Source organism: Rhodococcus sp. C-2 (genome assembly GCF_027854095.1).
Taxonomy (GTDB): Bacteria; Actinomycetota; Actinomycetes; order Mycobacteriales; family Mycobacteriaceae; genus Rhodococcus_F; species Rhodococcus_F qingshengii.
Window position 1 is genome coordinate 114,376 of sequence record NZ_JAQGFI010000011.1, and the last position, 110,527, is coordinate 224,902.

Below are 110,527 nucleotides of genomic sequence, written 5' to 3' on the forward strand. Positions count from 1 at the left end.
AGTGGTGGTAGAGCCCCGGCACCGACAGCCCGGACCGCGACGCGACGTCACGGATCGAAGTCCCGTGATAGCCCTGCTCGACGAACGCCTCCAACGCCGCAGCGAGCGGTTTCGGTAGTCCCAGGTCTTCGTAATCGCGCCAGGACCCGCGTACCGGAAGCTCGTTCGTCATACCGATACCGTAGATCGCTCTTGCGCCGCCGCCGAACACGTCGGAGCCATTGGTTAGAGTCGGTGTTCACCGAAAGACAGGGACCAGTCATGATCCATGTTCGCCACACCGCGGTTGCTGCCGTGCCGGTTGATGTCGCCTTCGACTACATCGACGACTACCGCAATGTCCCGACGTGGATGTTCGGTGTTTCCGAGTTCACCCCGTTCGGAGAGTTCGATCAGGGACTCGGCGCCACGTTCGACGCGGCCATGCAGATCGGGCCGAGCACGTTGCGCTCCAAACTCGAGGTCACCGAGTGGGAGAAGAATCGGATCATCAAGCTGTCCTCGCTCGGCGGTGTATCCAACTCGTCCACGTGGGAGTTCGCCGCGATCGACGATTCCAAGACCGAGCTTTCCGTCGACTTCGCCTACAAACTGCCCGGCGGCATTGCCGGCAAGGCACTCGGCCGATTGATCGGGCCGTTCGTCGAAAACGCTGTCAAGAACAGCGAGGAAACACTGCGCCACAGCCTCGAGGAGCAGTTCGCGGCCCGCGGCGAAGGCTGAAACTACCCGCGGTCGCCTTCGAGTCCCAGCGCGTTGGCCCACACCTGAGTAGCCGTCTTGACGACGTCCTCGAACGGGACGGGGTTGCCGTCGGCGCCAGGTTCCTCGGAGACGAATGAACTGTAGGCAAGACGGCTCACCATCGCCGACAGTGCTCGGGAAGCCAGCAGCGGGTCCAACGAGGCGTCTGCCTTGCCTGCTGCTTGCAAGCGTTCGATGGCTCGGGCATTGCGAGAAATGAAGGTCTCGGCTCGGTCCCGACGCAGTTTCGCGAAGGCCGGGTCGATGTGCGATACCTGCTCGAGTAGGCCCATGAGTTTGGCGTTGCGGCGAAAAGCCGTCAGGTAGGCACGGTTGCTCGATTCGAGGACCGCATACGGATTGTCGACGTCGCGGACCCGTCCCATGCCTGGGTGCAGCATGTCTTCCTGCGCGACGTCGAGAACTGCGGCGAAGATCTGCTCTTTGTTGTCGAAGTAGGTGTAGAACGTGCCGGTGGAGCAGTTCGCTTCCTTGGTGATGTCCGTGAGACGGGCGTCGAGATACCCTGCGCGCTCGAACACCGTTCGAGCCGCTGCGACCAGAGAAGCCCTGGTCCGGACGCCGCGGGCAGTCACCGGCAGGTCACGCAGAAGCTCCGTCGCAGCCATGGATGGTGGCGGACGGTCTTCCCAGTTCTCCTGAGGTTCGGCGCGAGAGGTCACCAGCTACTTATACGGCAAAGCCGGCGACATCTCGGCATCGGCGTCAGGTGATGGTGATTCCTCCGTCGACGGCGATGGTCTGACCGGTGACGTATCCGCCGGCCTCGGACGCGAGCCACACCATGGTGGCCGCGAGCTCTTCCGGATCGCCCATGCGGCCGAGGATCAGGCGCGGAGCCATCGCGTCCAAGTAACCGTCGTTGTATTGGTCTGTCATTTCCGACTTGAAGAAGCCGGGCGCGATCGCGTTGACGCGAATGCCCTTGCGCGTTCCCCACTGCTGTGCGAGGTCGCGGGTCAATCCGACGACGCCTGCCTTGCTCGCCGCATAGGCGGCCTGCGGGAGTCCGGCGGTCGTCAATCCGAGAATGCTCGAGATGTTGACGATGGAGCTGCCCGGGAGCATGACGCGGCCGCAGGCCTGCGCTGCCCAGTAGGACCCGTTGAGGTTGATGTCGATGACGGCGCGGAACTGGTCCGGGGTCTCGCGGGTCGCCGGAACGGCAGTTCCGACGCCGGCGTTGTTGACCAGCACGTCCACGCGGCCGAACTTCTCCATCGCGGCGTCGACCATGTTCTGAGCCTGAGCCGGATCGACGATGTCGGTGGCCACGCACAATGCTTCGCGGCCTGCGTCACGCACGAGCTTGGCCGTGTCTTCGAGCTTGTCGACGCGGCGAGCAGCGAGGACGACGTCCGCGCCGGCCTCTGCTGCGGCTTTCGCAAACGCCACCCCGAGGCCCGACGACGCACCGGTCACGATGACCACTCGATCGGTCAGAGAGAACTTGTCGAGAACAGACATGCGCGGTGATGCTCCTGTGTCGTCGGGTTCGGGAAGTGGCGGTTGCAGTGACGTATCGACTGCAGTTGCGAAATTACAGGCCGAGATCGCGGCCGATGAGTTCCTTCATGATCTCGTTGGATCCGGCCCAGATCTTGGTGACGCGGGCGTCCATCCACGCGCGAGCGGCGCGGTACTCGGTCATGAAGCCGTAGCCACCGTGCAACTGAACGCAGTGATCGAGGACCTCGTTCTGCACCTGCGCGGTCCACCACTTAGCCTTGGCGGCGTCGATGGCGGTCAGCTCGCCGGCAGCGTGTGCCGCGACGCAGTTGTCGACGTAGGCCTGGGTGACCTCGATGCGGGTGACGAGATCCGCGAGAAGGAATTTGTTCCACTGCAACGAGCCGATCGGCTGACCGAAAGCCTTGCGGTCCTTGGCATATTGCAGCGTCTCTTCGAGGATCGGAGCGGCGTGCGCGATGTTGGACACCGCAGCGCCGACGCGCTCCTGCGGCAGCATTTCCATCATGTGGATGAAGCCGCGGTCGATCTCACCGATGATGTTGGTGGACGGCACGCGAACGTTCTCGAAGAACAGTTCGGCGGTATCGGACTCGTGCTGGCCGACCTTGTCGAGCTTGCGTCCGCGCTCGAAGCCTTCCATGCCGGTCTCGACGGCAAAGAGGGTGATGCCCTTGGACTTCTTCTCGGGACTGGTCCGAGCCGCCACGATCACGAGGTCGGCGTTGTAGCCGTTGGTGATGAAGGTCTTGGAGCCGTTGATGATCCAGTCGTCGCCGTCCTTGACCGCAGTGGTCTTGAGCGAGGCGAGGTCGGATCCACCGGAAGGCTCGGTCATGCCGATGGCCGTCAGCATCTCACCGGTGCAGAACTTGGGCAGCCAACGCTGCTTCTGCTCTTCGGTGGTGAGCTGAACGAGGTAGGGAGCAACGACGTCGGCGTGAATGCCGAAGCTCGAGGCAACAGCTGCACTGGCGCGCGAGAGCTCTTCGGCCAGAACCGCGTTGAAGCGGTAGTCGCCGGCTTCGCTTCCGCCGTACGCCTCCGGAACCTCGAGTCCGAGGAAGCCGTTGCGTCCCGCTTCGAGCCAGATTTCACGATCGATGAAGCGCTGGTCGATCAGCTTCTCTGCGACCGGAAGGATGTTCCGGTTGACGAATTCGCGAGCAGATTCGCGAAATGCCTCGTGATCGGGTCCGTACAGAGTGCGACGCATGACGAGTTGCTTCCTTTCGGCGTGGCAAAGCCACACGTAACGATGTTCCTAAGCATTCGCTTAGAATCTAAGCACCTGCTTATGGTGAATCGAGAGCGGGATATTGTCAACATCGAAATCCGTCACACATGGAGGAAACCGTGAGCGATTCACCTGACGTGGTGATCAGCCCCTCCAAAGCTGCGGCCCGTATCCGCGCGGCAGCCGTGGACGCTTTTGCCTCCGCGGGCTACGGCGGCACCACCACCCGTGACATCGCCGCGCGACTCGACATGAGTCCCGCCGCCATGTACCCGCACTACCGCTCGAAAGAAGAGCTGCTTTTCGCGATCAGCTTCGAAGGCCACACCGAAGCGTTGAAGGTGGTCGAGGGCGCCGACCGACCTGGTGAAGAACCGTCCGTTCGCTTGCAGGAACTGATCAGCACCTTCGCCAGTTGGCAGGCCGGGCACCACTCACTCGCTCGCGTCGTCCAGTACGAACTCACTGCCCTCACACCAGAGCACTACCGAACCGTCGTCGCTCTTCGCCGCAGCACGACGCGGGTGGTTCGGGAGGTTGTCGACGCCGGCGTCCGGTCGGGCGACTTCACGATCCCTGATGCCGAAGGCGTCACCCTCGCCCTGATGTCCCTGTGCGTCGACGTGTGCCGCTGGTTCCCAGCCGGCAATTACACGAATCCGGAAGACATCGGAAAACTGTACGGAGACCTGGCATTGAGGATGGTGGGCGCGAGCTAGTCCGACACCCTTGTGTTCGGATTGCGCTGATTCTGGCTGTCGAGTGAGACATTGCCGGTGGTTGATTAGACGTTTCTTCGGATACCGTCGGCCACAGCAAATGGGATCCGGGGCCCGTAGAGAGCCAGCTTCGCTCCGCACGGATATACCGACATGTACTGATGAGGGGTCGTTGTTGAGGTTTCACACATGGAAACGGCTAGATCTCGCAGGGCGGCAAGCATCGCAACTCTGGGTGTGGCGATACTTGCGGCGCTGAACGCTCGGCGCGCGTATCAACGGCAGGATAGGTTGTTTGCACATAACGTCCGCTCGTCGACGCAACAGGAAGACTCTGGTCAATTTCGATTGCCACCGGCGGAATCTATCGACGCGGCTCACAAATTCTCGCGCGGGAGGTTTTGGTGGGGACTAGTGTCCACCACTATCCTGAGCTTGTTCTGCACGGCCATTCTGTGGGCCGAAGGTTGGCCACAATCAGCCCCCGAAGGCAAAATCGACAAGTGGTTGAGCAACGTGACCGGTTGGGTCGACCCAGGGACATCGCTGACATTTTCTTTGGCAGTCCTCGGTTTGATCGCTACCATTACCATCTCGGTGAGCTTCGCGACTCCAAGCCGCAGCGTAATCGATCAGGTCGAAACAAACTTCTGGAGTGCGGTGCTAACGGGATTTTCGGCGGTATCGTCGATGGTTGCATTCACGGTTTCTTTGGTGGCTTGGCCCTCAACGATCGGAGTGCCCAGGCTGGCCACAGGCGTCGCTGTGCTATCGACACTCGTTGCGTTCGGCTGCTTGGTGCTGACTGCATCGATCAGGCTTAAGACCGACAATGCAGCGATGCGTCGCCGGTCCATCAGCCAAATCAACCAAAAGATCAACCAGCTTGAAAATCGTCGGCAAGAGGTTTTCGGCATGTCAGCCTCAGTATCCACACGAAACTTTCGATCAGTTTTCATACTTATTGTGCACTGCCTGGCCGTCTCGCTCTTGTTCGCGTCCCTCGCATACAGCGTAATTCTGCTAGCCCCTGCCTCTGAGCCCAAGTCCTTCGGTTGGTCGTTTACTTCTGCGATTATCGCTACTTCAGCTATTTGGTTTTTTACCCACTTACGGTGGTCGGTGTATCGGTCCACACGGCGGTGGAAACTGGAAACAACTTCGAAGTTTTACGCGCTGCTATGGGTCGCATTCATTACCCTGTTCTTTGTCGCTGACCTCCCTAGCACTTGGACAGTCGCTGTTTTTGGTGCATTTCCTCTGATCTCGGCCGCCCTGGTGAGTTTGTCGCGTCCAGACAGAATATTGTGGGGCCCTGTCAGATGCGTTCGATGGTTCGCACGGCCGGTGTGGGATGAAGTTGACCGCTCTCTTCAAATTCAACTCGGAGAATTGAGAATCCGAGAAATTGCGCGTCGCACTGCACCTTTGCGAATGTGACAGAGATGACTTAGGCCCTACGAGACGCTCCGACACATTTTGAAGGCATTTCGACGTATGGGTCTAGATCGCGCGCGTCGCAGGTCCCGACCGCAGAAAGGACTCGGCCAGTGGCCAACCGCACCTATCTCTACTCGACTCCTGTTGCTCCGCATGAGAATCCGGCTGCCGCTCGCGCCCGAGGTCTCACCGGTATCTCCGAGTGGTCGTACGCGATACCGCTGGTCCCGAGGATCCTTGTGTCCGTGAATCCCTTCGCCCAACAGTCGATCATCTGGGACGACACCCCCGACCTGATCGCGGTCACCGCGCCCTGTGGTCCTGGTATCGCCCGGCTCGAAGACTTCCTCGGCCGAATCGATCACCCCGAACTCGGCACGATGGCCGGCGATGCGCTGCGTTTCCTGCGCAGCCACACCGAACCCGACCACTACTTCGTCCTCGAGTGCGGCGAGATCTTCGACATGGACGACGAACCGTTCGCCGAACAGGGCACGGCCCTGATGACCGGTCTGGCGGACATCGACGCCGAGATGGAGGCGGCGCTGGCCACACTCGCACCCGCCAAGCCGCGCTTCTGGGAGCGACTGTTCACGCCGACTCAGGAGAGCGTCGAGGAACCGCTACGCGAACTCGGCCTCGATTACTGGTCCGAGACCCTGTACTTCGATCTCGACGTCCCGCGATAGGCGAACCGAGCATCCATCAGTTTCAGACCAGTTGGTCCGCAAACAGGTACCCTCGGATTTCGTGTCCGACTACGCCACCGATCTGCCAACCGCTGCGTCCACCGTCCTCGGCGGTTGGGGTCGCACAGCCCGAACTACCTCGCATGTCGTTTCGACTCCTGATGTAGAGGCGATCGCAAAGGCCGTCGCCCGCGTCGCAGAAGACAACGCGGACAAGCCGTTGCACCTCCGACGTGGAGTCATCGCTCGTGGTCTGGGCCGGTCTTACGGAGACAACGCGCAGAACACCGGCGGCTTGGTCATCGACATGACCGCCTTCCGTCGAATTCACAAGATCGATGCCGAGTCCCGTCTCGTGGAGATGGACGCGGGAGTCTCTCTCGATCAGCTGATGCGCGCGGCGCTACCATTCGGTCTCTGGGTACCGGTACTCCCCGGAACACGCCAGGTAACCATCGGCGGAGCGATCGCCTGCGATATTCACGGCAAGAACCACCACACCGAGGGCAGCTTCGGAAATCATGTCCGCTCGATGGATCTGCTCACTGCTGACGGCAGTATCCGAACACTGGAGCCGCAAGGCCCGACATCCGAACTCTTCTGGGCTACCGTCGGCGGGATCGGACTGACCGGGATCATCCTGCGCGTCACCCTCGAGATGACACCGACCGAAACGGCATACTTCGTCAACGACGGCGCACTGACCGCAGGCCTGGACGAAACCGTCGCTTTTCACAGCGACGGCAGCGAAGCCGACTACACGTATTCGAGCGCCTGGTTCGATGCAGTCAGTGCGCCGCCGAAGCTCGGCCGGGCCTCGATTACGCGTGGTTCGTTGGCGACCGTCGACCAGCTTCCGCTGAAATTGCAGAAGAATCCGTTGAAATTCGATGCACCACAACTGTTCACGACACCGGATGTTTTCCCCAACGGCTTGATGAACAAGCTATCGGCGTCAGCGATCGGCGAGTTCTACTACCGCACTGGTGGCAACTACATCGGGAAGGTGCAGAACCTGACGCAGTTCTACCATCCGCTCGACCTCATCGGTGAGTGGAACCGTGCCTACGGGTCCAAGGGATTCCTGCAATACCAGTTCGTGGTGCCCGTCGACGCGGTGGACGAATTCAAGAGCATCATCCGCGATATCCAGCGTTCGGGACACTACTCAGCTCTCAACGTCTTCAAACTTTTCGGCGAGGGAAACGCAGCGCCACTGAGCTTTCCGATGTCCGGGTGGAACGTCGCCTTCGACTTCCCGATCAAGTCAGGCCTGGGTGAGTTCGTCGCCTCCCTCGACAAACGGGTACTCGAATTCGGCGGTCGCCTCTACACCGCCAAGGACTCTCGGACTACCGCAGCAAGCTTCCACTCGATGTATCCGCGAATCGACGAGTGGATCCAGATACGCAGAAATATCGATCCGACAGGTGTTTTCGTGTCCGACATGGCCCGAAGACTCGAATTGGTCTGAGGCGCCGATCAGTCGGAGATCTCACCCAACCGACGCTCCAGGTAGGCCCGCTCCGGTTCCGTACCAACGAGTTTCAGAGCTTGTCGGTACGCGGATGCCGCTGCGTCGGTGCGCCCCAACCGAGCAAGTAGTTCGGCTCGTGCAAGGTGATACGGATGGTAGTCGGCAAGTTTGGGCTCCGCTGCCAGTTCCTCCAGCGCAGTCAGCCCGACTTCCTCGCCGTCGCGCATCGCCAACGCTACTGCCCGATTGACGGCCACGACCGGCGACGGAGTCAGCGTGAGGAGCACTCCGTAGAGAGCGCAGATCTGTGGCCAGTCGGTGCTCTCCACATCGGCGGCCTCGTCGTGCAATGCGGCGATAGCGGCCTGCACCCCGTACGGCCCCGGCGCTCCCCCGGTCAACGCGACTACGACGAGGTCGCTGCCTTCCTCGATCATCGGCTGGTCCCAGCACCCGCGATCCTGATCTTCGAGGAGGACGATCCCGCCGGCGGCGTCGGTACGGGCATCCCGACGCGCGTGGACGAGAAGCATCAATGCAAGCAACCCGGCGATCTCGCGCTCATCGGGAAGCAATGCGCGCAAGATCCTCGCCAGCCTGATCGCCTCCACCGCCAGGTCGACGCGTTGCAGATCCGGACCCGAACTCGCTGCGTACCCCTCGGTGAACACCGAGTAGATCACCTGCAGAACACCGGGCAAACGTTCCGGGAGTTCTTCGGCGCTGGGAGTGCGGAAGGGAATCCGAGCCTGACGGATTTTCTTCTTCGCGCGCACGATCCGCTGCGCCATCGTCGCCGAAGGAACGAGGAAGGCCCGAGCGACTTCGGGCGTCGTCAACCCGCCGAGGCAACGCAAGGTGAGTGCGATTCGGTCGTCCTCGGCCAGCGCTGGGTGCGAGCAGGTGAAGAACAGCTGCAACCGCTCGTCGGGAAGTTCTCCGTCGACCGTGGGCGGCGCCGGGTCGGCACGATCGGCGTCCACCTGCATCACCGCCAATCGCGCCGCATAGGCCTGATCACGACGAAGCCTGTCGACGGCTTTACGACGCGCCGTGGTCAGCAGCCAGGCGCCGGGTTTAGCCGGCACTCCGTCCACGGGCCAGTGCACCAACGCGGCCTCGACGGCTTCGGAGGTGACTTCCTCGGCCAGATCCAGATCACCGAAGCGGCGGACGAGCGAGGCCAAGAGTCGTCCGCGTTCCTCCCGGAACACTGACTCGATGGAGTTCTCGGCCTGCTCGTCCACGGCGAATCAGTCCCCGAACCCGGCCAGTGGACGCACCTCGACGCTGCCGCCGTCGCGCGCGCCGGGGCACCGCGCGGCCCAGGCCAGCGCCGCATCCAGATCAGGGACGTCGATGACGTCGTAGCCGCCGAGGATCTCACGGGTTTCAGCGAAGGGTCCGTCAGTGACGGTCTTTTCTCCGGACTGCGAGACCCGAACCGTCGTCGTAGTCGTCAGATCGGCGAGGGCATCGCCGGACACCCAGATCCCGGCATCCTTCATTTCCTTGTCGTATTGCTGCCAGTCCTCGAACGTGCACTGGGGTTCGGTGTCTCCGCCGGGTGCGGTGTAGATGAGCAACATGTACTTCATGACTGACTCCTTGGTCTGTTGTTTTTCTTGCGGCTTTCCTGCCTTACAACATGACGACGAACGGTTCTCCCCGGAATCGACAGGCGACTCGAAAAAACTTTTGGCGGGTTCGTCCGAGGCGCTGCCGTTAGGCTGAGTGTATGACCGAACGCGACCGGGACGCCGCTGGGAAACCCCTCAATTCGCGGCCCCGTGACGGACTCGGACGTCCACTGCCACGCGACGCAGCGGGCGGTGTCCCGCGCATTCCGGACGATGTACGCCTGCCACCAGACGAGTCGATCACCGAGGCGCAGCGCCTCCTCGACCACGGCATGCCTTTCCACGCACACGAGATTCTCGAAGGAACGTGGAAAAGCGCGCCGCCCGAGGAACGTGACCTGTGGCAGGGACTGGCTCAGTTGGCCGTCGGGCTCACCCATCTGCTTCGGGGCAACAACACCGGCGCCGTCTCACTCCTCGGCCAGGGTCACGACCGCATCAGGCACTACGAGGTCGAGAGTCCGCACGGCCTCGATATCCCCGGTCTACTGACGTGGTCCGAGCACCTGCTCGCCGAAATCGATCGCCCCGGCGATTTCCCCGCCCCTCCGATTCCGAGGTTGAGAATCCCCTGATGCCCATCTTCCCCATGTTTCCGCTCGGCTCCGCTTTGCTACCGGGTGAGGTGTTGCCCCTGAACATCTTCGAACCTCGGTATCGCGCACTGGTCGAGAACGTTCTCGAAGCTGCCGACGGCCCACTGTTCGGAGTAGTGCTCATCGCTCGTGGCCACGAGGTCGGTGGCGGCGAATCACGTCACGACGTCGGCACTCTGGCTCGGATCGAGTCTCATGTCGCCATGGGTGCCGGGCGGTATCAGTTGTATTGCCGGACCGAAGACCGCATCCGGGTCAATCGATGGCTGCCGGACGATCCCTACCCACTTGCCGAGGTCGAATTGTGGCCTGACGAGAACAACGGAACACCAGTCACTGCTTACGAATACGACTCGCTCCTCGAGCGCATCGAGTTCATGTACGGAATGTTGGGAAAGCTCGCACTTCGGGCCGGCGAACAGACTCCGCGAATGCCCGTCCCACCGGATCCCTTGGATCCGCTGGGTTCTCGGCTGTATGCCCTCGCCAGGAGCATTCCGATGAGTGACGCCGATCGCCTGGCGATTTTGACCGCGCCAGGCGCCGACGAACGTATTCGCACACTATCGGAGGCAGTCGAGAACACCATCGAGGTCGCGCAGTTCAATCTCCTCTGAGCGCAACTACGCCATCGTCTGACCCATGTCGATGACGATCTTCGTCCCGGTGACCGCGCGGGAGAGGTCCGTCGCGAGGTAGACGACGGCGTTGGAGATGTCCTCGACGGTGGTGCGCGGGACGGACGTGAGCGGCCACTTGTACGAGTTCATGTACTCCGGATGAGTAGTGAGTACCTTACCGACGTTGGGATCGTTGCCCATCTCGGTCTCCACCGCGCCAGGGTGGATGGTGTTGACTCGAATGTCGAAGCTTCCCAATTCTGTTGCAGCAGTGCGAGCCAAACCCACGAGGCCGTGCTTGGCCGCCGAGTAGTGCGCGCAGCCGGGCGCTTCGGCGACGCCGGCAGCACTGCTCACAATCACGATGGAACCACCGTTGCCGGCTTCGATCATTGCAGGAACCGCAGCTGTCATCGTGCGCCAGACACCATTGAGATTGATGTCCACCAGCGTCGACCACTGTTCTTCAGGCATCTCCCAGAAACGGTTCCACGTAGCGATGCCCGCATTGGCAATCACGACGTCGAGGCGACCGAACTTGTCGACGCCCGACGCCACCGCCGCCCGCAGCGCCTCAAGGTCACGGACGTCCGCTACAGCGGTGACGATCTCGCGCCCCTCCGCTCGCACGAGACGAGCCGTTTCTTCGAGGTCGGCTTCAGTCGCGGCCGCGTAACCCACGTCTTCGGACACCGACGCGCACACGTCGACAGCGATGACGTCTGCACCTTCCTGCGCGAGTCGAATCGCGTGATTGCGTCCCTGACCCCGCGCTGCACCGGTGATGAAAACGACCTTGCCTGCCAACAGTTGTGTCATGGCCGGGACGTTAGACGCTGATGAGGCCGCCTGCCTGTGAGTTCCCGCTCGACGGGAATCAACCGTCGACGATGACGACGTGAAGATTCCTCGGACCATGGACACCTTCGACGCGCTCGAGTTCGATGTCGGAGGTCGCCGACGGGCCGCTGATCATGGTGGTGGGGCGCTCCGGTGTCAGCTTCGCAATCGCCTCCGGCACTCCCACTTCCACACTGCTGCGATACACGACGCAGATGTGTGTGTCCGGTACCAGTGTCAACGCACGGCGTCCCTGCGATGGACCGGCGTCGAGGAAGATGGTGCCGGTTTCGGCGCACGATACCTTCGAGCCGGTGACAACGGCGTCGAGGTTCTCGAGTTCAGGAGCCGGTACGTCCGGGCTGTCCACCACCAGCGTTCCGTCGAATCCGGCTACCCATGATCGGTCGAGGCCGGCGGGGATCCCCAGAGTGTGTAGTCCGTGCTCTCTCAGTATTCCGGCGACGGCCTCGGCGATTTCTGTTGCAGCGCAATGGTGAACGTGCGCCTTGTAGTCCACCAGACGGTCGACGAACAAATCGATGAGTTCCTCGTCGGACATGGTTCTGCCAGTCCGGTAGTTTCGCGGTATCTCGCCTTCGCGGGCGGGCGCCAAGGTGATGGCATCACGAATGCGTCCGAGCACCACGTCACGTGAATTCATCTGTCTGCCTTCCCGTCACGACGAGCCTCGTCCAATGCCGCGCGGCCTTCGTCGGAGTCCCACCAGGATCGGAAGGTCTGCTTGGGCGGTGCGGGAATGTCTCTGGCAGCTGTCCAACCGTTCAATGGAGGTGGCAACGTAGAGATCTTCCCTTTCCTGCCGGCCACGACGCGTCCGAGCCCGGCAGCTTTCTGAGCCAACGTCCACCGTCCCTCGGTCGACATCGCCAGAGAGGCGGCTTTCATCGCCAAAGACTCTGCTGTGACACCGGATTGCTCGACCTTCTGGTGCCGCAATTCGACGAGCAGCGAGGGTATGTCGATCTTGACCGGGCAGGCGTCGAAGCACGCACCGCACAGACTCGAGGCAAAGGGAAGCGTCGAGTTGGGATCGTCTTTGCCATGCATGCCCGCGAGCTGCGGAGTCAGCACCGCGCCGATCGGTCCCGGATAGGTCGATCCGTAGGCGTGACCGCCGGTGCGCTCGTAGACCGGGCACACGTTCAGACACGCCGAGCACCGTATGCAGCTCAGGGCTTCCCTCCCGATCTTGTCGGCAAGCGCGGCAGTCCGACCGTTGTCGAGGAGGACCAGGTGGAACTCCTGTGGACCGTCGTCGGGCGTGACGCCGGTCCACATGGAGGTGTACGGGTTCATCCGCTCCCCCGTCGAGGACCGCGGCAGCAGTTGCAGGAAGACCTCCAGATCCTGATACGTCGGCAGAATCTTCTCGATGCCCATCACGGTGATCAGTGTTTTCGGCAGCGTCAGGCACATTCGCCCGTTGCCCTCCGACTCCACGACGGTCAGAGTGCCCGTGTCCGCGATGCCGAAATTGGCGCCGGAGACGGCGACCGGCGTCGTCATGAACTTGTGGCGTAGAAACTTTCGTGCAGCGGCGGCAAGTTCGGCCGGGTTCTCCCCGAGGTTCGGATCGACATCTGGCATCTCACGCAGGAATATCTCCCGAATCTCGGACCTGTTGCGATGGATCGCGGGAACCAGGATGTGCGACGGTTTGTCGTGGCCGAGTTGGACGATCAATTCCGCGAGATCGGTCTCGTAGGCGGCGATTCCGTGGGCTTCGAGATGCTCGTTGAGACCGATCTCCTGCGTGGCCATCGACTTGACCTTGATGACCTCGTCGGAGCCGGTGGCTTTGACAAGTTCGGTCACAATGGCGTTGGCCTCGTTGGCATCTGCCGCCCAATGCACCTGCCCACCGCGCGCGATGACTGCAGCTTCGAACTGTTCGAGCAGTTCCGGCAACCGCGCCATGACGTCGGCCTTGATCGCCGAACCCGCATCACGCAGGTCTTCCCAATCGGGAAGCTCTCCAGTCACGTTGATGCGCTTGGCACGGATGGTGTGCGTCGCCTTGCCGATATTGCGTCGCAGTTGCGCGTTGGCCAGCTCGTGATGTGCTGCGACGGGGAATTTCTCAGTACCTCGCAGGAACCCTGCACCCTCGGGCGACCTCGGCGGGAAGCTGGGCAGACCCAGCGTCACAGCGCTCATGCGGGCACCCGGCTTTCCACCGACGCCAGAATCTCCGCGAGGTGAATGGTCTTGGCGCCCATCTGCAGTCGTGACATACCGCCGCCGATGTGCATGAGGCAGGACGAGTCTCCGGCGCTGCAGAATTCGGCGCCGGTGTCCGCAACGTGGCGAATCTTGTCCGCCAGCATGGCCGTCGAAGTCTCCGCATTCTTGATGGCGAAGGTGCCGCCGAATCCACAGCAGGAATCTGCTTCGGGGAGTTCGACCAGATCGATGTCGCGGACGTTGCGCAGCAACTGAAGTGGCTTGTCCCCCACCCTCAACATGCGCAGTGAGTGACAGGTCGGGTGATAGGTGACTCGGTGCGGGAAGTACGCGCCCACATCGGTGACCCCGAGAACGTCCACGAGGAATTCGGAAAGCTCGTACGTCTTTGCCTTCACGGTCTGCACCTGTCCACACAGCGACGCGGTGCCGTAGCGCTCGGCGACGATCTCGTGTTGATGACGGACCGAGCCGACGCACGACCCCGATGGTGCGACAACGGCGTCGATCGACGCATCACCGAAAGTATCGGCGTAGTTCGCGACCAGCGGTAGTGCGCCCGGCTGATAGCCGGTATTGACGTGCATCTGCCCGCAGCAGGTCTGCCCGGACGGAAACACGACGTCGTGCCCGAGACGGGTGAGCAGGAGGGCGGTGGCCTTGACGGCGTCGGGAAACATCGTGTCCCCGATGCAGGTGGCGAACAGCGCTACTCGCATGTGGTTCCCCGCAATCTGTCGGTGTGGTCTGACCACAGTAATACATCCCCGGACAGGCCACCCCATAAACGGCGTCCTCCCGGTTATGCTCTTGCCTCATGCCGACCGAGCCGAGCCCGCGAGCGTGGGAACAAGTACTGAGCCACCTCGAACGTCGGCTCGTTTCAGGCGAGGTGTCTCCTGGCCAGCGCCTGCCGGGAGAGAGAATTCTGGCAGCAGAGTTGGGCGTCGGACGGTCATCGGTCCGAGAAGCGTTGCGGGTCATGGAAGCACTCGGCCTCCTCAAGGCGCAGACTGGATCCGGCCCGACGTCCGGCGCGATGATCGTCGCCAAACCGACCGGCGGCATGACCATGCTGATGCGGATGCAGGTTGCAGCACAGGGCTTTCCGGTCTCGGATGTGGTGAAGACACGACTCGTTCTCGAATCCGAGGTGATGCAATCCCTGGCATCGCGGACTCCGACGCCCGACCTCCGCGCGGCCGTCGAACTGCTCGACTCGATGGAGGACGCAGCTCTCTCGGCCGAGGAATTCTTGCTACTCGACGCACAGTTCCACGTGGCGCTCGCCGACGCGGCGGGCAATCAGGTGATCGCAGCCATGATGACCGGCCTGCGCGAGTCCATCGAGGCCTACGTTCTCGCGGGCGTCCAGATCGACAGCTGGCCGAGCACCTGCATGCGACTGCGTGACGAACACCGAGGATTGGTGGATGCGGTCAACGCGGGTGACGGCGAACTCGCACGTCAGCGCATAGTCGGACACATCCGCGGTTACTACTCGGAAAGCGCCCACTCCGGCCGGTGACAGGGGGTGGTAATTGCGCCTCCAGAAGTCGTGTACTGTTGGTTTCACACCGACGCGGGGTGGAGCAGCTCGGTAGCTCGCTGGGCTCATAACCCAGAGGTCGCAGGTTCAAATCCTGTCCCCGCTACAAAGAAGAGGCCCGTAGGTTGCGAAAGCGACCTACGGGCCTTTTGCTGTGCGCCTTTATTAACCGCCGGGTGTTAATAAAGGCGCACAGCAGTGGTTCACACCACCACGTTGTGAAAATCGATCTCTGCGACCAGCATGCCCGAGAACCACCGATCCAGGTCCTCGTCGGTGACGGACTCGGGCATGGCGTCCACTTCGCACGCCAGCACTGCCACCTGAGACACGAACGGCGGAGCGACATGCATGTCCACCCAGTCCTGCAACGCTGGTTCGCGATCTACCTTCACTGCCGCCGCCTCCCGGCACCACGACAGATACAGGGTTTCCGCGGCGTACATGCCCACCAGCGCCGCCGCCCTGCCCTCTTCGCGAGCGAGAGTCAAGGCGTGCGTCGACAGCACGGCCGACTCCTCGACCAGCGCCGCTGCGTCACCCTCGTACGGGAAGCGGGAACGCAACTGCGCGAAATACTCGCGCTGCTCGCCCACCAGGTTCGACATCGACGTCACGTGGTCGAGCGCGTCGTCGAGCGTCGGGGATTCGGCGACCACCAACCCCAACACCTTGACGGCCGTCAGTACAAATGCCTCTTCGATCACGAGGTACCGGCGGAATCCCTCATCACTCAACGTCCCGCCGATGGTGTCCTCGATGAATGGAACCGCCCGCGCGGCAGCGAGATTACTCTGCTGCCGCGCGAGCAGGTCTGAGGAGCGACTCATTCGCCGGCGACCCAACTGATCAAGCCGTCGAACAGGTCGGTGTATCCGGGCCACTGCTCACAGAACTCCGGCGGAGCCCAGTGCGGCGAGCAGTCCGAGGTGAAGACGATCGACCGTCCGGCGCCGTATTCACCGGCAGCGACAAGCGGATCGCCGTTGATGGTGGCGGGAACCACGGCACCGTCCTTCGCGACGACGCGGTTGTATCCCAGGAGCGCCGGCCAGGAATCGCCGGCACCACCGAGAGCCGGGTGAGCAGCATCGACGACGGTGGGAACGATCCCAGCCGGTGTCTCGACGCGATCGTCTTCGGCCAGCATCGTCACGGGCAGTACCTCGGCGATCGCGGTCTGGCGGAAAGCTGCTCGCGCCTGGAACCCGGAGAACGAGAGGTAACCACCGATCATCATCAGTGAGCCGCCGGCGTTCACCCAGTCACGAAGCGCGACAAGGCGATCCTCGCCGGCGCGGAACTGGTCGAACACGCCGGGAGCCAGCTGCAGCGAGTTCGCTCCGATGTCGGAGAGAACGACGACGTCGAACTGCGACAGTGCTTCTGCGGTACCGGGGAACTGCGTCGGCACCAGGTGTGCGGGCATGTGTGTCACGTCGTGGCCACGTGAGGTGAGCGCATCCCGAAGCGGGCCGACTCCCTCGACGTAGGAATGGACACTGAACTCGTCGACGCCCTTGACGTGCGTCGACGTCGTCATCCAGCTCTCGCCGGCGATCAGTACTCGTTTACCCATGACTGCTTCTGTTTCCTTTCGCGGCCTGCTCGAAGAGCGACCTCGGGTTGTCTCGCATCAATGCGGACACTTGCTGGGGATCTACGCCTGCGCGCACCAATCGGGCGGCGAAGGCGAGTGGTACGTAGGAGAATCCGTTTCCGCCGTGCTTTCTGAGCATTGATTTGAGGAAGAGGTCGTGACTGAGCAGGAGCTGTGATGCGTGACCGAAGGTGACCAATCCGGCTACCGCAGTGGCTGTTTCCGCCGGATGCGGAGAAAGACCCTCGCCGGGGAAATCGAAAGGCATCCCGATCATGTCGAACTCGAGAAAGACACCGCGGTCGGCGAGCGATCGTTGGTAGTCGGCGTCGTGTCCGGACGGGTCCATGTGGCACAGGACCACTGCTTGCGGATCGACGCCCATCTCGTCGACCACGATGTCGACGACGTGATGTCCCACGCGCTGCCAGCCCGGAAGGTGGACGAACAGGGGCACGTCCACCTCGCGCTGGGCGATGCATGCCGCCCGCAACGCTTTCGCCTCGTTCTGAGTGAAGAGCGGGGAGACTCCGATCTCCCCGATCACGCCAGGAGCCAATTCCTTTGCCGGATCGAACTCCTCGACGAGCGAACCTGCCAGATCGTCGACACCGAGTTCGTGGACCTCGACCGGATGGGTCGTCTCGAGGTACCACCCTGAACCCATGATCACTCGCACGTCTGACTTTCGCGAGAACTCCGCCAACTTCTCCGGTGCCCGGCCCAGTCCCGGCGGTGTCAGATCGACGATCGTCCGACCACCGAGGCGGGCGAAGTCCGCAAGGTCTTCCACCACGGCCGATCCGTCGTCGACTCGACAATTGTCGAGACTGTAGTACGGATTGTCGTGAAGAAGCCAGGCATCCTCGGCGCGTACCGGACCGGCCAACCGCTGTGCCACAACCGGATCCGGGGCCTCGGTGTACGCACCGGTGACGTCGTTGTGCAGATGTTCGTGTGGGAGAACCAGTCCGAGTTCCGAGCTGTCCACAGTTCCCGTGACAGTACGAACCTTGCTCATGAGCGTGCGGGCCCCGACGGTGCGGACTGCAGGTGTCGCCACAGCGCGCTCAGCGTGTGTCCGCGCATGTTGATCCAGATGGCCAGTAGCAGAACGACACCGGTGATGATCGGCGTCAGGAACGGGCTCACGCCGAGCAGGGTCAATCCGTTGGCGATGATTCCGGTCAGGACGGCGCCGATGACGGTACCGATCACGGTGCCGCGACCGCCGAAGAGATTGGTGCCACCGAGAACCACCGCGGTGATCACGGTGAGCTCGAATCCCGTTGCGGAGTTGGCCGAACCCGAGCCCAGTCGAGCCGCGATCAGCAGTCCCGCGATGCCGGCAGCCAGGCCGGTGAAGACGAGCGTCATCATGAGCACACGACGCGTGTTGACACCGGACCGTCGTACGGATTCGACGTTGGAACCGATACCGGTGACGTAGCGCCCGAAGCGCATGCGGTTGAGCGCAATTGCTCCGATGACCACGACGACGAGAGCAATCCAGGCGCTGGCGGAGAACCCGAGGAATTCCGAAGTTCCGAGCTTCGCGAAGTAGGTGTCGGCCGGAACCGGAACGGAGAATCCTTCGGTCCGATACAGCGCGATACCGCGAATGACGGACATCGTCGCCAGGGTCACGATGAACGGCGGAATACCCTGATAGGCAGCGAGCCATCCGTTGACCAGGCCCCAGGCCGCACCCATCACCGGGGCGGCGACGAAGACCAGGGACGAATCGACGCCGGCCTGGATAAGCTCGGCACTCATCGCCGCGACGAACGCGACGATCGCACCGACGGACAGGTCGATCTGACCTGCCGTGATCACGAAAGTCATCGCCACCGCGATGATCAGAACCGGAGCGATCTGGGTTGCCAGGTTCGACAGGTTCGTGAATGTCAGGAACGACGACGTGGTCGCCGAGAAGACGGCTGCGACAGCAACTGTCACCGCCAGCATCGCGAGGGTGGGCTTGTTGACGCTGTCCCACAAGGAGGGTTTCGCGGCGAGCTTGCGCTCGATCGGCGCCTGGGTCTTCTCGAGAGTGGTCATGCCGTGGCTCCCTGTGTTGCTGCCGATGTCCGTTGCGGCACCGGAGTTCGAGTGATGAGTCCGACGAGGGACTCGATGTTGAGGTCGCCGATCGGAACGTCGTCGACACTCTGCCCCTCGTACATGACCGTGATTCGGTCACACACGCGGAACAGGTCCTGCAGGCGGTGTGTCACGAGAATGACGCCCACGCCGGCCGCTGCGACGTCCGTGATCAGCTTGAGCACCGACTCGACCTCGGCGACGGCAAGCGCTGCGGTGGGCTCGTCGAGGATCAGTACGTCTGGGCGGAAGGAGACTGCGCGGGCGATCGCGACGGTTTGCCGCTGTCCGCCGGACAGTTGCCCGATCTCCTGGTAGGTCGACTTCACCTTGACATGCAGGTCGGCAAGAATGTGAGCCGCCTTCTCGTGCATGGCATGCCGGTCGAGGAAGGGGCCTTTTCGCGGTTCTCTGCCGAGGAACAGGTTGCTGGCGACGTCCAGCGTGTCGCACAGAGCCAGATCCTGGTAGACGATTCCGATCTTTTTCTGCTGGGCGTCGAGAGGCGTCGAAAAGCGCACTGGTTCACCGTTGACGCGCATTTCGCCGCCGTCGTGCTGAACCGCACCGGCGAGAATCTTCATCAGAGTGGACTTACCGGCGCCGTTGTCGCCGACCACTCCGAGTACTTCACCCTTCGCCAGCCGAAGGTCCACTCCTTGAAGGGACTTCACCGGTCCGTACGACTTGGTGATGCCCGAGAGTTCGATCAGTGGAGGTGCCATGATTACTTCTCCAAGTAGTACATGTAGTCGGCCACGTTCTCCGGGGTCACGATCTGGGTGGGAACCGGGATGTTTGCCGGAGCGCCGCGTCCGCAAGCCAGGTCGATTGCCGAATTCATTGCCTCATGGCCGAATTCGAAGGTGTTCTGCTGGACCACGCCTTTAAGCCAACCGGCTTTGAGTCCGCCTACCGCCTGATCCGAAAGATCCCAACCGACTGCTTCGATGCGATCCTGCGCCTTCTGACTGTTGACCGCCGCGACGAGACCGATCAGTGCCGGCTCACCGGTTGCGTAGACGTACTTCATGTCGCCACCGCCGGTCAGCAGGTTCTCCGCCGCGGTCTGTGCGTTCTCCTGAATGTTACGTCCGTCCACGACGGTGCCGACGGTCATTCCGCGGCCGGTCACGGTCTCCGTGAAGCCCTTCTGCCGCTCCAACTGAACAGTGCTGTTGAGCGCGCCGACGATACCGACCGTTCCGGTGTTGTTCGCGACGTCGGCCAAGGTGTTTCCGATCTTGGCACCACCCTCGGCGTTGGCCGTACCGACCTGAGTCGACAGTGCCGGATCGTCGATGGTCGCGTCCACCGCGACGACGGGGATGCCCGCGTTCTTGGCCTTGACCACCGACGGCTTGATTCCGTCCGTGTCGATTGCATCGACGATGATCGCGTCGACTCCGGCGGCGATCAGATTGTCGAAGGCGTTGGCCTGCGCGACGGAATCGTCGTTGCCGCTGATGATCTGCAGGTCGACGCCTGCCTTGTCCGCGACGTTCTTCGCGGCATTGTTGATCTGGTTGAAGTACAGCGCCTGGAGGTTGATGGTCACCAGACCGACCTTGAGCTTGCCGTTCGTCCCGTCACAGCTTTCGGCGACCCGGGTCGGCTGCGGGATGGACGAGCCCCCCGATGCGTCCTTCGAGTCACTCGACGAAGCCGAGTCACAAGCGGTGAGCGTGAGCGCGACTGCAGCTCCCAGCGCCAGAGGCAATGCACGTTTCATCATCGAGTCTCCAAAAGGGTGTGAGGGGTCAATGTTGCTGTGAAGCTGTCCAATTCATCTCGGGTGGGGCATCCGCGGGGGCCTGCGGTGGCGCAAGCCAATGCAGCCGATGCCCCGGCGAGTCGTGCGGCGTCCACCGGTGAGCGCCCGGCGTCGACAAAAGCGATGTACGTACCGCCGAAGCAATCACCGGCCCCGACGGCATCGACGACGTCGACCACTACTGCCGGTTCGCTCGTCACCTCGCCGTCCGGTGTGGCCAGTGTCCAACCTCGCGAGCCGTCGGTCACCAGCAGGTGGGTGTGGTGCTCGGCGGCCAGAGTCTGCCACTGGTCGAAACCGATCCCGAACTCGCCTTCCCACAGGGCACGCCCTACGACGACGTGGTCGGCCAGAGCGAACGCGCGCAGTGCCGCGGCTTTGTTTTCACAACCGTCCAGATCGATTACCAGACTTACGCTTCCCGGCAATCCCTCTGGCAGGAAGCCCGCACGGTATCCGTCGAGGAACAGCCGTCCACCACCGGCAGCAGCCAATCGGGTGATGACAACCCCGATTCGTTCGGCATCGTTCGGGTCGTCCTGGCTGATGATTGAGCGATCGCCGTCCTGCGCGATGAGAACAACTGCCGTCGACAGGAACGCATCTCGCGGCGACCAACTGGTGTCGACGCCGTCTGCCTCGAGGGATTCGAGAAACTCGGTGGACCGCGCGTCCGGGCCCACGGCACCGGCAAAGATCACTTGCGCGCCCATTCTGGCCGCGGATACCGCAGCATTTGCATTCATTCCACCGTCGATCTGACTGATGGCCGTTGCCTGAACGCGCTCACCGAGTACCGGTACGTGTGGGACATGTACCGTCACATCGTTGTTGGCGTATCCACAAAAGACAATCATGGTTACTTTCCTGCGGCCCGGGACAGTTCGCGGACCTTCTCGCCTGCGACCCGTCCCCACCAGCGTCCATTGTCCTTCACCGAGGATGCAACTATGGCGCCGTCGCATTCCTTCATCAGCGCTGCGACATTGGCAGCCGTGATGCCGGATCCGATGATCACGGGAAGAACGGTGTTGTCACGGATCACGGAAACCTCGTCGACCGAAGCGGCGTCACCGGTGCGCGAACCCGTCGCGATCAGAACATCTGCGTCGAAGAACTCGGCGTCTTCGGTCTGTTCCGCGACAGTGCGGTCCGCGACAATGGCATGCGCACCGTGCTTGACGTGCACGTCAGCGAAGATCCGGACCGGGTCGGCGCCGATGCGATGGCGGAAGCGCGTCGTCTTGGCGGCCTGGCCCTCGATGAAGCCCTCATTGGCAATGTAGGCATTGGCCCACTGATTGACGCGCACAAAACTCGCGCCTGCCGCCCACGCTGCGGCCACTCCGCACTCGCCGGCGTTGGACAGGATGCTGACGCCGACGGCCTTGCCGAACTCGCCGACCACCGCTGCCGTGATGACTCCCATGCTCGCGGCGGTTTCGTATCCGTGTTCGCCGGGCTTGAGGAACGGTATGTCCCAGTGATTTTCGACGATCACCCCGTCGAAACCGTTGTCGACATACGCGTGTGCTTCCTCGACGGCGAAGCGAGCAATTTCCGAAACCGGCTGCCCGGTGTAGTGCGGGCTGCCCGGCAGGGCCGGGAGGTGAATGGCCCCGATGAGAGATGGCGTGCCGGTGAACATCTCTGCCAGCGCCGAGGGCTTGGGCGGAAAGACTCCGAGCGGTGATGCGGTCACTTCAGCTACCCCATTCCATGCGCAAGATTTGCGCTGTATGTCCATGCACAAGATCTGCACACGATGTAATCGATTGCCTTGATGAATTAGCAGGTTATGCGATCAACACCGGGTTGTGTCAAGGATTTCACAATTCGAATTTGTAAACGATTGCCTCAATCGCGTTACATGCGGGACACTGGACCGTGCGGTTCGATAACCTCGGACCCGAATCGAGCAGAAAACGGGGGACGCATGCGCAAGGCGACCATTCGCGATGTCGCGGAACTGGCCGGGGTGTCGACGGCCACCGTGTCGCGGGCACTGTCCGGCTCCCGCCCTGTCTCGGACGAGCTTGCAGCGACGATCAAACGAGCCGCGGATTCTCTCGGATACTCGGGAAACATCATCGCCAGCTCACTGCGTCGCAATCGGACGGACACCGTCGGAATGGTGGTTCCGAGTATCGCGAACCCCTTCTTCACTTCGCTGGTGGTCAACGTCGAACACGTCCTCGCTCGGCGCGGACTACAACTGTTCCTGTGCGATTCTCGTTCCGATCCCGACGTGGAAGCGCAGCGACTCAAGTCGCTCGTCTCCCGGCAAGTGGACGGAATCATCATCAGCCCGTGCCACGGCGAACTGAGTGCCGAAGCCGTCCGAGCCAGCGCGGCAACGCTTCCGGTCGTTCAACTGGACCGGTTTGCAATGGATACCCAGACGGACTGGGTCGGCGTCGACGATGACGCCGCTCAATCCCTGGTGATGGAGCATCTGTCCGAGCGTGGCGCGCAATCAGCCGCCTTCATCAGTTCCGAGCTGACCAATTCGTCAACAGAACTTCGCCGGGCCGGCTTCTTCCGCCACGCGGATCGAATGGGCATCGAAACTCGTGACGAGTGGACACAACTCGGCGAGTACTCGATCGAGTGGGGGCGCACGGCATCCAACATCATCCTGACCGGCAAAACTCGCCCCGACGCCCTGGTCTGCGCCGACGACTTGATCGCACTTGGCGTGTTGCAGACGTGTCACACATTGGGCATCGACGTTCCCGGCGACGTTCTGGTCACCGGTTTCGACAACATCCCATTCTCCGAATTGTGCAACCCGCCGTTGACCACCGTCGGGCAGCCGCAGGAAAGAATCGCGGAAGAAGCTGTGCGACTTCTGGATCAGGCGATGAACAACTCTTCCGAGTCGACAGCCCACATCGCGCTTGCTCCTGAACTGATTGTCCGTCAGTCCACCGTCGGCCAAGCGGCGGCAACCGCACCGTAAGCAGCGATCGCATCGTCCAGTTCGGAAACCTTGACGCTTTCGTTGGCCGCATGCATCAGCGAGGGAGTGCCAGGGCCCCAGATCACGACGGGAGCACCAGGGGCGGCGGCGGCCAGTACCGAAGCGTCGGTGAAGTACGAAACCGGTTCGGTTGCAACAGGGATAGGCAAGGTAGCCAACCACGGATCCGACGCGTCGGTACGCACACCTCCCAGATGAATCGACGTCTCCACCGAGTCGACTTCTGGTTGGGCTCGCCACCACGCGAGCAGGTCGGCGCCGTCTCCCACCGTGCGGTGATCGATCACCGCACGTGCACTGTCCGGCACGATGTTCGGAGCCGAACCCCCGCCGACCAAGCCGAGGTTCCAGGTTTCGGCACCCAGAAACGCGTCGGACGACAGCGGAAGCTCACGCCGGGCTCGGTCGACGACGTCAAGCAGTTTGAGGACGGCGTTGGTTCCTCGCTGCGGCGTACTCCCGTGCGCGGCTTTTCCTTTGACGGACACTTCGAGCCACAGTGCGCCGCGGTGCCCCAGGTTGATGCGATTGCCGGTCGCCTCGGGAACGATGACGGCCCCGACCTCGAGATTCGCAACGGCGTCGGCCGAACGAACAGCCCCGAGCGATCCGATTTCCTCGTCGCTCGTCAGCAACAGCGCGACCGGGACTCCACGTTCGAAAGCGTCGACAACCGCGGCAGTAGCGGCAACAAGGCCGGCCTTCATATCCGATGTCCCTCTGCCGAGGAACAATTCGCCGTCGACCTGTGCGGCGTACGGGTCGAACTCCCAGTCGGAGACAGTGCCCACTGGCACCGTGTCCACGTGGCAGGCGAACAGTAGTCTCGCGGCCGAGGGTGCAGCTTCGTTGGTGATCAAGGCCCAGGGATGATTGCCGGTCAGGTCTGACTCCACCTTCGCCTGTGGCGCACGTGAGAGAACCAACGAGACAATCGAATCCATCGCCCGCCGTTGAGGAGCGGCCTCCCCCGAGACCGTGTCGAGAGCTACCAGTTCCGAGAGAAGTCCGAGGGAATCCATGTACCTATTCTTGCACTGCCACGGATTCAGCGCGCTGCCAGCTGGGCGATGACAACGTAGTTGTCGTCGGTCGACTCTCCTTCGACGACATCACAATTGGCGAGGATCAGCCGTCCCGGAACCGATTCGCGCAACTCGTGAGCGCCCAGCAGCGAACCTTTGTGCAGCGGTCCGACTGTTTCGACGTCGTACTCAAGCGTGCCGTTCGGTGTACCCAGGAGAATTCGATCGCCCGGCTCCACTACCCGGAGCGCCCGGAACGGTGCTTCGCGAGTGGTGTAGTTGTGGCCGACCACGACAACTGTTTGTGTGGTCGACGTTCCCGGCATTCCGCTTTCACCCCACCACACCGGCAGTTCGTCGACGGGATTCAGTTGCTGCCCACTCTCGCCGCCGCGCATCAGTTTCTCCGAGTGCAACGGACTGCTCAGGTACGTGACCCCGGACGCAGACCTCAACTCGATCCTCTCGGGTTCTGCCGGATCGACGGTCACCGAAGCCGGTGCAGCCGCGATATGCGACTGCACCGGCGAGCGGTCAGGTAGCGATCCCGCGTTCTCGCCCGAACATCCGGATACGAGGAGGGCGAGGATCGCTACCGCCGAGAGACCGGCGCTACGCAGACGTGTTGCCCGGGCCGTCATGACGCTTGCGACGAACAACCACCGTCGTAGCTGCTGCGGCGGCAGCGCCCACGACTCCGACGCCGATCAATACAGCCGGCAGGTTGGAGTTGCTGCTACCGCTGGTGCTGCTGCTTGCGGTGTCACCGAGAGCAAGGTCGACCGGGGGCAGGCTTCCGGCGAGCGCCGGATCGCCGTCGGCATCGGTGACGTAGTAGTCGACGACGTCGAAGGCTCCCTTGTTGTTGTAGTAGCCGACCAGCTTGACGCCGGTCTTGTTCACTACAGCGGTGGTCTCGTCGACCTTCGTGACCCCGGAGCCGTCGTCAGTGTGCTCACCGATGATCACTTCACCGCCGACGCCTGTTCCGTTGTCGATCTCCTTCTCGCCCTTTGCCTTGAGCTCGTCGACGATCTTCTGCGCTGCATCCGCTTCGGCCTTTGCGGCGGCTGCAGCGGCCTGAGCTTCCTTGGCCTTTGCTGCCGCGGCGTCGGCTGCGGCCTTCGCGTCTTCGGCGGCCAGGTAGAGATCCTGCGCCTTCTTGCTCGCCGCTTCGGCAGCTTCGGCCTTCTTGGCGGCTTCGGCAGCCTTTTCGTCGGCGATGGCTCGCTTGTCGGTGGCAGCCTCGCCCGCAGCATCGGCTTCGGCCTGGGCCGTCTCCGCGGCCTTCTGCGCAGCGTCGGCATCCTTCTGCGCGGAAGCCGCAGTAGCCGCCGCTTCATCTGCGGCCTTACGAGCGGCGGTAGCAGCTTCTACCTCGGTGGCAGCTGCGGACTCGGCTGCCTTGGCCGTGGTTTCAGCGGCGGTGGCCACCTTCTGAGTTTCCTTGACGGTGATCGCGAGCTGCTTGGCGTTCCAAGCCGCGGCCAGCGCCTGAGCCTTAGCGACGGCTGCCTTCGCGAAATCCCAGTTCTTGAAGGCTTCCTCGGCTTCCTTGTTCTTGTCCGCAACCAGCTTGGCGTTTGCATCCGCGGCAGCCTTCGCCTCATCGGCCTTGGCCTGCAGAGCATTAGCCTCGGCGCGCGCCTTTGCTGCCTCTTCGGTCTTGGGCCCCGAACCGGCGGCCTTCGCAGCCTCCTCGAGTTCCGCAGCCTTGGCTGCGGCCGCGTCGGCTTCTGCCTGAGCTGTTTTTGCTACCTCCTTGGCATCGGCCGCCGCGGACTCCGCAACCTTGGCCGCCTCTTCGGCTTCCTTGGCAGACTGTTCCGCGGCCCCGGCCTCCGCCTTGGCCTTGGTCGATTCGACCGCCGCCTTGGTTGCCTCGACGCTCGCCTGGGTCATTGCCTCGGTCGCCTTCACCGAAGTGTCTGTCGCTGCGGACGAGTCGACCCCTGCCGTCGCGGCTGCTTCGGCGGCCTTCGCTGCCGCGTCGGCAGCTGCCTTGGCTTTTGCTTCGGCTTCCGCCAGTGCTGCAGCGTCCGTACCAGCGGTTTCGGCACTGCCCGTGCCGGCGACCCCGGCTTCAACCTTCTCCGGCGTGGTCTCGGTGCTCGTCGCCGCGTCGGCGTCGGTGGTGGCAGCTGCCTCTTCCTCGGCGCAGGTCACCAGCGGATCAGCGCTCGGGGTACACACGGTTTCCGGCTCTGCCGATGCAATTCCCGTGCCGCCCACCGCCAATCCGAGAGCTAGTACGGCACCGGCGGCCGCAGAGCGGACCCTCCGAGAATGGGCGATGGACTTCTCCGACATAGCGCTCAACCTTTCGGCCTTCTTTACGAAGACGGCAATTCCGGCGTGGACAGCCTTTACTTCGTCGGCTGACTTCCAGACGTTACGACCGGTCGGTCCGAAAAATTGAGAGGTGCTGCTCTACCCGCAGGAATCAGGACCGCGGAACGCGCCCCATCAGGTAGAACTCCGGATTGGGCAGCATGCCGGAGAAACTCGCCATGCGATTGCTGAGCCCGAAGAATGCAGTGATCGCGGCGATGTCCCACGCGTCCTCGTCGCCGAAGCCGTGCACACGAAGGGCGTCGAAGTCGGCGTCGGCGATTTCGTGTGAGGCGGAGTTCACCTTGGTGGCGAAGTCGAGCATCGCGCGCTGACGATCGGAGATTTCTGCGGTGCGATAGTTGACCGCAACCTGGTCGGCAATTAGCGGCTTCTTCTCGTAGATACGCAGAATTGCGCCGTGCGCGACAACGCAGTACGTACATTTGTTGGCCGCAGAGATCGTGGTGACGATCATTTCTCGATCACCCTTGGTGAGTGCGGAATCTTCCTTGAGCATGATCGCGTCGTGGTATGCGAAGAATGCCCGGAACTCGGCTGGGCGCCGAGCGAACATCAGGAAGACGTTGGGCACGAACCCCGACTTCTCCTGGATCTCGAGAATCTTGGCGGCGATGTCCTCGGGCACCTCGGTCAATTCAGCCTGCGGAAAACGGGTGCTCACTGTGCCTCCTGGTCAGCCATCGATGTTCGATTCAAGATAATGATGATTAACTGAGTTGTCCAGATGCATTTCCTGCCCTACTTTTTCGGGCACGGATAGTCGGGTACGGCCCAAGTGATCTGCGTAGCGTGAAACCCGTGAACAGGAAGACACGATGATCGACGGACTGAACCGCGCGCTCGACTACATCGAAAGCAATCTGAGCGGCGAGATCGAGACAGCCGAGATGGCAAGGCTGGCAACCACCTCGGAGTATCACTTTCGGAGGATGTTCTCGGCCCTGGCCGGCATTCCCGTATCCGAATACATCCGTCGACGTCGACTCACCCTGGCTGGTGCCGAGTTGTCCGTCAGCAGATCAGGAGTGTTGGAGACCGCCGTGAAGTACGGCTACTCGTCCGCGGAAGCCTTCACACGAGCGTTCACCGCATTTCACGGCGTGAGCCCCGGCGCGGTCAAACGCGCTCCCGCCGTTCTCAAATCCCAACAGAAACTTGTCATTCACGTGACACTGGAAGGAGCCACACCGATGGACTACATGCTTGTGGACAAACCTGCCCTGACGGTAGTCGGGTTCAAGACCCGGGTTCCATTGGTTCACGAAGGTCCCAATTCTGCGATCGAAGATTTCACCCGCTCCGTGGACAAGGTTGCGTTGCGAGGGTTGCGCGAGCTCTCCGATCAGGACCCGGCGGGAATCGTCAGTGTCGTCGACAATTTGGCGCATCCCAGAACCGAAGGCACAGAACTGGATTACTACCTGGGAGTGGTCACCGGCAAACCTTCACCCACGGGTTTCGATGTGCTGACGGTCGACGCACACACGTGGGCCGTCTTCACCGCCGACGGGTCGGAAATCGAATCTGTGCAGTATTTGTGGCGAGATATCTACACGGAATGGTTCCCTGCCAACCCTTTTCGCTCCGTACCTGGTCCCGAGATCATGCGTACCGAATACAACGACGATTTCACCGTCGCACGGTTCGAGCTCTGGATTCCGGTCGAGAGCGAGCTGAACGACGTCGGGGCGTAAAACAGCCGCCAGGTCGGATGGAAGTCACGACCCGGCGGCTGAGCCATCAGATGAAACAGACTGTCAAAGAATCAGTTTCGCTCCGGTAGCAGCAACCACGTCCTCGACGCTGATGCCCGGCGCCGTCTCCACCAGGCGGAGACCGTCGTCAGTCACGTCGATCACGGCCATGTCGGTGATGATTCGCTGGACGCAGCCCTTACCGGTCAGCGGAAGCGAGCACTCCTCGACGATCTTGTGCTCACCCTTCTTCGAGACGTGCTCCATCATCACGATGACGCGCTTTGCGCCGTGGACCAGATCCATCGCGCCGCCCATGCCTTTGACCATGTGGCCGGGGATCATCCAGTTCGCGAGGTCTCCGGTGGCACTGACCTGCATGGCACCGAGCACGGCAACGTCGACCTGGCCGCCGCGGATCATGCCGAACGACGCTGAGGAGTCGAAGAACGACGCACCGGGGAGAACGGTGATGGTCTCCTTGCCCGCATTGATCAGCTCGGGATCGAGTTCGTCCTCGGTCGGGTACGGCCCCACGCCCAGAACGCCGTTCTCCGAGTGCAATACAACGGTGATATCGGTCGGGAGGTAGTTCGGAACCAGCGTCGGCATACCGATGCCGAGGTTCACGTACTGCCCGTCCTCGAGTTCGCGCGCGACGCGGGCCGCCATCTCTTCGCGGGTGAGTTTGGTGGGTAGTACAGAAGTCATGCTCGTACCGTCCGATTCTCGATGCCGACCGTCACGGGGCCGACGTGGACAACACGCTGAACGTGAATGCCCGGCGTGTGGATCTCGGCGGGGTCGAGCTCACCCGGCTCTACGAGGTGCTCGACCTGCGCAATGGTGATGCGCCCCGACGTTGCTGCAGCCGGATTGAAGTTCTGGGTACTCGCGCGGTAGACGAGGTTGCCATGCCGGTCACCTTTCCAGGCATGGACCAGTGCATAGTCGGCGACGATGCCGCGCTCCATCACGTAGGTGACGCCGTCGAAGTCACGAGTTTCCTTGGGCGGACTGGCAACTGCGATGCCGCCGCTGCCGTCGTAACGCAGTGGCAGGCCGCCGTCGGCGACCTGGGTGCCGACGCCGGCCGGGGTGAAGAACGCGGGGATGCCCGCTCCCCCGGCGCGCATGCGCTCGGCGAGCGTGCCCTGCGGCGTGAGTTCTACTTCCAGCTCACCGGAAAGGTACTGACGCGCGAACTCCTTGTTGGAGCCGACGTACGAGCTGACAGTACGACGGATACGCCCCTTCTCCAGAAGCACTCCGAGCCCGAACCCGTCGGTGCCGCAGTTGTTGCTCACCGTTTCGAGTGATGTCGCGCCCTGCTCGAGGAGCGCATCGATGAGGATTTCCGGCACTCCGACGAGCCCGAAACCTCCGACAGCGATCGTGACGCCGTCCGGCACGTCGGCGACGGCCCCGGCAGCAGTGGGAATGACTTTGTCCATCATGTCGATCACAGTAGCGCGGCGCGTACGTATTGTGAACCCCCGTGCGCATCACGAACATTTTTCGCCCCGGCATTGCCTGGGTCACATCCACGAACTATTCTGTTCGCAGAGCGCAACACATGTACACATTGCGAACACCTTCACGTAACCGAACGACGAGGTTCCCTATGCTGCATCTACCGCCGAGGTACCAGCGGCCGACTGGCGTCAACGCCCCGGCCGATTTCGCGGACTACAAGACGACTTCCCTTCGCCACCCGAAGCAGCCGCTGAAGCTGCTCCCCCAGCGGCTCACGGAGCTCACCGGGCCGGTATTCGGCGAGGATCGCGTCGGCGCCGGCGAAAACGACCTGACCATTGCCAACGGCGGCGAAGCACAGGGACAGCGCATCGTCGTTCACGGCCGCGTACTCGACGGCGACGGAAAACCCGTCCCCCACACACTGCTCGAGGTGTGGCAGGCCAACGCCGGTGGACGCTACCGCCACACCGGCGACAACTGGCCCGCGCCGCTGGATCCGTTCTTCAACGGCCTGGGTCGCTGCGTCACCGACGCGAACGGCCACTACAGCTTCACCACGATCAAGCCGGGCGCCTACCCGTGGATGAACCACGACAACGCCTGGCGACCGGCACACATCCATTTCTCGCTGTTCGGCACGGCATTCACGCAGCGCCTCGTGACGCAGATGTACTTCCCCGACGATCCGATGTTCTTCCAGGACCCGATCTACAACGCGGTACCCGAAGCAGCACGTCACCGCATGGTCAGCGTCTTCGACTACGACGCCACAGTCCCCAACTGGGCTCTCGGGTTCCGCTTCGACATCGTCCTGCGCGGCCGTAACGCCTCCGTATTCGAGAACGAGGAAGACCACGATGACTGATCACACCGCGAAGCCCGCACCCACTTATCCGGTCGTCCCCGGCGACTTCACCACCGCCCCCTTCGGTGTCACGCCCTCTCAGACCGTCGGGCCGTACTGGCACATCGGCCTCCCCTGGACGGACGGCCCCGACGCCGCTCCCGCCGATACCCCCGGACGAATCACGCTGGCCATCACGGTGATCGACGGCGCCCGTACACCCGTCGCCGACGCGATGATCGAAACATGGCAGGCCGATACACTCGGACGCTTCAACCATCCGGACGATCCCCGTGGCGCAGTGGAGCTCACTCCGGCTGGTTTTCGCGGATTCGCCCGCAGCGCAGCGGATCCCACGGGCACTGCATTGGTCCACACTGTCAAGCCCGGTGCGCAGCCCACTGAAACGGATGCGGACGAGGCCCCACACGTGAACGTGTCGGTCTTCGCTCGCGGCATGCTCGACCGCCTGGTCACCCGCTTGTACTTCCCCGAAGACGCCGACGCACACGCAACAGATCCGGTGCTGTCCTCACTGAGCGAAACCGAACGCGCGAAGTTGGTTGCAACCAAGGTCGACGGTGGGTACTCCTGGACGGTCTATGTTCAGGACGAGGACGCGAACGGCGTCGAGACGCCCTTCTTCGAACTGTAAGAGGAGTACACATGCCCACTCGCGGCGCACTGTTCGACCCGGTGTTCGGGGCCACCCGCGTATCGGAGCACCTGTCCGACCAGGCGTGGGTCACCGCGTTGCTCGACGTGGAGGCCGCACTGAGTTGTGCGATGGCCACCGTCGGATTGGCGGACGGGGAACATTGCGCCGCGGTGGCTGCTGCTGCGGCCGAACTCTCACAACCGGGCGGTCTGGACATCGTGGCGCTCGGCCGCGCGTCGGCCGCCGGCGGAAATCCCGTCATTCCGCTGGTGAAGATGCTGCGCGAAAGGGTCGGACAGGAAGGTGTGCCTGCCTCCGTGGTGCACCCGGGCGCCACCAGTCAGGACATCATGGACTGTGCGCTGATGCTGTTGACGCGACGCGCGGGCGCGGTGGTTCTGGCCGACCTGACCCGCGCCGCCGATTCCGCCGCCCACCTCGCCCGCCTCCATCGCTCCACTCCGATGGTCGCGAGAACTCTGGGCCAGCAAGCACTTCCGACCACTTTCGGCCTTCTGGCCTCGAGTTGGTTCACCGCACTCGACGCCGCCGCGATCCGCCTCGAGATCGTGCTGTCCACGTTGCCGGTTCAGTTCGGCGGCGCCGCAGGCACACTCGCTGCGTTGTATCCCGATGGGCTCAGGATCGCCGATGCACTGGCAGACGAACTCGGCCTGGCCAGGCAGGTCACTCCCTGGCACACCGACCGCGTGACCATCGCAGAACTCGCGACCACGCTCGGTATCGTCGCCGGCGCTGTTTCCAAGCCCGCCACCGACATCACCGTCATGGCGTCCACCGAACTCTCCGAGGTCGCCGAAAGCGCTCCGGGCGGCTCATCGGCCATGCCGCACAAGCAGAATCCCGTCGCGGCCATCACCGCCCGCGCAGCAGCGCGACGTGCTCCCGCACTGGTCGCCACAGCCCTGTCGAACATGGATCACGAATTCGCCCGCGCTGCAGGCCCCTGGCACGCCGAGTGGGAAACCGTCACCGATCTCCTGCGTCTGGCAGGCGGAGCGGCGCACCAACTGTCCGTGAGCCTCACCGGCCTGCAAGTACACACCGAGTCGATGGCTCGCAATCTCGACATCACCGGTGGCCTGATTCTCGCCGAGCGTGTCACCAAGGCCCTGTCCGCACACACTGATCGAGCGCGCGACATCGTCACCGCGGCAGCCACTTCCGGAACCAGATTGGATCGTGATCCCGCCATCGCAGAGCACCTGAGCGAAACCGAGATCGCCGAACTACTCGACCCCGCACACTATCTGGGCCACGCCACCGATCTGGTCGACCGCGCCCTCGCCGAACGCCCCACAGGAGGATCTCGATGAGCGTCGCGCTCAACTTTCAACAGACCGGCAATCTCGATGCCCCGGCAGTGGTTCTCCTGGGTTCACTCGGATCCGATCTGTCCATGTGGCAGCCGCAGATTCACGCGCTGTCGAATCGCTACCGCGTCATCGCCGTCGACCATCGCGGCCACGGCAAGTCACCGGTGCCTACGGGCCCCTACTCAATTGCCGATCTCGCCGGCGATGTCATCGCTCTCCTCGATTCGCTCGAACTCGAGTCCGTACATCTCGTCGGGCTCTCCCTCGGCGGCGCTGTCAGCCAATGGATCGCCGCGCACCACCCCACTCGCGTCGAGACGTTGACATTGATGTGCACGTCCTCGCAGTTCGCCCCGGCTCAACCGTGGATCGATCGTGCTCGGGCTGTCCGTGCGGACGGTATTGCATCCATCGCGGCCGCCGTCGTCGGACGCTGGTTCACGCCGGGACTGGCCGAGAACGATCCGGAGCTTGTCGCCCGTCACGTCGCGATGGTCGAAGCCACACCCGACGAGGGCTATGCCGCCTGCTGCGAGGCGCTTTCGACGTGGGACGGCCGCAACGACCTGGCCCGCATCGTCGCTCCGACGCTCCTCGTCGCGGGCGAGCAGGATCCGGCGACGCCTCCGTCGACGTTGGGTGCGATCGCCGACGGCATCGCCGATGCGGTACTGCACGTGGTCGATCCGGGCGCACACCTGGCCAACGTCGAACAAGCCGGGCGCGTCACCAAACTACTTGCAACGCATATTGCCTCGCACACATCTGCGCTCGCCCAACGTAGCGCCGCGGTGTCGGCCGGCATGACCGTACGACGCCAGGTGCTCGGCGACGCCCACGTCGACCGTTCCATTGCCGGTGCCACCGAGTTCACCGCCCCTTTCCAGGACTTCATCACTCGCACGGCGTGGGGTGACATCTGGTCGCGCCCCGGCCTCGATCACCACACCCGCAGGCTCCTCACTCTCGCGATCCTCACTGCCGTCGGCAACGAACACGAACTCGACATGCACATTCGCGCTGCGCTGCGTGCCGGGATCGATCCCGACGAACTCGTGGAAGTATTTCTCCATACCGCGGTCTATGCGGGTGTGCCGAACAGCAACTTGGCTTTTGCGCTGGGAAAGCAAGCACTCGCGGACCTCTCGGCCGAACCTGAGGAGAACGAGACAACATGAGTGAGAACAGCAGCGAGCAGGCGCCGGGACCGTCCCCGGACTACGTGCAGTCGCTGGCCCGTGGGCTTTCCGTCATCAAGGCTTTCGACGGTGAGCACCCGCGTCGCACCCTCAGCGAGGTTGCCCGGCACACCGATCTCACGCGTGCGACTGCTCGCCGCTTCCTACTCACGCTCGTCGAACTCGAATACGTACGTACTGACGGTTCGGTGTTCTGGTTGACGCCCCGTGTCCTCGAACTCGGCTACAGCTACCTCTCCAGTCTGTCCCTTCCCGAGATCGCCGGGCCGCATCTGGAAGCCTTGTCCGCCAAGGTCCGTGAATCCACGTCCGTGTCGATCCTCGACGGTGACGACGTCGTGTACGTGGCTCGTGTTCCGGTCAGCCGCATCATGACGGTGTCCATCACCATCGGCACGCGCTTTCCCGCGTACGCCACATCCATGGGTCGAGTTCTGCTCGCCGGCTTGCCCGACGACGCACTGGACGCCTACCTCGCCCGAGTGTCCTTCGCCCGCCTGACCGGCAAGACCATCTCCACCGCCGACGGACTGCGTGCCGAACTCGAGAAGATTCGCGCCGACGGGTTCGCGATTGTCGATCAGGAACTCGAAGAGGGTCTGCGCTCGCTCGCCGCACCCATCCGGGACGCGACCGGTGACGTGGTCGCGGCCGTCAACATCTCCACCCAAGCCGCCCGCTACAGCGCCGAAGCTGTTCGCGGTGAACTGGTTCCGGCCGCAGTCGCCACCGCGGACGCCATCTCCGTCGATCTCGGACGTACTCAGTCGTCCAACAATCACTCGGCTGCCACCCGCTGACCGAGCAGACCCAAGGAAGAACCAATGCCTGACGTTGTCATCTGTGAACCGCTCCGTACCCCTGTCGGCCGCTTCGGCGGTGTCTTCCGTGACGTAGCCCCGGAAGATCTCGCCTCGACGCTGATCACCGAACTCGTCACGCGTACCGGCATTTCCGGCGCGGAGATCGACGACGTCATTCTCGGCCAGGCTTCGCCGAACGGTGAGGCTCCGGCGATCGGACGCATCGCGGCGCTCAACGCGGGTCTGGGCATCGATGTTCCCGGCATGCAGGTGGATCGCCGGTGCGGGTCGGGATTACAGGCAGTCATCCAGGCCGTCATGCAGGTTCAGTCCGGTGGCAGTGACCTGGTCCTCGCCGGCGGTGCCGAGTCGATGAGCCAGGCCGAGTTCTACGCAACCGGAATGCGTTGGGGCGTCAAGGGTGAAGGAGTTGCGCTCAGCGATCGTCTCGCGCGCGCCCGCGTCACAGCCGGCGGACGTGACTTCCCGGTTCCCGGCGGAATGATCGAAACGGCAGAGAACCTGCGCGCCGAGTTCTCCATCAGCCGCGAGGATCAGGATGCACTCGCGGTTCAGTCCCATCAGCGTGCAGTCGCAGCACAGAAGAACGGCGTCTTCGCCGAGGAAATCGTTCCGGTATCCGTTCCGCAGCGCAAGGGCGAGACCCTGCTCGTCGACACCGACGAGCATCCACGCGCCGACACCTCGATGGAATCGCTTGCGCGCCTTCGTCCCATGCGCGCAAAGATCGACCCGGACTCCACCGTGACTGCAGGTAATGCCAGCGGGCAGAACGACGGCGCAGCACTGGCGATCGTCACCACCGCCGACAAAGCTCGTACCCTCGGACTGCGACCGCTCGCACGCCTCGCGAGTTGGAGCGTTGCGGGCGTTCCGCCGCGCACCATGGGCATCGGCCCCGTACCGGCGTCGGAGAAGGCACTCGGCCGCCTCGGATTGACCCTGGCGGACATGGACGTCATCGAACTCAACGAAGCCTTTGCGGCACAAGCACTTGCAGTCCTGCAGAGCTGGAATCTCGAGGCCGACGACCCACGCATCAACCCCAACGGCTCCGGCATCTCCCTCGGACATCCGGTCGGTGCCACGGGTGGACGAATCCTGGCCACCCTGTTGCGCGAGATGGACCGTCGCGAAGCGCGTTACGGCCTCGAGACGATGTGCATCGGCGGCGGGCAGGGCCTGGCTGCGGTCTTCGAGCGCCTGTCCTGATCAAGCCCCGACGTGCGCGACGCCGGAGTCACCGAGTTCGCCGCGTAGGCCGTCGAGAAAGACACGCAGCAGGTCGGTGAGTTCGGCCTGCTGCTGCTCGGTGAGAATCGACGTCAGTTCGGCTTCACGGCCGAGGACTCGGTCCACCAATTGCTCCACCAGTTCGTGACCGGCGGCAGTGAGGGTCACGAGCACTATTCGTGACCCTTCCGCGGCGGAAGACCTCTCCACCAGACCCGCGTTCTCCGCGCGCGCGAGTCGCTGCGAGATCGCACCGGCCGTGACTCCGGTCTGCTCGGTGATCTGGCGAGTCGTCAACTGATACGGCTCGCCGGATCGCCGCAGGACACTGAGCAGGTCCAGAGTCGCGGTGTCCGCACCGGCCGAGGCGAGTACCCGTCGGCGATCCTCACCGAGCATCTTGGCGCACATCCACAGCCTGGTGACGATGCCGATACCCTCTACGGGCGTGCCCGGCCTTTCGCGAAGCCACGCCAAGGCAACCGCGTCCACCGCGTCGTCCGGGTTGTAGTCGCCCACCACTGCACACCTCGTTTAGCTCTAAATGATACGTTCTTCGTATAGGTCTAAACGTAGTTCACGGAGGTAGGCATGACACGCACAGTTCTGGTAACCGGCGGCGGAACAGGGATCGGACGCGCAGTTGCAGCGGCGTTCGCCCGAGACGGAGACACCGTTTTTGTCACCGGCCGACGCACGGAACCACTCGAAAAGACCGCGGAGGAGTTGGGCGATAATGTTCACGCCTTGACTTGTGACAATTCCGACCCGAAAGACCTGAAGCGGCTGCAGGATTCACTTCCGGGAACCATCGACGTCGTGGTGCACTGCGCCGGCGGTAACACGGACTTCGATCGCGAAGCGCCGTCAGATCTGGAATCCCTGGCCGCCGGGTGGCGGGCCAATCTGGACTCCAATCTGATCTCGGCAGTGTTGACCACAGCAGCAGTTCGAGATCGAATCCCCAGTGGCGGTGCCGTCATCACCATCGGATCGATTGCCGCCGACAAGGGAGCTGGAGCGTACGGCGCTGCCAAAGCAGCAGTTGCGACGTGGAATGTCGATCTGGCCGCCGAACTGGGCCCAGAAGGCATCACGGCGAACATCGTCTCCCCCGGTTACATCGCCGACACCGAGTTCTTCCGGGACTTTCTGACGGACGAGCGTCGCGCGATGCTGATCGAATCCACCAGCACCAAGCGCGCCGGAACCCCGGACGACATCGCATCAGCCGTCCATTTCTTGGCCTCACCGGGTGCCCGGCAGATCACCGGTCAGGTATTGGCAGTCAACGGCGGTGAGAGAACCAGTCGCTGATCACGCCAGGTGGCGCTCGAAGAACGAGTCGATTCGCTTCCAGGCATCCTGCGCTGCAACAGGATCGGGACCGATTCCGAGGATGCGCTCCAAAGGACGAAGCACCTTGGGTCCGGCCTCCGCGTCGTTGAGGAACGCGTGGCCGGCGGTGGGGTACTCCTTGACGTCGTTCTCGATACCGGCATTGCTGAGCGCCGTCTCCAGCTTCGCTGCCGCGCCCCGGAGCGAAAGTCCTTGCCTCCGAAACTCCCGACGATCGGGCACGCATCCACCACGGCCTCATCGAGTTTGCGTGGAAGCTGACCGTAATTGACCGAGGCAGCGTCGAAATCTCCGGCGCTGACCATCGCGAAGCCGCCGCCCATGCAGAATCCGATGACACCGATCTTTCCGGTGCAGTCCGGGGATTCCACCAGCCAACTGCGAGCGACTTCGATGTCGGTGAACGCCTTGCCGTGTCCTCGAAGCATCGACGTCATGGTGGGCACTAGGCACCGCTTCGCCCCGCCCGCGCTGTAGAGGTCGACAGCGAGCGTCAGGAATCCCGCAGCGGCCAGCCGCTTGGCTTGCCGCTGCATCACCTCCTCGAGCCCGAAGGCCTCGTGAATCATCACTACCCCCGGCCACGGGCCGGGGGTAGTGGGGGTTTCGAGTATCGCTCGCAGCGGTTGTGATCCGCCGACTACTGCGGCGCGGCCCGTCAGATCTATGTCCACCATGTTTCGATGCTAGGCCGACGCGGCGTCAATAGGCTCGGAAGCGAGGTCAGGGGAGCTGTTTTCCCTGGCCCGCCGCAAGCCCGGTCAAGACCCCGGCGAGCTGCGGCAAGGCGTACGGCGCGCTCAGTGGACCGAAATTATCGACAAAGGCATTCGAGAGCAGAAGTTCGACCGGCGCATAGGATCGCGCCTTCACCGCGGGGAGGTTCTGGAAAACTGCGAAGTTCTCCAACCTCGTCGTCGCTTCCTGATCAGAAGCGAGGCTGAGCAAAATGTCTGCGGGTGCGAGTACCTCCGCCTGCTCCATCGACAGCGCAGTCATCTGCTCGGCGTTGTATCCGCGATAGTCGAGTCCGAGTTCGCGCAGCAGAACCCCGGGCGCACTGGCATCCCCCTGCACATACAACTGATCGCCGTACATCGAGCCGATCATGATCGTCTTGCCACCCAAGCCGTTCAGGGAAGCTGCGGTGTCGGAGATCAGAGCGTCGGTCCGGGCGATCGCTGCAGCAGCAGCCTCGTCGACAAAAGCTGCCTGCCCGACCGTGGCGACGCCGTCACGCCACGAGGTGGTCCAGTCCAGCGCGATGACCGGAGCGATCTGACTGAGCCTCTCGGCTGCAGGTTCGAGATAAGTCTTCATTCCGATGATGAGGTCCGGCGAGTAGCGCGCGATGATTTCCGGGTTGATTTCGCCTGTGGTGCCGAAGCTTTCGAGGTCGGCTATTCCCGCGGTGCTCTGCCAAGGCAGTGAACCGCGGTCCCACGATCCTGTGTTGCCGTAGGCGACTGGGTGAACGCCGAGCGAGAGCAGGAATTCCAGATCCGTGAAGTCGCTGGCAACAACGATCCTTTCCGGCTTTCCCGAGATCGTGGTGGTTCCGAGCGCATTGATCACCTCACGTTGTTCGCCGGCATCAGAAGCATCTGATGTAGTCGAACACCCCGCAAGGATGGCGGCCGCTGCCACTGCGCCGACCCGAAGAACCCACGGCGGCTGAGCTGGTCCACAAGTTCAGCGGTCGTCGGTGATTCGCGAATCGTTCCGTACACGTGTGCACTCTCCTTCTCGGCATCTGCTGCGCGCGCCGAGGGCACAGCGAATGCGAGATTAGCCCACCCTGAGCACGAGTGGGGCTCCTACGTTTTGGTGTACGGCAACCATTGACGTTTAAATATATCGATTGATATATTTAAACGAAAGTTGTACTGCCCATCGAAACGGAGACCGTATGAGCGCGCCGGCCACCACCCCGCCAACAATTGCCAAGTCCGAACTGGAACTTCGCCGCGAACTCGCCGCCGTCTACCGGTTGCTCGCCCACTTCAAGATGACGGACCTCATCTTCACGCACGTCTCGGTGCGCCTACCAGGACCCGAACATCACTTCCTCATCAATCCGTACGGCCTTCTCTTCGAAGAGATCACAGCATCCAACCTGGTCAAGATCGATCTCGACGGGAACCTCGTCGAGCCGTCCGAATATCAGGTCAACCCAGCAGGATTCGTAATCCATGGGGCAGTGCACTCCGCGCGGTCAGACGCACAGTGCGTCCTTCATACCCACACCAAGGCCGGCTGCGCCGTCGCAGCACAGGAAGACGGTCTGCTGCCGCTCAACCAGATCTCGATGGAGTTCTACAATCGGGTCGGCTACCACGACTACGAGGGCATCGCTCTCAACACCGTCGAGCGTGAGCGGTTGGTGAAGGATCTCGGCACCCACCCCGCGCTGATTCTCCGCAATCACGGCCTGCTGACTGTCGGCGAGACTGCGTCGGAAGCATTTCTGCGAATGTTCTACCTGGAGAAAGCATGCGACATCCAGATCGCCGCACAGGCTTCCGGCAGTCTGCGCCTACCCTCCCCTGAACTGGCGGAGTACACCGCCAGACAATTCGCGGGCGAGGTGAAAGACGAGTTCAGTGACGACCAGGCTTACGAATTAGCCTGGGCTGCACTACTTCGCCTTCTCGATCGAATCGATCCGGAATACAAGAACTGAGGCGAGCGCCCCTCAGGACCCCGGTGCGGCTACAACGCCCACCGGGGACTTTCCCGTCAGCACCGCAACGACGTTGAGTGCGGACTGTCTGGCCAGGGTCCCCGAGACCGCCGACGAATACCAGGCAGAATGAGGAGTGATCGTCAGGTTCGGAATCTGCAGTATCGGATCATCAGCAGTCGGCGGTTCTGCCGGTAGCACGTCGACCGCAGCGCCGGCCAATCTGCCGCTACGCAAAGCACTTCCGAGCGCTTCGTGATCGACGAGGCCTCCGCGCGAGACGTTGACCAGGAACGATCCCGGCTTCATCGACGCCAAAGCCTGAGCGTCCACGATACCGGCGGTCTCCGGAGTCAACGGCACATGCAGGCTCAGCACGTCCGATCGACGCAGAAGCTCGTCCCACTCCACGACCTCGACGCCGGGCGCTCCGGCCGAGAGCGAACGCCCCGCTGCCAAGACCGTCATCCCCAGCGCTGCTGCACGGCTGGCAAGTGCCTGAGCGATCAGTCCGAATCCATAGAGGCCCAGAACTGTTCCTGCGATCCGACGTGGCGGATACTCCACGACACTCCAACGACCTTGGTGCACTGCGGCATCAAGCGGACCGATGGAGCGCAGCAAGGACAGGATCGACGCCAGCGCATGATCGGCCACCTCCTCGGTGCAGTAGTCGACCGCGCGAGTGACGGTGACGCCCCGATCATGCGCCGCGCCCACCGGCAGGTGATCGAACCCGGCCGAGGTGGCCGCGAGGAGACGCAGATCCGGCAAGGAGTCGAGATGATGTGCGTCGAGCCCTACAGTCTCCGGCCCCACCAGTAGCGCGATTATGCCTGCGCCGCTCGGGATCTCGGAACTGAACTCGACGCCGACGTCGATCCCGGCGGCGCCGAGAGTTTCTCGCAGAGTGCCGAGGTCGATGAAATCGTCGAGCACCACGATTCGATCCGTCACGTCCGAGCCTCCGCGGTAATCGCTTGCAAGACTGCGTCGACGCCTCGGGCCACCGCGCCGGGAGCCCGAATGGCGTCCATCATGAAGGGATCAAGAATCGACTGCATGGCAAGGCCGTCGGTGAGTCCGACCAACCTGATCGTCACGAGGTCGGGGTCGACATCTGCCGGCACCGATCCCTCCTGTTGCGCCTCCAGAACCGTCTCGCGAACGATCCGGCGCCACCGAGCGAGAAAGCCCGCGATCTCACTGCGAGCCTTCTCTTCCTGTGCGCCTTCGGCGTAGAAGAAGAGGAACACGCGCGTCATCGCCAGGCGTCGATCGTCGAGCGGCAAGACACTGGCGGTGATTCCCCGCAACTTTTCGAGCGCCGAGTTGTCGACCTGATCCAGGATGACCTGATACTGATCACCTTGGATGTCCGCTGCCCGGCGCAGCGCGGCGAGGAGAAGTTCGTGTCGAGAATTGAAGTAGTGGTTCAACACTCCGGTCGACCATCCACTCTCCTCGGCAACCGCCCTGGTGGTCACCGCCGAGATACCCTCGCGGGCGATCAGGCTGAGGACAGCGTCGGCCAGCACCAACCGTCGCTCGTCGTGATCAACGACCTTGGGCACGATCTACCTCCTTGTGGCGTGCACTCCTGCACGCACCGACCTTCAGGCTATCGGGGCAACTTCCGGTTCGGCCGTCTCCGTGTCCTTTCCGGAAACTCGCTCGTTCCAGATCTTCATCACCGCGGGCGGAGTCGGCGCCGTGGTCAGACTCAGCGCAACGAAGACAACGAGTGCACTCACCAGACCGACGTACACCGGTTCGTTGGCCAGCACGTCGCCGACGACGAACATCGTGATCAGAGTCGCCGCCGTTCCCACCGCCATCGAAGCCATTGCCGCGGTTCCGGTGGCCCTCTTCCACACCAGACCACCGAGGATGGGGACGAGCAGGCCACCCACGAGGATGTCGTACGCAATCGTGAGCGCCGCGACGATGTCGTTGATCAGGGCAGCGAGAACGATACTGACGAGGCCGATCACGATGACGTACAGGCGGTTTCCGCGCACATCTGCTTCCGGATCGGACGTATCCAGGCCAGGCTGTGTACGCCCGAAGATCTTCGAGACGAGAGGCAAGACGTCTTGCCGAGCCACTGTGGCAGTGGCGATCAGTGCGCCGGAAGCGGTCGACATCATCGCTGCGACGGCGGCTGCCAGCACAATTCCGCTGAGACCGATCGGGAGAACGTGAACGGCGACGTCGGCGTAGACGTCGTCGGACGAACCGATGTCGGGCATCAGAGCCGAAGCCGCCAGACCGATCAGCGCACCTGCCACACCGTAAAGCAGGCAGTAAACGCCCGCAGCGACGCCGCCCCAGCGCGCAACTTCGGGCGACTTGGCCGTGAACACGCGCTGCCAGATGTCCTGCCCGATAAGGATTCCGAGCGTGTACACGACGAAGAAGGTGATGATCGTGCCGGTGCCGATAGTGCCGAGTGAGAACGCTGCGTCGCCCACACGCTCCTTGATCCCGTCGTACCCACCCGCTTTCGACCAGGTGAACGGGAGCAGGAGGAAGAAGATTCCGATCGTCTTGATGACGAACTGAACAACGTCGGTCAGCGTGATCGACCACATGCCGCCCATCGCGGAGTACGCGACGACGATCAATCCACCGAGGACTACGGAGAGCGTCCGGTCGAAACCGAAGAGCACGTTGAAGATAGTGGCGTAGGCGATGGTGGACGTGACGGTGAGCATCAACGTGTAGGCCATCATCACGATGCCGGACGCGCCGGTTGCGTCGATTCCGTAGCGCAACTTCAGCATTCCCGAAACCGTGTACACCTTCAGACGCTGAATCCGGGAGGCGAACAACAAACTCAGCAGGAGCACACCAGCGGCGATGGAGACAACCAACCACATACCGGAGATTCCGTATTTGTAGCCGAGGCCGACACCGCCGACCGTCGACGCTCCGCCGATGACGACGGCGGCCATCGTGCTCGTGTAGAGAACTCCACCGAGCCTTCGACCGGCGACGAGGTACTCACTGGAGTTGCTCGCGCGGCGTTTGCCCCACCAACCGAAAGCCAGCATTGCGGCCAGGTAGGTCAGGATTATGGCTATGTCCATGGTGACGATTCCTTCGTGAAGTACCAGCAGGTCCGAGAGCAGACGCCGGTCTCGTCAGACCGCCTGAGGAAACCGTAGAAGACGATTGACGTGAAATAAATCACTTGATACAAATAATCACTTCAGAAATTTCTGATGTATCTGTTCTCGACTCTGCCGAGGTACCCGATGCGTAGCACACTTCCCGATCTGAAACTGCTTCGGATCTTCACCTCCGTGGTGCGCCATCAGGGCTTCGCGCCGGCACAGCAGGATCTAGGACTGTCCGCCTCGGCGATCAGCACCTACATGAGCCAACTCGAACGCCAACTCGGCATCGTCCTGTGCCACCGCGGTCGCAGCGGGTTCAGCCTGACCAGCAAGGGCGAGCTCTACCACCAGGAATGCGTCCGCATCCTCGGCGAGCTGGAGGGGTTCGAGCGGTATGCCACCGCACTCCAAGGCGAACTTCGGGGAACGATGACCGTCGGGGTACTGGATTCGACTGTCACGGATTCGACGCTCCCGCTCGCCGACGTCATCGGTGAATTCAGCCGAACACACCCCGGTGTCTATCTCGACCTCAAAATCCAAACTCCGCACGAGCTTCAGGTAGGCGTTCTCGACGACCGCATCGACGTGGCGATCGGAGCGTTCGCCTCGCCCATGAACGGCCTGACAGCGCAGGCTCTACACCGCGAGCAGCACTGGCTCTACTGCAGCGACAAACATCCGCTCTTCTCGAGCAAGCGGGTGCACCCGGACGTCATCACCCGTCAACGAATGGTCACCAGGGGTTATTGGAGCGAAGCCGAGTTGGCTCGCCAAGGATTCACCGAGAGATCGGCCACCGTCGAGAACATGGAGGCCCAACTCATTCTGATCCTCTCGGGCGGATACATCGGATATTTGCCCGAGCACTACGCCGGATATTGGGTCGACCAGCAACGATTGCGCCCACTCTTGCCCGCCTCCTTCGGATATCAGGCACCGTTCTCCCTGATCTATCGCCGCGGACGGGCACGCGAACCACTGGTCCTCGCTTTCCGTGAATTGGTCAGAACCAGCGTCGAAGATCAGTAGCGCAGCCACCTCCGATAGTCCTGACAACTCGCTTTCTGCACGTCGCCCACCGTTCGACTTGCGCGGCGTGGGAGGATAGACATATCGAGATCGGGACTTCGATGTGAGGGCCCGGATCGAGTTTGTAGGGAGTATCGGTATGGCACAGGGCATCGTGAAGTGGTTCAACGGCGAAAAGGGCTTTGGTTTCATCGCTCCCGACGACGGAACACCGGACGTGTTCGTTCATTACTCTGAAATCTCGGGCAACGGCTACAAGTCGCTCGACGAGAACCAGCGTGTGGAGTTCGAGGTTGGCCAGGGCCAGAAGGGTCCTCAGGCCACCAATGTGCGCGCTGTCTGATCAGTGACACAAGAAGAGGGCCGCACCCGCAAGGGTGCGGCCCTCTTCTGCATCGGATTCACCTCTGAATCACTGATCCTGAATGACGGCCAACGCTCCAACGATGTTCGACTCCGCCACCGACTTCGAGATTCCGAGATCAGCCAGAACGCCTGATCCGTCTTCGAGTTCGAGCAGCGCGAGCAGGATGTGCTCGGTTCCGATGTAGTTGTGGCCCAGGCGAAGAGCCTCACGGAACGTCAGTTCCAGGACCTTGCGCGCACGAGCGTCGTACGGAATGAGTTCTGGTAGTTCGGAAGTCGGAGTCGGTAGTACACCGGCCACTGCAGCTCGGACGGATCCGAGCTCCACCCCTTGCGCCACTATCGCCTTCGCAGCCAACCCGGCAGGCTCCTCGACGAGCCCCAGGAGCAGGTGCTCCGGCTGGATCTCTGCGTTACCGGCGGCGCGGGCTTCGTTCTGCGAGGCCATGACGACGTTCTTCGCCCGGGGAGTGAACCGGTTGAACCCTTCGTTCGGATCCATCGGCTTCTGATCACTCGGCGCCTTGGGAACAAAACGCTTCTGCGCAGCCTGCTTCGAGACACCCATGCTCGCGCCGATCTCCGTCCACGACGCTCCCGACCTGCGCGCCTGGTCGACGAAGTGACCGATCAGGTGATCTGCAACTTCACCGAGATGATCAGCGGCAATCACGGCGTCGGAGAGTTGGTCGAGAGCATCGGTGTGCACCTTCTTGATCGCGTCGATGAGGTCGTCGAGTCGAACCTTGTTGGTCATTTCCACTGGTTTGCTCATGCGTCAACCCTAGGTTGACGCAATCGAAAGCGTCAACCCTAGGTTGACGATCGTCTTCGCCGCCCAGTGCTCAGCCGGAAAAGAATTCACGCAGAGCCGGGACAATAGCGTCGTCGGCGACGCCGTGGCCCTGACCGGGGATCTCCAAAGTCTTTGTCCCCGAGACTTTTGCAGCGATTCTCGTCGCCGAGGCAGGTGCCCATTGACCACTGTCACCGCCGTACATGACCAACGTGGGGACGGTAATGGAGGCAAGCCAGTCGAGCGACTGACAGCCGTGATCACACACAGCGACGTCGTAAGGCAAGGTGTGCGCGATGGCGCACATGTCGGGCCAATCGGCACTCCGCTTGATCTCGTCGACCATCTCCGCGGATGCACCGGTCAGATCCAGAAAACGCGTCACAGCACCTTCCCTGTCGCCGCCCGCAATCAATCGCTCCAGGTCACTTTGGGCAGTCTCGTCACGCTGGTCGTCGTCCATGTACGGCGCCTCGTAGACGGCGAGCTTACGCATCGGAACGGCCTGCGCAGCGGCCTCCAAAGCCAGCGCGGCACCCGACGACAATCCGTAAACGAGCGGTGTTTCACCGGTGGCAGCGACGACCGCCCGCAAGTCCTCCACCTCGGCGTCGATCGAGAACGCGCGACTGTCACCGCTGTCCCCGCGTCCGCGCCTGTCGTACGAGTACACCGTGAAGTCCGCCGCCAACTCTGCAGCCAGGGAATCGAACCATCCGCGGTCGCAGAACGCTCCGGCGACCAGGACCACTGCTGGTCCGGCACCGGAGCGTTCGTATGCGATGGTCGTACCGTCGCGGGATTGCACTACCGCTGGGGATTGCTCTGTTTGCACGTCGATCTCCTCAGGTCTGGTCAATGCCTACCTGATTAGACCGCCCGCGTTACCGAAACTCATCGGTCCGGTCGGCAGAGGCTTCAGCTGATCTTGTTGTACAGGGCATCCCAACCCTGTGCCACGTACGAAATCGTGTAGATCGAACCGTAGAACGTAGAGCCACCCAGACTGGTGACGTTGCCCGCCTGCACTGCCGGGAGTCGCTGCCACAGCTTGCTCGCCACCAATGCCTGGTACGCGGCACTGTCCTCGTTCTCGGTGATCATGAAGCCGTCGACGCCGGCCAGCACGTCGAGGCCTTCGAGGCTGACGCCGCCCTCGGGATCGAGCCCCTCCGAGGTGGCGGTTTTGCCACCGATGTCGCCGAGCGTCATGTCGCTGGGCTTGTCGCCCTTCTCGGAGGTACGGATGCTCGTGACGTACAGCGTGTTCGTGTCCGGCATGAACGAGACACTGGCGACGGTCTTGGACGCAATCTTCTCGGCATGACGACTGCGGATGTCGGAAATCAGATTGTCGTAGTCGAGCGTCAATCGATCGAGTGTGGCCGTTCGACCGAGCCAGCCCGACAACCGCGAGAGGTTTGTGCGCCAGTCGTCGGTGAACTCTGTCGTCAGAACCGGTGCGATGGTGGACATCTCGGCCACCGGCCACCACTCGCTCTCGTAGTTCAGGCACACGATCAGGTCGGGCTCGAGCGCCAAGATCTGCTCGCGGTTGGGGATCTCCGACAGGAACGGTACCGACGAATCGATAGGCACCCACGGTGTCGCCTGGGCGTACGTGTAGCCGACGAGCGGAAGTTCCAGCGCTACAGCAGGTTCCAGATCGAGCCGCGAGTCGATCGCGACAACCCTCTTCGGATTGACAGGAATGTCGTACGTTCCGAGAGGTGTCGTCACAGAACGCATTTCGGTTTCACCCGAACTGCTCCCGCTGTCACCGCAGGCCGCCAGGAACGCGCCCAGCCCGGCGATTCCGGCACCGAAGCCGAACTGCCGACGTGTGAGGTCCGAAACGAGGCGGTTGTCGGAGTAGCCCTCGGGAAGCAAGAGCGTGGATTGAGCGGGCATGCGTGTCGAACCTCCAAAAGAAATGAATCATCCACTGTTGCGAGCGGATAAGGATGCCCTAACAGCGTACGCAGGGAGGGTCGTCGCGATCGGCCCAGAAATAGTCGAATCAGGCCAATTCGCACCCCTTACTTGTCGAGTTTGCGCATCTCGACGAAGTAGACCGCACTGAACGCGAGGTAGGTGCCGACGATTCCGAGGACCGAGATGATCAGGACGAGAGCGAGAAACATAGCCATGATGGTCTCCACTGACACGGGTTGTTCACGATGTCGATCGAGAGAAAATGGCTTCGAACTGCGGCGCTGCGACTCGAAGCGGGGCCGAAACTTTCGGTTACACACACCACGCTAGCCCCAGGCGTCTCGAGTTTTGATGAACTCGAGGTGAACTCTCCTACGGCTACGTCACACTTTTCTGTCGGACGGTCAGTTCGGTCCGAGCACCTGTCCGGACCATTCGACCAAAGGCGTCAGTGCGCGCCACGCTGTGCGAACTTCCTTCAACGTCCTGGCGCTGTCCAACCACGGCGGGCTTGGGTAACTACGACCAGCAGTCAGCGACTTGTGACGCAGCAATTCGATCCGCGGGTGATCGACCGTGTATCCGCGAGGCGCCGTCTTGAGCTTGTCGCCGCCGATCGTGAATCCGGCCTTCTCGACGGAGGCCAGGATCTTCTCGAGCTCCGGGCCTCGAACGTCGTCGTCGACAGCCGCACGATAACGCGCGATGGTCTCCGAACTGCTGGCGTAGAAACCACCGGCCACCATCAACCCTGCCGCGTCGATCTGCACGTAGTAGCCACAGCTCTCGGCGAGACCGACGAACGCTCCCTGGTGCGTCTTGTACGGGATCTTGTCCTTCGAGAATCGAACGTCACGATACGGCCGAAAGAGCTTGGCCGTGCCGAATTCGTCCTCCAACGCCGCGGTCAACGACGCCATCGGACGACGAACCACTTCGTCGTACGTCTCCTTGTGCGCTGCCCACCAGGTCTTGCTGTTGTCGGCCTCCAAGTCTTCGTAGAAGTCGAGTGCAGCAACGGGTATGCCAGTGAACGCAGCCATGGCGTAAGCCTAGCCCGGGCTGACAAGCACCACCGACGTGTCATCCGAATGGACTCTTGCCGTGCCCGCGAATTGCCCGAAATATGGCCAGGTGGAACAACAATTACTCACAGGGGGGAATACATGACACCGAGACTGTCGGCATTCACGGATCTACTGGCCCAGGAAGTCTTCCAACCAACCCCGGTAGTCGTGGAAGCCCCATTGAACATTCCCGTTCTCATCATCGCCGTCATCGCGTTGGTGACTGCGATAGCAGCACTTGCTGTGGCACTTTCGGCTCGCATGCGCGCCACGCCCACACCGCGATCCGCCGCGGCTCAGCAACACGGCTCAGTGCAAGCTTCACAGAGCCCTCCACCAGCACCACCCGCAGGCTGGCACTCACAGCTATAGAGCACAACTGAGTGAACCGCGTACCTCTGGCATCAACGAGGTGCTGCCCTGCACCGATGCCCGGATCGGCCCGAATCCGTAGACTGCATGGAGATGATTTCCGAAATACAAGCATGGGAACTGACCGATACCAACCGAGACTGGTTGATTCACCGACCCGTCGAGATCGCGATCTACGTGGCACTCGCAGTCGTTCTGCGCTTCGCACTGCACCGCGGGATCGATCGAATGTCGAAGCCTCGCAAGTCTCCGAACGCCAAGGTGAACGAGCGCAGATCGCAGCGAGCCCGGACCATCGGTTCGGTACTCAAATCGACGGTGTCCATCGTCATCCTGGTCTGGTGTGTGCTGCAGATTCTCGGCATCCTCGGGATCAACGTCGCGCCGTTCATCGCATCCGCCGGAGTCATCGGCCTTGCCATCGGTTTCGGTGCACAAAACCTGGTGCGTGACTTCCTCTCCGGCATCTTCATGTTGCTCGAGGATCAGTACGGTGTCGGCGACGTCGTCGATCTCGGCGACGCGGTCGGCACCGTCGAAACAGTGGGCCTGCGCGTCACCACGATTCGAGATGTGAACGGCACCTTGTGGTACTGCCGCAACGGCGAAATCCTGCGAGTGGGCAACATGAGTCAGGGTTACGCCACTGCAGTTCTCGATCTCCCCATCGCCCACAATGCGAACGTGCACAAAGCGTGTGAGGTGGCGACGCGAGCTGTCCTCGAGGCGGCAGAGTCCGAACCGATCAGGGCGGACATGATCGACAAGCCGGAGATGCTGGGAGTCAATTCGGTTACTGCCGAGGCAATTACCATTCGAGTGACGGCGCAGGTCAAGCCTGGGCGCCAATGGGCAGTCCAGCGCGCATTTGCGCGCTCGGCTCTGACTGCGTTCGAAGAGCAGGGTATCGAGGCACCGTACCTGCCTGTTCTGCGATGACGGTTGAGACGGAAGCGTCTGCCCTTTCCATCAAGTGCGCGAGCCCCCGGCGCGGTCGATACCGCCGGGGGCTCGCTGGTGCCTGAAGCATGATTCAGACGGTGGAGGTCGAGACCTCCCGATCTGCCGATCTGTTGCCAAACGCCTTGTGCAGGAACATCGTCAGTGCAATGGCTACCACGATTCCGATCAGCGGCGGGATTCCCACCTCGAACTCACCGGAAAGCCAAGCGAGGAACGCTGCGACGGCATAGACGGCCAGGTTTCGCCAGTGGACCGGCTGCGGGGTGTACCCCTCGGGTATGCCTCGCCGCCACCGGCACAGGAAGTCAGCGATGATCACGCCGCCCAATGGCGGGATGAAAGTTCCGAGCAGGCTCAGGTAGTCGACCAGATGGTTGTGCACACCGGTCAGAGCGAGCGCCGTGCCGATCACACATCCACCGATGACGAACGGGGTCTTGCGGGGCTTTCTGAACAGTTCGGCACCGGCCACTCCGAATGCGTATGCGGTGTCTGCGTTGCTCTTCCAGAGGTTTCCGAACAGCAAGACCAGGCCCCAGCCGACAAGCCCCAGGTTGTAGAGGATCAACACGAAGTCACCCTCGTGGAACGTGATGGCTCCGATGGCGCCGAACAGGATCATCAATCCGTTTCCGAGGAGGAACCCGATAACGCAGGCCCACACCGCTTGTGATCCGGAGCGAGCAAATCTGGTCCAGTTGGGCGCTTGCGTTCCCGCCGATACGAACGTGCCGACGACAGTGGTGATTGCTAGCGCGATCGTCATGGTCGTCTGCGGTTGAACCGAGACCAGGCCGGAGAATCCACCGACCTCTTCGAGGGACCGGAATACGACCCAGCAGGCCAACGCCAGGATCAAGGGCGTCGAGACGAGCGAAACCCAGTACATTCCGCGGTAGCCGTAGCAGGCGGTGACGCACATCAAGATGCTCGCCGCGATCATCACCGACGCCCTGGCGAGGTAGGAATCCCAGCCCAGCGCCTGGGCGGTGAGATCGCCGATCGTGCCGATGATGACGCCGTACCAGCCGATCTGAGTACCGCCCAGCAGGATCGAAGCGAGCTTGGACCCGCGAGTGCCGAAACTGTAGCGCGCCATCACAACTGTAGTCAGTCCGGTTCGGGCTCCGACGAACCCCATCATGGCGACGTAGACCCCCAAGATGGCGGATCCGGCGGCGATCACCACCATCAGTTTCCAGAACGAGAACGCGGTACCGAGCGCTGCTCCGGCCAACATCGTCGGCGTGAAGATGGTGAACCCCAACAACACGACCGCGAGCGAGAAGAACGGCTTACGTGCATGAAGCGGAACCGGAGTGACGGGATAGTCTGGATCGATCGGGTGGCCTGCGCTCTCCGAATCGCCTGCGACCGTGGCAGGTTCGACGGCGCTGCTCATACAACTTCGCCGATGTCTTCGAGCCACAGGCTCGGGCGCTCGGCCAGCATGCGGTCCATCAGTGCCACACACTCCGCGTCGTCGACGACGTCGACCTGAATTCCGCTGCTGCGCAACCATTCCTCCGATGCCTCGAAGGAACGATTTTCGCCGACCACGATTCGAGGGATCTCGTACAGGCGCGCCGTTCCGGCGCACATGAAGCACGGCGACAAAGTCGTGTAGAGGACACACTCGCGATACACCGAGGCCGGCAGTCGTCCGGCGCGCTCGATGCAGTCGGTCTCTCCATGACGGATGGCGCTGTTCATCTGGACCCGACGGTTACGTCCGACTGCGAGAACCTCGCCCCGGTGAATCAGCGCCGCGCCGATCGGCACGCCGCCCTCCTCCCAACCGATCTTCGCCTGTTCGATCGCAAGTCCGAGAAAATACTCATCGGTGTGTGCCGGATGATTCATGTGCGCTCCTGGAGTCTGACCAAAATCGTCGATTGTGGCTCGTGTCACAATCCGACCACGGTGGTAACAGCCCGACAAGGGACAACCTGTCAGTTCGGCAGAACTAGCTCTATGACGAAGTGCCCCCTCGGCGGACGATATAGAAATGCTCCCGACTCTGCGACAAGTTCTTGCGATGCCCTCGTTCAAGGCCGCCGCAATCGAGGTGCTCGCGGGCGACATCGATACCGCGGTGGTCCGCTGGGTCCATTCGTCCGAGGTGTACGAAATGGGTGGGCTGCTGTCCGGAGGTGAGGTCCTTCTGACCACGGGCCTCGGTCTGCACGGGCGATCTCCCGAGCAGCTCACCGCCTACATCGACCAATTGGCGGACGCGGGATGCGTCGCACTCGCGATGGAAGTCGGGCGCTCGTTCCTCACGGCCCCTCCCGAACTCGTCGAAGCTTCGCGCCGACGGGGACTCGCGTTCTTGGCCCTGCACGCAGTAGTGCCCTTCGAGCGGATGGTCGAAGACTTTCACGACCTCATGCTCCGCCGCACTCTCGGTTCGGCGCAAGCGGGCGAGCCTGTCTGGCAAGAACTTCTGAGTCTCGTGGTTGCAGGCCAGGGCATGACTGCGCTGCTCGACAAGGTGTCACGACTCGCGGGGTGCGGCGTCGATCTGCTCGACGCGGATGGCAGAACCGTCGAGCGCAGCACAACCGGCGCAGAGCGATCCGAGACCGAACGCACTATCCACGACGTACGCGGCCCGACGAACTCACTCGGTCGACTTGTCCTGTGCGGGCCGGCAACCACACGCCGAACCGCCGTCGCAAACTGCGCCGCCGTCGCGGTAGCTCTGGAACTCGGCCGTCACGGCGATCTCGGCCCAAGACAGTCACTCGCCCAATCGGTGATCACCGACGTGGTGGGCGGTGTGCTCACATCGCACGGCGACTTGTCCGAGCGACTGACAGCGGCCGGGTGGACGCCGTTGTCGGAGGGGCACCACGTCCTCGTCGCCGCTGTCGACATCGATCGGCAAACCCCGGTTCGAGAGCTCGCTGACCAAGTACGCGACGCCGTGCGGGCCGTGCTCGGCTCCTGTGTCGTCGGGACTGCGGCCAATCACGTCATCGTGCTCGCGCACGGGTGGGCGTCCGCATCCCCCGCTCGAGTGCGGACTGCGTTCACCGAAGCCGACGAGCTGCTACGCCGCGGGCCGGGCGGTTCCGCGGTACGCACGCTCGGAGTGGCGACGCCGGTCGCGGATCTGTCGGGCGTCGGGGCTGCGGTCGCGCAAGCTCGCGAAGTCGTCCAGATCGCGCGGCGCTTCGGCTCCCGGACCGGAGTGATCCTCGCGAGGGACGTCGGCGTCCAACGACTGCTCGCCGCCGGAACGACACCCGCTTCGCTGTCCGTGTTCGTAACCGAGCAACTCGGTTCGCTGATCGCATACGACACAGCACATTCCGCCGATCTCGTCCGAACGCTCGACGCGTACCTCGCACATCGGGGCGGCAAGGCGAGAACCGCGGATTTCCTCGGCATTCGGCGTCAGTCGCTTTATGCACGGCTCACGCGTATCGAGAAGCTGATGGGTGTTTCCCTCGACGATCCGGCACAGGTGGTCTGCCTCGGGCTTGCGCTGACCGCATGGCGCATGCGCACCGGCCTTGATCCACAAGCTGCGTTCGAGCGTCTCCCCGGGTGAGCGACAACCTCTGCGATGATGAACGAATGACCGGAGCAGCAGAGTTGATGATCGAGATCCCTGCCGGCCAGGTGCACCTTCGGGACGACCGCAAAGGTACTGCGTGGACCTCGAAAGTCGAATCCTTCCGCCTCGCACGCCATCTCACCACCAGGGCGCTGCTTCACGGAGATTCGTCGGACGATTCGAGCAAACCAGCGGTCGACCTTTCATGGAAGGACGCCATCACAACCTGCAACACACTTTCGGTCGCGGACGGTCTGACACCCGCATATCGAGACGTCGACACCGATTCTCCGCAGTGGGACCGCGGCGCAACTGGCTACCGGCTCGCCACCGAGGCCGAGTGGCAGTACGCATGCAAGGCCGGCACCTCCGGCTACCGCTACGGCGAGATCGACGAGATTGCCTGGTACAGCGACAATTCAGAGGGTAGAGCGCATCCCGTCGGAACCAAGACACCCAACAACTGGGGCCTGTACGACATGATCGGCAATGTCTGGGAATGGTGCTGGGATCTCTACGACCCCGAGGTTTACGGCACGTACCGGATCTTCCGCGGCGGCAGTTGGGCCGAAAGTGAGCGCGGTTGCGGCGCTACCGTAAGGAGGCGAAGCCACCCGACATTTGCTATCGACGACTTGGGATTTCGCCTAGCTCAGACGATCTGAGGGCAGACGGCCGAGGACTTCGAGCACAGCCTCGATCTCTTCTCGACTGCGAAGCCTAACTATCGGCAACGACGGCACATCGACAAGGACCGTGGCCATACGCCCGACGTTGCGTCCGTCGCTTCGCCAGGCCCAGCGCACCACGTGATCCGGATCGAACAGAATGGTGTGCAGTGGCGGCTCCATGTTGCGATTCCACAACACCTCTCGCTGCAATCGCCGACGCACGGTTCGTGTGATCACCTGGCGCATCACCGTCCGCCGAGGCAGATCCAACCACAGCATCAGGTCCGCACGCTCGGCCAGAAGCTCACGCACCGCACCGTACTGCCACTCGGTCACCCAGGCCGGCTCGCTGGAAAAGCGTCGTACTTCGGTTTCGAAACTGTCGAGCGGAATCCAGTCGGGCCCGTGGAACAGCGAGTCCAGCTCAGTGTGTTCGATCTCGAGAAGCCGCCCGATTCGACCGGCGAGAGTCGTCTTTCCGGCACCGGAAGTCCCCGCGACAAGGATCTTCTGCGGACGAATCGTCAGCGCGGCGGGGTCTACGAAAGGCACCGATACACCCTAGGGGCCTTACACTTCGCAGTCCACCCATTCGATGTAACCGGTACCGTTGATCGACGCACCGTCGAAGCTTCCCCGGTAGGTGTACGCGCCGACGTATCCCTTGCCGTGACCGTAGCGCCACTCCGAGTCGATCTCCGCCTCGAACTCCACGACCGTCCTACCGTAATCGCGCACCTGCCAACGCAGTACGCGCGGCACACGCATCTCGCGACCCTGTGGGTCGACGTGCAAAGCGTCGGCGTACTCGAGCACGTCGAACTCGACGTCGTCGAAGACCTTCGCACTACCGTCGACAGTCCGAATGTAGGCGAGCTTGCACGCCGAAACCCCTGACGCTCGAACATCGGTGAGCAACAACTGATGCCGGTCGTCCAGTTGAACGATCTGGTAGGTGAAAAAGTCGGCCGGGAGCTTCCACGACTCGGGAAGCGCGCGGCGAGTCAACGATTGCGGTGTCATGCACCGCGCGTACTCGACGGTGCACGGAGCCGAAATACTCACCGGTCCATCCGGACTCGCAATTGTTCCGGAGCACTGTGCCAGCAGACTGACGTGGTCGTAGACGGGATTACGCACGAACCACGACGCTTGGTCCGTTGCCACGATCTCGAGATCGACGTCGAATGAGTCGTATCGCCCGGTGACTCGGAAGTTCGGATAGCTGTTCTCGATGATCAGGTTGTCACCGAAGGCGATTCGCGAACCATCTTCTTCGAACGCACACTCATCGGCAGCGTCGTACGCCCGGTAGAAGTGATGGCCCGGCGCTGCGGTGGAACTCAGCACGGTTGCGGTGTTTCGCGCGTCGGGTGCAGCGAGATAGTCGTTGTCGAACACCACCGTCCCGGTTGCACCGATCAACGTCATGGTGTTGAGGTAACGGAAAGGCCCTGGCAGCCGGGGAACGAAGATCCCGTAGTGCGTCCACGCAAACTTCCGCGAAGCCAGGTGCGGACGCAGCATCTCGGGCCGATCGAACGGGCGTACCGATTCCGCCATTCGCTTGTCGATCAGCGGTAGCGCGCCGTCCAGCAAAGCCCGAACCGCGGGTCGCCACAATCGGCGCGAGCGGGTGGCGGGAACAGGGTCGGAACGATCAACGGTTTGTCCGGTCACGCCCCTAAGTTAATGTAACCAGCCGTAACAAACAAGTGTCGAAGTTTCCTCGACGACCTCACACCCTGAACACCCGCGCCCTGCCCACCGGGCGAATAGCATGTGAGAATCCGCGTACCGGAACCGGTCGCAGAGAGGGCGCAACAATGCAGCACGAAGAGTCGTCGTTCACCGGAGTCGCCGGTGCCAAGATCGTCTACGACGTGTGGACACCGGACCGCGAACCCACCGGGGTTCTCGTCCTGTGCCACGGACTCGGCGAACACGCGAGGCGCTACGACCATGTTGCTGCGCGGCTCGGGGAACTCGGGCTCATCGTGTATGCACCCGACCATCGCGGGCACGGACGCTCTGGCGGCAAGCGCGTTCACCTCAAGGAATTCTCCGACTTCACCGACGACGTCCACACGTTGTTCTCGATCGTGACGGCGGCACATCCCGGCAAGGACAAGTTCCTGCTCGGGCACAGCATGGGCGGCGCGATCGCCCTTTCCTACGCCCTCGACCATCAGGCCGATCTCAAAGCCCTCGCCCTGTCCGGACCTGCGGTGATCATCGCAACCGGCACTCCGAAGATCGTGATGCAGTTGGGCAAGATCGTCGGCAAATACCTCCCGGACGTGCCCGTCGAGAACCTGGAAGCTGCTGCCGTATCGCGTGATCAGAAGGTCGTCGACAAGTACAACGCCGACCCGCTGGTTCACCACGGCAAGGTTCCCGCCGGTATCGCGCGCGGCATGATCACCGCCGCGGAAGGCTTCCCGGCGCGCCTGCCCTCGCTCACCATTCCCGTACTGCTTCAACACGGCTCGGACGACCGTTTGACGGACCCGGCCGGCAGCAAGCTCGTCGCAGATCTTTCCGGCTCTTCCGATGTCACCTTGAAGGTGTACGACGGCCTGTACCACGAGATCTTCAACGAGCCTGAGCAGGAAGAAGTTCTGAACGATCTGATCGAGTGGCTGCGTCCGCGGGTCACCGGAGCATAGTCATGTCTACGTGCGGGATCCTGCTGGCGGCAGGGGCCGGATCCCGCATGGGCAAACCCAAAGCGCTCGTCACAAACACCGAGGGTCAGTCTTGGCTCCACCACGGGGTGACGACACTGCAGTCCGCAGGCCTCTCACCGGTCATCGTGGTGCTCGGCGCGCAGGCAGAGGACGCCCTCGAACTACTGCCCACCACCGATGTCATTGTGGTGATATCGGATTGGCAACACGGAATGAGCGCGTCACTGCGCTGCGGACTCGAAGCCGCCATGCGAATCGACGACGCAGATGCGGCAGCGATCTCTCTGGTCGACGTCCCGGACCTCAACGCCGACACCGTGACGCGGATCGTGGGTCAGATTTCCCCATCACGAAACATACTGCGAAGAGCTGTCTTTCACGGAAGACCCGGCCATCCCGTCCTGATCGGACGCGACCACTGGCCGACGCTTGCAAAGTCACTCACCGGGGACGGCGGCGCCAACACCTACCTACGCGAACACGGGGTCGAGTTGGTGGAGTGCAGCGACCTCAGCAGCGGCGTCGACGTCGACTATCCCGAAGCCTGATCGCACGTCACAATCCTCCCAGGTGGTGGGTGTCCGTATTCGGTGTAAAGATGGCCCGATGAAACGTACCGTCGCCGCCCTGCTCGACATCGAGATCGACGAGGCGACCAACCTGGAGTTCAAGATCGCGGTGACGCGCGCGCCGGGTGTCGAACTGCTGGAAACGATGTCGTTCGTCCATGACGGCAATCCGCTCGAACCCCGCGAGGTCACCGCCGAACACGGTACCCGGATTCACCTACTCGACTGTGCCCCAGGCAAACTGATCGTCAGCTACGACGCAACCGTCATCGGCCGCGCAGAACCGGCGTCGGTCAGCGACTACGACGTGTCGAAATATCTGCGCCCCAGCCGGTATGCCGAGGCCGACAAGTTCTTCGGTTTTGTCGCCGGGCAATTCGATCTCGCCACTCCCCCGGCCGAACTCCTCCTCGAAGTCACTCGCTGGGTGAGTACACATTTGAGTTATGTTCCCGGCACCAGTCGCGGCACCGACAGTGCGGTCGACACCTTGCTCGCCGGCGCCGGAGTGTGCCGCGACTACTCGCACCTGACCATCTCACTGCTGCGCGCCGTGGGGATTCCCGCTCGACTGGTGGCCGTCTACGCGCCGGGCTGCGATCCGATGGATTTTCACGCCGTAGTCGAAGCCAATATCGACCACGTCTGGCGCGTGGTCGATGCAACGCAGTTGGCGCCGCGCAGCAATCTTGTGCGCATCTCGACCGGCCGAGATGCCGCAGACACAGCCTTCCTCGACAATCACGGCGGATCGATCACGTTGCATGCCTCGGAAGTTCGCGCAGTCGTCGACGGCGTTCTCGACAACGACGACTACGCAACACTCACATCGATCGGCTGAAAAGCAGCGTCAGGCGCTGATCTGGTTCTGCGAGGCCATCGTTCGCTCGAGGAACTTGATCGTGAGATCGACGATCGCCTTCCCCTCCCGAAGAGCTTTCCCGATCACCGGGAAAGCATGGATCTGCCCACTCCAGATGTGCGTTTCGACGGCTTGTCCTGCCTTGATCAAGTTTTCGGTCATGATCTCGACGTCCGGACGCATCAGTTCGTATTCGGCGGACACCAGGAACGACGGCGGAATCAGACTGGCGTCGGCGTTGATCGGCGACTGCGCACCAGGAATCTCGTCCGGCCCCTCGAGCCACCGGTCCTTGAGCTTTTCCACCTGTGACATCGGTAGGTAGGCATCACGTTTCATGAAATCGGGATCATGGTCCTCGAGGTTCACGTTGAGAAGAGGGGAATATCCCACCACGGCAGCGGGCCGCGTGATTCCGCGCAGTGCGGCAATTTCGGCGACCTTCATGGCCAGGTATCCGCCCGCCGAGTCACCGGCAACCACAATCTTGTTCGGGTCTTCGGCTGTCTCGAGCAACGCGGTGTACGCGGCCATTGCGTCCTTGACGGAGGTACCGATGGAACCTTCCGGCAGCTGGCGGTAGCGCACGGAGATCACCGGTACGCCGGCCTTCGCAGAGAGCAAACCGCACAGTGCCCGGTGCGTTGCCAGACCGCAGAAGACGAATCCCCCTCCGTGGAAGTAGAGGATCGTGGCGCCGGCCAACTCGCCCTGCGCTTTGCGTGGATGCTGCACCTTCTCGCTGGGCACACCACCCAGCGTGAAAGGCTCGATATCGAGGTTCTTCGGCTTCGGCAGTTTGTCCGCCATCGCGTCGAGTCGCTCGAGTTGGCGGATACCACGTTCGGTGGTCGGCCAGAGGGTGAACATCGGCTTCACGAACGTCCTGGTCAGGCAGAAGATAACCCGCGCTCGCGGACTCACGTTCCAATGCCATACCGTCGAATCTCGCGTCCGCATAGCGTCCTCCCAGGTCAAGCCGTTTTGTGCATTTGAGTTACACATACTTGTCGGCTGCTGATGTGAACGATAACTGACGCTGCGTCAAATTGACACGACGGGTATGGATCAATTGCTCGAGCGTGTGCAAGTTCTGGTCGCGATCACGGCCGGGAGAGATATGCGCACAGTCCGCGGTGCCCTCCACGCATCATCGCTTCATGATTCCACTCGAACAGCGGCTTCGCGACCTTCGCGGCCAGACCAAGCGCTCCGGACACCGCTACCTGTTGCCGAAATTCGGCTGTGCAACCAGATCCAGCGGGGCGCACCGCCCAGCTACTCCACCCGGTCATTGCGCCGGTGAGACGCACTTTCAGAAAGCGGTCAACTGAGTCTTCCACCTCGCGTCGCCCGAAGACCAGCAGCGTCAGAGGGACAGCGCTGCGGATGGACATGGAGCCTGAATGCTCGTCGATCGTCCCGACTCGGCGTATCTGAGGCCACCACTGCGAATACCGTTCGGCATCCGCGAGAACCTCGTAGACGCGGTCAGCAGAGGCAGGAAGCGTCCAGACGCTGTGGAAGTCGAAGTCGGTCACGGTTCAGTCCGTCTGCGCAGCAGCAGTCACCCAAGCACCGTAACCCGAACCGCGGGTGCCTACACGCCGGGCTTGCTCAGTATTCGAATGTCTCCACCCGTCGCAGGATCTCCTCCGCGATCTTGGCGGGACTCCCGCCCACATCGACGACGATGGCCTGTTCGTCCGGGTCGACGGCCTCGAGTGTCGAGATCTGGGAGTCGAGCAGCGAGGCGGGCATGTAGTGATCGAGGCGAGCGGTCAATCGCTGGCCGATCTGATCCCGCGAACCGGCGAGGTGCACGAACACGACGTGCTCACCGCGAAGCACGTCGCGGTAGCTGCGCTTGAGTGCCGAACACGTGACGATGCCCGGCTGACCGGCGTCGGTATGGCTCCTGATCCAGACGGCGATCTTGTCGAGCCAGGGCCAGCGATCGTCGTCGTTCAGCGGATGCCCGGTCGCCATCTTGTCGATGTTCGCCTGCGGGTGCAGATCGTCGCCTTCTTGAAGGTCCCAGCCCATCGCTCCGGCGAGCATGCCGCCGACCGTCGACTTTCCCGAACCCGAGACACCCATCAGGACGAGCACGGGGTACTGCTTCTGCTGTGCCGCTTCGCTGTTCATGTGCTCGCCTACCTAGATGAATGCGCTCAACACGAGCACTCCGGCCAGGCCCGATACCGAGATGATGCATTCCATCACGGTCCAGGTCTTGAGGTTCTGTACCACGCTGACGCCCAGATACTCCTTCACCAACCAGAATCCGGCGTCGTTGACGTGCGAGAGGAAGAGCGAGCCCGCACCGATCGCCAAGACCATCAGCGAGACATGTGCGGACGAGAGGTCTGCCGCAACCGGAGCGAGGATGCCCGACGCCGTCACCGTTGCCACCGTTGCCGAACCTGTTGCGACGCGGATCAATACCGCTACCAGCCAGGCCAGGAACAGCACGGGGAGGCTGCTGCCCTTGATCGCGTCGGCGATCACTCCGGCGATACCGGTGTCGATCAGGACCTGCTTGAAACCACCACCGGCGCCGACGATCAACAAGATGCCTGCGATGGGAGGTAGGGAACTCTCAAGTGACTTCGAGATGGCCTTGCGGTCCATTCCGCCGCCGCGACCCAGCAGCACCATACCGACCAGAACCGCGAGACCCAAAGCCACAACGGGTGTTCCGAGGAAGTCGAGGACGGACTTGGGGAGTGCCTCGGAATCGGGTGCGATCACGTCTGCAAATGCTTTGCCCAGCATGAGAACAACCGGGAGGAGGATCGCTGCGAGAGTAGCCGCGAACGAGGGACGCTGCTTCTTCTCTTCCTCGCCTCGATCTTCGCCTGTGACAAAAAGATCCGGGACCTTCACGTCGACCCACCGCGCGGCGTACTTACTGAAGACCGGTCCGGCGAGAACAACAGTGGGGATCGCGACGAGGACACCGAGTGCGAGGGTGAGGCCGAGGTTTGCGTTCAAAGCCGAGACTGCAACCAGCGGCCCGGGGTGTGGGGGAACCAACCCGTGCATGGCCGAGAGGCCGGCGAGGGTGGGGATCGCGATGCGCATCAGGGACAAGCCGGAACGCCGCGCGACGAGGATGATGACCGGCATCAACAGAACGAGACCGATTTCGAAGAACATCGGCAGACCGATCACTGCGCCGACCAGAGCCATGGTCCACGGAAGCGCCTTGGTGCTGGAACGGCCGACCAGCGTGTCGACCACTCGGTCGGCACCGCCGGAATCGGCGAGGAGTTTGCCGAACATCGCGCCGAAACCGATCAGGATTCCGACGCTTCCCATTGTCGACCCGAAGCCTGTCGCGAATGCCGCGACCGACTCGGCCGATCCGAGGCCGGCCGCCAGACCGACGCCCACCGCGCCGATGGACAGCGCGAGGAAGGGATGCAGGTCCAGCCAGGTGATCAACGCGATGATGACCGCGACGCCGGCGACTGCAGCGATGATCAATCGTGCGTCGCTACCAGCGGGGACGACCTCGGCCGCCAGCAATGCTGTGGTGTTCATAGGGACTCCCAGTCCGATGAGTGATTGAGGTCACTGTTCCTTAATTAACCTACAATTTCAAGAGCAGACACTAATTTGTAGTATTTATTCGGCTTCCACCGGCCTTACTCCATACGCATGGGACGATCTACGTATGCCTTCTGTCCCGTTTCAGCAGTTACACGACTCGATGCTGGAACAGCTCGGCCAAGACATAGTCGGTGGTGTGCTCGCTCCGGGAACCACGATCTCCGCCGACGAGGTGGCAACGCGATACGACGTGTCGCGAACCGTCATCCGCGAAGTTGTCCGCGTTCTCGAATCCCTCGGACTCGCCTCGGTTCGTCGACGCGTCGGAATCACCATCCTGGGCTCCGAACACTGGAACTCGCTCGACCCCAATGTCATCCGCTGGCAACTGGCCGGTCCTGATCGGTTCGAGCAGCTGTCTATCCTCAGCGAACTCCGTTCCGGCATCGAACCTCTGGCTGCGCGACTCGCCGCAACTCGCGCCACACCTGAGCAGTGCGGCGCTCTCACTGCAGCCGTCATCGGCATGTCAGCTACCTCGCGCGCTGCCGATACCGACGCGTACCTCGGCCATGATTCCGACTTTCACCGCACACTGCTCGCCGCTTCCGGCAACCCGATGCTGCGGGCGATGTCGCAGATCGTCGTCGAGATACTCGAAGGCCGCACCCGCCACTCGTTGATGCCCCACGAGGCCGACCCCGAAGCGATTCACCTGCACGGAGTGGTCGCATCTGCTATTCAGGCCGGGGACGCCGACGCCGCGGAAGCCGCCATGCGCTCGATCGTCGCGGAATCCGCAGAAGCGGTCGAAACAATGCGCGAAAGCCCCGAACCGCCGCCTCATCTGTAAGTCGAGCCACAGACTCGGCGGAATTGGCCCGCAACTGCTCCGCAAGTGGAACGCTTGGCGCCATGACAGCACTCGCTACCCAGAACAGCGCACTCTGATGGCCCGCCCGGTACGCGTCGTCGTCCTCGGTGCCGGATCGTGGGGAACCACGGTGGCCGGCCTCGCCGCCCGCAACACCCCGACCCTGTTGTGGGCACGCAATTCCGAAGCAGCCGACGAGATCAATTCGCAACGGACCAACTCCAAATACCTTGGTGAGCGCAAACTTCCCAAGGGGCTCAAGGCAACCTCGGATCTGGTCGAAGCCGCCCGCGAAGCGGACGTACTCGTATGCGGGGTGCCATCGCACGCCGTTCGCTCCACCCTCGCCGAGATCGCCAACGAGGTTCGGGCGTGGGTCCCGGTGTTGTCACTGTCCAAGGGCCTCGAGCCCGGCACCCGGCAGCGTCCCACCGAAGTGATCGCCGAGTGCCTGCCCGGCCATCCCGTCGGATTGCTCGCGGGCCCCAACATCGCCAAAGAAATCGTCGACGGCATGGCCGCGGCATCGGTCGTGGCCACCCAGGACGATCGTGTCGCCGCCGCGCTGCAACCCCTGTTCGCGTCGTCGGTCTTCCGCGTCTACCGCAACACCGACGTGCTCGGCTGCGAACTCGGCGGCATCCTCAAGAACATCGTTGCCATCGCCTCGGGCATGGCCGACGGTCTGGGAGTCGGTGACAACACTCGTGCGATGGTGCTCGCACGTGGTCTCGCCGAGATGACCCGACTCGGTGAAGCGATGGGCGCCAACCCACGCACCTTTGCCGGCTTGACGGGCGTCGGCGATCTGATTGCCACCTGCATGGCTCCGACTTCTCGGAACCGTCGCGTCGGCGAAGCTCTGGCGCAGGGATTGACCGTCGAGGAGGCGGTCGCCAAGCTCGGTCAGGTCGCCGAGGGCGTCAAGACCGCCCCCACTGTCATGGATCTGGCCCGTGAATACGGCGTCGACATGCCGATTGCCGCGGAGGTCGAGGCCGTCATCGGTGGTCGCCAAAGTGCCAGCGACGCATATCGCGGACTTCAGAAGGTTGCCCCGGGCGGCGAGCACGAAGTGGCGTGAGGAAGATCTACAGGTATCTAGCGATTTGGCTAGATACCTGTAGATCGCCCGAGATCACGGAATTGGAGCGTCGACGAAGATGTCGATCGCCAACGGTGACCGACCGCCGTACTGCGAGAAATCCGAGATCCCCGCCTCGCGCAAGATCTCGACGTCGAGCACTGTACGACCGGTATCCGTGCCGGCGGGACGCCCGAGAATCTCGACAGCCGCATCGGCCATGATCTCGGGTGAACGCGAGTGCTCGATACTGTCGTCTCCCCCGAGCAGGTTTCCGACAGCGGCCGTGGCGATCATGGTCTCCGGCCACAGGCAATTACTCGAAATCGGTGCACCTGAATACTCTGCGGCGATACCCAAGGCCGCCAATGTCATTCCGTATTTGGCCAGCATGTAGCCCGGATGAGCACCCAACCAGTGCGGCGAAAAGTTGAGCGGCGGCGACAGCGTCAACACGTGCGCGTTGGCCGAAACCTGAAGGTACGGAAGGCAGGCGCGGGTGAGCGCGAATGTGCCACGGACGTTGACCTGCTGCATCAGATCGAATCGCTTCATCGCGAGATCTTCGGTTTTCGAGATGTCGAGGACGCTCGCGTTGTTGACCACGATGTCGATGCCACCGAAGTGCTCTACCGCTGCAGCCACGGCCCGCGCGATGTCGTCGTCGTTCCTCACGTCGCCGACGACCGGAACGGCATGACCCTCGAGCTCGTTCAACTCCTCCACAGCCGTGTGGACAGTTCCGGGCAGCCTGGGATCCGGCGTATCGGTCTTGGCGAGCAACACGATATTTCCGCCGCGGCGCGCTATCGCACGGGCGATGGCAAGTCCGATGCCACGGCTTCCCCCGGACATGATCGCGGTTCGTCCGCGGAAGTTCTTGTCGTCCAAAACGAATCCTTGTCATCGTCGACGGTCTTCGTCGCTGCGGATGTGGCCGCGGGAAGTCCCGGCACGACCACTCGTCGACTTCCACGATATGAGCGCCTTCACGCGATGACTACGGCCGCGGAGCATCAACAATCGTTGATCCATTGTCCCGTCAGGACAACTGATCAATGCGGTCAGCCACCCACCGGGCGCAGGATCCACCATCCGCCGAGCACGAGCACCGCGACGTTCACGAGCAGAAACAAACCGACCCAGACGATCGCGGGTATCGGTGAGAGCCTGGCCAATTGGTCGGCGTCCGAGTCCGGTGCCCCGCCTCGCCGCATTCGCTGCCGTTGAAGTTCCACGACCGGGCGCGGTCCGGCAAAGAGCAGGAAGAGCGTCAGGAAGTACGCTGCGGCCACTTGCTGCTCCTGGGTCCCCCACCAGACGAGCCCGAACAACACGGCTCCCACGACTGCAAGTGAGAAGACTCCGTAGAGGTTTCGGATCAGGACCATCATCACCGCGATGACGAATACGCCGATCCACAGCACCGAGACCGCACGCTGCGCGCCCAACAACCCGGCCGCGCCGAGTCCGAGAATCGACGGTCCGACGTACCCCGCGAACGTCATCAGAATGACGCCGAAGCCGGTCGGTTTGCCCGACGAAATCGCGACACCCGACGTATCCGAATGCAGGCGAAGACCTTTCAACCGTCGGCCGACCAGGACGGCGACGATCAGATGAGCGCCCTCGTGTGCGATGGTGACGACGTTGCGGGCGATCCGCCACAGGTGTGGTTCGAGAACGATGATCACGGCGATCAACGCGGCCAGTTGAACCACCCACACCGGCGGATTGGGACTGAGCGCCGCCACCCGATCCCACGCGGTTTCGAGCGCGTTCACTCCGCTTGTCCGCGCAGGTATCGGCCGAAGTGCGGGACCGTGAATCCGATGGATCCACGTTCTGCCGAATAGATCAGCCCCTTCTTGATCAGTCCATCGCGTGCCGGCGACAGGGAAGCCGGTTTGCGCCCCAACTCGACGGCGATCTTCGCGGTTGCGACGGGCCCGTCGTCACCGGCGAGATCGGCCATGGCGCGCATGTACTCACGCTCCGCGGGCGTTGCTCGCTCGTACCGCGATCCGAAGAAACCGACAGCGAGTTCTTCCTCAGCCGTCGGCGCGCCGACGCGCACGTCTTCTGCCGTGATCGGACTCGACGCCGCCACATCCCACGTGGCTTTTCCGTAGGCCTGAACGAAGTACGGGTACCCGTCAGCCGCTTCGTACAGAGCGTCGAGCGCGGATTCGGTGAACTCGACGTCCTCACGCTCGGCAGGTGCAATCAGCGCCTGATCTGCAGCTTCACGCTCGAGGCGGTCGATCCGGTGGTAGCTGAACAGGCGCTCCGAGTAGCTTTTCGACGCCGACAGCACAGCAGGCAGATGCGGAAGCCCTGCACCGACGACGATCAGCGGTGCCGCGTCCTGACTCAACTCGTGGCAGGCCCCGCAGATCGCCGAGACATCCGCTGCTCCGAGGTCCTGCATCTCGTCGATGAAGATGGCGATCCCGACGCCGACATCTCTGGCCAGCGACGACGCGTCGAGCAGCAACTCGACCAGGTCGATCTCGATGTCGCCGCTGTCCGCGCGACCTTTGATCGCAGGTGCGTCGATGCCTGGTTGCCAGCGCTCGCGCATTCCCTTGTCTGCAGTGGCGCGTAGGGCAAACGATTTGAGGACTCCGAGGAACTGCTCGACCCGCTCCGGATCGCGATGGGAGACCGCGATCTCTCGGACTGCCATGTGGAGCGCTGACGAGAGTGGGCGTCGTAAATCCTGATCGGGGCGCGCCTCGATCTTGCCTGTCCCCCAGCTTCGGGAGATCGCGGCCGAACGCAACTGATTGAGCAGGACGGTCTTGCCGACGCCACGCAATCCGGTGAGGACAACACTTCGTTCCGGGCGGCCACGCGCAATTCGCTCGAGAACGACGTCGAAGGCGTCGATCTGCTTGTCGCGCCCGGCGAGTTCCGGCGGGCGTTGACCGGCACCGGGGGCATACGGATTGCGCACGGGGTCCATGCCCATCGACGGTACAAGCCGAGTAGACGAATATCCCGCTCTCTAGCGCGTGTCCTAGAGAGAACTAGGAACCGCAATATCGGCTCGAACCTTGTCGAACCGGGCTCCGGCGTCGTCGTCTAACCGTCCAGGGTTGACGCTCGGGCGAAGTCCCCGGCCACGTGGGCTCCAATTGCTCCGGACAGAATGATCGCCGGATGCGTCGCGGCCAGATAGAGCCCCGACACGCCTTCGGCGAAGCCCAGCAGCGGGCGGCCACCACGCGGGATGGGACGGTCAGCGACTACCGCCTCGATCAGTTCCACTTGGTCACCGTCCTCGAGCTGACTGCGGATCGCGCGCAGCGTCGGCCCCGCAAGCTCACGAGCATCTCCGGAGAACCCGACCGGAACATCTTCAGCCGCAATCAGTGTCGTGTCGTCCAATTGCCGGATCTCGAAATCCGGAGAGGAGAGTATTCCGTTCACCAATGGGTGGGGCGTCGAGAATCTGATGAGGCAACACGGGGAGGCGTCGACCTCGACGTCCACTCCCGCCGACGCCGCGAGTCCAGGAATCGCGGTACCCGCAGCGAGCACGGTGGCCGATCCGTAGACGGGACCGTCGGCAGTCTTTACTCCGCACACTCTCATGCCCTCCGCGAGCACCCCGAGCGCACTGACATCGGAATACACTGTGGCACCGTACTCTTCGGCACCTCGCAGGAGCGATCGAGCGAACGCAACCGGGTCAACGCCACCGTCATCAGGCGCGTACGTTGCGACCGAGGGGGCCGTCCGCAATCCCGGCTCACGAGCAAGGATTTCCTCTTTACCGATGAGGTCGACGGGATGGCCGAGTGCTCGATGAGCATCTACGAACGCTCGAGTCTCCGCTTCCGTCTCTTCCCAGGTGATCGCGCCTCTGCGGCGCAAACCGATTGGCTCGACGAGTTCGCGCTCCAGGCGGTCGATTTCGACTGCAGCGCCTTGCCGGAACGGATCTGAGTAAGTTTCTGCGGCACTCTTCGAGAGGCCGACCCAGGCAAAGGAGTTGCCGGTCACCCCTCCCGCCACCGAGCCGTGCTCCAGCACGGTGACTCGGAGACCAACGCGCGCCAGGTGATACGCGATCGACGCGCCGACGACGCCGGCACCAATCACCAGGATCGGACTGTCGTTTCGACCATTCGGATGCGCCACCAGTGGACCATATCTGCGAGCCGCAACCTGGATCCACTCAATTTGGATGCGAGGACTTCGGCGGTAAACGGAGGACTAAGCCTCGGCGCACATCGGGACCGATACGGTGTGCTCATGCTCTGGCGTTGGTTCGCAGTCGTGATCGTCATCCTCGCTGTTGCCGGCATTTGGCACGTGACCATCCCCGACCGTCCTGTTGCCGCAATAGTCGACGCCGAGACGCTGGGGTGCGCGACCCCGTATCCGATCGGCCCGCTCCAGACGACACCAACTGCGACAGTTCCAGACGATTTCGTACCCGTCGCCGCCGTCACGTGCGACCCGTTTGTCAGCGACAACGTGGCAGCCGACCGAACCGTCAGCTTCTCTGCTCACCGTTGGGAGGGCGATTTCAGTCGGGCGGTGGAAATGCTGAACCGCTCGTCCGCGCACAAGACTTGGTTCCCCGAAGGCTGCGGTGACAACTACAGCCTGGCTGTCCTGGAGCAATTCTGGTTGGTCGACGATCGAGGCCGAGCAACTCGGCCGGGGTATCCCTCCGATTCGTGTGGACTACCGAAACCCGGTGGCCTGGCCGCCATCAAGGAACTGACACCGGTCGGCAGTACCGAACACCGAATAGCGTTGTCCGACGATTAGATCTACGAACTGTCGCATTGTCGGCCGGCCTACCGACCAGCCACAACAGGTACCGCGGCGCTGACGTTGCTGTCGGCGGGCAGCGTTTTCTGCCGATTCTCCTCCACCGAATTCGTAGGCACATCGTCTACGACGGAAACCTTCGACGGACTTCCACCCGCTCCCGACTGTGACGCGGTGGCCACCGAGGTGGCGTCGACGATCTACGTGGACCGTCCTACGAACGAGGAACAATTACTCACCGTCGAACTCGACGGCTGTCGGCGCGTCATCGCCGACGGATACGCACCGATGCAAGCGTCGGACGAGCTGTTGGTGTCTTTCCGGTAGTGCTGCGCCACAATGCAGTTGATCTCCCGCCCGGATGCGTAGGTCCCGATGTGACCAGTGACAGCCCGCACTCCTGTCAGGCGCCCGGGAACTGAAGGTGCGCCTGGGTCTTTCCCAGAACCGTCTGGCCCTTGTGCGTGACTGTGACATCGATCCGCGTTGTCCGCATCGTGGCGTCGATCCGCGCGATCTTCGCAGTGATGGAGAGATCAGCACCATCGACGGCATCGACTACGACGGGTCGAGTAAAGCGAGTTTCGTACGAGAACACACCACTCGGATCGCCAACCCAGTCGACGATGGCCTTCAAAGCAATTCCGGCAGTGAGCATTCCGTGAGCCAGAACTCCCGGTAGCCCAGCCGCGGTAGCGATTGCGTCGTTGAAATGGATCGGGTTCATGTCGCCGGAGGCACCGGCGTAGCGAACTAGGTCATCACGAGTGAGGACCAGATCAACCTTCGCGACGATGTCACCGAGGACGAGGTTTTCGAAAACCGGCACGACGGGTACGGTCATGCGCCTTCTCCTCGCGCCAGCAGCGTCGAGGTGACCGTTGCTACCAAAGCGTCGGTCACGTCGTGGATCTCGGAAACTGTCGACAGGATCGCACTGCCTGCACGCACTGTCACCCCTGTAATCGTCAGTGTCGTAGACAGGTCATCGCCGGCGACTATCGGACGCTGATGCTCGATCTTCTCGGAAGTATGGACCACACGAGTCGGATCGAGCCCGGTATCCGGCGTGCGCAGCAGTGCCATGATCGCTCGTTGCTGGACAACGGTTGTGAACGTTGTCGGTGCGATGACATCGACGAACCCGGCCTCCCTGGCGACACCGACATCATGATGCAAGGGATTGCTCGAACGCACCGCCAGAGCGAACTCGCGAATCTTCTCGCGCCCGACAAGGTACGAAGACGAGGGAAACACCCGGCCGGCGAGCGCTGGGTTCACAGGAGACATCCCGGAATACTAACGGCGGCCGACTTCGGGTTGATTCGTGGCCTGAGGTCTCGTCGGCCCGAGAATGCGATCGAGGAGACGCTCAACCAACTGCACCGCCAATTCTGCTGTGCCGTAGCCGGGAAGCATCCCCTGGGCGAGCCCGGCGACAGCCGCCAGAATGAGCTCGGCGTCGAGGTCGGGATCCATTGACGGCGCAACCGCGTCCCGATTGGTCACTCGTTGAAGCTGGCCGGAAATGAGCGCTGTCAACTCTCTTGGCGCAGTGAGGGTTTCCTCGGCGGCGATTCCTTGTCCGGTCAGTGCGGCAGCGTGGAAGGCGCCGAGAACAATCGCTTCCTCCCGACGTTGTCGATCGAGCGGGAGCATGCCAACAAGGAACGCTGAAATAACCTCGCGGGGTGTCGCTTCCGCGCCAAGAACAGACAACTCCTGCATCAAGCGAGCACCCGCATCCTGACGCACAGCTTGATGCGTCGCGAGAAGGAATTCCCGCTTCGTGCCGAAGTAGTACTGCACGAGTCGCACCGAAATCCCGGCCTCGGCAGCAACGGACTGAAATGTCACCGCCGCGAGCCCACCGTCGACAATCACTCGCCGCACCGCATCGGTGATCTCCCGTTGCCTCACTTCATGGTCGACCAGTCGCGGCATGAGGCTGTCCTTCCCCTTTCGATATGGATGACTTTGACCCGTTAATGATACGCACGTACCGCATTAGTGATACGGTCATACCATCAAAATTGAAAGCAGCGAGAGGGAGGCTCATGCCGAAGATCGGACGATTCAAGAACGAGGCATCAAAGCAGGCGTACGAGAGCATCTACCGAGAACTGGAGGGCACCTGGCCGGTTCCGTCGACACAACTCGACGTGCCGACATCGTTCGGAACCACCCATGTCCGTAGGTCGGGGACCGGCACGGAGACGCCGATCGTCCTGCTGCACGCAGTCGGCGCCAATTGTCTGCAATGGCACATCGTCATCGAGGACCTGTGCCGAGACCGAGTCGTTTATGCGCTGGACACGATCGGTACTGCAGGCCGCAGTGTGCAGACCGCTCCATTGACCGGGGAATCCGACTTCGCCACCTGGGTGGGCGAGGTATTGAACGAACTCGGGGTCGATCGCGTCCACCTGGTCGGCTACTCGCATGGTGCGTGGCACGCCGTTCTAGTAGCACTTCACGCCCCTGAACGACTGGCGAGTGTGACCCTAATCGAACCGGGTGGAGTCTTCGACAAGCCCTCGTGGCGTGTGCTGCTGAAGATGATCCGCGCCGGTATGCGCCGCACCGACAAAAATATTCGCGAGCTCAACGATTGGCTGTCCCCCGGGTACGTCATCGGCGATCGCGAGTTCGCTTTGGTTACAGAGGCATTGAACTACCGGCCCGGTGTCGGGTGGGCACGAATGCTCAAAGATGCAGAAGTGCAGTCGATCTCGGTCCCAATGCTCGTAATCTCCGGCGCTGAGACGGTGGTCTCCAGCCCCGAGCAGGTGGCCGCGAGGTTAGCTGATCTCGTACCTGAAGCCGAAGTGGAGATTTATGCCGGAACCGGCCACGGAATCCTGGGACACATACCTGATCGGGTAATTCCCCGACTCATGAAGTTCGTCCGCAATCATGACGATGCGAAGCGGACGTGATCTCGCGGACCAGCCGCCGACAAGGTAGTGATGAAGCCGGTCAATCAGCCGGCCAAGGCGGTACAACTGACAGATGAGAACATTCCTCTCCGACCGCCGCGGTCAGGTAATGGTGGCCGTTGCCGCCGCCATTCTGGTCGTAGCGGGAGGTCTGTGGTGGACGAAGACCATCTCCTCGCGCAGATACTCGGTGGCAGTGCTTCCGACTACGAGTCCGATCTGACGATCACAGATGCGGACGTACCTGGGCTCGCGGTGACTGCCCGAGGTCGAACCCCCAGCGCTGCCCGAGCATTGGCGACCGACGCCGCCGAAGCTCTCTGTTCGATGTTCGAAGAAGCCAACGCAATGACTTCCGGAGGGTTCACGTTCACCGTCGTTCCACCGGGGAACTGACGGATCTATTGTCAGTAGCGCGGCCGCACCAGGTTTATGCCTGTTCGCGCTCGGCTGCGAGGGCGACCGCCTGTTCGAAGGTATGGACGAGCACTGCACGTCGAGCGACCTTGTGATCCTCGTCCGGTTCGAGTTCGTCAATGTAGCCATCCCACACGCGCAGATATCGATCGCGCCAGTCGATCAGCACTCGCGTGGATGGAAACGTCACACCGACTCGTTTCGTCTGGGCAATATCGGTGAGGATCTCGAGCCACGCCGGCACCATCTCCCCGCCCCATTCATCCGGCTCCAGACTCGAATCGTCTTCGAACTCGGCAGTGATGTCGTCCACGATTCGACCGGTCAGGGCCCCCAACCCATCCGCGACGGTGTCACTGTCAAAGTTTCCCGGACCCCAGACTCCCACAAGCCCTCCCATATCGATTGCGGATAAATTCAGGTCGACAGTCGCGTTCCTGTCGCAGCAGGCCGTGAGCGTGCTCGCAGTCGCAGGTCGGCAATTGCAAATTGGAGAATCTGCCGCCCGCTCAGTCAGAGCTTGCGGTCATTGGCGCCCGCCCAAATCGGACTGTCGACTATCTTCCGAAATTTCGGCGACCCGCCGATTGCTGAAATTTTGAGCATCAACCAGTTCCAGATTCTCACAGCCACCTCCGCGTCGTATCTCACCGTCAACACTAACCGACCGGCGGGACTCTTTTGGCTACCGGTACACCACTATGCGTCGACCAGTTAGATCAAGTGTGAACTCGAACTGGCGCAACAGATCGCCGGGAACTGCAGGAGCGCTTGGGTCTTTCCCAGAACCGTCTGGCCCTTTGTGCGTGACGGCGATTGGTTCTGGGTGCATCGATCCGGTCGGAAGCACTGCGATGTTTGTCGGCACACGGAATTGCGCTCGGTGGAGATCGAGGATCCGTATCCACGGGTGTCGCAGGCAATTCCTGAAGATTCGCAGAGGAAATAGCTGCGCATCGCCACCCCCAACAGCGATTCCGTCGATTGTGTAACAACCACACGAAGAACAGCCATCGATGTCCGAAAGGAAGACTGATCCGGCGAGACCGCGAGGTAGTGTCACATCTGCCCAGCAAAACTCGCCACGATCTCGAGAAGACGGTCGGCCTCGCCAACTGCCACCTCTGACGTTACGACGTTGCTGGGCAGGTGGTTACGGAAAAAGGTTTCGCACGCGGGGTACCGATCGCTGATGGGACTGATCACCCCTTCTCCGAAAGATATTGGTAACGAATCGAACCCGGAGCACAGAGGTGCAACGATTGGGCGAGTTGATTCAACGCCCCCCGGTGTGCGATCTATCTATTTGCGCCAATCATCCTCGGCAACGGTTTAATTCGCCGAACGGGGCCGGGTACTGCAACAGCTGGTCGAGTATTCGATTACGCGTCTTACGCTAAGGAAGGACCGAGAACATGACTGAAGTAATTTTGTGGATTGTCCAGAATCCGATTGGTGCCGTCGTCGCGTTTGTTGCCGACATCATAATATTGACGATGTCGTCTGTCGCGGGATACTCGTAACCGAATCCGCCCGTCCTTCACGGTATTCCTAAGTCGGGAAACTACATTCGAAGCGCATAGGGCCGCAACCGCAGCGTACTGTCGGCGCTCGTCACCGACCGTTCGTGGCCTCATATGCCCAACTGCGCTGGATCCGTACTACGTCCCTCGTGTCGAGTGTCAAACCACCAGTTTCAATCAATCACGCCATCACTACTCAGGAGGAATCACAATGGGTTCGATCAACGCATTCAACGAATGGGTCAACCAAGCTACGTATGCGGGCGACCCGTTTGCCACCGCCATAGCGATCGTCCAGTTCTTCGCGGTGAGTCTCGTCAACCTGTTCACCGGCGGCCCCATTCTTTAAAGGAGTCCACTCGGTCTCACTTCTGCTCGGCGTCCATCGCAGCCTGTTCTTCGGCTGTAATGCTCCTCGCGAAAGGTGGCCGGGACATCGCTGACGAGCATGATGCGCAGTTCGGCCTCGCGGATGGCCAGTGAACGCAGTTTTGGACGGTCGATCAGGACGAGTCGACATCGGAGCGAATGAACACCGAAGTGCCCAAGCATGTTCGACGCTTGGGCACTATCGGGCTTGTTACCCGGCAGTCGGGGTGGGCTCGGGGTTTTCCTGGATGTATCGCAGATTGCGAACCCGTACGCTATCGCAATGGACTTGATGGTCTGGATCGTCACGACGCCATTTCTTGCAGCAGCACTGGCGGGCGTGATGCGACGAACGCTGGGGACGAGAGTCGGATGGCCGCGAACCCTTGCGGTCGCGGTGATAGCACTCTCGGTGGGGGTTCCACTGTCGGGATACGTCGCAACACTTGCAGGAATTGCCAGCCAGGACGATCAACTTCTGGTGAGCGTAGGAACAGCGCTCATATTCTTCGGAGTTGTCGCGCTCTGGGTGTTCGCAGCATGCCTGGCCGCATTGGTTTTCCTCGAAGTTGTCCTTCCAACAGGGTCCATCCCCGGACCGCCAGAAGCATTGCAGCGCAGCCGCAAATCGTGGCGACGAACCAAGCGATACGTCCAGATCATGGGCATCGTCGTGCGAGCGGGAGGCGGGCCGGCTCTCCGTGCTGGGCCATCAGCGCCTCAGTTCGGGGACGCGCTGATGGAAGTAATCAACCGGTGCGGTGTCACTTTCGTCAAGCTGGGACAGATCCTCGGCACGCGAGACGACCTCATACCACCCGAGTTGGCTCGCACTCTCTCGTCTCTGCAAAGTTCGGCACGACCGGCTGATCCAGTCCGCATTGCGGAGCTACTGGCATCGGAACTCGGCGACGCACCAGAGTCGGTGTTCGCATGGTTCGATGTGGAGCCGTTCGCCGCCGCCTCTGTCGCACAGGTACATTCCGCGCGCACCGTTGAAGGCGTCGACGTTGTGGTGAAGGTTCAACGGCCCGAGGCGAGCGCACAAGTGAGCGTGGATTGCGATATCTTCCTTCGCGTGTCATCCCGCGCGGAGACCCGTTTTCCCTGGGCACGCGATATCGGCGTTCACCGACTCGCCGGGGGCCTCGTCACGTCACTGCTCGAGGAACTCGACTACCGCACCGAAGCAGCGAATACCGGCGCGATTGCTTCCACCATGTCGAACCGCCCGGATATCGTCGTTCCGCACATCTACCCCAACCTCAGTAGCGGACGGGTGCTCGTGATGGAACGTCTTCACGGCACACCGCTCTCCGACGGTGAGTCGGCGCTCACCGGCCTCGACCGCGACACCCGCAGCAGCATCGCCAACGAACTTCTTGCGTCGTTGCTCGACGGGATCTTTGTCCACGGCGTGTTTCACGCGGACCTGCACCCCGGCAACATCATGATCCTCGATGACGGCCGGGTCGGGCTCCTCGACTTCGGCGCAGTAGGGGTTCTGGACGGCGAGACACGGATCTTGTTCGCCGTGCTCCTCAACGCTGCCCTCGCAGGTGATCCGGTGGCGACAGTCGACGCGATGCTGATGGCATTCGACGTGCCGCCCGAAGTTGATCGCGGAGCACTACGTCACCAGGTGGGCCGAGAGATCACCCTGCTCAGTGTCCAACCCAATGTTTCCATGGCATCGTTCGCGCGAATGTTCACTGTGCTTCGCGAACACCGAATCGGAGTGCCGGGAGACGTCGCCGCCGCTTTCCGTTCGCTCGCGTCCTTGGAGCGCGCCCTGCGGCTCCTGGATCCGCAGATCGACCTCGTCGCTGCTGTTCGGGCCGAAGTACCCCGACTGTTGACCCATGTCGCCAGCCCGACTGCAGCCGCGCAGGCAATCCTGTCGACGACGGCGGTCACAACCGCGGTGGTCAGGCGCCTGCCTGGTCAGCTCGATCAGATCGCGACCTCGATCGCGTCGGGAAGCTTCACACTTCGCACTCGCTCGGTTGCACACCCCGACGACAGGCGATGGCTACGACGGTCGGCGAACAACGCCCTGGGTATGGCGGCGGGAGTGACCGCGCTGATCGTCGCGGCGATCCTGCTGTTCGTACCTGGCGGACCACAACTCACACCTCAGCTGTCGGGCTATGCACTCGCGAGTGCGGTACTGGGCTTCGTCGGCGTCGTTCTGTGCATGCGGACCGTGTTCCGTTTGTTCACACTCGACAACAGGTAACCGAGAACTGATGTTCATCGCTTGATCTCGATGTCGTCGAAGTCGAGCGCCAGGAGGGTCGGCCGCGAGGGAACGCGGCCGCCTGGGCCTCTCGGGAGCACACGTCGTCGAGTGGGAAAGGTGAGACCGTCGAACTCGCGATGCTGGTCGCAGTAGAGAGCAGCTTTCGCCCAGCTGCCTACCGGTTCGGCGACGAAGTCGTGACGGCGGATGAGGCCACCGTTGTCGACATAGAAGGTCTGCTGCCGGCAATGGGTATCGATCGCCGGCGCGAACGTTGCTTGTAGTCGTCGCCATTGCTGCCCGGATTCCTGCCAAGGTTCGGCTTCGGTGACAGTGATGTCGTCGCGGGCGAGCAGCAGCGGTGCGTTCAGATAGTTCCAAAAGGCGTAGCCGGCAAAGTAAGCGGTGTCGAGCGCGTCCCAGTGGAGGTTGCGCCGGACTCCACTCAACCCGAAAAACTCTGGACGTGGGTCGGTTCGACTCCCGAGTTCTTCGCCGTCACGAGTTTCGATCCGCACGACGCCCTTGTCGAACACAGCGCACTCGCCGACACGCGGAAAGTCTTGGAGGACAGTGCGTTGCTCGGCGACTTCAACCTCGACCGTGAACTTCGCCAGCTTGTTGCCGGGGAAGCGCTGAGGCAGCAGACCGCCCAAACGTCCCCGTGCCGTGATCGCTGAAACAGACTGCCAACGTTCGACTCCGCCATGTGCGGTGAGGACTTCATCGAGTAGTTCGGTCATATGTCGACGCTCTCCGTCCCCTGACGGAACTGTGGAAATCAGCGATCAGACGGACGCGTAGTTGTAGTTGCGTTCCTCCCGCGGTACCACTGCCACCCCGCGGTGACGATGACAGCGCCGGCAAGGGACCCGAGGATGCCGCTCGGGCGCAATGATAATCCGTCGCCTGCAATCAAACTCACGAGCAATCCGCCGACCAGCGAACCACCGATTCCCGCGATGAACGCGAAGGTCCAGTCCACTCGTGCGGTCGTTTTCCCCAGAATCAGCTGGGCTCCCGCTCCGATGACGATCCCGAACAGGAGTATTCCGATGATGAGCATGAGACAAGGCCCTTTCGTAGAGTGACGACGCAAGGCGCGAACGACTTACTCTGCACCATCTTTCCGGTATGTCTCTTATGTCGTGGTGAAATCCGTGTGAAAGGTCGTCGTCGCCCATTCCACGTTGCTAGGTCGATGCCAGTGTCGTCGCCCAGCGGTAGTCCGCCTTACCAGCCGGGGTTCGCTTGACTTCATCGACCAGCACGATCGTGCGCGGCACCTTGTAGCCGGCCAACGTCTTGCGGCAATGTTCCTGTACCGCTTCGAGAGTCAACTCGTCGGATCCGGGGTAGGTCGCGATCACCGCTGCGACCTGCTGCCCCATGCGCGGGTCGGGCGCGGGGACAACGAGTGCGTCCGATATTGCCGGATGCGCGTGAAGGGCGGCCTCGACCTCTTCGGCGAAGACCTTCTCGCCACCGGTGTTGATGCACTGCGAGCCACGACCCAGGAAGACAATCGTGCCGTCCGCTTCGACCTTGCCCATGTCGCCGAGCACCGAAAGACGGGTGCCGTCAGCGCGGGTCGGGAACGTGCGGGCGGTCTTCTCTTCATCCTTGTAGTACCCGAGCGGGACGTTTCCGATACGCGCGATGTAGCCCACGTCGTCGGAGCCGGCGGGGATCTCTTCGAGCCGCTCGTCGACCAGGATCATGTTCGGCGAGGGCGGCATTCGCAGATTCCCCGCCTCGTCGATGGAGAAGGCGCCGTCGTTACCGGACTCCGAGGCTCCGAAGTTGTCGCGCAACAGCAGGTCCGGCTTCACCGCCAGCATGCGATCCCGAACGCTGGTGGACCAGATCGCACCACCCGAGGTGATCGAGAACAGGGTGCTGAAATCGACCTCGTCTTTGCGTCGTTCCATCTCGTCGACCAACGGCAGTCCCATGCCGTCACCGACGATCAAGATCACCTGTACCGAATCCTTCTCGATCGCTTCGACGACCTTCTCCGCAACGAATTCTCGTCGTAGAACCACGCGCGCGCCGAGGGTGAGGAACGTGAACAGCGAATACAACGCTGCGCCGTGCATGAGGGGGGCGGCAATGAGGAACGAGAGTTCCGGAAATTCCTTTGCAGCGCTGGCTATCTCGGCGAGGTCCTGTCGAGCTTCCTCGCCGTACGGATTTCCGCCGGAGAGCGGCTTACGGAAGAAGTCGTCGTGACGCCACATGACACCCTTCGGGTATCCGGTCGTCCCACCGGTGTAGAGCAGGTACACGTCGTCGCCCGAACGAGAATCGAACTCCCCTACCGGTGACATCTCGCGAGCGTCGTCGAAGGAAACCACCGACACTTCATGCGCTTTCGCGGCAGCGACCAGTTCGGCCTCGACCTCGCCGATCACGATCACCGTCTTCACCTTCGGGCATGCACCGAAAAGGGAAGCAAGGACACGCTGATGCTCGGGGAGTTCCACGACCACTGCGACCGAGTCGGAGTTGGTGAAGATGTACTCGAGCTCGGCGGACGTGTACCGGTAGTTCACGTTGATCGGGACCGCACGGATCTTGATCAACCCGAGGATCGACGTGACATGTTCGACGCTGTTCTTCAGGAACAGGGCTACATGATCGCCGCGCGAGATGCCGGCTTGCGCGAGCAGGTTGGCCGTTCGGTTGGCTTCCGCGTCCAGCTCAGCGTAGGAGAAGTTCTCTCCCTCGTAAGTCAAGGCGACGCGATCAGGCACCGAGCTGGCGACGGTTTCGAATACATCAGCGAGGTTGAACTGCATCGTCTTCCCTTTCAGAGTCTGCGCCGCGATACCGAGGCATACAACCCTGAATCTAGAACACGTTCCATGTCACCCGAGGCAAAACGGAGCGATTAGCTGACCATTACCTGGACCTGACCTTGATCGGCGCAGCGACGGCCGAGCCCGCACCGCCCGACACCCATTCGGCGAGCAAGGTCTGCCACGACCCGCAATGGCAGCGCAGGTAGGTGACCGTCCCCTCGCTGGTCCGATGCCGAGATTCGATCTCCCAGCGGTGGATGCAACTTATCGGCGCGAAATCTGTTTTCTTCATACGACGAGCATGATGTAATGGCATTGTGCATCTCAACCCTTACGGCGAATATGCGGTGACGCTGGCCGCCGACCTGGCCAATCGAAATCCCGAGACCTTGGCCGAACTCGTCGAACGCTGCGTCGATGCAGGCATCATTCTCGATTTCCCCATCGCCGAGAAGGACCTCGACGAGACCCTCGACCTTCTGATCGAGTGGTCGAAAATCGTCGACGTCACGGAGGAGGCAGCCCGCGCCGAGTTGGTGAACGTCATGCTCGAGCAAGCGTCGGCGTATCCGCGCATGACCAACCATGCAAACGACGGGTGGCATCTGCACTACCGCGATCCGCAACAGTCGCTCGCCGAGGTCCTCAAGGCCCTCTTCTCGGTAGGCACGGCGCTGCACCTCGTCGGCCGCGGAATGCACAGATTAGGTCGGTGCACCCTGGACGAGTGCACCAACATCTATGCGGACACCTCACGCAACGGCAATCAGCGGTACTGCTCCCCCACGTGTGCGAATCGCGACGCGGTGCGACGCCACCGCGCGCGCAAGTGAGCCGGACCGACTACGACGTGGGACCCACTACCTCGAAATCCGAGCCACCTTGGTAGTCGAACTGGAAGCTGCCGCCGCTGCTTCCCGAGCTGATTCGATTCCACGCGTCGATCAAGTCCTGGACCGTGTTATATCCCAGGTCCTCCAAAGAACCTGAGAGACTTCCGGTTCCGGCGCCCTCGAACCAGCCGCCGACCACAACGGCCTGCGGAATCGCGATAGTGGGGTTGGTCGGATCGAGCAGTCGAACGCACGCTCCCGCAACGGCGTACACCCCGGCCGGCAGATTGCCGACGGTCCGCGTGATCGTCTGCCCAGGCGAAACAGCAAACAGATCGAGGATGTTGCTGACGGTCGGATACACCAACACGCCGGGCTGGAGCAGCTTTGCCGGATCACGAATCACGTCGGGGACATCTCTGGCGTTGAGGATCGCCACTGTGCAGTTGATGAAGCTGAACCGCGGGTTCGGATTGGTGATGGTGAAGGTGATCGCATTGTCCGCTGCGCTCACCGACACCGGAGGCGGGAGAATCGCCGGTGCTGCCGACGCCGTCGCCGGAGTCATGACAACAAGTCCCACGACGGCGGCCGACGCCGCGACAATGCTTCCCAGAGCGCGTTTGAATCCACGACTTCGCATTTCCGAACCTCCAGGCAAGTCGGTCAGATCACCAGATGCCTGAAGAATAGACCGCTCAGTCGGAAAATTGGGGAGACAGACGGTGAGCTACCCGAAAAGTCCTTCGAGGCTGCCGCTGCCGAACAGGTCGCTCAGGCTTCCGGTATTGATGCCGCTGAACGGTCCACCGATGACAACGAGGCTCGGCACGCCAGGAACAGGCTTACCCAACGTCTCCAGATCGAGAAGATCGGAGCAGGCACCAAGCACGGCGTAGGTTCCGTCCGGAACATCGGTCACTGTGTTGGTGACCGTCTGCCCCTTACCGACGGCGAACAGTGAGGACGGGTCGGTGATCTTGGGGTACACCACAAGGTTCGGATCGAGCAGCTTGAGCGGATCATCAAGCACGGCAGCAGAATCCGCGGCGTTGACGACAAACGCCTGGCACAACGGGGCAATGCCCGTGTTGTTGTTCGTGATCGTCAGCGCCAGATCGTTTCCGGTCACCTTGTACGAGACGACCGGCGGGACCACCTCGGCCGACGCAGTTGCAGGATTGACCATCGCGACGCCTGCCGCGGTTGCAGCGGCGACTGCCACGGTTCCCACGACGCGACGTACTCCACTCGTGCCCAGCTTCATCGAGGATCCTTTCGTACTGCGCCTTGAGTTCGGCAACAGTGCGCAGCCTAGAACGGATCTACTGACCGAATTGCGTGAATAGTCCCGGAGGGAGGCCGTGCCCGAAAGATCGGGACAAACGTCGCCTTCTCGAAGAGCTCGCTGTTCGACTCAGTTCCCACTGGAGACGAAGGGCGTCCGCACCGGTCCGCCGACCGAACCGTGCGGTGCTACCAATCCACGCTTTTCGAGGATCGGACGCACACCCTCACCGAACTGATACGCCTCTTCGAGATGGGGATAGCCCGACAATACGAAGTGATCCAGGCCGATCGCCGCGTACTCGGCAATCCGATCAGCCACTTCTTGGTGCGAACCTACCAATGCGGTGCCTGCACCCCCTCGCACCAATCCGACGCCGGTCCACAGGTTCGGCGCAATCTCCAGCGACCTCGCTCCGACGCCCTCCTTGTAAGCCGAACCGCCGCCGTGCAATTCGAGCATTCGACGCTGACCTTCGGAGCCGGATCGCGCAAGACTCGCCTGAGCCTGCTCGACGGTCGCCGGATCGAGCGCACTGAGCAGCCGATCCGCTTCTGCCCATGCCTGTTCCGAGGTGTCCCGGCTGATGATATGCAGACGGATTCCGTAGTCGAGGTGACGACCTTGGACTTCCGCGAGGTCGCGAATCCAGGCGATCTTGGCGGCAACAGCGGACGGCGTCTCACCCCAGGTGAGATACGTATCCGCGTAACGCGATGCGACGGTTCCGGCCGCCGGCGACGATCCACCGAAGAAGATGGGCGGTACCGGATCCGGAATGCGCTGCAGCGTAGCCTTTTCCACGTTGACGTACTCGCCGGAGAAATCAACCGGACCGTTACCGGACCACAACTGGCGGATCACGTCGAGGAACTCGCCGCATCGTGCGTACCGTTGGTTCTTGTCGAGGAAGTCACCGAACGTGCGCTGCTCGTGGTCCTCCCCGCCGGTCACGACGTTGAGCAGCAGACGACCACCCGACTGCCATTGGAAGGTAGCGGCCATCTGAGCGGCCAGCGTCGGGCTGAGCAATCCCGGTCGCAGAGCAACCAGAAACTTGAGCGTCTCGGTGGTCTCGACCATCATCGCTGTCGTCAGCCATGCGTCTTCGCACCACGCGCCGGTGGGTGTGAGAACGGCCTCGAAGCCGTTCGTCTCGGCGGCCGCGCCGATCTGATTGAGGTATTTCAGCGTCGCCGGACGATCACCGGACATCGAGCTGCCGTGTCCACCCGCCATCAGATTCCGGGAATCACCGTAAGTAGGCAAGAACCAGTGGAAGCGCAGTGACACGGTGATTCCTTTCGTCGACGAACAGGCAGAACTCTTCTGTCATTACAACCACAGTCCACCTCGAAGAACAGGGTTGAAATCACCCTGATCGCTAGGGGTGCCCACTTTCGGCTCCGGCGATAGCTTCGTGAATTTGCACCGCGACCCGGGGGCTCCGATGACCACGTTTGCCGAAGTCGAGCACAATTCACCGTTCTCGAACGAGACCGACGACGAGCGGCGATCCAGACTGAGAACCGTCGTCGCCGCGAGCCTGCTCGGCACGACGGTCGAGTGGTACGACTTCTTCCTCTATGCGACGGCCGCGAGCCTCGTCTTCAACCAACTGTTCTTCCCCAACCAGAGTTCCTTTGTCGGGACCATGCTTTCTTTTGCGACCTTCGCAGTCGGCTTTCTCGTTCGCCCCATCGGTGGAGTGGCGTTCGGTCACATCGGCGATCGCATCGGGCGCAAGAAGACGCTTGCTCTCACGATGTTCATCATGGGTATCGCGACGGCGATGATGGGCGTTCTTCCGACCGCCGCTCAGATCGGAGTCGTTGCGCCGATTCTGCTTCTGCTGCTTCGTATCCTGCAGGGATTTGCTCTCGGTGGTGAGTGGGCCGGAGCTGTTCTCTTGGCGGTCGAACACAGTCCGGAGAAGAAGCGTGGACTGTTCGGCAGCATCCCGCAGATCGGATTGGCTCTCGGGTTGGCATTGGGCACAGGAATGTTCGCGCTGCTTCAAACAGTCTTCGACGACGACCAGTTTCTCCGTTTCGGCTGGCGCATCGCCTTCGTCCTGAGCCTGGTGCTCGTGATCGTGGGGTTGGTGGTCCGCTTGAAGGTGGACGAGACGCCCGCCTTTCAGGCCGTTCGCGACCTCGAACAGCGCTCGTCCGCCCCGCTCAGGGAAGTCTTTCAAGGAAAAGCCGCGCGAAACACCGTACTGGGCATGTTGTCTCGCTGGGGCGAGGGCGCCGCGTTCAACACCTGGGGCGTCTTTGCAATCACGTATGCAACCAAGACGCTGCATTTCGAAAAGGTTCCCGTACTTCTTGTGGTCACCGTGGCCGCAGTAGTGATGGCGATCTTGCTGCCGTTTTCCGGTTTACTCACCGATCGGTTCGGCCCGCAACGGGTCTACATCGTGGGCATCGCCGCGTACGGCCTCGCGATCTTCCCCGCCTTCGCACTGTTCGGTACCGAGAATCTCCTGCTCTTCGGAGTCGCGATGGTCGTGGTCTTCGGAGTGATTCATGCCTTGTTCTACGGTGCCCAGGGAACCCTGTATGCGAGCCTTTACCCTACAGAAATCCGGTACACCGGGTTGTCGGTCGTCTACCAGTTCTCGGGTATCTACGCCTCCGGCGTCACACCTCTGATTCTGACGGCACTGATCGGCGCCAGCGGCGGTTCACCGTGGCTGGCTTGTGGATATCTGGTGGCCACCTCGGCGATCAGCGTCGCCGCCACTGCGGCGATCAGGAAGCGTGATCTGCATCTGTAGCGATCACACCTGAATATTCACTTCTCTTGGACATTTACTAGATACGCATAGAAATACCTGCGAAGAAGAACAGATCGAGATACGCCTACGCATCGGATACATCGGTGTATCGTTTGGGGTCCCACCCTGACGGAGGCGCCGATGACGACTGGAACGGACAACTCGCCGGCCAAGCGTGTCACCAAACGCCGTGGTCAGACCCGGCAGCGCCTGCTCGACGCGGCTGCAGATGTCTTCTCCGAAGCCGGGTTCGGGCACGCCACGGTCGAGCAGATCTGCGAACGCGCCGGATACTCCCGAGGCGCGTTCTACTCCAACTTCGATTCACTCGACGAATTGTTCTTCGCGATGTGGGAGCAGCGATCCGCAGCAATGCTCGCCGATCTGCGGTTGGCGACGGAGTCGATCACCGCCGGTAACACCGTCGACATCCATGCCGCTGTCGCCCGGATCGTGGCGGTGGTTCCGGTCGACCCGCAGTGGTACCGGATCAACGCGGAATTCACAGCCCACGCGCTCCGCAACCCGGCACTTCGCAAAGCCCTTGCCGACCGTGAAGACGCGATCCTTCGCACCCTGTTGCCCATCGTGGAGTCCGCACTCAGCGACGTCGGGCGAACAATCGTCGGCGACCCGACGGCGTTGGGACGGGCATTGGTTGCAGTGCACGACGGCACCAGCGTGCAGTGCCTCGTCGATACCGACACCAACGCCGCCTTTGCACTGCGCCGCGATATCTTCACTCGAATTCTGCTGTCCTACAGCGAAATAATCCAGAACAACCAATCGGAAGAGGAGTTGTCGTGAGCGAACAAGCTGACGTCATCGTTGTCGGGGCAGGGCTGGCGGGACTGGTCGCCACCTACGAACTGACGCGCGCGGGCCGCAAAGTCCTTGTCGTGGAACAGGAGAACGCTGCCAACCTCGGCGCGCAGGCATTTTGGTCTCTCGGCGGACTCTTCCTCGTGAACAGCCCCGAACAACGCCGACTCGGCATCAAGGACTCCCTCGAGTTGGCGATGCAGGACTGGATGGGCACAGCGGGATTCGACCGCGACCGCGAAGATCACTGGCCGCGTCAGTGGGCCAAGGCGTACGTCGAGTTCGCGGCCGGCGACAAGCGTCAGTACCTGCACGATCTGGGGCTTCGCCTGATGCCGAATGTCGGCTGGGCCGAACGCGGCCGCGGAATGGCTCTCGGACACGGAAATTCGGTGCCGCGCTTCCACCTCACCTGGGGCACCGGACCTGGCGTCGTCGATGTCTTTCTGACCAAAGTGATCGCCGCTCAGAAGCGTGGACTGGTCACGTTCAAGCACCGCCACCAAGTCGATCAACTCGTCGTCACCGATGGTGCGGTCACTGGTGTACGCGGAACCGTCCTCGAACCTTCCAGTGATCTGCGCGGCGTGAAGAGCTCGCGCACCCCCATCGGCGAATTCGAGTTCGCCGCACAGGCCGTCGTGGTCACATCCGGTGGAATCGGCGGCAACTACGAACTGGTGAAGAAAAACTGGCCCGAGCGACTTGGCAAGGCACCCAAGCACATGCTGACGGGAGTACCGGCGCACGTCGACGGGCGCATGCTCGAAATCACCGAATCCGCGGGCGGAAACATCGTGAACCGCGACCGCATGTGGCACTACACCGAAGGCATCCAGAACTGGAATCCCATCTGGCCGAACCACGGAATCCGAATCATTCCCGGACCGTCCTCGATGTGGTTCGACGCCACCGGCAAGCGTCTGCCGGTCCCCAACTTCCCGGGCTTCGACACGATGGGAACTTTCAAGTACATCCTGGACAGCGGCCACGAGTACACGTGGTTCATCCTCGACCAGAAGATCATCGAGAAGGAGTTCGCACTCTCGGGATCGGAACAGAACCCGGACTTCACCAACCGCGACTTCAAGCTCCTCCTCGAACGAATCAAGAAGGGCGCGCCGGGACCGGTCGAGGCGTTCAAGCAGAAGGGCGCCGACTTCGTTGTGCGCAACAACCTTCGTGATCTGGTCGACGGCATGAACGCCCTCACCGACGAACCGCTCCTCGACTACGAGGACATCGAGCGCGAGATGATCGCCCGCGACCGCGAAGTCGACAACAAGTACAGCAAGGACTTCCAGGTCACCGCCATCCACGGTGCCCGTAATCTGTTGGCAGACAAGATCGTGCGCGTCGTTGCACCGCACAAGATCCTGGACCCCAAGAACGGCCCACTGATCGCGGTCCGGTTGCACCTGCTCACACGCAAGACTCTCGGCGGCTTGGAAACCAACCTGGATTCGCAGGTCATCAAGGCCGACGGCAGTGTCTTCGACGGCCTGTACGCAGCCGGTGAAGTCGCGGGCTTCGGCGGCGGCGGAGTCCACGGTTACAGCGCACTCGAGGGGACCTTCCTCGGCGGCTGCATCTTCTCGGGCCGCGCAGCCGGACGAGCATTGGCGCGCGACCTGTAGCCCCGAAATCAGGCGAGCGAATGCGTGACCAGAATGTGGTGGGCACGTATTCGCCGCGCCTCGTGCACGGATTGATGGTGGTGATGGTGCGTCGGCCCGCGCGCGTGGCGGACCAGATCGTGAACAGTTCGGATGACGGTCGGCATTGCGACCCTCCCTCAGGAGATTGTGACTGCTGCTCTTGCCTGTGGAATCACTGTCTGGACACCGCCACTCGCGCCACCTCCTCCGGATCGATGAGGTGGGTATGGTCGTCGTCACCGACATCGATCTGCACGACGTCGATACGTGCGTTGAATGTGGTTGCGCCACTGTAATCGACACTGACAGGCATGCCGTAGTCATCCCCGATGTCGGTGGTCTCGTCCGCGGAGAACACCATCGGTTGCGTCTGCTCGACGCGACCTGAGCCCACTTCGCGACCGTCGTGATAGATCGTGACCCCACCGCCTCTCGCGAGACCACCTCCGTCGTAAGTGAACTCAGCTCTGATCTGGTGTGATCCTGCCGGAATGTCAACGTCGGAAGCGATGACGAACTCAGTCATGCCCAATAGGTTGTAGACGAATTTGGCGCGGCCTTCCCGCGCGTAAAGTGCCCAGCCGCCAAATCTGCCTCCCTGCGCGATCATCACACCGTTGGCAGTAATGCCATCCGCGACGTCGACTGCTGCTGTGACACTGAACGATCGGTTCTTGATACTCAGCACGCTGTGCTCGCTCAGCCGTTTCATTCCGGGAAACAGAACCTGTCGGTTCCCGGACACCAACTGCGGACGCCCCGCGATGTGAGGGTTGAACCTCTCGAATCTTCGGTCGTCGATCGGAAGCACGTTGTACTTGACCGCTTCGATCAACCACAAGCGTTGCAGTGCAGCGAGTTTCTCCGGCATCTCAGCCGACAAGTCTTTGGACTGCGTCCAATCCTGAGACCCGTCGTAGAGCTCCCACACGTCGTCGTCGAGTGCGGGGAGTGCCTCCGCGAAAAGCCACGGAGTGCTGTGCCTGGTGACCGCACTCCAACCCTTGTAATAGATACCGCGATTGCCGGCCATCTCGAAGTACTGCAGATCGTGACGTTCGGCGACTTCGGCGTCGTCGAAGGTGTAGACCATGCTGGTCCCCTCGATGGGTGATTGCTGGACGCCGTTGACAAAGGTCGGTTCCGGTAGTTTCGCGACTTCGAGGATCGTCGGTGCAACGTCGATGACGTGGGTGAACTGCGACCGCGTCTCCCCCTTGGTCCGAATCCCTGCAGGCCAGTGCACGATCGTCCCGTTACGGGTGCCACCCCAGTGTGACGCAACCTGTTTCGTCCACTGATACGGCGTACACATTGCCCACGCCCACCCCACGGAATAGTGGTTGTATGCGTCCTTGGTACCGAACTTGTCTTTCACTTCCGCCATGAACTCGGGTGTTTCGATGGCGGCGAGTCCGTTGAAGTTGGCCATCTCGTTGAAAGCGCCGTTGATCGTCCCCTCTGCGGACGCTCCGTTGTCTCCGATGATGTAGTACACGAGGGTGTTGTCGAGAGCTCCGAGTTCTTCGATCGCATCGACAAGCCGGCCGACATGGAAATCGGTGTGTTCGAGAAATCCTGCATAGACTTCCATTTGGCGTTCGAGGACGGGCTTCATCTCCTCACTCATATCCTCCCACGCCGGAATGGCCTCGGGACGCGGGGTGAGGACCGCATCCGCGGGAACGACTCCCCGCTGCTTCTGCTGCCCGAGAATCGATTCGCGTTGGGCGTCCCAACCTCCTGCGAACCGGCCCTCGTACTTGTCGGCCCACTCCTTCGGAACATGGTGCGGTGCATGTGTGGCGCCGGGTGCAAAGTAGACGAAGAACGGCTTGTCCGGAGCCAAGGACTTCTGCATCCGAACCCAGTCGATCGCGTGATCGGCAAGGTCTTCGGTGAGGTGGTAACCCTCCTCCGGTGTCTTGTCCGGCTCGACAGGCGCGACGCCCTCGTACAGCGCCGGGTAATACTGGTTGTTCTCCCCGCCGATGAATCCGTAGAAATGCTCGAATCCGCCTTCTCCCGTCGGCCACGACGTGAACGGTCCCACCGGGGATGTTTGCCACGGCGGAACCTCGTGACACTTGCCGAACTGCGCCGTCGAGTATCCGTTGAGTTTCAACGTCATCGGCAGTGCGGCTTTGGTATTCGGCCGCAGGCCGGAAAGACCAGGAGCCGAGGTAGCGGTTTCGGTGATCGATCCCATGCCGACCGAATGATGGTTGCGCCCGCTCAGAAGAGCGGCGCGGGTCGGAGCACACAGTGCCGTCGTGTGAAACCGCGTGTACGTGAGCCCATTACTTTGCAATCGCTCAGCAGTCGGTGTGTCCGCTGGTCCTCCGAAGGCACTGCTCGCGCCATATCCCACGTCGTCCAACAGGACCACCAGAACATTGGGTGCGCCGGCCGGCGGTAGTAGCGGAGTGATCGGCGGAAACTCGGTGTCCGGATCCTTCGCGTCGTACGTCACCAGACCAAGATGTTGTCGATCCGGAATCGGTAGTACGGCGCGGCTCTGGTCTGTCGGATCCGTCATGACGTCTCGCCTTCTGTCTCTCACATGGCTCTTTCAAGCGTTTCAGGATCACGACGACGTCGACATCATCCGTTTCGGGTGAAGGCGCACCATTGCCGCAGCGTGGAGGCTTGAAGTGTGGATCAGCCCGGACGTTTCGCTCCCACCCCGATCGGGCATGCCTTCCTCGTCCCCCGGCGCCGTGTACGTGCCGGCCTGACCCAGATCCTGTGCGTCGTCGTGGGGCTGGCTGCCGGACTGGGGATGCCGTATATCCGGAGCGGCCCGATGATTCCCGCCCGTCAGGTCAGCGAGATGCTCGTTGCCCTCGGACTGGGGTTACTGGGTGTAGTGGCAGTGATCTTCTCGCTGCTGTTCCTCGTCGTCCAGTGGGCCGCGACCACCTTCACTCCTCGCTTGTTGTTGTTCCGCGACGACCCCATCGTGTGGCGGACATTTGCCTTCGCGATAGGCCAGTCGGTTTTCGACATCACGGCGGCGCTCGCCATCAGCAACGAAACGGATGTGTCCGTGGTTGTGCCAAGTCTCGCAGTGCTGGCGCTCTTGGCCACGCTGACGCTGATCAGGCTGCTCCAGCTGCGCGCATTCTCGGCCATCCAGTTGGCTCCGGTACTGACCACGATCTCGAGTCGTGGCCGAGCAGTCTTCGCCGCCGTGTACCCCACCACTGATCTGGAGTTGCCTCCTCTACCAACACTTCCGGTGATCACGACAATCGAGTGGCATCGACCGCCGGCCGTTCTGCAGCAGATCCTCGTCGAAGATCTGCTGCAGAACGCTCGGAACTGCCGATCCATGGTGGTCCTCCGAGTGTCGCCGGGTAGCACGCTGCGAGACGGATTGCCGCTCGCCGACGTCTACGGCGGACCCATGCCCGCCAACACGATCCTTGACGCCTTGGTCAGTGGGAGTGAGCGGACCTTCACCCAGGACCCCCTACTCGCGATTCGGTTGTTGGCTGACATCGCGCTCAGAGCGCTCTCACCCGCTATCAACGATCCTGCGACGGCCGTGCAGGCTCTGGACGAGATCGAGGACCTCCTCTCTCTGGTGACCTCCGTACGCGCAGATTCGATCCGGGCCGTCGACGAGCGTGGTGATCTGCGTGTGGTGATTCCACTGCCCGACTTCACGAGCTTCGTCAGAACCGGACTGGACGACGTCATAGCCTCGGCATCGAACTCGCCACTCGTTCTGGGCCGACTTCGCGACCTACTTTCGCACGTCGCCGCCCAATCGGAGTCTCGGAACCGCGATATTCTCGCCACGCGCGCTCGCTGGATTGATCAGCTGTCACAAGGCTTCCCGCGACTCGAACCCCCGTTGTGAACCCGTACAGATTTGCGGGCCATCGCGTCAAAGCACCGTCAAGATCGGTCTCAGCTCAACGGGGAGTATCGATACTGACTCGGTGAGACATGCAGTGATACTCGGACACCGTGGAGTCATATCGTCGACGACCCGCCCGGCCCGTGGGCCAGAGAATCAGAAGCTCTCCGTCGCAACCGGACTGGCAGGGCTTTCGCTCGACGCGATGGCCTCGGTGTCGTACGGGCCAGAAGCCATCGTGTTGGTGTTGGCCCTCGCCGGCGGCGCAGGGATCGGGTTCACCGTGCCGGTGACAATCGCCATCGCAGTGCTGCTTGTGGTCCTGGTGGCGTCGTACCGCCAAGTGATCGCCGCATTTCCCGAAGGCGGTGGCGCCTACGCCGTCGCAAAGAAGCATCTGAGCCCGCGGGCAAGTTTGACCGCCGCCGCGTCGTTGATCGTCGACTACACCCTCAACGTCGCGGTATCGATCGCAGCCGGTGTCGCGGCTCTGACCTCCGCCTTCCCCGCACTTCTCCCCCACACGGTCTGGATCGCACTGGCGATACTCAGCGGCATCACGGCACTGAATCTGCGGGGTATCGCAGATTCCGCGCGGGTATTCATGTTGCCCACCGTGATCTTTGTCGTAAGCATCTTCACGGTGATCGGTGCCGGACTGCTTCGGGAAAACCCTGCCGCCGCAACGGCTCCCTTTATCGTCGACAATGCACACACGATCGGCATTCTCCTTCTGCTCAAGGCATTTTCGAGTGGTTGCGCCGCATTGACCGGTGTCGAAGCCATCGCCAATGCCGTACCCAGTTTCAAGAAGCCTCGCGTGCGTAGCGCTCAGCGCGCCGAAGTAGCTCTGGGAATCCTTTTGGGCACCATGTTGATCGGCCTTGCCGTGTTGATCGAGAAGTTCTCACTGGCCCCAGTCCCTGGAACAACGGTCCTGTCGCAACTCACTTCCGCTGCCCTCGGAAATGGTGTGGGCTACTACGTCGTCCAATTCTCCACTGTGATTCTGTTGGCGTTGGCCGCGAATACCTCGTACGGCGGACTCCCCAATCTGATGCGAATCCTCGCCGACGACAACGTGCTCCCACACCGCTTCAGCCGAAAGTCGACGCGCGACGTCTTCACGTACGGCGTCTTGTCGCTCGGTTGCGTCGGTGCTCTCCTGCTCATCGGATCCGGCGGAAACATGAACACCTTGGTGCCGCTGTTCGCCATCGGTGTGTTCATCGGATTCACGCTCGCGCAGTTCGGCATGGTGCGCCACTGGCTCGCCGAACGGACACCGGGCTGGAAGTGGCGATTGGCGCTCAACGGTTTCGGGGCTGCGTTGACTTCGATCGCAGCAGTGGTGACTACCGCCATGAAGTTCACCGAGGGCGCCTGGCTGATCGCTCTCGCGCTCCCTGCGCTCGTCCTCGGCATGGAACGCATCCGCGGTGCGTACACACATATCGGTACGCGGTTAACCGTTCAGGGTGAGAACGATTCTCTGTCCATCGGATACAAACCAGCGGTCCTAGTACCGGTGTCCGAAATTACGTCGCTCTCCACCCGCGCGATGGCCGCGGCAACGGCGATGTCGTCACAGCCCATCGCAATTCGAGTCTGCCTGGCCCACGAATCGACGACGGACTTCACACGCCGATGGCAAGCCCGACATCCGAATTCGCGTTTGATCGTCATCGAGGACACCGAGAATTCCGTGGGGAACACCCTCGCCCGATACATCCGCACACACTTCCCCCACCGAGAGACCTTTGTTGTCGTCGCCACCATCGACCCGGCGACCAGATGGCACCGGTTCCTCCCGAGCCAACGGACCGATGAGATCGCTCATGCACTGCGCAAACACACCGAGGCCGTGGTGTGCCAGATTCCGGTTCGGATCGATCCGGCTCACCGCGATCCCGCCCTACGCGCGTAAGCCGACGCTCAGAGCGAAGTCCCGAACAACATGCCGAGCAGATACGTCGCGCCGGCAGCGCCGTAGCCGATCGCAAGTTGGCGTAGAGCCCTCTTGAACGGAGGCCCGCCCGAGAGCAACCCGACCACAACGCCCGTCGTCAGCAACGCGATCCCCACGCTGCACCCATCCGGTTCCGACCCCTTACTGGTCGTCGACAAACATCCGCGGCTCCTAAGGTGCTGTTCGCGATGGTCGAAACAGCCATCCACAAATTTGATCCGCAATGCCACGTGGATTTCGCGCATCGGGTAGGCAATACCTTGCGCAGATCAGGCACATTCCAGCACGGCACTAGGACAAATCGCTCTGACTAACGTGTGTTTCTTTGTCCGCCGTTCGGAGGACAGACAGGAAGCATTTAAGTGCATTAATATTCTTAGGATTTCACTGGGTTTGCCCCTATACGACAACCTTGCCGGTAGCGCTTCGCTACTTGAGTTTGTTTGTGAGCGGCCAATTCTTGATAGTCGAAATAGATTATTGAAGACCTACGAGGAGTACAGATGAGCAACGATACGGCCGGAATCCTCTTCGTCGCGGGAATGATCTGGCTAATTTTCGGAATTATTGCCGGAGTGATCGCAGCAAAAAAGAATCGAAGCCAACTCGGGTTTTTCTTGTTGGGATTTTGCTTCGGTCCGTTGGGAATACTTGCAGCAGCCCTAGTGAGCCCCGGCCTCCCGCCTGCTCCACTTGGAACGAATGTCGCGATATGTGTGCAGTGCAATGCGCAACAGAACGTACCGTCCACCGAACTGACGTATCAATGCTGGCAATGCAAGTTAGTAGGTCCAGTTCACGGGCGTTCAGGACAGAACACCACCGAAAAGCAAAACTGGAAGGACTGGTTGAAGGAAGGCCGAACTGAGTACTGATATCGATAAACTTCGAGAGGACCGACCGCGGGATATGACAATTTACTCCGTGACTGTGCTCACGGGAAGGGGATTCCGTCGCGCCCTACGCGCGTAAGCAGACGCTCAGAGCGAAGTCCCGAACAACATGCCGAGCAGATACGTCGCGCCGGCAGCGCCGTAGCCGATCGCAAGTTGGCGTAGAGCCCTCTTGAACGGAGGCCCGCCCGAGAGCAACCCGACCACAACGCCCGTCGTCAGCAACGCGATCCCCACGAGAACAGATGCGACGATCAGAGCCGTCATGCCTTCCAGGCCGAACAGATACGGCAGCACCGGAATGATTGCGCCCGAGGCGAAGAAGCAGAAACTTGCCGCCGCTGCGCCCAACCCGGTTCCGACGGCTTCATGGTCGTCGACAACGTCCGCGGCGCCGAAGGTGCTGTTCGCGAGGACCTCGGCGGCGCGCTGGTCCGCTTCCTCGGCGGACATACCGCGGGCCCGGTAGACCAGGGCCAATTCGTTCGCGTCGACGTCGAGCAGGCCGACAGCTTCGCTGGCCGCGGGACCAGGATTGGACGCTTCCAACAACTCTCGCTGAGAGCGGACTGAAACGTACTCGCCGGCACCCATCGACAGGGCGCCGGCCAGAAGCCCGGCCATGCCGGTGATCAGAACGATCTGGTTGGAGACGCCGCTACCGCTGATGCCGAGTACAAGAGCGAGATTGCTGACGAGGCCGTCGTTGGCTCCGAAGACGGCGGCACGAAACGTCCCCGAAAGTCTGTTCCGACCCCGAGTGGCCAAGGCCCGCACCACTTCTTCGTGGATCTTCTCGTCCGCGCCCATCGATGCAGTCGCGTCGGCGTCGTTGGGATACGGGGATCGCGTCTCCGCGCGCTGCGCAAGAGCGAGCACGAAGACGGAGCCGAAGCGCCTGGCCAGAAAGCCCAGTATCCGAGTGCGGATATCGCCGCGAAGTGGTTTGCCGACGTGATCGCCGAGTAGCGCTCGCCAGTGCGCCTCGTGTCGCCCCTCCGCGTCGGCCAGTGCGAGAAGGATTTCGCGCTCCTCGCCGCTGCGCCTACTCGCGAGGTCTCGGTAGACGGCGGCCTCGGCTTGTTCGTCGGCGAGGTATCGTCTCCAGCGCTTGACATCTCGCGGGTCTGGATCGGGTCGTGCGGCCGGAACTGTGGACATCGTGTTCCCCTTTCCGGTGAGGCGGTCACGCTTCGAGTACGCGGTCCATCCACGTCGTCAGATCGTTGATGACGTCGTCGCGGTTGGTCTCGTTGAAGATCTCGTGTCTGGCACCCGGATAGGTGTAGTAGGTGACGTCTTCGATCCCCGCCGAGTTGTACCGTTCGACTGCGACGTCGGTACGGCTCAGTGCGGCGTTGAGAGGATCCGAGGTGCCGACGAAGACCAGGATCGGAAGGTCTTGTCGCACGCCCTCGACGTCGACGAACCTCGGTCCCGCTGCGATAAGTCCACCCATGCCGGCGTCGTCCAGGCTGAAACCGCACAGCGGATCGTTGATGTACAAATCCACCTGCGCTTCGTCACGGCTGAGCCAGTCGTGCGGAGTACGGGCCGGTTCGAATTCCGCATTGAACTGGGCGAGGACGTCCGGGCCGTCGTTGACGAGGCTCTCGATCAGTTGATCGACCGCGGTGGTCCCCGACAGTGCGACGGCGTCGATCAGGTGCGAATGATCGAGGATGTACTGCTGCGAAGCGAACGAACCGAGGCTGTGGCTGAGCAGTACGACGGGCAGGCCGGGGTGTTTGTCGCGGATGATGCCCGTGAGGGTCACCATGTCTGCAACCAAGCGGTTCCAGCCGTCGTCGCCGATGTTGCCTGGGCCGGCGTGCATGCTCTCACCGTGGCCGCGGTGGTCCGCCGCGTAGACGTGGAAACCGCGAGCATTCAGGGCTTCGGCAACGTGTGCGTAGCGTTTTGCGTGCTCACCCATACCGTGCGCGAGTTGAACAACCCCTCGAGGTTCCTGCTCGGTGGGCCATTCGTGGACATGAATGACCACTCCGTCGTCGCTGGTGAAGGTGAACATGCGCTACTCCCGGTGGTCGCGATCCGGACAGGTCATTTCTCATGCTAGATCCGCAACGGCAATCCATCCGGGAAGTAGGTCCTGATCACCGGCGAGCCTGATTCGTTTCTGCACATCCGGCTTCAAACTCGGATATACCGGACACGGATGTTCGGAAACAGTTGTCGACCAGCCTGAGGAGTACAGAGCGATGAATTCGAACCGCATGCGCAACGTCGGCTTGTTGGCGGCTCCACTTGCTGCTCTCGCCCTTCTCAGCGGTTGCGGCTCGGATGAAACGGGAACGGCCGAGAGTTCACCGGCACCCGCCTCAACGACGACCGCCTCTGCGCCGACGACCCAGACCGGCACCGCTTCACCTTCGACGACCCATACCGATCACACCCAAACCACAACCTCGACGGCACCCAATCCCGAAGGCTGCGCGATCGGGGAACTGAACGTCACCCTCGGCGAGTCGAGTGGCGCCGCCGGTTCTGTGGAGCTTCCGGTGGTCTTCACCAACACGGGCGGCCGCACGTGCACGCTCGACGGTTTCCCCGGCGTCTCGTATGTCACGGGAGCGTCCGGAAGCGAAGTGGGTGCTGCAGCCGGCCGCTCCGGATCCGGTTCACTCGTCTCCCTTGCCCCTGGCTCTGCCGCAACGTCTTTGGTGCGAGCTACGAACGTCGAGAACTACCCGGCAGATCAGTGCGGCGTGACCGACGTTGCGGGACTGAGGGTTTACCCACCCAACAGCTACGACTCGGTCTTCCTCGCCTACCCCACCAAGGGTTGCTCGATGACCGGCGCGAACATCAACCAGCTGACGGTCGCGCCGGTCGCCCGCTGAGTCACGGCTTGAGGCGTCGTAGACCCCAGAGCGCCGGCAGGAGGAACAGGCCTGAAAGGATCAGGACGAGTGCAGCTTCCGTGAACTGGAAACGCCAGAACCGATCATCCGAGTGGTAGCGAACTTCGTAGTGGTCGACGCCGTGTTCCCGCAAACAGATCTCCATCTCTCTGTTCTGCTGCGCTGAGAGCACATCCATGCGGAGGTTGTACTCGGCGCCGGTCTCCTCCGGGCGCTGGTCGTACGGGTCCTCATCGCCTGATCCACCCCACGTGCACTCGTCGTATTTGACGTCGACCCAGTTACCTCGGAGGTCGACATATCCCTGCGCGAGTTCCCAATTGACCGCGGGGATACTGGTATCGCTCGAATAGTAGGAACTGAATCCGGCGACGGGTGACGTTCGGACACTCGGCTCGGCGTAATCGGGTCGTGCAACCAACTGAAATGCTGCCAGGATCGCAACAACACCGACCATCGTGATCGCCATTGCGCCGATCGAACTACGCACCAGCAAAGCCAGTGCTGCTCCGAGCATGAGTGCCATGAATGTGTATGCACCCAAGACCAGTCCGCTGGATTGAAAGAGCGGATACGACAGGTTCGATATCTCGACGAAAGTCGAACGCCCGGCAACAAATGCATACCGGGAGTTGTCCGGGAGAGATCGAGCCCATTGCAGTGCAAATCCGAGCAATGACGAAGCCACAGAAATCGGCAGGAAGACGATTAACACCCGGGTCCAGAACCAACGAGTCCGACTGACCGATTGAGTAAGCCCCAATACGTGTGTTCCTTGTTCGACATCCCGCGAAAACACGGTGACACCGATCAACACGCCGAGGAACACCGGCAGAGCAGTAGCAACCACTGTCGTCAGTGTGAGAGCAGTCTCTGCCGTGCAGATAGCGGTGATGTCATCGAAGCAACTGAGAGGCGATCCGAAGAGTTGGGCTTGTCCGCCGCTCTTGATGATCGCACCACTCGACAAGACAATGACTGCTAATGCCGCGAGGAATCCCAACGACACAACGAGCGATGTCCGGTGGTGCCGCCACGTAACCCAGATCATGCCGCCACCATCGTTTCTGCGCTCAGGTGCCCGAGCACCACGTCGTCGAGAGTTGCGTCGTCGATCACCCAGCCGGCCCGAGGGCTCGGACGAATTCCCTCCACCACATGAGAATTCGACCGCATCCCCTTGTCGGTATGAATGACCGCACCGGCGCCGACCACGTCCGAGGGGTCGCCGTCCCCGATCAATACGTAATGGGCAGAGATCAATTCATCCAACGGACCGGACAATCTCGCGTTTCCGCCGCCCAGCAGAAGAAGTCGATCCGAGACGTCTGCCAATTCGGAAACGATGTGTGACGACAACAGAACTGTGGTGCCGTACTCGGCAACGTCTTCGAGCAGAGTGGTCGCCACAGACCGCCGCGCCACGGGATCGAGATCTGCCAGAGGCTCGTCGAGTAGAAGCAACTGCGGCCTGCGTCCGAGCGCCAAAGCCAGTGCAACCCTAGTTCGTTGACCTGGTGACAGAGTCTTCGCCTTTGCATCGAGAGAAATCCCAGCGCGCTCCACCAGATCCAGAGCGTACTTCGCATCCCACTCGTCGTTGGTGTATGCGCCGAATCGAAGAAGTTCTGCAACAGTGAATTTGGGGTACAGGGGCTTGTGCTGAGCGAGGTACGACAGGCCTGGGCAGATGCCGTCCTGATCCGGCGTGCTGCCCAGGACGGAGATCGAACCATGGTCAGGCATCGTCAACCCGACCGCCAAGGACATCAGTGTGGACTTGCCCGCTCCGTTCACCCCGACCAGGGCAGTGATGCTTCCTGTCGCGACCTCGAATGTGCAGGCGTCGAGCACCTTCTTCTTGCCGAAGCGCTTGTCCACGTCCTGCATCGTCAGTGCCAATTCTTGCGCAGTCATGATGTCTCCCCCTGCTTTCCGGACGGATCCGATTCGATGAACGTCTTCTCGAGCTCCAAACTCACCAACGCTTCGATGTCCGTGCGCTCGAGTCCGGCGGCCACGGCATCTGCCACCCAGCGGGCCAACTCGCGCCGTAGCGCAGAGCTTTCCGCCATACCGGGCTTGGCCAGGGACTTGACGACGAACGTGCCCAATCCGGGCCGCGGAGCAACAAGTCCGTCGCGCTCGAGTTCCTTGTAGGCCTTCAGGACTGTGTTCGGGTTGATCGCGAGCGCCCCCACGACGTCCTTGGCTGTGGGCAGCCGATCCCCGACTTGGAGATCACCGAGCCTGAGCGCCTGCTTCACCTGAAGGACCAATTGCACGTAAGTGGGAATGCCGGATCGGCGGTCGATACGGAAGTCGATCATCCGAACCCTTTCACTAGTTCATTAGTGGAATAGATATTTACCCTGCCTTGACCTCCCGGGTCAAGCCAGACGACCCCTGTAAAGTGCAGATGCCCCGGTTCACCGGGGTGCCACGCTGCTCGTGTGAAGTTCGGTGAAACCCCGGCACTGTCGACGCAACTGTGAATTCGCCCGTCACTACTCGAGGCGAACGAGTCAGGTCACCGGCCTCGTGGCGACACGATGGTTCTCGGACGAAGGACCGCTCGTGGCGCTTCGCCTCGCGGCCGCGCTGCTCGCGACCCTTCACCACTAGCGGAGGGGTGGCTGTGAGTACTCGGCCGACACGTAGATTCAGATCTGTACTTGCAGCACTGACGGTGAGCACCGCACTGCTTGCCGGTGCGTGCAGTAGCTCGACGTCCGATGCACCCGCAACCACAGCGGCCTCGGACGGCTCGTTCCCGGTGACTGTTGTTTCCGGTCCCACGGATTCCGGCACGGACATCACCATCGAGTCACGTCCGCAGTCGATCGTGTCACTCAGTCCCAGCGCCACCGAGACCCTGTGGGCCGTCGGCGCGGGCGATCAGGTGAAGGCCGTCGACAATCAGTCCGACTACCCGGCCGGTATCCCGGTCACCGATCTCTCGGGCTTTCAACCGAACGTCGAAGCCATCCTCGGCTACGCACCGGATCTGGTGATCGCATCGGATGACATGAACGATCTTGTCTCCGGGCTGCAAAAGGCGAAGGTGCCGACCCTCCTACTACCCGCAGCCACAAGCATCGACGACGTCTACGCCCAGATCGAGCGCGTCGCGAAGGCCACCGGCCACGAGGACAAGGGCACCGAAGTTGTCGACACCATGCGCTCGGACATCGACGCCGCTGTCGCCAGTGTTCCTGCGCGCCAACAGCCGCTGACGTACTTCCACGAACTCGACTCCTCGCTCTACACCGTCACGAGTTCGAGCTTCGTCGGGCAGATCTACTCGCTGTTCGGAATGAAGAGCATCGCCGACGCCGCGGGGCAGGGTGACTATCCGCAGTTGTCCGCCGAATTCGTGGTACAGGCCAATCCCGATCTCATCTTTCTCGCAGACTCCCAATGCTGTGGAGTGACAGCAGAATCCGTCACCGCTCGGCCCGGGTGGAGCGGCATGAAAGCGGTTACCGGCAACCAGATCCATGTGCTCGACGAAGACCTCTCCAGCCGCTGGGGACCTCGTGTCGCCGATCAGGTGAAGGCCGTCGCGGCCATCGTTGCCCAAGTTCCCGCGGCCTGAGCACTCGATGATCAAAGCCGGTATCTCCCATCATCGGACGGCCGTTCTGCTCGGCGCCGCGCTGATTCTGTGCGCTGCCTTGCTGATCGGTGTCCTGGTGGGGCCGGCCGGTTTGACGCCTGATCGGACCATTCTCGAACTTCTGGACGGAATACCCGGCATCAACCTCGATTCCGGTCTCACCGCGACACAGCAGGCGATTCTCTGGCAGATCCGGCTTCCGCGAGTAGTCCTGGGCGCGTTGGTCGGAGCAATGTTGGCCGTTGCCGGTGCCGCCTACCAGGGCGTGTTCCGAAATCCCTTGGCAGATCCGTATCTCCTCGGAGTTTCCAGCGGAGCCGGACTGGGCGCAACCCTCGCCATCGTTTCGGGTGGAGCGCTGGGCATGTTCGGAATTCCCATGGCCGCCTTCGTCGGTGGTGTGCTGGCAGTGTTCGCAACTTATTCGCTCGGCCGAAGCATTGGCGGGCCGCAGAACGCGGTAGTCATCATCCTCGCCGGTGTCGCAGTCGCAGCGTTCACGAATGCAGCGCAGACTTTTGTCCAGCAACGGTTCGACGATTCACTCCGCGAGGTCTATTCCTGGCTGCTCGGCGGATTGTCCACCGACGGTTGGTCGGAAGTTCTGGTTGTCCTGCCGTACGTTGCGCTGGCCTCAGCCGTCATCCTGGTACACCGGCGTGTACTCGACGTGATGGCGGTAGGTGACGTCGAAGCCGCCAGCCTCGGCGTCGACCCGGCCAGATCACGCCTGGTGCTGGTGCTCGCCGCAACTCTGGGAACGGCGGCGGTCGTGAGTGCAAGTGGACTCATCGGCTTTGTCGGAATCGTTGTTCCCCATGCGGTTCGACTGGTCGTCGGCCCGTCTCATCGGCTGCTTCTCCCCCTGTCACTCATGCTCGGAGCGGCGTTTCTCGTCCTCACCGACGTTGCCGCCCGCACGGTCATGGCACCGGCCGAACTCCCCATCGGAGTTGTGACCGCGATGATCGGCGCTCCGTTCTTTCTTCTGGTTCTGCGCCGCAGTCGAGTTTCCGCATGACCGACACCGCAGTGCGATGCCGCGACCTCCGAATCAACCTCGGCGGCAAAGACGTCGTCGACGGCATCGATCTCGATGTGACACCCGGCGATTGGGTTGCCGTGGTCGGGCCGAACGGCGCCGGCAAGACGACCTTGATGCATGCCCTCGCTGGATTGATTCCGTCCACCGGTGAACTCACCGTCGGGGGACTCAACCCACGCAGTTCGAGCCGCAAGGCCATGTCAGCCGTCGTCGCGCTGATGCCTCAGCGCCCGGTGGTACCCGAGGGCGCGACGGTTGCCGAACTGGTTGCGCTCGGCCGTACACCGTATCTACGACGCTTCGGAACCGAAACCGCCAAAGATCGTTCGGTGATCTCTTCGGTGATCGAGAGGCTCGACCTCACCGAGTTCGCAGATCGACGAGCCACCGAACTTTCCGGTGGCGAATTGCAGCGCGTGGTCCTGGCTCGGGCATTGGCTCAAGAACCGCAGGTACTGCTCCTGGACGAACCCACCAGCGCGCTCGACATCGGTCACCAACAGCAGGTTCTCGACTTGGTGGAGGAACTGCGTGAAGCCGACAAAATCACGGTCATCGCCGCGATGCACGATCTCACTCTCGCGGGTCAATACGGTCGACGAATTGTGCTGCTGGACAAGGGCAGCGTGGTTGCCGACGGTACACCCTCAGCGGTGCTGGAGGCAGACCTCCTCGGCCGCGTGTACGGCGCTCGCGTCGAAATCCTGGAACGGCCCAGCGGTCCCATCGTTGTTCCGATTCGGCAGGAAGGCACCCGCTGATGGAACTGGTGATGCTCGGCACCGGCGCTGCCGACGGTTGGCCGAACCCGTTCTGCACTTGCCCTTCCTGCCTGGCGGCATTGTCGAATGAAACCATTCGCGGACACACCGCTGCCTTGCTGGACAACCGCATCCTGTTGGACTGTGGACCCGAAGTACCGCGCGCCGCGTCGCGATTCGGTCGCACGCTGGCACACGTCGAACACATCCTGCTGACGCATTCTCATCCTGATCACCTCGGCCCGATGGCATTGCTATTCCGGTCCTGGGCGTCTCGCACCGAACCACTACAGGTTCTCGGACCACCCGACGCGCTCGATCTCTGCCGAGACTGGGTAGGCCCGGATGACCCGGTGACCTTCACACCGCTCGAGACCGGCCAGTCGATCATGTTGGGCACCTATCGTGTTCGCGCACTCGAAGCCGCGCACGAAGTACCCACCCTTCTCTACGACATGACCGACGCATCCGGAACCCGAATCTTCTGGGCCACCGACACCGGGCCTTTGCCCGAATCAACTGTCGACGCCCTTGCCGACGCGCGTATCGACGCCGTCTTTCTCGAAGAGACCTTCGGCTACAAGACCGACCACGGCACCGGGCACCACGATCTGTCGAGTTTCGCGGAGACGGTGTTGCGGCTCCGCAACTGCGACGCGATCACCGATCGAACCGATGTGGTCGCCGTACACCTCGGGCACCACAACCCCGTCGAAAACGAACTCTCGGAAGCACTTCGTGTGTCAGGGGCGCGAGCGGTTCCGGATGGAGCTGTGCTCGAGATCGGGGTAGGACAGAGCCATCGAACTCTGGTCACCGGTGGCGCCCGCTCGGGCAAGTCCACTTACGCGGAGGGCCTGCTTGCCGGCTACCGGCACGTCACGTACATCGCCACCGGGGATCCGCAGGACGACGATCCCGACTGGATCGAACGAATTGCGTCGCATCGCGCGCGGAGGCCGTCGACGTGGACGACGGTAGAGACCTCCGAAGTGACCGAGATTCTCGCAACCGCAACAACACCGATCCTGCTCGATTGCCTCGGCACGTGGTTGACCGCATGTCTGGATCGACATCAGGCGTGGGCGACAGAAGATCTCAGCGCCGTCCACGCAGATATCGACCGGTTGGCCGACGCCTGGACCGCCTGTCCGGTACCGATTGTCGCCGTCACCAACGAAGTCGGAAGCGGCGTCGTCCCGGACACGAAGTCCGGGAGACTGTTCCGCGATCTACTCGGTCTGGTGAACAGCCGCATCGCCGCTGCATCCGAGTCGGTGGTTCTGATGACCGCCGGACTCCCCCAGCACCTGCGCGGGTGACGTCAGAGCAATCCGGTGAGCTGGCGCGCACAATCGAATAGAAAGCCGACCAACTCTCGATCGCCTTCAGTCACTCGTCCGCTCGCGCCCTGGACGCACAACCCGCCGGCCACCTGGTCCGCGTGATCCCGAACCGGTACTGCGACCGCGGATCGACCCAGGCGACATTCCTGGTTCTCGAACGCAAATCCCTGCCGGCGAACAGACCTCAGCTGTTCAGACAAAATATCGAAGTCACCGATCGTGAACTCCGTGACCCGGCGTAGGTCCAAGCCCGGCAGCAACCGCTCGTCGTGCGCCAACAACACCTTCCCCAGCGCATTCGCGTGAAGGTTCTTCGGCAGTGCCGCTATTCCGATGATCTCGTGATCCGGATCCTTGTCGACGAACCTCAAGCGCCCACCGGCGAATGACGCGACGTGCAATCCGAACCTCGTGTGTGTCCGCATGTCCTCGACGCGCTCATGCAGCGTCGGCGCCGGACCACTCGACGACGCCGCATGCGAGAGCTCGGCAGTCCGACGCCCCAACGCGAACCCTGACAGGTCCGGCACCCGCACGAGAAAGCCCTCCGCCACCAGCAGATTCAGCATCCGGTACGCCGTGGCCGATGGAACGCCTGCAAAAGTGGCGATCTCCTTCGCGGTTGTTCCCGGTCCCAGATGAGCCACCGCCTCGAGCATCCCCAGCGCCTTCTGAACCGCACGCGGTTGTTGTCCACTGAAGTGGGTCTCTTCGCCGATCCGTTTGTCTGATCGTGGACCAGCGGTTGCACGGTCCGCGGTCACCGCCCATGCTCCGGCGAGTCACCCTCGGCGGTCCCACGATCCGGAACGAGTCGCCTTCGCCCGTCACCGTCGATCAGCAGAGTGCCCGCACCGGGCAACAGGTCCGCCGTCTCGACGCTGTCGAAAGCGCCGACCATCAGAAGGCTTTCCGGTCTGGCTCTACGGAGCAATGAACTCCACACTGTCCCCGACACAGCAACAGCAAGAGCAGCGATCGGCAGTGCCCACATCCCGTGAACCGCACCGTCGAGAACGATGTAGACCAATAGACCAGCACCGGCGACGCTCACGGACACAGTGCATATCCGGGTCAGCGAAGTATGTTCCCCGATTCGGCGCAAGAACTTCCACGAAGCAAAGGCCACCAGCGTGTAAGCGCAGACCAACGCGGTCTCCACCACCCCGTCGAAGGATCCCGAATCGTCGCGAACCGTATCCGAATAGATGAATACGCCCGCCGCACTTACCGCGACGAACGCAAGTACCGCAACGTACGGGGTACGAAATCGTCTGTGCACGCGAGCGAGCGGCGCAGGCAGTACCCGTTCGATCCCCATCGAGTACAACAACCGCGAACCCGCCTGCGCACAACCGAGAGTGGATGCGAACCAGGAACACGTCATTCCGATCTTGACTGCCAGAACCACTTCCGCGCTGGCTCCGGATGCCGTTCCTTCGAAGTACGCTCCGACGATCGTTGCGCCGTGACCGGTCATCGCCGCCCAGGCCGCAAAAACGAAGAGGACCCCGCAGATGATCGGCGAAATGAGAACCGTGCGTGTGACGCTGATGAGTGGTCGTTTCGCTTCCGGGCCGAAGAAGGCCGAGCTTTCGAAGCCCGCCATGCTGAGCACCGTCAGCATCGCGAGAAACGGAACTGCACTCAGCGACGGATTCGGCAGGGCAACAGCAGTTGTCGTGTCACTGTGCGTCGCCAGCATGACCACGACGATGAGAATCAACGAGCACGCTTCGACGACCAGGATCGCTCGGGTGGCGAACCGGACGCCTCGCACTGCAATCCACGCGACGGCCACGGCAATCGCCACCGTCGTGATCACCGTCGCGGCAGTTCCTCGCACGTCGGGGCCGACAATGGCGATGGTATCGAGCAGACTCGGAACCGCCTGCGAGAAAACCGAAACCGAGATTCCGAGATACCCGAGTACCAGTGCGGCGCCCGCCGTCAGTGTCGCCCGGATACCGGAGCCTTGGAAGACGAAGCTGTACAACGATCCTGCCGCGGCCAGCCTCCGCGTGAACTGAGTGATGCAGAACGCAACGAGAAACACCGCCGAAGTTGTCGCAGCAATCGCAGCCAACCCGACGTAGCCGGGACTGTAGGTGATCATCCACAGGGCGATGAACACCATTCCCGTTGCCGGAGCGATCGTGGAGAGTGATTGCCCCAACAGGTCGATCGGGGTCAAACGTCCTCGTCCGAGACCACGGAGCGGGGAGAACACGGGCTCACTGTGTTGATCCGCATTCTGCGCTCGCGTGATCGCCGCACGCAGTGCCGCACTCACGGCCATGTGTCACCGTCCGTCGCGTCCAGGCCCGAACCTACGAGCGAATTGTCAGAATTCGGTCAAGTTAGTCCGCTTATGTTTCCGCGCAGTTTCCACGATGGCGCGCACAGAACTTTCAAGTGAGAATCCGACTCTGTTTCCCACCCAGCGTCATGCCGGATCAAGGGCGGCCGACGGTATCCGGCCCCTCCGGCAGCACCTTGAACTGCGAGTTCTCCGATTCTCACACGACAACTGCTCTCTCAGTTGCACCTCGTCCAGGCGTAGCGCGGTCGACGCGGGTTCGCAGCATCGCCCGTACAGGATGTGTCCCACACACCACCGGCACTACCCGAGAGGAACGGAGGAAGCATGGACTTGGTCAGCGCCACCACTTCGGCGATCATCGGATTTGTTCTCCTGCTCGCCGGCATTCCCAAGCTGAACGACCACGACGGGGTGCTTCGTTCGGTGCGCGGATACAAAGTGTTGCCGGTGCGACTCGAAGTACCGCTCGCTCGCATCCTTCCCGTCGCGGAAACCGTCGTAGGCATCCTTCTGGTTCTCGGCGTGGCCCATCGCCTCGCCGCCTTGGTTGCTGCCGTCATGTTCGCGTCGTTCTTCACGGGCCTCACGATCAACCTCCTGCGTGGGCGACGCGATCTGGACTGCGGATGTTTTGCATTCGGAGTCGGCGAGATTCCGCGTATCGGATGGTTCCACGCCGTTCGCGCCGGAACACTCGCGGTGATCGCTGTGGCACTGTCGGTCACCGCCGGACAGGCTGAGATCGGCGTCCAGGTCGTGACGACGACCTTCGGATTCCTCCTCGTTCTGGCGGGAGTTGCGCTCGCACAGATTCGTTCGGTGGTCCACCTCGGACGACGCCCGGTCGACGACTACCTGTCGAGCGCCTCCATCCGCCTCCGAACCGCCGAAACCGCGTCCCGGTACGGCTCGTGAACTTACATCCCCACCACTGAAAACTCGAAGGCAGGACTACCACGATGACCACTTTCCTCCTTGTCGCGACAGTGATCCTGGTGATCGCCGTAGCCGTACTGTTCTTGATGGTTCTTGCTCTGGCTCGTGAAATCGGCCGCGTACAAGTACGTCTCGGACCTCTCGGTGCCCGGATGATGGATACCGGGCCCAAGGTCGAACAGGCCGGCCCGTCGTTTGCCGGTCTCATCGATCAGGAAGGACGGACCGTCGGAGTCGGTGGTCACCGCGACAAACCTCAACTCCTGCTGTTCACAGCACCGAGTTGCTCGACGTGCAAGAGCCTTCTTCCCGGCGTAAGGGCAATGGCCCGAGCCGAATCGGATCTCGACGTGATCATCATCTCCGACGGAACACCCGAAGAGCATCGCGAGTTCCTGGCCGGCAGCGGGATCGGTTCCGAGCTCAGTTACATCGACGCTCGAGACGTCGGTATCGCATACCAGGTGGGCACCACTCCGTACGGCGTGATTCTCGACGAGCACGGCAAGATCCGAGGAAAGGGCCTGTGCAATCACATGGCTCAGGTGGAAAGCCTGCTCAATGCGCTCGAATCCGGCACCCCCTCACTCCAGCACCTTCATGCCCAGGCGAAATCCGGCAGCGCGGCCTGATCTTCCTGCACAGTTCGATCCTCTTCACGAATCAGGAGAAAATCGTTGGACGACAATGAATTCCCGCAGCACAACATGACGGAGAATCGATATCCCGTCGACGAGGCGACAGTTCAGGCCCAGGCCGAATGGATGGCGGGCCAGGGCGGTTCGCTTACCAGCCGAACCGGACGTAAACTCTCCGAACGAGTTTCGCGGCGATCCATGATCAGCCGGATCGGCAAGTGGACCATGGGTGTGTCAGGAGTGGCACTGATCAGCACACTTCCCGTGACACGTAGTGCCTTCGCCCAAGAGCCCGAGGTTCCTGCGCCGGCACCTGGCCCCGAACCTCTTGTCCCTGTCTACGACGGTAAAGATCCGGCCGAGTGCGAGTACTGGCGCTGGTGCAACATGGACGGAACGTCCTGTGCCGCATGCAACGGCGGCGGTGTCACCACCTGTGCCCCCGGCAGCAAGCCCGGCGCAGAGTTCTGGGTCGGATGCTGCACCAACCCTGATACCGGCAAGACCTATCTGATCGCCTACTACGACTGCTGCGGTGCGCCTTCGTGTTCCAACGCATTCTGCGGCGAACCGGACATGCAGGCCGTGATGTACAACCCGGTCTCCGGAAGCTACGACCAGGAAATCATCTGGTGTGTCTCCGACGAGTCCCAGGCATACACCTGCACGATGGCGCCCATCATCGGTGAGGACTGCCAGACTCGACCGGCCGAGCGCCCCAAGGTCGGTGCCGGATCATGAGCAGTCCGCGAACCCGAAAACTGGCGCGACCCGCCGTTGCCGTCATCCCACTCACCGTCGTACTCGCGCTGGCCGGTTGCAGTTCGTCCGACAACGACGAACCCTCCAGCGCAGGTGATGTCACCTATCCGACAGTTCCGTTCACTGCACCGGGCGAGGGAATCTCCCTCGGTCACGACGACCAGGAAATCGGCGACACCATTCCCGAGCCGTTGCACGTCGGTTCGATCACCCCGATCGCAGCTGACCGCTTGCTGGGCGTCGAAGGTGGATTCGGCCAACTCGAGCTCAGCGTCAACGTCATCGATCCGAAAACCGGTGTGGCCGAGAGCCGGATCACCGTCGGCCCGGGTATCTGGGATCCGGTCATTCACGGATTCGTCGGGGATTCCGCCGAGGATCCTGCGGTGCTCGCTGCCGAGGTGTGGCGGCCCCGAGGTTCCCGCGGCGCGGCAGATTTCACGGTCAGCACCTACTCCGGGAACCTACTGGAACCAGCCGAGGTCATGCTTCCGGACGTCGCACGCGTACATTCCCGTCCCGGCTCGAACGCCGTGACCTCCGACGGCAAGTTCTTCGTCACGTGGGACGACGGTTTGTACGGCATCAGAGTGGTCGACCTCGAGAAGAAGGAAGCGACCGGTGCACTCCAGATAGTCGGCTGCGGTCCGTTCACGTGGATGGTCGATCACGAGCTGTACAGCGTCTGCGAGGACACCCGGGAACTGCTGCACGTCACGATCGGTGACGACGGTGTTCCGAAGGAAACCGCCCGAAGCAAGGTCCTACCCGAGGATTTTGTCTCCACCCGCAAGGTCACGTGGGCATCGAAAGCGAATAAAGCCTTGCTGGTCAGTGAGAACGGCGATGTGTACGTCTTCGACTTCTCCAACGGACTGCCTCAGGAAGGTGTCAAGCCGATCGGAAACGCCGGGCAGGACTCCGGTCGATTCTCGGAGAACGTCATCAACGCCGACGCAACCCGGCTCGCAATCGCGTACACGGACACGGCTATTCATCCGGACTCTGCTCGGGGAGGCTCACTGGTCAAGATCGACTTGTCCGACGCAACAACCTTCGCCCCGGTGAAGAGCTTGACGCTTGCAGACCTCGGCTTGACAGACATCAAGAGCATGACCTTTTCCGTCGACGGCGCCACGTTCTACGTGCTCGGTTCGGGACCTGAGGTCGAAGGCTCCGCTCCGCAGAAGATCGTGGGTTACAACGCGAGCACCGGCGAGCAGGTCAGTTCCGTCGATGTCTCGGGCAACGTCGGGGACGTCAGCGGGTTGATCACACCAGAAGTACTCCGATGAGTCGTCCCGGATCCGGCGTGGTGATGGGCCGGCGCCGATTCCTGAGTTTGGGAGCACTCGGCGCCGGAGCACTCGGGCTCGGCGCAATGGGGACGATTGCCGGATGCAGTTCCACTGCAGCATCTCCGACGCCGACGACCGATCTCGACTACATCCTGCCCACCGACCCGGAAGTTGCCGCCGCAGAATCGGCGCGAGCCTGGAACGGGACCACCGCTGCGTTTGCCCTTGCCGCCGGATTCTCGACGGTAGATCTTGGCGGACGCCTCGTGGACACGTGGACGTACGGAGGCGCTGCGGTGGCTCCGGAACTTCGCCTGAAGTCCGGTGACCGGGTGAACGTCAGCGTCCAGAACGGCCTCGACGCCGAAACAACACTGCATTGGCACGGAATTCGAATCCGCAACGACATGGATGGCGCGGCACCCACCACGCAGGCTCCCATCGGCGCCGGTTCGAGTTTCGAGTACAACTTCATCGCACCGGATCCGGGAACGTACTGGTACCACTCGCACAGCGGATTACAAGCCGATCGGGGGCTGTTCGGCGCCTTGATCGTCGAGGACCCGAACGACATCACCGGGGCCGACGTCGATGCCGTCCTAGTGCTCGACGACTGGCTCGACGGATTGGGTACCACACCGGATTCCGTCCTGATGGCCCTGAACCCGGCAATTTCGGGCGGGCACGGCGGACACGGCGGTGGGGCAACAACTCCGGCGGAACACTCGGAAGCCGACATGTCTGTCGCGCAACAGTTGGTGAGCGGCGGACACGGTTCTTCCGAACCACTCGGCGGGATGACTCAACACATCGCGTATCCACTGCACTTGATCAACGGGCGGCCACCCAACGATCCTGCTGTCGTGACTGCAGCGCCCGGTTCGACCCTGCGACTGCGAATCATCAACGCAGCCGCCGAAACTCCGTACCGGTTTGCTGTGGCCGGTCACGAGATGACAATTGTCGCTACCGATGGCTACGACGTGGAACCAACTCCCGCCGACACCATCATCGTCGGAATGGCGCAGCGCTACGACGTGCTGGTGACGGTGAAGTCGGGAACATGGCCGGTGGTGGCGAAGGTCGAGGGCCGAGATGGTTATGCGTCGACCGTCCTACGCAGCACCGACGCGTTGGCGCTGGCGAACCCGGATGTCGGCGGAAACCTCTCGGAACTGGCCGGCCGACTGGTCACCGAAAGCGAACTCCGGCCCACGGAATCCGCACGGCTCGAGACGAAATCACCTGATCGCGACTACCGCATCGAGTTGATCCAGGCCGGCGATCGGTACGTCTGGGGAATGGCGGGGGCCGATGCAGGCAAGCTCGTCATGAAACAGGGCGAACGGGTCCGGATCACGATGAAGAACGCGTCCACGATGTGGCACCCCATGCACACCCACGGCCACACGTTTGCGGTACCGGATTACGGCGGACTTCGCCGCGACACCGTCAACGTCCTACCCGGCACCGAGCTTGCCATCGAGTTCGACGCCGACAATCCCGGCGAGTGGATGTTCCACTGCCACAACGCCTACCACTTCGAGGCCGGCATGACGGCAAATCTGCGTTACGTCCGCTGACAAGTCGAAGAATGGAGAGAACACCTCATGAAGAAACTCGTTCCCGCTTTCCTGGCCGCGTGCGCTGCCCTGAGCCTAACCGCCTGCAGTAGTGATGCCGGTGCGTCGTCGGACGAACCTGCAGTCGTGATCGAGGTGAAGAACATGGCGTACACACCGGCATCGGTCACCATCGAGAAGGGACAGACCGTCGAATGGAAGTTCGAC

Annotated in this window: 119 protein-coding genes, 1 tRNA gene and 1 pseudogene (2 of these 121 running past the window's edge); 53 read left to right on the forward strand and 68 right to left on the reverse strand. The window is 62.1% G+C overall.

All coding sequences use genetic code 11. The features are described 5' to 3' along the window. Positions 1-172 carry the beginning of a TetR/AcrR family transcriptional regulator gene (locus tag PCS43_RS22975; RefSeq protein ID WP_030536574.1) on the reverse strand. It extends 455 nt beyond the left edge of the window, so 172 of the gene's 627 nt are visible here — the first part of the coding sequence; the start codon lies at positions 170-172; its stop codon lies beyond the left edge, outside the window. Positions 173-261: 89 nt separating this feature from the next. On the opposite strand from PCS43_RS22975, the gene PCS43_RS22980 reads away from it, so the two are divergent. Then, positions 262-723 (forward strand): SRPBCC family protein, encoded by a 462-nt coding sequence (locus PCS43_RS22980; protein WP_064443685.1) that lies wholly within the window; start codon positions 262-264, stop codon positions 721-723. A 2-nt stretch (positions 724-725) separates the two neighbouring features. Here PCS43_RS22980 and PCS43_RS22985 read toward each other — a convergent pair whose 3' ends face one another. The 3 genes from PCS43_RS22985 to PCS43_RS22995 all read right to left on the reverse strand — a co-directional run bounded on the left by PCS43_RS22985 (position 726) and on the right by PCS43_RS22995 (position 3,451). Beyond that, entirely contained in the window at positions 726-1,373 is a 648-nt protein-coding gene (locus tag PCS43_RS22985; RefSeq protein ID WP_007730038.1) for a TetR/AcrR family transcriptional regulator, read from the reverse strand. A 97-nt stretch (positions 1,374-1,470) separates the two neighbouring features. Continuing rightward, a complete protein-coding gene (locus PCS43_RS22990; protein ID WP_003939707.1) occupies positions 1,471-2,232 on the reverse strand; it encodes an SDR family NAD(P)-dependent oxidoreductase in 762 nt (253 codons plus the stop codon). 73 nt (positions 2,233-2,305) lie between these two features. Continuing rightward, positions 2,306-3,451, reverse strand: a complete 1,146-nt coding sequence (locus tag PCS43_RS22995; protein ID WP_007730036.1) for an acyl-CoA dehydrogenase family protein — start codon at positions 3,449-3,451, stop codon at positions 2,306-2,308. A gap of 140 nt (positions 3,452-3,591) precedes the next feature. Here PCS43_RS22995 and PCS43_RS23000 point away from each other — a divergent pair, with 140 nt between their 5' ends. Further along, positions 3,592-4,191 (forward strand): TetR/AcrR family transcriptional regulator, encoded by a 600-nt coding sequence (locus tag PCS43_RS23000; protein WP_238592626.1) that lies wholly within the window; start codon positions 3,592-3,594, stop codon positions 4,189-4,191. Positions 4,192-4,823: 632 nt separating this feature from the next. Here the strand turns inward: PCS43_RS23000 and PCS43_RS23005 are convergent. Next, positions 4,824-5,108 (reverse strand): hypothetical protein, encoded by a 285-nt coding sequence (locus PCS43_RS23005; protein WP_139182788.1) that lies wholly within the window; start codon positions 5,106-5,108, stop codon positions 4,824-4,826. A gap of 633 nt (positions 5,109-5,741) precedes the next feature. On the opposite strand from PCS43_RS23005, the gene PCS43_RS23010 reads away from it, so the two are divergent. Both PCS43_RS23010 and PCS43_RS23015 read left to right on the forward strand, forming a co-directional pair. Then, positions 5,742-6,320 carry a DUF7822 domain-containing protein gene (locus tag PCS43_RS23010; protein ID WP_209909957.1) on the forward strand — a complete coding sequence of 193 codons (579 nt, stop codon included), beginning with the start codon at positions 5,742-5,744 and terminating at the stop codon, positions 6,318-6,320. A gap of 61 nt (positions 6,321-6,381) precedes the next feature. After that, positions 6,382-7,794 (forward strand): FAD-binding oxidoreductase, encoded by a 1,413-nt coding sequence (locus tag PCS43_RS23015; RefSeq protein WP_125052069.1) that lies wholly within the window; start codon positions 6,382-6,384, stop codon positions 7,792-7,794. Positions 7,795-7,802: 8 nt separating this feature from the next. On the opposite strand, the gene PCS43_RS23020 is transcribed toward PCS43_RS23015, so the two are convergent. Together PCS43_RS23020 and PCS43_RS23025 are read right to left on the reverse strand one after the other, a co-directional pair. Beyond that, positions 7,803-9,044 carry an RNA polymerase sigma factor gene (locus PCS43_RS23020; protein ID WP_003940594.1) on the reverse strand — a complete coding sequence of 414 codons (1,242 nt, stop codon included), beginning with the start codon at positions 9,042-9,044 and terminating at the stop codon, positions 7,803-7,805. 6 nt (positions 9,045-9,050) lie between these two features. After that, entirely contained in the window at positions 9,051-9,395 is a 345-nt protein-coding gene (locus PCS43_RS23025; protein ID WP_007730031.1) for a YciI family protein, read from the reverse strand. A 140-nt stretch (positions 9,396-9,535) separates the two neighbouring features. On the opposite strand from PCS43_RS23025, the gene PCS43_RS23030 reads away from it, so the two are divergent. Beyond that, entirely contained in the window at positions 9,536-10,012 is a 477-nt protein-coding gene (locus tag PCS43_RS23030; protein WP_003940372.1) for a DUF309 domain-containing protein, read from the forward strand. Then, the gene (locus PCS43_RS23035; protein ID WP_209909960.1) at positions 10,012-10,650 is read left to right on the forward strand and encodes an LON peptidase substrate-binding domain-containing protein; all 639 of its coding nucleotides are present in this window, start codon (positions 10,012-10,014) and stop codon (positions 10,648-10,650) included. The genes PCS43_RS23030 and PCS43_RS23035 overlap by 1 nt, the downstream gene beginning before the upstream one ends. A 6-nt stretch (positions 10,651-10,656) precedes the next feature. Here the strand turns inward: PCS43_RS23035 and PCS43_RS23040 are convergent, their stop codons facing one another. Genes PCS43_RS23040 through PCS43_RS23055 form a run of 4 tightly spaced genes read right to left on the reverse strand, consistent with a single transcriptional unit; the run spans position 10,657 to position 14,420 of the window. Continuing rightward, positions 10,657-11,472, reverse strand: a complete 816-nt coding sequence (locus PCS43_RS23040; protein WP_007730029.1) for a mycofactocin-coupled SDR family oxidoreductase — start codon at positions 11,470-11,472, stop codon at positions 10,657-10,659. Between the two features lie 58 nt (positions 11,473-11,530). Then, positions 11,531-12,157 carry a LutC/YkgG family protein gene (locus tag PCS43_RS23045; protein ID WP_058037934.1) on the reverse strand — a complete coding sequence of 209 codons (627 nt, stop codon included), beginning with the start codon at positions 12,155-12,157 and terminating at the stop codon, positions 11,531-11,533. After that, a complete protein-coding gene (locus PCS43_RS23050) occupies positions 12,154-13,674 on the reverse strand; it encodes a LutB/LldF family L-lactate oxidation iron-sulfur protein (protein ID WP_058037935.1) in 1,521 nt (506 codons plus the stop codon). The genes PCS43_RS23045 and PCS43_RS23050 overlap by 4 nt, the downstream gene beginning before the upstream one ends. Then, the gene (locus tag PCS43_RS23055; protein WP_058037936.1) at positions 13,671-14,420 is read right to left on the reverse strand and encodes a (Fe-S)-binding protein; all 750 of its coding nucleotides are present in this window, start codon (positions 14,418-14,420) and stop codon (positions 13,671-13,673) included. Before PCS43_RS23055 ends, PCS43_RS23050 begins: the two co-directional genes overlap by 4 nt. Positions 14,421-14,518: 98 nt before the next feature. Between PCS43_RS23055 and PCS43_RS23060 the strand changes: the two genes are divergently transcribed. Both PCS43_RS23060 and PCS43_RS23065 read left to right on the forward strand, forming a co-directional pair. Continuing rightward, the gene (locus PCS43_RS23060; RefSeq protein ID WP_042446958.1) at positions 14,519-15,229 is read left to right on the forward strand and encodes a FadR/GntR family transcriptional regulator; all 711 of its coding nucleotides are present in this window, start codon (positions 14,519-14,521) and stop codon (positions 15,227-15,229) included. A gap of 53 nt (positions 15,230-15,282) precedes the next feature. Continuing rightward, positions 15,283-15,356: transfer RNA gene (locus tag PCS43_RS23065), tRNA-Met, on the forward strand. A 97-nt stretch (positions 15,357-15,453) separates the two neighbouring features. Here PCS43_RS23065 and PCS43_RS23070 read toward each other — a convergent pair. Genes PCS43_RS23070 through PCS43_RS23105 form a run of 8 tightly spaced genes read right to left on the reverse strand, consistent with a single transcriptional unit; the run spans position 15,454 to position 22,429 of the window. After that, positions 15,454-16,080 carry a TenA family protein gene (locus PCS43_RS23070; RefSeq protein ID WP_058037937.1) on the reverse strand — a complete coding sequence of 209 codons (627 nt, stop codon included), beginning with the start codon at positions 16,078-16,080 and terminating at the stop codon, positions 15,454-15,456. Then, positions 16,077-16,829 carry a glutamine amidotransferase gene (locus tag PCS43_RS23075; protein WP_003939869.1) on the reverse strand — a complete coding sequence of 251 codons (753 nt, stop codon included), beginning with the start codon at positions 16,827-16,829 and terminating at the stop codon, positions 16,077-16,079. The genes PCS43_RS23070 and PCS43_RS23075 overlap by 4 nt, the downstream gene beginning before the upstream one ends. Beyond that, complete coding sequence (locus PCS43_RS23080) at positions 16,822-17,913, reverse strand: phosphotriesterase family protein (RefSeq protein WP_270923122.1); 1,092 nt, start codon at positions 17,911-17,913, stop codon at positions 16,822-16,824. The genes PCS43_RS23075 and PCS43_RS23080 overlap by 8 nt, the downstream gene beginning before the upstream one ends. After that, positions 17,868-18,911 (reverse strand): ABC transporter permease, encoded by a 1,044-nt coding sequence (locus tag PCS43_RS23085; RefSeq protein WP_007730024.1) that lies wholly within the window; start codon positions 18,909-18,911, stop codon positions 17,868-17,870. Before PCS43_RS23085 ends, PCS43_RS23080 begins: the two co-directional genes overlap by 46 nt. Further along, entirely contained in the window at positions 18,908-19,678 is a 771-nt protein-coding gene (locus tag PCS43_RS23090) for an ATP-binding cassette domain-containing protein (RefSeq protein WP_003939830.1), read from the reverse strand. Before PCS43_RS23090 ends, PCS43_RS23085 begins: the two co-directional genes overlap by 4 nt. A gap of 2 nt (positions 19,679-19,680) precedes the next feature. Further along, positions 19,681-20,688: a substrate-binding domain-containing protein gene (locus PCS43_RS23095; protein WP_019745494.1), complete on the reverse strand. Its 1,008-nt coding sequence runs from the start codon at positions 20,686-20,688 to the stop codon at positions 19,681-19,683. After that, positions 20,685-21,584 carry a carbohydrate kinase family protein gene (locus PCS43_RS23100; RefSeq protein WP_165638957.1) on the reverse strand — a complete coding sequence of 300 codons (900 nt, stop codon included), beginning with the start codon at positions 21,582-21,584 and terminating at the stop codon, positions 20,685-20,687. Before PCS43_RS23100 ends, PCS43_RS23095 begins: the two co-directional genes overlap by 4 nt. A gap of 2 nt (positions 21,585-21,586) precedes the next feature. Beyond that, entirely contained in the window at positions 21,587-22,429 is an 843-nt protein-coding gene (locus PCS43_RS23105) for a BtpA/SgcQ family protein (protein ID WP_003940276.1), read from the reverse strand. 234 nt (positions 22,430-22,663) lie between these two features. Between PCS43_RS23105 and PCS43_RS23110 the strand changes: the two genes are divergently transcribed. Further along, positions 22,664-23,689, forward strand: a complete 1,026-nt coding sequence (locus tag PCS43_RS23110; protein WP_003939717.1) for a LacI family DNA-binding transcriptional regulator — start codon at positions 22,664-22,666, stop codon at positions 23,687-23,689. Here PCS43_RS23110 and PCS43_RS23115 read toward each other — a convergent pair. The 4 genes from PCS43_RS23115 to PCS43_RS23130 form a co-directional block, all read right to left on the reverse strand. Next, the gene (locus PCS43_RS23115; RefSeq protein WP_054828142.1) at positions 23,650-24,732 is read right to left on the reverse strand and encodes a M20/M25/M40 family metallo-hydrolase; all 1,083 of its coding nucleotides are present in this window, start codon (positions 24,730-24,732) and stop codon (positions 23,650-23,652) included. The genes PCS43_RS23110 and PCS43_RS23115 overlap by 40 nt on opposite strands. 26 nt (positions 24,733-24,758) lie before the next feature. Further along, positions 24,759-25,376, reverse strand: coding sequence for a sortase domain-containing protein (locus tag PCS43_RS23120; protein ID WP_208690204.1), 618 nt, complete (start codon positions 25,374-25,376; stop codon positions 24,759-24,761). After that, positions 25,348-27,045, reverse strand: a complete 1,698-nt coding sequence (locus PCS43_RS23125; protein ID WP_081558474.1) for a hypothetical protein — start codon at positions 27,043-27,045, stop codon at positions 25,348-25,350. Before PCS43_RS23125 ends, PCS43_RS23120 begins: the two co-directional genes overlap by 29 nt. Positions 27,046-27,178: 133 nt before the next feature. Further along, on the reverse strand, positions 27,179-27,751 hold the full coding sequence (locus tag PCS43_RS23130) for a peroxidase-related enzyme (RefSeq protein WP_209909965.1): 573 nt from the start codon (positions 27,749-27,751) through the stop codon (positions 27,179-27,181). Positions 27,752-27,905: 154 nt separating this feature from the next. Between PCS43_RS23130 and PCS43_RS23135 the strand changes: the two genes are divergently transcribed. Further along, positions 27,906-28,784, forward strand: coding sequence for an AraC family transcriptional regulator (locus PCS43_RS23135; protein ID WP_209909968.1), 879 nt, complete (start codon positions 27,906-27,908; stop codon positions 28,782-28,784). Positions 28,785-28,847: 63 nt separating this feature from the next. Here the strand turns inward: PCS43_RS23135 and PCS43_RS23140 are convergent, their stop codons facing one another. Together PCS43_RS23140 and PCS43_RS23145 are read right to left on the reverse strand one after the other, a co-directional pair. Beyond that, positions 28,848-29,495 carry a CoA transferase subunit B gene (locus PCS43_RS23140; RefSeq protein ID WP_007730017.1) on the reverse strand — a complete coding sequence of 216 codons (648 nt, stop codon included), beginning with the start codon at positions 29,493-29,495 and terminating at the stop codon, positions 28,848-28,850. After that, positions 29,492-30,238 carry a CoA transferase subunit A gene (locus PCS43_RS23145; RefSeq protein ID WP_209911718.1) on the reverse strand — a complete coding sequence of 249 codons (747 nt, stop codon included), beginning with the start codon at positions 30,236-30,238 and terminating at the stop codon, positions 29,492-29,494. Before PCS43_RS23145 ends, PCS43_RS23140 begins: the two co-directional genes overlap by 4 nt. Positions 30,239-30,408: 170 nt before the next feature. On the opposite strand from PCS43_RS23145, the gene pcaH reads away from it, so the two are divergent. From pcaH to PCS43_RS23175, 6 genes are read left to right on the forward strand one after another with little or no spacing between them, the layout of a single operon-like run. Next, entirely contained in the window at positions 30,409-31,128 is a 720-nt protein-coding gene (pcaH, locus tag PCS43_RS23150) for a protocatechuate 3,4-dioxygenase subunit beta (protein ID WP_007730015.1), read from the forward strand. Beyond that, complete coding sequence (pcaG, locus tag PCS43_RS23155) at positions 31,121-31,762, forward strand: protocatechuate 3,4-dioxygenase subunit alpha (RefSeq protein ID WP_209909986.1); 642 nt, start codon at positions 31,121-31,123, stop codon at positions 31,760-31,762. The genes pcaH and pcaG overlap by 8 nt, the downstream gene beginning before the upstream one ends. An 11-nt stretch (positions 31,763-31,773) precedes the next feature. Further along, complete coding sequence (gene pcaB, locus PCS43_RS23160) at positions 31,774-33,102, forward strand: 3-carboxy-cis,cis-muconate cycloisomerase (protein ID WP_050654574.1); 1,329 nt, start codon at positions 31,774-31,776, stop codon at positions 33,100-33,102. Beyond that, positions 33,099-34,280 (forward strand): bifunctional 3-oxoadipate enol-lactonase/4-carboxymuconolactone decarboxylase PcaDC, encoded by a 1,182-nt coding sequence (gene pcaDC / locus PCS43_RS23165; RefSeq protein ID WP_064114168.1) that lies wholly within the window; start codon positions 33,099-33,101, stop codon positions 34,278-34,280. The genes pcaB and pcaDC overlap by 4 nt, the downstream gene beginning before the upstream one ends. Further along, positions 34,277-35,101, forward strand: coding sequence for an IclR family transcriptional regulator domain-containing protein (locus tag PCS43_RS23170; RefSeq protein ID WP_007730008.1), 825 nt, complete (start codon positions 34,277-34,279; stop codon positions 35,099-35,101). The genes pcaDC and PCS43_RS23170 overlap by 4 nt, the downstream gene beginning before the upstream one ends. Positions 35,102-35,125: 24 nt before the next feature. Then, the gene (locus PCS43_RS23175) at positions 35,126-36,337 is read left to right on the forward strand and encodes an acetyl-CoA C-acetyltransferase (RefSeq protein ID WP_209909990.1); all 1,212 of its coding nucleotides are present in this window, start codon (positions 35,126-35,128) and stop codon (positions 36,335-36,337) included. Here PCS43_RS23175 and PCS43_RS23180 read toward each other — a convergent pair whose 3' ends face one another. Further along, positions 36,338-36,877, reverse strand: a complete 540-nt coding sequence (locus tag PCS43_RS23180) for a MarR family winged helix-turn-helix transcriptional regulator (RefSeq protein WP_270923123.1) — start codon at positions 36,875-36,877, stop codon at positions 36,338-36,340. A 72-nt stretch (positions 36,878-36,949) separates the two neighbouring features. Between PCS43_RS23180 and PCS43_RS23185 the strand changes: the two genes are divergently transcribed. Continuing rightward, positions 36,950-37,675 (forward strand): SDR family NAD(P)-dependent oxidoreductase, encoded by a 726-nt coding sequence (locus PCS43_RS23185; protein WP_030536548.1) that lies wholly within the window; start codon positions 36,950-36,952, stop codon positions 37,673-37,675. Here the strand turns inward: PCS43_RS23185 and PCS43_RS23190 are convergent. Continuing rightward, a pseudogene (locus tag PCS43_RS23190) lies at positions 37,676-38,394 on the reverse strand (dienelactone hydrolase family protein). A gap of 46 nt (positions 38,395-38,440) precedes the next feature. Then, positions 38,441-39,364, reverse strand: coding sequence for an ABC transporter substrate-binding protein (locus tag PCS43_RS23195; protein ID WP_270923124.1), 924 nt, complete (start codon positions 39,362-39,364; stop codon positions 38,441-38,443). Positions 39,365-39,626: 262 nt separating this feature from the next. On the opposite strand from PCS43_RS23195, the gene PCS43_RS23200 reads away from it, so the two are divergent. After that, on the forward strand, positions 39,627-40,400 hold the full coding sequence (locus PCS43_RS23200) for a class II aldolase/adducin family protein (RefSeq protein ID WP_047272043.1): 774 nt from the start codon (positions 39,627-39,629) through the stop codon (positions 40,398-40,400). A 12-nt stretch (positions 40,401-40,412) separates the two neighbouring features. Here PCS43_RS23200 and PCS43_RS23205 read toward each other — a convergent pair whose 3' ends face one another. From PCS43_RS23205 to PCS43_RS23215, 3 genes are read right to left on the reverse strand one after another with little or no spacing between them, the layout of a single operon-like run. Further along, entirely contained in the window at positions 40,413-41,357 is a 945-nt protein-coding gene (locus PCS43_RS23205) for a C-terminal binding protein (protein WP_047272041.1), read from the reverse strand. Beyond that, the gene (locus PCS43_RS23210) at positions 41,354-41,974 is read right to left on the reverse strand and encodes a TetR/AcrR family transcriptional regulator (RefSeq protein WP_047272039.1); all 621 of its coding nucleotides are present in this window, start codon (positions 41,972-41,974) and stop codon (positions 41,354-41,356) included. The genes PCS43_RS23205 and PCS43_RS23210 overlap by 4 nt, the downstream gene beginning before the upstream one ends. 42 nt (positions 41,975-42,016) lie before the next feature. Continuing rightward, on the reverse strand, positions 42,017-43,492 hold the full coding sequence (locus PCS43_RS23215; protein WP_003940304.1) for a sodium:solute symporter: 1,476 nt from the start codon (positions 43,490-43,492) through the stop codon (positions 42,017-42,019). Between the two features lie 168 nt (positions 43,493-43,660). On the opposite strand from PCS43_RS23215, the gene PCS43_RS23220 reads away from it, so the two are divergent. After that, positions 43,661-44,554: a LysR family transcriptional regulator gene (locus tag PCS43_RS23220; protein ID WP_003939834.1), complete on the forward strand. Its 894-nt coding sequence runs from the start codon at positions 43,661-43,663 to the stop codon at positions 44,552-44,554. Between the two features lie 139 nt (positions 44,555-44,693). After that, positions 44,694-44,897 carry a cold-shock protein gene (locus tag PCS43_RS23225; RefSeq protein WP_003939930.1) on the forward strand — a complete coding sequence of 68 codons (204 nt, stop codon included), beginning with the start codon at positions 44,694-44,696 and terminating at the stop codon, positions 44,895-44,897. 69 nt (positions 44,898-44,966) lie between these two features. Here the strand turns inward: PCS43_RS23225 and PCS43_RS23230 are convergent, their stop codons facing one another. From PCS43_RS23230 to PCS43_RS23245, 4 genes are all read right to left on the reverse strand, one after another. Then, positions 44,967-45,695 carry a Clp protease N-terminal domain-containing protein gene (locus tag PCS43_RS23230; RefSeq protein ID WP_080552754.1) on the reverse strand — a complete coding sequence of 243 codons (729 nt, stop codon included), beginning with the start codon at positions 45,693-45,695 and terminating at the stop codon, positions 44,967-44,969. Between the two features lie 70 nt (positions 45,696-45,765). Further along, the gene (locus PCS43_RS23235) at positions 45,766-46,551 is read right to left on the reverse strand and encodes an alpha/beta fold hydrolase (protein WP_042447011.1); all 786 of its coding nucleotides are present in this window, start codon (positions 46,549-46,551) and stop codon (positions 45,766-45,768) included. An 83-nt stretch (positions 46,552-46,634) separates the two neighbouring features. Next, entirely contained in the window at positions 46,635-47,627 is a 993-nt protein-coding gene (locus PCS43_RS23240) for an ABC transporter substrate-binding protein (RefSeq protein WP_007729992.1), read from the reverse strand. A 428-nt stretch (positions 47,628-48,055) separates the two neighbouring features. Then, a complete protein-coding gene (locus PCS43_RS23245; protein ID WP_204855343.1) occupies positions 48,056-48,694 on the reverse strand; it encodes a DUF2461 domain-containing protein in 639 nt (212 codons plus the stop codon). A gap of 123 nt (positions 48,695-48,817) precedes the next feature. On the opposite strand from PCS43_RS23245, the gene PCS43_RS23250 reads away from it, so the two are divergent. Together PCS43_RS23250 and PCS43_RS23255 are read left to right on the forward strand one after the other, a co-directional pair. Next, a complete protein-coding gene (locus tag PCS43_RS23250) occupies positions 48,818-49,090 on the forward strand; it encodes a hypothetical protein (RefSeq protein WP_156519441.1) in 273 nt (90 codons plus the stop codon). A gap of 87 nt (positions 49,091-49,177) precedes the next feature. Further along, positions 49,178-50,029, forward strand: coding sequence for a mechanosensitive ion channel family protein (locus PCS43_RS23255; protein WP_007729990.1), 852 nt, complete (start codon positions 49,178-49,180; stop codon positions 50,027-50,029). A 94-nt stretch (positions 50,030-50,123) separates the two neighbouring features. Here PCS43_RS23255 and codB read toward each other — a convergent pair whose 3' ends face one another. Together codB and PCS43_RS23265 are read right to left on the reverse strand one after the other, a co-directional pair. Beyond that, on the reverse strand, positions 50,124-51,455 hold the full coding sequence (gene codB, locus PCS43_RS23260) for a cytosine permease (protein ID WP_003940432.1): 1,332 nt from the start codon (positions 51,453-51,455) through the stop codon (positions 50,124-50,126). Then, the gene (locus PCS43_RS23265; RefSeq protein WP_003940577.1) at positions 51,452-51,916 is read right to left on the reverse strand and encodes a nucleoside deaminase; all 465 of its coding nucleotides are present in this window, start codon (positions 51,914-51,916) and stop codon (positions 51,452-51,454) included. The genes codB and PCS43_RS23265 overlap by 4 nt, the downstream gene beginning before the upstream one ends. Positions 51,917-52,091: 175 nt before the next feature. On the opposite strand from PCS43_RS23265, the gene PCS43_RS23270 reads away from it, so the two are divergent. Further along, positions 52,092-53,612: a PucR family transcriptional regulator gene (locus tag PCS43_RS23270; RefSeq protein ID WP_228401375.1), complete on the forward strand. Its 1,521-nt coding sequence runs from the start codon at positions 52,092-52,094 to the stop codon at positions 53,610-53,612. A gap of 26 nt (positions 53,613-53,638) precedes the next feature. Then, on the forward strand, positions 53,639-54,283 hold the full coding sequence (locus PCS43_RS23275; RefSeq protein WP_245361494.1) for a formylglycine-generating enzyme family protein: 645 nt from the start codon (positions 53,639-53,641) through the stop codon (positions 54,281-54,283). Here the strand turns inward: PCS43_RS23275 and PCS43_RS23280 are convergent. Together PCS43_RS23280 and PCS43_RS23285 are read right to left on the reverse strand one after the other, a co-directional pair. Continuing rightward, positions 54,266-54,841: a hypothetical protein gene (locus tag PCS43_RS23280; protein WP_064114105.1), complete on the reverse strand. Its 576-nt coding sequence runs from the start codon at positions 54,839-54,841 to the stop codon at positions 54,266-54,268. The genes PCS43_RS23275 and PCS43_RS23280 overlap by 18 nt on opposite strands. Positions 54,842-54,859: 18 nt before the next feature. Next, positions 54,860-55,969, reverse strand: a complete 1,110-nt coding sequence (locus PCS43_RS23285) for a DUF6670 family protein (protein WP_047272028.1) — start codon at positions 55,967-55,969, stop codon at positions 54,860-54,862. A 146-nt stretch (positions 55,970-56,115) separates the two neighbouring features. On the opposite strand from PCS43_RS23285, the gene PCS43_RS23290 reads away from it, so the two are divergent. From PCS43_RS23290 to PCS43_RS23300, 3 genes are read left to right on the forward strand one after another with little or no spacing between them, the layout of a single operon-like run. Then, positions 56,116-56,958, forward strand: coding sequence for an alpha/beta hydrolase (locus PCS43_RS23290; RefSeq protein ID WP_209910016.1), 843 nt, complete (start codon positions 56,116-56,118; stop codon positions 56,956-56,958). A gap of 2 nt (positions 56,959-56,960) precedes the next feature. Continuing rightward, positions 56,961-57,527 carry a nucleotidyltransferase family protein gene (locus tag PCS43_RS23295; protein ID WP_007729982.1) on the forward strand — a complete coding sequence of 189 codons (567 nt, stop codon included), beginning with the start codon at positions 56,961-56,963 and terminating at the stop codon, positions 57,525-57,527. 58 nt (positions 57,528-57,585) lie between these two features. Beyond that, complete coding sequence (locus tag PCS43_RS23300; RefSeq protein WP_209910033.1) at positions 57,586-58,389, forward strand: transglutaminase-like domain-containing protein; 804 nt, start codon at positions 57,586-57,588, stop codon at positions 58,387-58,389. 9 nt (positions 58,390-58,398) lie between these two features. On the opposite strand, the gene PCS43_RS23305 is transcribed toward PCS43_RS23300, so the two are convergent. The 4 genes from PCS43_RS23305 to PCS43_RS23320 form a co-directional block, all read right to left on the reverse strand. Further along, positions 58,399-59,370 carry an alpha/beta hydrolase gene (locus tag PCS43_RS23305; RefSeq protein WP_030536535.1) on the reverse strand — a complete coding sequence of 324 codons (972 nt, stop codon included), beginning with the start codon at positions 59,368-59,370 and terminating at the stop codon, positions 58,399-58,401. 143 nt (positions 59,371-59,513) lie between these two features. Then, positions 59,514-59,951: an SRPBCC family protein gene (locus PCS43_RS23310; protein WP_007729979.1), complete on the reverse strand. Its 438-nt coding sequence runs from the start codon at positions 59,949-59,951 to the stop codon at positions 59,514-59,516. Positions 59,952-60,027: 76 nt separating this feature from the next. Next, a complete protein-coding gene (locus PCS43_RS23315) occupies positions 60,028-60,558 on the reverse strand; it encodes a gluconokinase (RefSeq protein ID WP_209910036.1) in 531 nt (176 codons plus the stop codon). A 12-nt stretch (positions 60,559-60,570) separates the two neighbouring features. After that, positions 60,571-61,959: a GntP family permease gene (locus tag PCS43_RS23320; RefSeq protein WP_003939838.1), complete on the reverse strand. Its 1,389-nt coding sequence runs from the start codon at positions 61,957-61,959 to the stop codon at positions 60,571-60,573. A 133-nt stretch (positions 61,960-62,092) separates the two neighbouring features. Here PCS43_RS23320 and PCS43_RS23325 point away from each other — a divergent pair, with 133 nt between their 5' ends. Continuing rightward, positions 62,093-62,821, forward strand: a complete 729-nt coding sequence (locus PCS43_RS23325; RefSeq protein WP_047272025.1) for a FadR/GntR family transcriptional regulator — start codon at positions 62,093-62,095, stop codon at positions 62,819-62,821. Positions 62,822-62,918: 97 nt separating this feature from the next. Next, complete coding sequence (locus PCS43_RS23330) at positions 62,919-63,926, forward strand: NAD(P)H-dependent glycerol-3-phosphate dehydrogenase (protein ID WP_003940093.1); 1,008 nt, start codon at positions 62,919-62,921, stop codon at positions 63,924-63,926. A gap of 54 nt (positions 63,927-63,980) precedes the next feature. Here the strand turns inward: PCS43_RS23330 and PCS43_RS23335 are convergent, their stop codons facing one another. The 4 genes from PCS43_RS23335 to PCS43_RS23350 all read right to left on the reverse strand — a co-directional run bounded on the left by PCS43_RS23335 (position 63,981) and on the right by PCS43_RS23350 (position 68,075). After that, the gene (locus PCS43_RS23335; protein ID WP_209910039.1) at positions 63,981-64,817 is read right to left on the reverse strand and encodes an SDR family oxidoreductase; all 837 of its coding nucleotides are present in this window, start codon (positions 64,815-64,817) and stop codon (positions 63,981-63,983) included. Positions 64,818-64,990: 173 nt separating this feature from the next. Beyond that, positions 64,991-65,710, reverse strand: coding sequence for a M50 family metallopeptidase (locus PCS43_RS23340; RefSeq protein ID WP_007729974.1), 720 nt, complete (start codon positions 65,708-65,710; stop codon positions 64,991-64,993). Beyond that, complete coding sequence (locus PCS43_RS23345) at positions 65,707-66,894, reverse strand: ATP-binding protein (RefSeq protein ID WP_007729973.1); 1,188 nt, start codon at positions 66,892-66,894, stop codon at positions 65,707-65,709. The genes PCS43_RS23340 and PCS43_RS23345 overlap by 4 nt, the downstream gene beginning before the upstream one ends. Positions 66,895-67,013: 119 nt before the next feature. Continuing rightward, positions 67,014-68,075, reverse strand: a complete 1,062-nt coding sequence (locus PCS43_RS23350; RefSeq protein WP_209910042.1) for an NAD(P)/FAD-dependent oxidoreductase — start codon at positions 68,073-68,075, stop codon at positions 67,014-67,016. A gap of 114 nt (positions 68,076-68,189) precedes the next feature. On the opposite strand from PCS43_RS23350, the gene PCS43_RS23355 reads away from it, so the two are divergent. Beyond that, entirely contained in the window at positions 68,190-68,714 is a 525-nt protein-coding gene (locus PCS43_RS23355; protein WP_245361495.1) for a hypothetical protein, read from the forward strand. Between the two features lie 177 nt (positions 68,715-68,891). Then, positions 68,892-69,044, forward strand: coding sequence for a hypothetical protein (locus tag PCS43_RS23360; protein ID WP_245361496.1), 153 nt, complete (start codon positions 68,892-68,894; stop codon positions 69,042-69,044). 76 nt (positions 69,045-69,120) lie between these two features. Here PCS43_RS23360 and PCS43_RS23365 read toward each other — a convergent pair whose 3' ends face one another. Genes PCS43_RS23365 through PCS43_RS23375 form a run of 3 tightly spaced genes read right to left on the reverse strand, consistent with a single transcriptional unit; the run spans position 69,121 to position 70,661 of the window. After that, on the reverse strand, positions 69,121-69,561 hold the full coding sequence (locus tag PCS43_RS23365; RefSeq protein WP_003940034.1) for a MaoC/PaaZ C-terminal domain-containing protein: 441 nt from the start codon (positions 69,559-69,561) through the stop codon (positions 69,121-69,123). Further along, positions 69,558-70,007, reverse strand: a complete 450-nt coding sequence (locus PCS43_RS23370) for an FAS1-like dehydratase domain-containing protein (RefSeq protein ID WP_019745537.1) — start codon at positions 70,005-70,007, stop codon at positions 69,558-69,560. The genes PCS43_RS23365 and PCS43_RS23370 overlap by 4 nt, the downstream gene beginning before the upstream one ends. 9 nt (positions 70,008-70,016) lie before the next feature. Next, positions 70,017-70,661 carry a TetR/AcrR family transcriptional regulator gene (locus PCS43_RS23375; RefSeq protein WP_007729967.1) on the reverse strand — a complete coding sequence of 215 codons (645 nt, stop codon included), beginning with the start codon at positions 70,659-70,661 and terminating at the stop codon, positions 70,017-70,019. A 113-nt stretch (positions 70,662-70,774) separates the two neighbouring features. On the opposite strand from PCS43_RS23375, the gene PCS43_RS23380 reads away from it, so the two are divergent. After that, positions 70,775-71,656 (forward strand): alpha/beta fold hydrolase, encoded by an 882-nt coding sequence (locus tag PCS43_RS23380; protein WP_073512592.1) that lies wholly within the window; start codon positions 70,775-70,777, stop codon positions 71,654-71,656. Positions 71,657-71,812: 156 nt separating this feature from the next. Then, complete coding sequence (locus PCS43_RS23385; RefSeq protein ID WP_041815312.1) at positions 71,813-72,052, forward strand: hypothetical protein; 240 nt, start codon at positions 71,813-71,815, stop codon at positions 72,050-72,052. Positions 72,053-72,086: 34 nt separating this feature from the next. On the opposite strand, the gene PCS43_RS23390 is transcribed toward PCS43_RS23385, so the two are convergent. Further along, the gene (locus PCS43_RS23390) at positions 72,087-72,386 is read right to left on the reverse strand and encodes a DUF4259 domain-containing protein (protein WP_245219636.1); all 300 of its coding nucleotides are present in this window, start codon (positions 72,384-72,386) and stop codon (positions 72,087-72,089) included. 1,421 nt (positions 72,387-73,807) lie between these two features. Here PCS43_RS23390 and PCS43_RS23395 point away from each other — a divergent pair. Both PCS43_RS23395 and PCS43_RS23400 read left to right on the forward strand, forming a co-directional pair. Further along, positions 73,808-73,945, forward strand: a complete 138-nt coding sequence (locus PCS43_RS23395) for a hypothetical protein (RefSeq protein ID WP_021345701.1) — start codon at positions 73,808-73,810, stop codon at positions 73,943-73,945. A 303-nt stretch (positions 73,946-74,248) separates the two neighbouring features. After that, entirely contained in the window at positions 74,249-76,204 is a 1,956-nt protein-coding gene (locus PCS43_RS23400; RefSeq protein WP_238704837.1) for an ABC1 kinase family protein, read from the forward strand. Between the two features lie 14 nt (positions 76,205-76,218). Here the strand turns inward: PCS43_RS23400 and PCS43_RS23405 are convergent, their stop codons facing one another. From PCS43_RS23405 to PCS43_RS23420, 4 genes are all read right to left on the reverse strand, one after another. After that, complete coding sequence (locus PCS43_RS23405; RefSeq protein WP_054188440.1) at positions 76,219-76,950, reverse strand: hypothetical protein; 732 nt, start codon at positions 76,948-76,950, stop codon at positions 76,219-76,221. A gap of 38 nt (positions 76,951-76,988) precedes the next feature. Then, positions 76,989-77,273, reverse strand: coding sequence for a hypothetical protein (locus tag PCS43_RS23410; RefSeq protein ID WP_209910045.1), 285 nt, complete (start codon positions 77,271-77,273; stop codon positions 76,989-76,991). 127 nt (positions 77,274-77,400) lie between these two features. Then, positions 77,401-79,008: an AMP-binding protein gene (locus tag PCS43_RS23415; protein ID WP_209910048.1), complete on the reverse strand. Its 1,608-nt coding sequence runs from the start codon at positions 79,006-79,008 to the stop codon at positions 77,401-77,403. A 103-nt stretch (positions 79,009-79,111) separates the two neighbouring features. Continuing rightward, positions 79,112-79,303, reverse strand: a complete 192-nt coding sequence (locus tag PCS43_RS23420) for a hypothetical protein (RefSeq protein WP_039973125.1) — start codon at positions 79,301-79,303, stop codon at positions 79,112-79,114. Positions 79,304-79,328: 25 nt separating this feature from the next. On the opposite strand from PCS43_RS23420, the gene PCS43_RS23425 reads away from it, so the two are divergent. Next, a complete protein-coding gene (locus tag PCS43_RS23425; protein WP_003940315.1) occupies positions 79,329-79,844 on the forward strand; it encodes a CGNR zinc finger domain-containing protein in 516 nt (171 codons plus the stop codon). A gap of 10 nt (positions 79,845-79,854) precedes the next feature. Here PCS43_RS23425 and PCS43_RS23430 read toward each other — a convergent pair whose 3' ends face one another. The 3 genes from PCS43_RS23430 to PCS43_RS23440 all read right to left on the reverse strand — a co-directional run bounded on the left by PCS43_RS23430 (position 79,855) and on the right by PCS43_RS23440 (position 82,425). After that, positions 79,855-80,487, reverse strand: coding sequence for a hypothetical protein (locus PCS43_RS23430; RefSeq protein WP_209448004.1), 633 nt, complete (start codon positions 80,485-80,487; stop codon positions 79,855-79,857). 87 nt (positions 80,488-80,574) lie between these two features. Next, positions 80,575-81,111: a hypothetical protein gene (locus PCS43_RS23435; protein WP_007729952.1), complete on the reverse strand. Its 537-nt coding sequence runs from the start codon at positions 81,109-81,111 to the stop codon at positions 80,575-80,577. Positions 81,112-81,261: 150 nt separating this feature from the next. Further along, positions 81,262-82,425 (reverse strand): LLM class flavin-dependent oxidoreductase, encoded by a 1,164-nt coding sequence (locus PCS43_RS23440; RefSeq protein ID WP_209910051.1) that lies wholly within the window; start codon positions 82,423-82,425, stop codon positions 81,262-81,264. 157 nt (positions 82,426-82,582) lie between these two features. Between PCS43_RS23440 and PCS43_RS23445 the strand changes: the two genes are divergently transcribed. From PCS43_RS23445 to PCS43_RS23455, 3 genes are all read left to right on the forward strand, one after another. Beyond that, positions 82,583-83,914, forward strand: coding sequence for an MFS transporter (locus tag PCS43_RS23445; RefSeq protein ID WP_042447217.1), 1,332 nt, complete (start codon positions 82,583-82,585; stop codon positions 83,912-83,914). 141 nt (positions 83,915-84,055) lie between these two features. Next, on the forward strand, positions 84,056-84,721 hold the full coding sequence (locus PCS43_RS23450) for a TetR/AcrR family transcriptional regulator (RefSeq protein ID WP_003939987.1): 666 nt from the start codon (positions 84,056-84,058) through the stop codon (positions 84,719-84,721). Continuing rightward, entirely contained in the window at positions 84,718-86,373 is a 1,656-nt protein-coding gene (locus PCS43_RS23455; protein ID WP_003940084.1) for an FAD-binding dehydrogenase, read from the forward strand. Before PCS43_RS23450 ends, PCS43_RS23455 begins: the two co-directional genes overlap by 4 nt. Before the next feature lie 8 nt (positions 86,374-86,381). Here the strand turns inward: PCS43_RS23455 and PCS43_RS23460 are convergent, their stop codons facing one another. Beyond that, entirely contained in the window at positions 86,382-86,519 is a 138-nt protein-coding gene (locus PCS43_RS23460) for a hypothetical protein (protein WP_156511708.1), read from the reverse strand. 47 nt (positions 86,520-86,566) lie between these two features. Continuing rightward, entirely contained in the window at positions 86,567-88,933 is a 2,367-nt protein-coding gene (locus tag PCS43_RS23465) for an arylsulfatase (protein WP_209910055.1), read from the reverse strand. A 117-nt stretch (positions 88,934-89,050) separates the two neighbouring features. Between PCS43_RS23465 and PCS43_RS23470 the strand changes: the two genes are divergently transcribed. Then, positions 89,051-90,262, forward strand: coding sequence for a DUF2254 family protein (locus PCS43_RS23470; protein ID WP_209910058.1), 1,212 nt, complete (start codon positions 89,051-89,053; stop codon positions 90,260-90,262). A gap of 94 nt (positions 90,263-90,356) precedes the next feature. Further along, on the forward strand, positions 90,357-92,189 hold the full coding sequence (locus PCS43_RS23475; protein ID WP_209911721.1) for an APC family permease: 1,833 nt from the start codon (positions 90,357-90,359) through the stop codon (positions 92,187-92,189). A gap of 8 nt (positions 92,190-92,197) precedes the next feature. On the opposite strand, the gene PCS43_RS23480 is transcribed toward PCS43_RS23475, so the two are convergent. Further along, positions 92,198-92,347, reverse strand: a complete 150-nt coding sequence (locus PCS43_RS23480; protein ID WP_270923125.1) for a VIT1/CCC1 transporter family protein — start codon at positions 92,345-92,347, stop codon at positions 92,198-92,200. Between the two features lie 387 nt (positions 92,348-92,734). Between PCS43_RS23480 and PCS43_RS23485 the strand changes: the two genes are divergently transcribed. Beyond that, positions 92,735-93,106, forward strand: coding sequence for a hypothetical protein (locus tag PCS43_RS23485; protein WP_209910062.1), 372 nt, complete (start codon positions 92,735-92,737; stop codon positions 93,104-93,106). Between the two features lie 105 nt (positions 93,107-93,211). On the opposite strand, the gene PCS43_RS23490 is transcribed toward PCS43_RS23485, so the two are convergent. Together PCS43_RS23490 and PCS43_RS23495 are read right to left on the reverse strand one after the other, a co-directional pair. Next, positions 93,212-94,285, reverse strand: a complete 1,074-nt coding sequence (locus tag PCS43_RS23490) for a VIT1/CCC1 transporter family protein (RefSeq protein WP_007729922.1) — start codon at positions 94,283-94,285, stop codon at positions 93,212-93,214. Positions 94,286-94,310: 25 nt separating this feature from the next. Continuing rightward, positions 94,311-95,156 (reverse strand): alpha/beta hydrolase, encoded by an 846-nt coding sequence (locus tag PCS43_RS23495; RefSeq protein WP_003939910.1) that lies wholly within the window; start codon positions 95,154-95,156, stop codon positions 94,311-94,313. Between the two features lie 190 nt (positions 95,157-95,346). On the opposite strand from PCS43_RS23495, the gene PCS43_RS23500 reads away from it, so the two are divergent. After that, positions 95,347-95,988 carry a DUF4232 domain-containing protein gene (locus PCS43_RS23500; RefSeq protein WP_042447085.1) on the forward strand — a complete coding sequence of 214 codons (642 nt, stop codon included), beginning with the start codon at positions 95,347-95,349 and terminating at the stop codon, positions 95,986-95,988. A gap of 1 nt (position 95,989) precedes the next feature. Here the strand turns inward: PCS43_RS23500 and PCS43_RS23505 are convergent, their stop codons facing one another. From PCS43_RS23505 to PCS43_RS23515, 3 genes are read right to left on the reverse strand one after another with little or no spacing between them, the layout of a single operon-like run. Next, positions 95,990-97,060 (reverse strand): ABC transporter permease, encoded by a 1,071-nt coding sequence (locus PCS43_RS23505; RefSeq protein WP_228401389.1) that lies wholly within the window; start codon positions 97,058-97,060, stop codon positions 95,990-95,992. Beyond that, positions 97,057-97,926, reverse strand: a complete 870-nt coding sequence (locus tag PCS43_RS23510; protein WP_209910065.1) for an ABC transporter ATP-binding protein — start codon at positions 97,924-97,926, stop codon at positions 97,057-97,059. Before PCS43_RS23510 ends, PCS43_RS23505 begins: the two co-directional genes overlap by 4 nt. Beyond that, positions 97,923-98,339, reverse strand: a complete 417-nt coding sequence (locus PCS43_RS23515; protein ID WP_007729675.1) for a GntR family transcriptional regulator — start codon at positions 98,337-98,339, stop codon at positions 97,923-97,925. The genes PCS43_RS23510 and PCS43_RS23515 overlap by 4 nt, the downstream gene beginning before the upstream one ends. A gap of 308 nt (positions 98,340-98,647) precedes the next feature. On the opposite strand from PCS43_RS23515, the gene PCS43_RS23520 reads away from it, so the two are divergent. The 4 genes from PCS43_RS23520 to cobU are packed head-to-tail and all read left to right on the forward strand — an operon-like array spanning position 98,648 to position 102,756. Beyond that, positions 98,648-99,607: an ABC transporter substrate-binding protein gene (locus PCS43_RS23520; RefSeq protein WP_209910068.1), complete on the forward strand. Its 960-nt coding sequence runs from the start codon at positions 98,648-98,650 to the stop codon at positions 99,605-99,607. A 7-nt stretch (positions 99,608-99,614) separates the two neighbouring features. After that, the gene (locus PCS43_RS23525; RefSeq protein WP_141488301.1) at positions 99,615-100,649 is read left to right on the forward strand and encodes a FecCD family ABC transporter permease; all 1,035 of its coding nucleotides are present in this window, start codon (positions 99,615-99,617) and stop codon (positions 100,647-100,649) included. Continuing rightward, positions 100,646-101,434 (forward strand): ABC transporter ATP-binding protein, encoded by a 789-nt coding sequence (locus PCS43_RS23530; RefSeq protein ID WP_209910071.1) that lies wholly within the window; start codon positions 100,646-100,648, stop codon positions 101,432-101,434. Before PCS43_RS23525 ends, PCS43_RS23530 begins: the two co-directional genes overlap by 4 nt. Then, positions 101,434-102,756, forward strand: a complete 1,323-nt coding sequence (cobU, locus tag PCS43_RS23535) for a bifunctional adenosylcobinamide kinase/adenosylcobinamide-phosphate guanylyltransferase (RefSeq protein WP_209910074.1) — start codon at positions 101,434-101,436, stop codon at positions 102,754-102,756. The genes PCS43_RS23530 and cobU overlap by 1 nt, the downstream gene beginning before the upstream one ends. A gap of 2 nt (positions 102,757-102,758) precedes the next feature. Here cobU and PCS43_RS23540 read toward each other — a convergent pair whose 3' ends face one another. Both PCS43_RS23540 and PCS43_RS23545 read right to left on the reverse strand, forming a co-directional pair. Further along, on the reverse strand, positions 102,759-103,544 hold the full coding sequence (locus PCS43_RS23540; RefSeq protein WP_081377522.1) for an IclR family transcriptional regulator: 786 nt from the start codon (positions 103,542-103,544) through the stop codon (positions 102,759-102,761). After that, entirely contained in the window at positions 103,541-105,079 is a 1,539-nt protein-coding gene (locus PCS43_RS23545) for an APC family permease (protein ID WP_064687793.1), read from the reverse strand. Before PCS43_RS23545 ends, PCS43_RS23540 begins: the two co-directional genes overlap by 4 nt. 348 nt (positions 105,080-105,427) lie before the next feature. Between PCS43_RS23545 and PCS43_RS23550 the strand changes: the two genes are divergently transcribed. The 6 genes from PCS43_RS23550 to PCS43_RS23575 form a co-directional block, all read left to right on the forward strand. Beyond that, the gene (locus tag PCS43_RS23550; RefSeq protein ID WP_073512581.1) at positions 105,428-106,018 is read left to right on the forward strand and encodes a MauE/DoxX family redox-associated membrane protein; all 591 of its coding nucleotides are present in this window, start codon (positions 105,428-105,430) and stop codon (positions 106,016-106,018) included. A gap of 44 nt (positions 106,019-106,062) precedes the next feature. After that, on the forward strand, positions 106,063-106,671 hold the full coding sequence (locus PCS43_RS23555) for a redoxin domain-containing protein (RefSeq protein ID WP_019745575.1): 609 nt from the start codon (positions 106,063-106,065) through the stop codon (positions 106,669-106,671). Between the two features lie 75 nt (positions 106,672-106,746). Further along, positions 106,747-107,418, forward strand: coding sequence for a methylamine dehydrogenase light chain (locus PCS43_RS23560; RefSeq protein WP_029256402.1), 672 nt, complete (start codon positions 106,747-106,749; stop codon positions 107,416-107,418). Beyond that, on the forward strand, positions 107,415-108,734 hold the full coding sequence (locus PCS43_RS23565; RefSeq protein ID WP_073512580.1) for a hypothetical protein: 1,320 nt from the start codon (positions 107,415-107,417) through the stop codon (positions 108,732-108,734). Before PCS43_RS23560 ends, PCS43_RS23565 begins: the two co-directional genes overlap by 4 nt. Further along, positions 108,731-110,320, forward strand: coding sequence for a multicopper oxidase family protein (locus PCS43_RS23570; protein WP_063315620.1), 1,590 nt, complete (start codon positions 108,731-108,733; stop codon positions 110,318-110,320). The genes PCS43_RS23565 and PCS43_RS23570 overlap by 4 nt, the downstream gene beginning before the upstream one ends. Before the next feature lie 27 nt (positions 110,321-110,347). Continuing rightward, a protein-coding gene (locus PCS43_RS23575) for a plastocyanin/azurin family copper-binding protein (RefSeq protein ID WP_003940240.1) crosses the window boundary here: on the forward strand, positions 110,348-110,527 show its 5' portion. It continues 168 nt past the right edge of the window; only the first 180 of its 348 coding nucleotides appear in the window; it begins with the start codon at positions 110,348-110,350; its stop codon lies beyond the right edge, outside the window.

Excerpts from the sequence above, each read along its gene's own strand:
- PCS43_RS23075 (WP_003939869.1), bottom strand. The coding sequence starts at position 16,829 with ATGGGTAAACGAGTACTGATCGCCGGCGAGAGCTGGATGACGACGTCG.
- PCS43_RS23250 (WP_156519441.1), top strand. The coding sequence starts at position 48,818 with ATGACACCGAGACTGTCGGCATTCACGGATCTACTGGCCCAGGAAGTC.
- PCS43_RS23035 (WP_209909960.1), top strand. The coding sequence starts at position 10,012 with ATGCCCATCTTCCCCATGTTTCCGCTCGGCTCCGCTTTGCTACCGGGT.
- PCS43_RS23395 (WP_021345701.1), top strand. The coding sequence starts at position 73,808 with ATGGGTTCGATCAACGCATTCAACGAATGGGTCAACCAAGCTACGTAT.
- PCS43_RS22980 (WP_064443685.1), top strand. The coding sequence starts at position 262 with ATGATCCATGTTCGCCACACCGCGGTTGCTGCCGTGCCGGTTGATGTC.
- pcaH (WP_007730015.1), top strand. The coding sequence starts at position 30,409 with ATGCTGCATCTACCGCCGAGGTACCAGCGGCCGACTGGCGTCAACGCC.
- PCS43_RS23200 (WP_047272043.1), top strand. The coding sequence starts at position 39,627 with ATGAGCGCGCCGGCCACCACCCCGCCAACAATTGCCAAGTCCGAACTG.
- pcaDC (WP_064114168.1), top strand. The coding sequence starts at position 33,099 with ATGAGCGTCGCGCTCAACTTTCAACAGACCGGCAATCTCGATGCCCCG.
- PCS43_RS23135 (WP_209909968.1), top strand. The coding sequence starts at position 27,906 with ATGATCGACGGACTGAACCGCGCGCTCGACTACATCGAAAGCAATCTG.
- PCS43_RS23100 (WP_165638957.1), bottom strand. The coding sequence starts at position 21,584 with ATGATTGTCTTTTGTGGATACGCCAACAACGATGTGACGGTACATGTC.
- PCS43_RS23230 (WP_080552754.1), bottom strand. The coding sequence starts at position 45,695 with ATGAGCAAACCAGTGGAAATGACCAACAAGGTTCGACTCGACGACCTC.
- PCS43_RS23345 (WP_007729973.1), bottom strand. The coding sequence starts at position 66,894 with ATGGACCCCGTGCGCAATCCGTATGCCCCCGGTGCCGGTCAACGCCCG.
- PCS43_RS23355 (WP_245361495.1), top strand. The coding sequence starts at position 68,190 with ATGCTCTGGCGTTGGTTCGCAGTCGTGATCGTCATCCTCGCTGTTGCC.
- PCS43_RS23215 (WP_003940304.1), bottom strand. The coding sequence starts at position 43,492 with ATGGACATAGCCATAATCCTGACCTACCTGGCCGCAATGCTGGCTTTC.
- PCS43_RS23500 (WP_042447085.1), top strand. The coding sequence starts at position 95,347 with ATGAATTCGAACCGCATGCGCAACGTCGGCTTGTTGGCGGCTCCACTT.
- PCS43_RS23405 (WP_054188440.1), bottom strand. The coding sequence starts at position 76,950 with ATGACCGAACTACTCGATGAAGTCCTCACCGCACATGGCGGAGTCGAA.
- PCS43_RS23275 (WP_245361494.1), top strand. The coding sequence starts at position 53,639 with ATGACCGGAGCAGCAGAGTTGATGATCGAGATCCCTGCCGGCCAGGTG.
- PCS43_RS23170 (WP_007730008.1), top strand. The coding sequence starts at position 34,277 with ATGAGTGAGAACAGCAGCGAGCAGGCGCCGGGACCGTCCCCGGACTAC.
- PCS43_RS23410 (WP_209910045.1), bottom strand. The coding sequence starts at position 77,273 with ATGCTCATCATCGGAATACTCCTGTTCGGGATCGTCATCGGAGCGGGA.
- PCS43_RS23495 (WP_003939910.1), bottom strand. The coding sequence starts at position 95,156 with ATGTTCACCTTCACCAGCGACGACGGAGTGGTCATTCATGTCCACGAA.
- PCS43_RS23525 (WP_141488301.1), top strand. The coding sequence starts at position 99,615 with ATGATCAAAGCCGGTATCTCCCATCATCGGACGGCCGTTCTGCTCGGC.
- PCS43_RS23290 (WP_209910016.1), top strand. The coding sequence starts at position 56,116 with ATGCAGCACGAAGAGTCGTCGTTCACCGGAGTCGCCGGTGCCAAGATC.
- PCS43_RS23270 (WP_228401375.1), top strand. The coding sequence starts at position 52,092 with ATGCCCTCGTTCAAGGCCGCCGCAATCGAGGTGCTCGCGGGCGACATC.
- PCS43_RS23565 (WP_073512580.1), top strand. The coding sequence starts at position 107,415 with ATGAGCAGTCCGCGAACCCGAAAACTGGCGCGACCCGCCGTTGCCGTC.
- PCS43_RS23030 (WP_003940372.1), top strand. The coding sequence starts at position 9,536 with ATGACCGAACGCGACCGGGACGCCGCTGGGAAACCCCTCAATTCGCGG.
- PCS43_RS23060 (WP_042446958.1), top strand. The coding sequence starts at position 14,519 with ATGCCGACCGAGCCGAGCCCGCGAGCGTGGGAACAAGTACTGAGCCAC.
- PCS43_RS23175 (WP_209909990.1), top strand. The coding sequence starts at position 35,126 with ATGCCTGACGTTGTCATCTGTGAACCGCTCCGTACCCCTGTCGGCCGC.
- PCS43_RS23445 (WP_042447217.1), top strand. The coding sequence starts at position 82,583 with ATGACCACGTTTGCCGAAGTCGAGCACAATTCACCGTTCTCGAACGAG.
- PCS43_RS23460 (WP_156511708.1), bottom strand. The coding sequence starts at position 86,519 with ATGCCGACCGTCATCCGAACTGTTCACGATCTGGTCCGCCACGCGCGC.
- PCS43_RS23560 (WP_029256402.1), top strand. The coding sequence starts at position 106,747 with ATGACGGAGAATCGATATCCCGTCGACGAGGCGACAGTTCAGGCCCAG.
- cobU (WP_209910074.1), top strand. The coding sequence starts at position 101,434 with ATGGAACTGGTGATGCTCGGCACCGGCGCTGCCGACGGTTGGCCGAAC.
- PCS43_RS23240 (WP_007729992.1), bottom strand. The coding sequence starts at position 47,627 with ATGCCCGCTCAATCCACGCTCTTGCTTCCCGAGGGCTACTCCGACAAC.
- PCS43_RS23515 (WP_007729675.1), bottom strand. The coding sequence starts at position 98,339 with ATGATCGACTTCCGTATCGACCGCCGATCCGGCATTCCCACTTACGTG.
- PCS43_RS23305 (WP_030536535.1), bottom strand. The coding sequence starts at position 59,370 with ATGCGGACGCGAGATTCGACGGTATGGCATTGGAACGTGAGTCCGCGA.
- PCS43_RS23420 (WP_039973125.1), bottom strand. The coding sequence starts at position 79,303 with ATGAAGAAAACAGATTTCGCGCCGATAAGTTGCATCCACCGCTGGGAG.
- PCS43_RS23110 (WP_003939717.1), top strand. The coding sequence starts at position 22,664 with ATGCGCAAGGCGACCATTCGCGATGTCGCGGAACTGGCCGGGGTGTCG.
- pcaB (WP_050654574.1), top strand. The coding sequence starts at position 31,774 with ATGCCCACTCGCGGCGCACTGTTCGACCCGGTGTTCGGGGCCACCCGC.
- PCS43_RS23125 (WP_081558474.1), bottom strand. The coding sequence starts at position 27,045 with ATGTCGGAGAAGTCCATCGCCCATTCTCGGAGGGTCCGCTCTGCGGCC.
- PCS43_RS23295 (WP_007729982.1), top strand. The coding sequence starts at position 56,961 with ATGTCTACGTGCGGGATCCTGCTGGCGGCAGGGGCCGGATCCCGCATG.
- PCS43_RS23315 (WP_209910036.1), bottom strand. The coding sequence starts at position 60,558 with ATGAACAGCGAAGCGGCACAGCAGAAGCAGTACCCCGTGCTCGTCCTG.
- PCS43_RS22990 (WP_003939707.1), bottom strand. The coding sequence starts at position 2,232 with ATGTCTGTTCTCGACAAGTTCTCTCTGACCGATCGAGTGGTCATCGTG.
- PCS43_RS23570 (WP_063315620.1), top strand. The coding sequence starts at position 108,731 with ATGAGTCGTCCCGGATCCGGCGTGGTGATGGGCCGGCGCCGATTCCTG.
- PCS43_RS23090 (WP_003939830.1), bottom strand. The coding sequence starts at position 19,678 with ATGGCACCTCCACTGATCGAACTCTCGGGCATCACCAAGTCGTACGGA.
- PCS43_RS23325 (WP_047272025.1), top strand. The coding sequence starts at position 62,093 with ATGCCTTCTGTCCCGTTTCAGCAGTTACACGACTCGATGCTGGAACAG.
- PCS43_RS23085 (WP_007730024.1), bottom strand. The coding sequence starts at position 18,911 with ATGACCACTCTCGAGAAGACCCAGGCGCCGATCGAGCGCAAGCTCGCC.
- PCS43_RS23220 (WP_003939834.1), top strand. The coding sequence starts at position 43,661 with ATGCGTAGCACACTTCCCGATCTGAAACTGCTTCGGATCTTCACCTCC.
- PCS43_RS23490 (WP_007729922.1), bottom strand. The coding sequence starts at position 94,285 with ATGTCCACAGTTCCGGCCGCACGACCCGATCCAGACCCGCGAGATGTC.
- PCS43_RS23255 (WP_007729990.1), top strand. The coding sequence starts at position 49,178 with ATGGAGATGATTTCCGAAATACAAGCATGGGAACTGACCGATACCAAC.
- PCS43_RS23415 (WP_209910048.1), bottom strand. The coding sequence starts at position 79,008 with ATGCAGTTCAACCTCGCTGATGTATTCGAAACCGTCGCCAGCTCGGTG.
- PCS43_RS23070 (WP_058037937.1), bottom strand. The coding sequence starts at position 16,080 with ATGAGTCGCTCCTCAGACCTGCTCGCGCGGCAGCAGAGTAATCTCGCT.
- PCS43_RS23545 (WP_064687793.1), bottom strand. The coding sequence starts at position 105,079 with ATGGCCGTGAGTGCGGCACTGCGTGCGGCGATCACGCGAGCGCAGAAT.
- PCS43_RS23265 (WP_003940577.1), bottom strand. The coding sequence starts at position 51,916 with ATGAATCATCCGGCACACACCGATGAGTATTTTCTCGGACTTGCGATC.
- PCS43_RS23555 (WP_019745575.1), top strand. The coding sequence starts at position 106,063 with ATGACCACTTTCCTCCTTGTCGCGACAGTGATCCTGGTGATCGCCGTA.
- PCS43_RS23140 (WP_007730017.1), bottom strand. The coding sequence starts at position 29,495 with ATGACTTCTGTACTACCCACCAAACTCACCCGCGAAGAGATGGCGGCC.
- PCS43_RS23365 (WP_003940034.1), bottom strand. The coding sequence starts at position 69,561 with ATGACCGTACCCGTCGTGCCGGTTTTCGAAAACCTCGTCCTCGGTGAC.
- PCS43_RS22985 (WP_007730038.1), bottom strand. The coding sequence starts at position 1,373 with ATGGCTGCGACGGAGCTTCTGCGTGACCTGCCGGTGACTGCCCGCGGC.
- pcaG (WP_209909986.1), top strand. The coding sequence starts at position 31,121 with ATGACTGATCACACCGCGAAGCCCGCACCCACTTATCCGGTCGTCCCC.
- PCS43_RS23185 (WP_030536548.1), top strand. The coding sequence starts at position 36,950 with ATGACACGCACAGTTCTGGTAACCGGCGGCGGAACAGGGATCGGACGC.
- PCS43_RS23380 (WP_073512592.1), top strand. The coding sequence starts at position 70,775 with ATGCCGAAGATCGGACGATTCAAGAACGAGGCATCAAAGCAGGCGTAC.
- PCS43_RS23120 (WP_208690204.1), bottom strand. The coding sequence starts at position 25,376 with ATGACGGCCCGGGCAACACGTCTGCGTAGCGCCGGTCTCTCGGCGGTA.
- PCS43_RS23465 (WP_209910055.1), bottom strand. The coding sequence starts at position 88,933 with ATGACGGATCCGACAGACCAGAGCCGCGCCGTACTACCGATTCCGGAT.
- PCS43_RS23450 (WP_003939987.1), top strand. The coding sequence starts at position 84,056 with ATGACGACTGGAACGGACAACTCGCCGGCCAAGCGTGTCACCAAACGC.
- PCS43_RS23005 (WP_139182788.1), bottom strand. The coding sequence starts at position 5,108 with ATGCCGAAAACCTCTTGCCGACGATTTTCAAGCTGGTTGATCTTTTGG.
- PCS43_RS23510 (WP_209910065.1), bottom strand. The coding sequence starts at position 97,926 with ATGACTGCGCAAGAATTGGCACTGACGATGCAGGACGTGGACAAGCGC.
- PCS43_RS23400 (WP_238704837.1), top strand. The coding sequence starts at position 74,249 with ATGGACTTGATGGTCTGGATCGTCACGACGCCATTTCTTGCAGCAGCA.
- PCS43_RS23330 (WP_003940093.1), top strand. The coding sequence starts at position 62,919 with ATGGCCCGCCCGGTACGCGTCGTCGTCCTCGGTGCCGGATCGTGGGGA.
- PCS43_RS23550 (WP_073512581.1), top strand. The coding sequence starts at position 105,428 with ATGGACTTGGTCAGCGCCACCACTTCGGCGATCATCGGATTTGTTCTC.
- PCS43_RS23045 (WP_058037934.1), bottom strand. The coding sequence starts at position 12,157 with ATGAATTCACGTGACGTGGTGCTCGGACGCATTCGTGATGCCATCACC.
- PCS43_RS23115 (WP_054828142.1), bottom strand. The coding sequence starts at position 24,732 with ATGGATTCCCTCGGACTTCTCTCGGAACTGGTAGCTCTCGACACGGTC.
- PCS43_RS23505 (WP_228401389.1), bottom strand. The coding sequence starts at position 97,060 with ATGATCTGGGTTACGTGGCGGCACCACCGGACATCGCTCGTTGTGTCG.
- PCS43_RS23485 (WP_209910062.1), top strand. The coding sequence starts at position 92,735 with ATGAGCAACGATACGGCCGGAATCCTCTTCGTCGCGGGAATGATCTGG.
- PCS43_RS23095 (WP_019745494.1), bottom strand. The coding sequence starts at position 20,688 with ATGATGAAACGTGCATTGCCTCTGGCGCTGGGAGCTGCAGTCGCGCTC.
- PCS43_RS23040 (WP_007730029.1), bottom strand. The coding sequence starts at position 11,472 with ATGACACAACTGTTGGCAGGCAAGGTCGTTTTCATCACCGGTGCAGCG.
- PCS43_RS23375 (WP_007729967.1), bottom strand. The coding sequence starts at position 70,661 with ATGCCGCGACTGGTCGACCATGAAGTGAGGCAACGGGAGATCACCGAT.
- PCS43_RS23320 (WP_003939838.1), bottom strand. The coding sequence starts at position 61,959 with ATGAACACCACAGCATTGCTGGCGGCCGAGGTCGTCCCCGCTGGTAGC.
- PCS43_RS23300 (WP_209910033.1), top strand. The coding sequence starts at position 57,586 with ATGAAACGTACCGTCGCCGCCCTGCTCGACATCGAGATCGACGAGGCG.
- PCS43_RS23530 (WP_209910071.1), top strand. The coding sequence starts at position 100,646 with ATGACCGACACCGCAGTGCGATGCCGCGACCTCCGAATCAACCTCGGC.
- PCS43_RS23245 (WP_204855343.1), bottom strand. The coding sequence starts at position 48,694 with ATGGCTGCGTTCACTGGCATACCCGTTGCTGCACTCGACTTCTACGAA.
- PCS43_RS22995 (WP_007730036.1), bottom strand. The coding sequence starts at position 3,451 with ATGCGTCGCACTCTGTACGGACCCGATCACGAGGCATTTCGCGAATCT.
- PCS43_RS23435 (WP_007729952.1), bottom strand. The coding sequence starts at position 81,111 with ATGAAGCTGGGCACGAGTGGAGTACGTCGCGTCGTGGGAACCGTGGCA.
- codB (WP_003940432.1), bottom strand. The coding sequence starts at position 51,455 with ATGAGCAGCGCCGTCGAACCTGCCACGGTCGCAGGCGATTCGGAGAGC.
- PCS43_RS23050 (WP_058037935.1), bottom strand. The coding sequence starts at position 13,674 with ATGAGCGCTGTGACGCTGGGTCTGCCCAGCTTCCCGCCGAGGTCGCCC.
- PCS43_RS23055 (WP_058037936.1), bottom strand. The coding sequence starts at position 14,420 with ATGCGAGTAGCGCTGTTCGCCACCTGCATCGGGGACACGATGTTTCCC.
- PCS43_RS23370 (WP_019745537.1), bottom strand. The coding sequence starts at position 70,007 with ATGTCTCCTGTGAACCCAGCGCTCGCCGGCCGGGTGTTTCCCTCGTCT.
- PCS43_RS23430 (WP_209448004.1), bottom strand. The coding sequence starts at position 80,487 with ATGCGAAGTCGTGGATTCAAACGCGCTCTGGGAAGCATTGTCGCGGCG.
- PCS43_RS23145 (WP_209911718.1), bottom strand. The coding sequence starts at position 30,238 with ATGGACAAAGTCATTCCCACTGCTGCCGGGGCCGTCGCCGACGTGCCG.
- PCS43_RS23225 (WP_003939930.1), top strand. The coding sequence starts at position 44,694 with ATGGCACAGGGCATCGTGAAGTGGTTCAACGGCGAAAAGGGCTTTGGT.
- PCS43_RS23025 (WP_007730031.1), bottom strand. The coding sequence starts at position 9,395 with ATGAAGTACATGTTGCTCATCTACACCGCACCCGGCGGAGACACCGAA.